The organism is Wolbachia endosymbiont (group A) of Chalcis sispes (assembly GCF_964026765.1).
Lineage (GTDB): Bacteria > Pseudomonadota > Alphaproteobacteria > Rickettsiales > Anaplasmataceae > Wolbachia > Wolbachia pipientis.
Genome location: NZ_OZ034697.1, coordinates 230,687 through 346,029, shown reverse-complemented (window position 1 = coordinate 346,029; position 115,343 = coordinate 230,687). Strand labels below are relative to the sequence as shown.

The 115,343-nt window shown below is 35.1% G+C and carries 110 protein-coding genes, 4 tRNA genes, 1 other RNA gene and 5 pseudogenes (2 of these 120 running past the window's edge); 53 read left to right on the top strand and 67 right to left on the bottom strand.

The features are described 5' to 3' along the window. From leuS to AAGD72_RS01730, 8 genes are all read right to left on the bottom strand, one after another. Positions 1-1,403 carry the 5' portion of a leucine--tRNA ligase gene (gene leuS, locus AAGD72_RS01765; RefSeq protein ID WP_341814952.1) on the bottom strand. 1,114 nt of this gene lie to the left of the window's left edge, so 1,403 of the gene's 2,517 nt are visible here — the first part of the coding sequence; it begins with the start codon at positions 1,401-1,403; its stop codon lies beyond the left edge, outside the window. Positions 1,404-1,415: 12 nt separating this feature from the next. Next, positions 1,416-2,012, bottom strand: a complete 597-nt coding sequence (locus AAGD72_RS01760; protein WP_006279879.1) for a murein hydrolase activator EnvC family protein — start codon at positions 2,010-2,012, stop codon at positions 1,416-1,418. Positions 2,013-2,057: 45 nt separating this feature from the next. After that, the gene (locus AAGD72_RS01755) at positions 2,058-2,384 is read right to left on the bottom strand and encodes a MerR family transcriptional regulator (RefSeq protein ID WP_006279880.1); all 327 of its coding nucleotides are present in this window, start codon (positions 2,382-2,384) and stop codon (positions 2,058-2,060) included. Continuing rightward, on the bottom strand, positions 2,384-2,689 hold the full coding sequence (locus AAGD72_RS01750; protein ID WP_006279881.1) for an integration host factor subunit alpha: 306 nt from the start codon (positions 2,687-2,689) through the stop codon (positions 2,384-2,386). Before AAGD72_RS01750 ends, AAGD72_RS01755 begins: the two co-directional genes overlap by 1 nt. A gap of 78 nt (positions 2,690-2,767) precedes the next feature. Beyond that, a protein-coding gene (locus AAGD72_RS01745; RefSeq protein ID WP_341814566.1) for an IS5 family transposase occupies positions 2,768-3,557 on the bottom strand; the annotation gives its coding sequence in 2 pieces (ribosomal slippage) (positions 2,768-3,295 and positions 3,297-3,557; 789 coding nt in all). Between the two features lie 36 nt (positions 3,558-3,593). Continuing rightward, complete coding sequence (locus tag AAGD72_RS01740) at positions 3,594-4,802, bottom strand: MFS transporter (RefSeq protein WP_341814951.1); 1,209 nt, start codon at positions 4,800-4,802, stop codon at positions 3,594-3,596. Between the two features lie 1,029 nt (positions 4,803-5,831). Beyond that, the gene (locus tag AAGD72_RS01735; RefSeq protein ID WP_010962337.1) at positions 5,832-7,334 is read right to left on the bottom strand and encodes a leucyl aminopeptidase; all 1,503 of its coding nucleotides are present in this window, start codon (positions 7,332-7,334) and stop codon (positions 5,832-5,834) included. Positions 7,335-7,430: 96 nt separating this feature from the next. Beyond that, positions 7,431-8,072 (bottom strand): protocatechuate 3,4-dioxygenase, encoded by a 642-nt coding sequence (locus tag AAGD72_RS01730; protein WP_010962336.1) that lies wholly within the window; start codon positions 8,070-8,072, stop codon positions 7,431-7,433. Between the two features lie 466 nt (positions 8,073-8,538). Between AAGD72_RS01730 and AAGD72_RS01725 the strand changes: the two are divergent. From AAGD72_RS01725 to AAGD72_RS01680, 10 genes and pseudogenes are all read left to right on the top strand, one after another. Further along, positions 8,539-9,109 (top strand): annotated as a pseudogene (locus tag AAGD72_RS01725) (DUF6444 domain-containing protein); the annotation flags it as partial. Between the two features lie 54 nt (positions 9,110-9,163). Next, a pseudogene (locus AAGD72_RS01720) lies at positions 9,164-10,543 on the top strand (IS4 family transposase). A 79-nt stretch (positions 10,544-10,622) separates the two neighbouring features. Beyond that, a protein-coding gene (locus AAGD72_RS01715; protein ID WP_341814566.1) for an IS5 family transposase occupies positions 10,623-11,412 on the top strand; the annotation gives its coding sequence in 2 pieces (ribosomal slippage) (positions 10,623-10,883 and positions 10,885-11,412; 789 coding nt in all). A gap of 13 nt (positions 11,413-11,425) precedes the next feature. Next, positions 11,426-11,722, top strand: a pseudogene (locus AAGD72_RS01710) (transposase); the annotation flags it as partial. Positions 11,723-11,729: 7 nt separating this feature from the next. Further along, positions 11,730-12,011 (top strand): annotated as a pseudogene (locus AAGD72_RS01705) (hypothetical protein); the annotation flags it as partial. Between the two features lie 214 nt (positions 12,012-12,225). Further along, on the top strand, positions 12,226-13,173 hold the full coding sequence (locus AAGD72_RS01700; RefSeq protein WP_151807702.1) for a hypothetical protein: 948 nt from the start codon (positions 12,226-12,228) through the stop codon (positions 13,171-13,173). A 63-nt stretch (positions 13,174-13,236) separates the two neighbouring features. Next, positions 13,237-13,314: transfer RNA gene (locus AAGD72_RS01695), tRNA-Arg, on the top strand. Between the two features lie 82 nt (positions 13,315-13,396). Beyond that, positions 13,397-14,515 (top strand): molecular chaperone DnaJ, encoded by a 1,119-nt coding sequence (gene dnaJ / locus AAGD72_RS01690; protein WP_151807701.1) that lies wholly within the window; start codon positions 13,397-13,399, stop codon positions 14,513-14,515. A 208-nt stretch (positions 14,516-14,723) separates the two neighbouring features. Beyond that, a complete protein-coding gene (locus tag AAGD72_RS01685) occupies positions 14,724-16,358 on the top strand; it encodes a ribonuclease J (RefSeq protein WP_012673044.1) in 1,635 nt (544 codons plus the stop codon). 5 nt (positions 16,359-16,363) lie between these two features. Next, positions 16,364-17,626, top strand: a complete 1,263-nt coding sequence (locus AAGD72_RS01680) for a Tol-Pal system protein TolB (RefSeq protein WP_015588777.1) — start codon at positions 16,364-16,366, stop codon at positions 17,624-17,626. 41 nt (positions 17,627-17,667) lie between these two features. Here AAGD72_RS01680 and gatC read toward each other — a convergent pair whose 3' ends face one another. From gatC to AAGD72_RS01665, 3 genes are all read right to left on the bottom strand, one after another. Then, positions 17,668-18,021 (bottom strand): Asp-tRNA(Asn)/Glu-tRNA(Gln) amidotransferase subunit GatC, encoded by a 354-nt coding sequence (gatC, locus tag AAGD72_RS01675; RefSeq protein WP_341814950.1) that lies wholly within the window; start codon positions 18,019-18,021, stop codon positions 17,668-17,670. Then, on the bottom strand, positions 18,011-18,937 hold the full coding sequence (locus AAGD72_RS01670) for a ribose-phosphate diphosphokinase (RefSeq protein WP_341814949.1): 927 nt from the start codon (positions 18,935-18,937) through the stop codon (positions 18,011-18,013). Before AAGD72_RS01670 ends, gatC begins: the two co-directional genes overlap by 11 nt. Before the next feature lie 303 nt (positions 18,938-19,240). Beyond that, entirely contained in the window at positions 19,241-20,107 is an 867-nt protein-coding gene (locus AAGD72_RS01665) for an ankyrin repeat domain-containing protein (protein ID WP_341814948.1), read from the bottom strand. A gap of 448 nt (positions 20,108-20,555) precedes the next feature. Between AAGD72_RS01665 and AAGD72_RS01660 the strand changes: the two genes are divergently transcribed. After that, on the top strand, positions 20,556-21,167 hold the full coding sequence (locus AAGD72_RS01660) for a hypothetical protein (protein ID WP_341814947.1): 612 nt from the start codon (positions 20,556-20,558) through the stop codon (positions 21,165-21,167). Here the strand turns inward: AAGD72_RS01660 and AAGD72_RS01655 are convergent. Continuing rightward, a protein-coding gene (locus tag AAGD72_RS01655) for an IS5 family transposase (protein WP_410529947.1) occupies positions 21,153-21,943 on the bottom strand; the annotation gives its coding sequence in 2 pieces (ribosomal slippage) (positions 21,153-21,671 and positions 21,674-21,943; 789 coding nt in all). The two genes, AAGD72_RS01660 and AAGD72_RS01655, sit on opposite strands and share 15 nt — an antisense overlap. A gap of 87 nt (positions 21,944-22,030) precedes the next feature. Here AAGD72_RS01655 and AAGD72_RS01650 point away from each other — a divergent pair. Further along, entirely contained in the window at positions 22,031-23,971 is a 1,941-nt protein-coding gene (locus AAGD72_RS01650; RefSeq protein ID WP_341814946.1) for a hypothetical protein, read from the top strand. A 636-nt stretch (positions 23,972-24,607) separates the two neighbouring features. On the opposite strand, the gene purD is transcribed toward AAGD72_RS01650, so the two are convergent. Both purD and serS read right to left on the bottom strand, forming a co-directional pair. Continuing rightward, positions 24,608-25,879, bottom strand: a complete 1,272-nt coding sequence (gene purD, locus AAGD72_RS01645) for a phosphoribosylamine--glycine ligase (protein ID WP_138264878.1) — start codon at positions 25,877-25,879, stop codon at positions 24,608-24,610. A gap of 34 nt (positions 25,880-25,913) precedes the next feature. Then, positions 25,914-27,191: a serine--tRNA ligase gene (gene serS / locus AAGD72_RS01640; protein ID WP_264705649.1), complete on the bottom strand. Its 1,278-nt coding sequence runs from the start codon at positions 27,189-27,191 to the stop codon at positions 25,914-25,916. A 143-nt stretch (positions 27,192-27,334) separates the two neighbouring features. On the opposite strand from serS, the gene AAGD72_RS01635 reads away from it, so the two are divergent. Continuing rightward, a complete protein-coding gene (locus AAGD72_RS01635) occupies positions 27,335-28,411 on the top strand; it encodes a C48 family peptidase (RefSeq protein WP_264705518.1) in 1,077 nt (358 codons plus the stop codon). Positions 28,412-28,436: 25 nt separating this feature from the next. Next, positions 28,437-29,399, top strand: a complete 963-nt coding sequence (gene dusB / locus AAGD72_RS01630; protein ID WP_264339239.1) for a tRNA dihydrouridine synthase DusB — start codon at positions 28,437-28,439, stop codon at positions 29,397-29,399. A gap of 6 nt (positions 29,400-29,405) precedes the next feature. Here dusB and AAGD72_RS01625 read toward each other — a convergent pair whose 3' ends face one another. The 12 genes from AAGD72_RS01625 to rpsL all read right to left on the bottom strand — a co-directional run bounded on the left by AAGD72_RS01625 (position 29,406) and on the right by rpsL (position 45,310). Continuing rightward, positions 29,406-37,919 carry a DNA-directed RNA polymerase subunit beta/beta' gene (locus AAGD72_RS01625; protein ID WP_341814945.1) on the bottom strand — a complete coding sequence of 2,838 codons (8,514 nt, stop codon included), beginning with the start codon at positions 37,917-37,919 and terminating at the stop codon, positions 29,406-29,408. A 58-nt stretch (positions 37,920-37,977) separates the two neighbouring features. Then, positions 37,978-38,379, bottom strand: a complete 402-nt coding sequence (rplL, locus tag AAGD72_RS01620; RefSeq protein ID WP_007551887.1) for a 50S ribosomal protein L7/L12 — start codon at positions 38,377-38,379, stop codon at positions 37,978-37,980. A gap of 26 nt (positions 38,380-38,405) precedes the next feature. After that, positions 38,406-38,924: a 50S ribosomal protein L10 gene (gene rplJ / locus AAGD72_RS01615; RefSeq protein ID WP_006279539.1), complete on the bottom strand. Its 519-nt coding sequence runs from the start codon at positions 38,922-38,924 to the stop codon at positions 38,406-38,408. A gap of 12 nt (positions 38,925-38,936) precedes the next feature. Next, on the bottom strand, positions 38,937-39,590 hold the full coding sequence (rplA, locus tag AAGD72_RS01610; RefSeq protein WP_077188473.1) for a 50S ribosomal protein L1: 654 nt from the start codon (positions 39,588-39,590) through the stop codon (positions 38,937-38,939). A 4-nt stretch (positions 39,591-39,594) separates the two neighbouring features. After that, a complete protein-coding gene (locus AAGD72_RS01605; RefSeq protein ID WP_006279541.1) occupies positions 39,595-40,035 on the bottom strand; it encodes a 50S ribosomal protein L11 in 441 nt (146 codons plus the stop codon). A 2-nt stretch (positions 40,036-40,037) separates the two neighbouring features. Further along, positions 40,038-40,874: a transcription termination/antitermination protein NusG gene (gene nusG / locus AAGD72_RS01600; protein ID WP_341814944.1), complete on the bottom strand. Its 837-nt coding sequence runs from the start codon at positions 40,872-40,874 to the stop codon at positions 40,038-40,040. Next, positions 40,864-41,073, bottom strand: coding sequence for a preprotein translocase subunit SecE (gene secE / locus AAGD72_RS01595; RefSeq protein WP_006279543.1), 210 nt, complete (start codon positions 41,071-41,073; stop codon positions 40,864-40,866). The genes nusG and secE overlap by 11 nt, the downstream gene beginning before the upstream one ends. Before the next feature lie 10 nt (positions 41,074-41,083). Further along, positions 41,084-41,156 (bottom strand) — tRNA-Trp (locus AAGD72_RS01590). A 13-nt stretch (positions 41,157-41,169) separates the two neighbouring features. Then, positions 41,170-42,342 carry an elongation factor Tu gene (tuf, locus tag AAGD72_RS01585; RefSeq protein WP_010962309.1) on the bottom strand — a complete coding sequence of 391 codons (1,173 nt, stop codon included), beginning with the start codon at positions 42,340-42,342 and terminating at the stop codon, positions 41,170-41,172. An 11-nt stretch (positions 42,343-42,353) separates the two neighbouring features. Continuing rightward, positions 42,354-44,429: an elongation factor G gene (gene fusA / locus AAGD72_RS01580; RefSeq protein ID WP_010962308.1), complete on the bottom strand. Its 2,076-nt coding sequence runs from the start codon at positions 44,427-44,429 to the stop codon at positions 42,354-42,356. Between the two features lie 21 nt (positions 44,430-44,450). Beyond that, positions 44,451-44,930, bottom strand: a complete 480-nt coding sequence (gene rpsG / locus AAGD72_RS01575) for a 30S ribosomal protein S7 (protein ID WP_007549313.1) — start codon at positions 44,928-44,930, stop codon at positions 44,451-44,453. A 5-nt stretch (positions 44,931-44,935) separates the two neighbouring features. Beyond that, entirely contained in the window at positions 44,936-45,310 is a 375-nt protein-coding gene (gene rpsL / locus AAGD72_RS01570) for a 30S ribosomal protein S12 (RefSeq protein WP_007549314.1), read from the bottom strand. A gap of 1,113 nt (positions 45,311-46,423) precedes the next feature. Between rpsL and prmC the strand changes: the two genes are divergently transcribed. After that, positions 46,424-47,263: a peptide chain release factor N(5)-glutamine methyltransferase gene (gene prmC / locus AAGD72_RS01565; protein WP_341814943.1), complete on the top strand. Its 840-nt coding sequence runs from the start codon at positions 46,424-46,426 to the stop codon at positions 47,261-47,263. Between the two features lie 162 nt (positions 47,264-47,425). Here the strand turns inward: prmC and AAGD72_RS01560 are convergent, their stop codons facing one another. The 11 genes from AAGD72_RS01560 to AAGD72_RS01510 all read right to left on the bottom strand — a co-directional run bounded on the left by AAGD72_RS01560 (position 47,426) and on the right by AAGD72_RS01510 (position 56,733). Further along, the gene (locus AAGD72_RS01560; RefSeq protein WP_341814942.1) at positions 47,426-47,833 is read right to left on the bottom strand and encodes a transposase; all 408 of its coding nucleotides are present in this window, start codon (positions 47,831-47,833) and stop codon (positions 47,426-47,428) included. Between the two features lie 19 nt (positions 47,834-47,852). Further along, entirely contained in the window at positions 47,853-48,053 is a 201-nt protein-coding gene (locus AAGD72_RS01555; protein WP_010082383.1) for a hypothetical protein, read from the bottom strand. Next, a complete protein-coding gene (locus tag AAGD72_RS01550; RefSeq protein WP_007548762.1) occupies positions 48,037-48,366 on the bottom strand; it encodes a transposase in 330 nt (109 codons plus the stop codon). The genes AAGD72_RS01555 and AAGD72_RS01550 overlap by 17 nt, the downstream gene beginning before the upstream one ends. A gap of 164 nt (positions 48,367-48,530) precedes the next feature. Beyond that, entirely contained in the window at positions 48,531-49,367 is an 837-nt protein-coding gene (locus AAGD72_RS01545) for a P44/Msp2 family outer membrane protein (protein ID WP_264719128.1), read from the bottom strand. 121 nt (positions 49,368-49,488) lie between these two features. Then, positions 49,489-51,492, bottom strand: coding sequence for a type IV secretory system conjugative DNA transfer family protein (locus tag AAGD72_RS01540; protein ID WP_341814941.1), 2,004 nt, complete (start codon positions 51,490-51,492; stop codon positions 49,489-49,491). 30 nt (positions 51,493-51,522) lie between these two features. Continuing rightward, entirely contained in the window at positions 51,523-52,515 is a 993-nt protein-coding gene (gene virB11 / locus AAGD72_RS01535) for a P-type DNA transfer ATPase VirB11 (protein ID WP_065094644.1), read from the bottom strand. 1 nt (position 52,516) lies between these two features. After that, positions 52,517-53,977 carry a TrbI/VirB10 family protein gene (locus AAGD72_RS01530; RefSeq protein ID WP_174515709.1) on the bottom strand — a complete coding sequence of 487 codons (1,461 nt, stop codon included), beginning with the start codon at positions 53,975-53,977 and terminating at the stop codon, positions 52,517-52,519. 16 nt (positions 53,978-53,993) lie between these two features. Continuing rightward, positions 53,994-54,794, bottom strand: a complete 801-nt coding sequence (virB9, locus tag AAGD72_RS01525) for a P-type conjugative transfer protein VirB9 (RefSeq protein ID WP_174515708.1) — start codon at positions 54,792-54,794, stop codon at positions 53,994-53,996. Continuing rightward, on the bottom strand, positions 54,781-55,461 hold the full coding sequence (locus tag AAGD72_RS01520) for a virB8 family protein (protein WP_151807683.1): 681 nt from the start codon (positions 55,459-55,461) through the stop codon (positions 54,781-54,783). The genes virB9 and AAGD72_RS01520 overlap by 14 nt, the downstream gene beginning before the upstream one ends. Before the next feature lie 72 nt (positions 55,462-55,533). Continuing rightward, a complete protein-coding gene (locus AAGD72_RS01515; RefSeq protein ID WP_010082649.1) occupies positions 55,534-56,616 on the bottom strand; it encodes a GTP cyclohydrolase II in 1,083 nt (360 codons plus the stop codon). Between the two features lie 29 nt (positions 56,617-56,645). Next, a tRNA-Leu gene (locus AAGD72_RS01510) sits at positions 56,646-56,733 on the bottom strand. A 190-nt stretch (positions 56,734-56,923) separates the two neighbouring features. Here AAGD72_RS01510 and AAGD72_RS01505 point away from each other — a divergent pair. Next, on the top strand, positions 56,924-58,198 hold the full coding sequence (locus AAGD72_RS01505) for a metallophosphoesterase (protein ID WP_006279778.1): 1,275 nt from the start codon (positions 56,924-56,926) through the stop codon (positions 58,196-58,198). 27 nt (positions 58,199-58,225) lie between these two features. On the opposite strand, the gene dnaA is transcribed toward AAGD72_RS01505, so the two are convergent. Further along, the gene (dnaA, locus tag AAGD72_RS01500; protein ID WP_341814940.1) at positions 58,226-59,608 is read right to left on the bottom strand and encodes a chromosomal replication initiator protein DnaA; all 1,383 of its coding nucleotides are present in this window, start codon (positions 59,606-59,608) and stop codon (positions 58,226-58,228) included. 326 nt (positions 59,609-59,934) lie between these two features. Between dnaA and AAGD72_RS01495 the strand changes: the two genes are divergently transcribed. Continuing rightward, positions 59,935-60,672: a glutamine synthetase gene (locus AAGD72_RS01495; RefSeq protein WP_341814939.1), complete on the top strand. Its 738-nt coding sequence runs from the start codon at positions 59,935-59,937 to the stop codon at positions 60,670-60,672. 9 nt (positions 60,673-60,681) lie between these two features. Here AAGD72_RS01495 and AAGD72_RS01490 read toward each other — a convergent pair whose 3' ends face one another. Beyond that, positions 60,682-61,305 carry a hypothetical protein gene (locus tag AAGD72_RS01490; RefSeq protein WP_341814938.1) on the bottom strand — a complete coding sequence of 208 codons (624 nt, stop codon included), beginning with the start codon at positions 61,303-61,305 and terminating at the stop codon, positions 60,682-60,684. Positions 61,306-61,418: 113 nt separating this feature from the next. Here AAGD72_RS01490 and AAGD72_RS01485 point away from each other — a divergent pair. Further along, positions 61,419-62,209 (top strand): IS5 family transposase gene (locus AAGD72_RS01485; protein WP_410529947.1). Its coding sequence is split into 2 segments (ribosomal slippage): positions 61,419-61,688 and positions 61,691-62,209, totalling 789 coding nucleotides; the frame shifts between segments, so codons are not numbered across the junction. An 8-nt stretch (positions 62,210-62,217) separates the two neighbouring features. Here the strand turns inward: AAGD72_RS01485 and AAGD72_RS01480 are convergent. The 9 genes and pseudogenes from AAGD72_RS01480 to pheS form a co-directional block, all read right to left on the bottom strand. After that, positions 62,218-62,361, bottom strand: a pseudogene (locus tag AAGD72_RS01480) (TenA family transcriptional regulator); the annotation flags it as partial. A 44-nt stretch (positions 62,362-62,405) separates the two neighbouring features. After that, positions 62,406-63,089: a TenA family protein gene (locus tag AAGD72_RS01475; protein ID WP_038249063.1), complete on the bottom strand. Its 684-nt coding sequence runs from the start codon at positions 63,087-63,089 to the stop codon at positions 62,406-62,408. Between the two features lie 126 nt (positions 63,090-63,215). Beyond that, positions 63,216-64,388, bottom strand: coding sequence for a methionine adenosyltransferase (gene metK / locus AAGD72_RS01470; protein ID WP_341814937.1), 1,173 nt, complete (start codon positions 64,386-64,388; stop codon positions 63,216-63,218). Between the two features lie 57 nt (positions 64,389-64,445). Next, positions 64,446-64,522: transfer RNA gene (locus tag AAGD72_RS01465), tRNA-Ile, on the bottom strand. A 9-nt stretch (positions 64,523-64,531) separates the two neighbouring features. Next, positions 64,532-64,801, bottom strand: a complete 270-nt coding sequence (gene rpmA / locus AAGD72_RS01460; RefSeq protein ID WP_264702714.1) for a 50S ribosomal protein L27 — start codon at positions 64,799-64,801, stop codon at positions 64,532-64,534. A 10-nt stretch (positions 64,802-64,811) separates the two neighbouring features. Further along, entirely contained in the window at positions 64,812-65,114 is a 303-nt protein-coding gene (rplU, locus tag AAGD72_RS01455) for a 50S ribosomal protein L21 (protein ID WP_006279565.1), read from the bottom strand. A gap of 280 nt (positions 65,115-65,394) precedes the next feature. Beyond that, positions 65,395-65,616 (bottom strand): hypothetical protein, encoded by a 222-nt coding sequence (locus tag AAGD72_RS01450; protein WP_341814936.1) that lies wholly within the window; start codon positions 65,614-65,616, stop codon positions 65,395-65,397. A 512-nt stretch (positions 65,617-66,128) separates the two neighbouring features. Continuing rightward, a complete protein-coding gene (glmU, locus tag AAGD72_RS01445) occupies positions 66,129-67,421 on the bottom strand; it encodes a bifunctional UDP-N-acetylglucosamine diphosphorylase/glucosamine-1-phosphate N-acetyltransferase GlmU (protein ID WP_341814935.1) in 1,293 nt (430 codons plus the stop codon). Beyond that, positions 67,422-68,465, bottom strand: coding sequence for a phenylalanine--tRNA ligase subunit alpha (pheS, locus tag AAGD72_RS01440; protein ID WP_341814934.1), 1,044 nt, complete (start codon positions 68,463-68,465; stop codon positions 67,422-67,424). Between the two features lie 146 nt (positions 68,466-68,611). Between pheS and AAGD72_RS01435 the strand changes: the two genes are divergently transcribed. From AAGD72_RS01435 to ispG, 16 genes are all read left to right on the top strand, one after another. Further along, a complete protein-coding gene (locus AAGD72_RS01435) occupies positions 68,612-70,327 on the top strand; it encodes a hypothetical protein (protein WP_341814933.1) in 1,716 nt (571 codons plus the stop codon). Positions 70,328-70,508: 181 nt separating this feature from the next. After that, the gene (locus tag AAGD72_RS01430; protein WP_341814932.1) at positions 70,509-71,105 is read left to right on the top strand and encodes a riboflavin synthase; all 597 of its coding nucleotides are present in this window, start codon (positions 70,509-70,511) and stop codon (positions 71,103-71,105) included. A 57-nt stretch (positions 71,106-71,162) separates the two neighbouring features. Beyond that, entirely contained in the window at positions 71,163-71,753 is a 591-nt protein-coding gene (locus AAGD72_RS01425) for a CvpA family protein (RefSeq protein ID WP_006280249.1), read from the top strand. A 124-nt stretch (positions 71,754-71,877) separates the two neighbouring features. Continuing rightward, positions 71,878-72,208: a transfer-messenger RNA gene (gene ssrA, locus AAGD72_RS01420) on the top strand. A 22-nt stretch (positions 72,209-72,230) separates the two neighbouring features. Then, positions 72,231-72,668 (top strand): ClpXP protease specificity-enhancing factor SspB, encoded by a 438-nt coding sequence (locus AAGD72_RS01415; RefSeq protein ID WP_006279412.1) that lies wholly within the window; start codon positions 72,231-72,233, stop codon positions 72,666-72,668. 200 nt (positions 72,669-72,868) lie between these two features. Continuing rightward, the gene (locus AAGD72_RS01410) at positions 72,869-73,087 is read left to right on the top strand and encodes a hypothetical protein (RefSeq protein WP_006279413.1); all 219 of its coding nucleotides are present in this window, start codon (positions 72,869-72,871) and stop codon (positions 73,085-73,087) included. Further along, positions 73,056-73,361 carry a type II toxin-antitoxin system RelE/ParE family toxin gene (locus AAGD72_RS01405; protein ID WP_341815109.1) on the top strand — a complete coding sequence of 102 codons (306 nt, stop codon included), beginning with the start codon at positions 73,056-73,058 and terminating at the stop codon, positions 73,359-73,361. The genes AAGD72_RS01410 and AAGD72_RS01405 overlap by 32 nt, the downstream gene beginning before the upstream one ends. Positions 73,362-73,467: 106 nt before the next feature. Further along, positions 73,468-73,689 carry a hypothetical protein gene (locus tag AAGD72_RS01400; protein WP_095742622.1) on the top strand — a complete coding sequence of 74 codons (222 nt, stop codon included), beginning with the start codon at positions 73,468-73,470 and terminating at the stop codon, positions 73,687-73,689. Continuing rightward, positions 73,670-73,981, top strand: a complete 312-nt coding sequence (locus AAGD72_RS01395) for a type II toxin-antitoxin system RelE family toxin (protein WP_190321129.1) — start codon at positions 73,670-73,672, stop codon at positions 73,979-73,981. The genes AAGD72_RS01400 and AAGD72_RS01395 overlap by 20 nt, the downstream gene beginning before the upstream one ends. Before the next feature lie 83 nt (positions 73,982-74,064). Continuing rightward, a complete protein-coding gene (locus tag AAGD72_RS01390; protein ID WP_006279415.1) occupies positions 74,065-74,286 on the top strand; it encodes a hypothetical protein in 222 nt (73 codons plus the stop codon). Beyond that, positions 74,277-74,552 (top strand): type II toxin-antitoxin system RelE family toxin, encoded by a 276-nt coding sequence (locus tag AAGD72_RS01385; protein ID WP_007550684.1) that lies wholly within the window; start codon positions 74,277-74,279, stop codon positions 74,550-74,552. The genes AAGD72_RS01390 and AAGD72_RS01385 overlap by 10 nt, the downstream gene beginning before the upstream one ends. A 171-nt stretch (positions 74,553-74,723) precedes the next feature. Beyond that, positions 74,724-75,002 carry a YggT family protein gene (locus AAGD72_RS01380; protein ID WP_006279515.1) on the top strand — a complete coding sequence of 93 codons (279 nt, stop codon included), beginning with the start codon at positions 74,724-74,726 and terminating at the stop codon, positions 75,000-75,002. Continuing rightward, complete coding sequence (locus AAGD72_RS01375) at positions 75,003-77,117, top strand: FtsK/SpoIIIE family DNA translocase (protein WP_341814931.1); 2,115 nt, start codon at positions 75,003-75,005, stop codon at positions 77,115-77,117. 155 nt (positions 77,118-77,272) lie between these two features. Then, a complete protein-coding gene (locus AAGD72_RS01370) occupies positions 77,273-77,782 on the top strand; it encodes a hypothetical protein (RefSeq protein ID WP_209472690.1) in 510 nt (169 codons plus the stop codon). Between the two features lie 197 nt (positions 77,783-77,979). After that, positions 77,980-78,600, top strand: a complete 621-nt coding sequence (locus tag AAGD72_RS01365) for a TRP75-related protein (protein WP_341814930.1) — start codon at positions 77,980-77,982, stop codon at positions 78,598-78,600. Positions 78,601-78,625: 25 nt separating this feature from the next. Next, the gene (ispG, locus tag AAGD72_RS01360; protein WP_070356735.1) at positions 78,626-79,906 is read left to right on the top strand and encodes a flavodoxin-dependent (E)-4-hydroxy-3-methylbut-2-enyl-diphosphate synthase; all 1,281 of its coding nucleotides are present in this window, start codon (positions 78,626-78,628) and stop codon (positions 79,904-79,906) included. A 229-nt stretch (positions 79,907-80,135) separates the two neighbouring features. Here the strand turns inward: ispG and AAGD72_RS01355 are convergent, their stop codons facing one another. The 7 genes from AAGD72_RS01355 to purE form a co-directional block, all read right to left on the bottom strand. Beyond that, the gene (locus AAGD72_RS01355) at positions 80,136-80,300 is read right to left on the bottom strand and encodes an IS3 family transposase (RefSeq protein ID WP_080717620.1); all 165 of its coding nucleotides are present in this window, start codon (positions 80,298-80,300) and stop codon (positions 80,136-80,138) included. Beyond that, entirely contained in the window at positions 80,290-80,409 is a 120-nt protein-coding gene (locus AAGD72_RS06335) for a hypothetical protein (RefSeq protein WP_394356547.1), read from the bottom strand. The genes AAGD72_RS01355 and AAGD72_RS06335 overlap by 11 nt, the downstream gene beginning before the upstream one ends. Before the next feature lie 129 nt (positions 80,410-80,538). Further along, positions 80,539-80,754 (bottom strand): IS3 family transposase, encoded by a 216-nt coding sequence (locus AAGD72_RS06330; protein WP_353286574.1) that lies wholly within the window; start codon positions 80,752-80,754, stop codon positions 80,539-80,541. 122 nt (positions 80,755-80,876) lie between these two features. Beyond that, on the bottom strand, positions 80,877-81,179 hold the full coding sequence (locus AAGD72_RS01350) for a transposase (RefSeq protein ID WP_341814614.1): 303 nt from the start codon (positions 81,177-81,179) through the stop codon (positions 80,877-80,879). Positions 81,180-81,647: 468 nt separating this feature from the next. Next, positions 81,648-82,604: an IS5 family transposase gene (locus AAGD72_RS01345; RefSeq protein WP_341814569.1), complete on the bottom strand. Its 957-nt coding sequence runs from the start codon at positions 82,602-82,604 to the stop codon at positions 81,648-81,650. Between the two features lie 580 nt (positions 82,605-83,184). Continuing rightward, positions 83,185-85,002 carry a DNA mismatch repair endonuclease MutL gene (gene mutL, locus AAGD72_RS01340; protein WP_341814929.1) on the bottom strand — a complete coding sequence of 606 codons (1,818 nt, stop codon included), beginning with the start codon at positions 85,000-85,002 and terminating at the stop codon, positions 83,185-83,187. 7 nt (positions 85,003-85,009) lie between these two features. Next, the gene (purE, locus tag AAGD72_RS01335; protein ID WP_006280351.1) at positions 85,010-85,501 is read right to left on the bottom strand and encodes a 5-(carboxyamino)imidazole ribonucleotide mutase; all 492 of its coding nucleotides are present in this window, start codon (positions 85,499-85,501) and stop codon (positions 85,010-85,012) included. 436 nt (positions 85,502-85,937) lie between these two features. Between purE and AAGD72_RS01330 the strand changes: the two genes are divergently transcribed. From AAGD72_RS01330 to AAGD72_RS01285, 10 genes are all read left to right on the top strand, one after another. Further along, on the top strand, positions 85,938-86,234 hold the full coding sequence (locus tag AAGD72_RS01330; RefSeq protein WP_012673420.1) for a helix-turn-helix domain-containing protein: 297 nt from the start codon (positions 85,938-85,940) through the stop codon (positions 86,232-86,234). Between the two features lie 60 nt (positions 86,235-86,294). Beyond that, positions 86,295-86,702 carry a DNA-directed RNA polymerase subunit omega gene (gene rpoZ, locus AAGD72_RS01325; protein ID WP_007548528.1) on the top strand — a complete coding sequence of 136 codons (408 nt, stop codon included), beginning with the start codon at positions 86,295-86,297 and terminating at the stop codon, positions 86,700-86,702. Positions 86,703-86,730: 28 nt separating this feature from the next. Next, complete coding sequence (locus tag AAGD72_RS01320; RefSeq protein ID WP_007548527.1) at positions 86,731-86,976, top strand: monovalent cation/H+ antiporter complex subunit F; 246 nt, start codon at positions 86,731-86,733, stop codon at positions 86,974-86,976. 6 nt (positions 86,977-86,982) lie between these two features. Next, positions 86,983-87,270, top strand: a complete 288-nt coding sequence (gene mnhG / locus AAGD72_RS01315) for a monovalent cation/H(+) antiporter subunit G (protein WP_341814928.1) — start codon at positions 86,983-86,985, stop codon at positions 87,268-87,270. A 1-nt stretch (position 87,271) separates the two neighbouring features. Continuing rightward, positions 87,272-87,799: a DUF4040 domain-containing protein gene (locus tag AAGD72_RS01310; protein WP_015589497.1), complete on the top strand. Its 528-nt coding sequence runs from the start codon at positions 87,272-87,274 to the stop codon at positions 87,797-87,799. Further along, positions 87,792-88,211: a Na(+)/H(+) antiporter subunit B gene (locus AAGD72_RS01305; protein WP_006279705.1), complete on the top strand. Its 420-nt coding sequence runs from the start codon at positions 87,792-87,794 to the stop codon at positions 88,209-88,211. Before AAGD72_RS01310 ends, AAGD72_RS01305 begins: the two co-directional genes overlap by 8 nt. After that, positions 88,208-88,519 carry a cation:proton antiporter subunit C gene (locus tag AAGD72_RS01300; RefSeq protein ID WP_006279706.1) on the top strand — a complete coding sequence of 104 codons (312 nt, stop codon included), beginning with the start codon at positions 88,208-88,210 and terminating at the stop codon, positions 88,517-88,519. Before AAGD72_RS01305 ends, AAGD72_RS01300 begins: the two co-directional genes overlap by 4 nt. A gap of 138 nt (positions 88,520-88,657) precedes the next feature. Next, a complete protein-coding gene (gene rpoD, locus AAGD72_RS01295; RefSeq protein WP_341814927.1) occupies positions 88,658-90,619 on the top strand; it encodes an RNA polymerase sigma factor RpoD in 1,962 nt (653 codons plus the stop codon). A gap of 140 nt (positions 90,620-90,759) precedes the next feature. Then, positions 90,760-90,987, top strand: coding sequence for a hypothetical protein (locus AAGD72_RS01290; protein WP_341814926.1), 228 nt, complete (start codon positions 90,760-90,762; stop codon positions 90,985-90,987). 75 nt (positions 90,988-91,062) lie between these two features. Beyond that, a complete protein-coding gene (locus AAGD72_RS01285; RefSeq protein ID WP_341815108.1) occupies positions 91,063-91,740 on the top strand; it encodes an SGNH/GDSL hydrolase family protein in 678 nt (225 codons plus the stop codon). A gap of 175 nt (positions 91,741-91,915) precedes the next feature. Here AAGD72_RS01285 and AAGD72_RS01280 read toward each other — a convergent pair whose 3' ends face one another. The 3 genes from AAGD72_RS01280 to carB all read right to left on the bottom strand — a co-directional run bounded on the left by AAGD72_RS01280 (position 91,916) and on the right by carB (position 96,342). Then, positions 91,916-92,299, bottom strand: coding sequence for a hypothetical protein (locus tag AAGD72_RS01280; protein ID WP_227738615.1), 384 nt, complete (start codon positions 92,297-92,299; stop codon positions 91,916-91,918). Next, positions 92,250-92,510, bottom strand: a complete 261-nt coding sequence (locus AAGD72_RS01275; protein WP_010082049.1) for an IS110 family transposase — start codon at positions 92,508-92,510, stop codon at positions 92,250-92,252. The genes AAGD72_RS01280 and AAGD72_RS01275 overlap by 50 nt, the downstream gene beginning before the upstream one ends. A gap of 376 nt (positions 92,511-92,886) precedes the next feature. Next, entirely contained in the window at positions 92,887-96,342 is a 3,456-nt protein-coding gene (gene carB, locus AAGD72_RS01270; RefSeq protein WP_341814925.1) for a carbamoyl-phosphate synthase large subunit, read from the bottom strand. Between the two features lie 171 nt (positions 96,343-96,513). Between carB and AAGD72_RS01265 the strand changes: the two genes are divergently transcribed. After that, on the top strand, positions 96,514-96,642 hold the full coding sequence (locus AAGD72_RS01265) for a hypothetical protein (RefSeq protein ID WP_259348891.1): 129 nt from the start codon (positions 96,514-96,516) through the stop codon (positions 96,640-96,642). Positions 96,643-97,106: 464 nt separating this feature from the next. On the opposite strand, the gene AAGD72_RS01260 is transcribed toward AAGD72_RS01265, so the two are convergent. Next, positions 97,107-97,862: an SDR family oxidoreductase gene (locus tag AAGD72_RS01260; RefSeq protein WP_006279711.1), complete on the bottom strand. Its 756-nt coding sequence runs from the start codon at positions 97,860-97,862 to the stop codon at positions 97,107-97,109. Then, on the bottom strand, positions 97,849-98,664 hold the full coding sequence (locus tag AAGD72_RS01255) for a YihY/virulence factor BrkB family protein (protein WP_155969484.1): 816 nt from the start codon (positions 98,662-98,664) through the stop codon (positions 97,849-97,851). The genes AAGD72_RS01260 and AAGD72_RS01255 overlap by 14 nt, the downstream gene beginning before the upstream one ends. A 136-nt stretch (positions 98,665-98,800) precedes the next feature. On the opposite strand from AAGD72_RS01255, the gene AAGD72_RS01250 reads away from it, so the two are divergent. The 3 genes from AAGD72_RS01250 to AAGD72_RS01240 all read left to right on the top strand — a co-directional run bounded on the left by AAGD72_RS01250 (position 98,801) and on the right by AAGD72_RS01240 (position 100,060). Further along, on the top strand, positions 98,801-99,121 hold the full coding sequence (locus AAGD72_RS01250; RefSeq protein WP_341814924.1) for a TrbC/VirB2 family protein: 321 nt from the start codon (positions 98,801-98,803) through the stop codon (positions 99,119-99,121). A gap of 20 nt (positions 99,122-99,141) precedes the next feature. Next, a complete protein-coding gene (locus AAGD72_RS01245; RefSeq protein WP_155969480.1) occupies positions 99,142-99,495 on the top strand; it encodes a TrbC/VirB2 family protein in 354 nt (117 codons plus the stop codon). A 214-nt stretch (positions 99,496-99,709) separates the two neighbouring features. Next, positions 99,710-100,060, top strand: coding sequence for a TrbC/VirB2 family protein (locus AAGD72_RS01240; protein WP_341814923.1), 351 nt, complete (start codon positions 99,710-99,712; stop codon positions 100,058-100,060). A 696-nt stretch (positions 100,061-100,756) separates the two neighbouring features. Here AAGD72_RS01240 and recF read toward each other — a convergent pair. From recF to AAGD72_RS01225, 3 genes are all read right to left on the bottom strand, one after another. Next, positions 100,757-101,854, bottom strand: coding sequence for a DNA replication/repair protein RecF (gene recF, locus AAGD72_RS01235; protein ID WP_341814922.1), 1,098 nt, complete (start codon positions 101,852-101,854; stop codon positions 100,757-100,759). A 16-nt stretch (positions 101,855-101,870) separates the two neighbouring features. Next, the gene (gene bcp, locus AAGD72_RS01230) at positions 101,871-102,338 is read right to left on the bottom strand and encodes a thioredoxin-dependent thiol peroxidase (RefSeq protein ID WP_007548671.1); all 468 of its coding nucleotides are present in this window, start codon (positions 102,336-102,338) and stop codon (positions 101,871-101,873) included. Between the two features lie 189 nt (positions 102,339-102,527). After that, positions 102,528-103,946 carry a HAMP domain-containing sensor histidine kinase gene (locus AAGD72_RS01225; RefSeq protein ID WP_341815107.1) on the bottom strand — a complete coding sequence of 473 codons (1,419 nt, stop codon included), beginning with the start codon at positions 103,944-103,946 and terminating at the stop codon, positions 102,528-102,530. A 66-nt stretch (positions 103,947-104,012) separates the two neighbouring features. Here AAGD72_RS01225 and AAGD72_RS01220 point away from each other — a divergent pair, with 66 nt between their 5' ends. The 4 genes from AAGD72_RS01220 to AAGD72_RS01205 all read left to right on the top strand — a co-directional run bounded on the left by AAGD72_RS01220 (position 104,013) and on the right by AAGD72_RS01205 (position 107,042). After that, positions 104,013-105,188 carry an aspartate aminotransferase family protein gene (locus AAGD72_RS01220; protein WP_065094478.1) on the top strand — a complete coding sequence of 392 codons (1,176 nt, stop codon included), beginning with the start codon at positions 104,013-104,015 and terminating at the stop codon, positions 105,186-105,188. 14 nt (positions 105,189-105,202) lie between these two features. Next, positions 105,203-105,709, top strand: coding sequence for a ribosome maturation factor RimM (rimM, locus tag AAGD72_RS01215; protein ID WP_006279718.1), 507 nt, complete (start codon positions 105,203-105,205; stop codon positions 105,707-105,709). A gap of 62 nt (positions 105,710-105,771) precedes the next feature. Beyond that, entirely contained in the window at positions 105,772-106,338 is a 567-nt protein-coding gene (efp, locus tag AAGD72_RS01210) for an elongation factor P (RefSeq protein ID WP_012673415.1), read from the top strand. Positions 106,339-106,346: 8 nt separating this feature from the next. Further along, complete coding sequence (locus AAGD72_RS01205; RefSeq protein WP_151807552.1) at positions 106,347-107,042, top strand: inositol monophosphatase family protein; 696 nt, start codon at positions 106,347-106,349, stop codon at positions 107,040-107,042. Positions 107,043-107,160: 118 nt separating this feature from the next. On the opposite strand, the gene hemA is transcribed toward AAGD72_RS01205, so the two are convergent. The 4 genes from hemA to ispH all read right to left on the bottom strand — a co-directional run bounded on the left by hemA (position 107,161) and on the right by ispH (position 114,984). Continuing rightward, positions 107,161-108,369, bottom strand: coding sequence for a 5-aminolevulinate synthase (hemA, locus tag AAGD72_RS01200; RefSeq protein WP_341815106.1), 1,209 nt, complete (start codon positions 108,367-108,369; stop codon positions 107,161-107,163). Between the two features lie 64 nt (positions 108,370-108,433). Next, a complete protein-coding gene (locus AAGD72_RS01195; RefSeq protein WP_341814921.1) occupies positions 108,434-111,199 on the bottom strand; it encodes a hypothetical protein in 2,766 nt (921 codons plus the stop codon). 37 nt (positions 111,200-111,236) lie between these two features. Continuing rightward, positions 111,237-113,141: a molecular chaperone HtpG gene (htpG, locus tag AAGD72_RS01190; protein ID WP_341814920.1), complete on the bottom strand. Its 1,905-nt coding sequence runs from the start codon at positions 113,139-113,141 to the stop codon at positions 111,237-111,239. Between the two features lie 913 nt (positions 113,142-114,054). Continuing rightward, entirely contained in the window at positions 114,055-114,984 is a 930-nt protein-coding gene (gene ispH / locus AAGD72_RS01185) for a 4-hydroxy-3-methylbut-2-enyl diphosphate reductase (RefSeq protein ID WP_341815105.1), read from the bottom strand. 20 nt (positions 114,985-115,004) lie between these two features. On the opposite strand from ispH, the gene AAGD72_RS01180 reads away from it, so the two are divergent. Continuing rightward, positions 115,005-115,343: the 5' portion of a penicillin-binding protein 2 gene (locus tag AAGD72_RS01180; protein WP_341814919.1), read on the top strand. Its footprint extends 1,209 nt past the window's final position; the window shows 339 of its 1,548 coding nt (coding positions 1-339); its start codon is at positions 115,005-115,007; its stop codon lies off the right edge, out of view.

Genomic DNA, 115,343 nt, shown 5'->3' with positions numbered 1-115,343 from the left:
AATTCTACATCTATTGGTAGAACTACAGGAAGGTCTTTTTCTGGCACTGGAACAGTTCCGCAATCTTTGCAATATATGATAGGTATAGGGCATCCCCAATAACGCTGCCTTGAAACTCCCCAATCGTGCAAACGATAGTTTATTGTTTTTTTGCCTATTTCTTTTTCTTCAAATTTTTTAACTATGGCTTCCTTTGCTTCACTAACCATTAATCCGTTTAAGAATTCGGAGTTAAACATTGTCCCGTCTCCAGTATACGCCTCCTTTGTCATCTGAGTAGCTTGACACTGGGATCCATTGTAAGAATTCTGGTCACGCGCTGGAATGACACCTAAGTGGGCTGAAGAAATAACGGGAATTATCGGCAAATTATATTTCTGTGCAAATTCAAAGTCACGCTGATCATGTGCAGGGCAACCAAAAATCGCGCCTTCCCCATATTCCATCAACACAAAATTCGCTATGTAAAGCGGCAATTCCTTATCAAGAAATGGATGTTTGACGTTTAATCCGGTGTAAACTCCTATTTTTTCATCGTTCTCTCTTTTCGATTTTATTTCCTGGATCCCAGTGTCAAGCACTGGGATGACAACAGAAGAACCATTCTTTAAATCCTGCACAATAGGGTGCTCTGCTGCCACTGCACAAAAAGAAGCCCCAAACAAAGTATGAGGATAAGTTGTAAAAACTTTTAATTTCTTATTCAGGCCAACTACTTCAAACTCTATAGTTGCTCCTTCAGATTTTCCTATCCAACGCTCCTGCATTGTTTTGACTTTTTCTGGCCAATTTTTCAAACTTTGCAGGCACTTGAGTAAATCTTCAGCGAAATCAGTAATCTTTAAAAACCATTGGGACAACTTACGTTTTTCAACAACTGCACCTGATCGCCATCCTTTTCCATCAACCACCTGTTCATTTGCAAGCACTGTTTGGTCCACTGGATCCCAGTTAACCCATGATTCTTTTCGATAGGCAAGCCCATGCTTTAAAAAATCCAGGAAAAATTTTTGTTCGTGTTTGTAATAATCAGGCTCACATGTGGAGAGTTCACGCTCCCAATTATAAGAAAGACCTATAGATTTCAACTGTGTACGCATATTATCTATATTCTCTTTTGTCCATGTTTCGGGGCTAATATTGTTATCCCTTGCTGCATTCTCAGCTGGTAATCCAAACGCATCCCAGCCAATTGGATGCAAAACCTCAAATCCATTAGCTCTCTTGTAACGCGCTATCACATCCCCTATTGCATAGTTACGTAAGTGTCCCATATGAATTTTACCAGATGGATATGGAAACATTTCCAACACGTAACACTTTTCTTGTTTACCACTCTTGCTTACAGAAAAATCCCATTTATCTTGATAAAATTTTTCAACACTTTTAAAATCATATTTCATATAAATCCAAATTCAATTACAGTTCATATGCATCAAAGGATCAACCGCTTGGCCATTATGTCGTATTGTGAAACACATCTGTGGATCTTTATCTTGTGTGCTTGATTTACCTGCAGATCCAATTACTTGACCTTGCTTTACTTTATCGCCAATTTCAACATGTATGTTTTTTAAATAGGAGTACACAGTCATGTAATTATCTTTGTGTTCCACTATAATTAAATTCCCATACCATCTCAGCCCTTTGCCTACATATATCACTTTGCCTGGTGCAGAGGAAACTACGTTCGTTCCATTTTGAGCAGCAATTTTTATGCCATCCTTACACATTTCATCAGAAGAGGTAGCTGAACCTTTAACTGGCATTACAAATTTACAATTTACCCCCACATTTTGTGTATTATTGTTATCTTTGTATATCCTATTTATGATGGCTTTTCTACTTTCTTTTTGCACTGAAGGCTCCCTAATTAAATGGTACTCTCTTGTATATTCCAGATCTCTTTTTCCGTAAAATTCTTCGCCTTTAAGCAGCACAGGTGCAGGTTTTTGCAGGCCACAGCCTATTAATATTGCTAATAACATAAGAAATGAGGCTATATGCCACATTTTAAACTCTCACAAAACTCCAAAATTTTAGCGAGACGTAGTGTTTCACGCCTGCTTGTTACTTTCCTCGTTATTTATTTTACTAGTTAAATAGTCCCTCAAATCGGTGAGTTCTTGCAACAAATTCTTTGTGACTTTTATATCATTACCAAATTCTTTTTGCACTCCTTTTATTGTATATCCTTTATCATATAGCATGTATTTTACTTTCTTTATGGCCTCTATACACTTGCGATCATATAGCCTTCTTCCTTTACGCTTTGTAGGCTTAATTTGATGAAATTGACCTTCCCAAAATCTCAAAACATGCTGTTCCAAATGTAGCTCTTCAGCTACTTCCCCAATCGTATAAAATAATTTTTCCTTGTTCATTAATTATTGATTGATTTTTTTATAATTTTTGAAGGCCTAAAAGAAACTGAATTTCTTGCCTGAATCATCACTTTCTCCGATGTATTTGGTATATTTCCTGGTCTTTCCTTCTTTTTCTTAACCAAGAATGTTCCAAATGACGATATTTTTACTATTCCATCCTTTACCAAGCTTGTCTTTATTTCGTCCAATATATCATCTATTATCGAAACAGAGTCTTCCTTTGATAATCCTATTTCTTGGTTTATATCTCCAGCTATCGTTGCCTTAGTTACTGTTGTGTCTTTTGTTGTAACGTGATCCATTATTGATAAATATTACAATACGTAAATATAATATAGCAATCGACTCGAGATTCAGCTACTTTATTTTTTAGAACCTGTTTAAAATCTTCGTAATAGGAGAGAAATGAAGGAAAGGACAATCATTTGCAAGCTGGTATTGAGTTTACGTTCGCAATTTTTCCATAGCCGTCTACACTTTTCTAACCAAGCAAAAGAACGCTCAACAACCCATCTCTTTGGCAATACAACAAAAGAATGTAATTCACTGCGCTTTATTACCTCAACAGTTGCACCAATAATATCTTTTATTTGGGTTGCAAAAATTTTTCCTGTGTAGCCTGCATCAACCAATATATTTTTGACTTCAGAAAGGGTATCTTTAGCATTTTCAACCATTCTTACAGCGCTACTACGATCAGTTACTTCTGCTGTTGTTACATAAATTGCATGTGGTAGACCTTGAGTATCAACTGCAATATGACGCTTTATGCCTGAAATCTTTTTACCTGCATCATAGCCCTTTTTTTCAGCAGTATCTGTGTTTTTAACACTTTGAGCATCAATTATACAGAAGCTAGTTTTCTCTTTCCGACCATTGTTGATACGGATCTCTCCAACCAATTTTTTTTAAAACTAATTCCAACAAACTTGGTTCTTCTCCATTCTTTTTATTCCACATTTGAAAATAGTAATATACGCTTTCCCACCTTGGAAAATCTTTTGGCAACATTCTCCACTGGCAACCACTTTTTAGGACGTATAACACTGTACGAAATACATCATACAAATCAAGTTTTCTTGGTCTCGTTTTCTTCCTGCTACTCTCTAGTATTGGTCTGATTTTTTCAAATTGCTCTCGACTCATATCACTTGGATAATTTTTACGCATAGATATACCTCATTCTTAATCTACCACTATTTTACCTCATCTCTCCGAGATTTTAAACAGGTTCTTAGAGTATGTCTCTTTTGTTGCATAATTTAAAATACCGGCAACTATCAATATCGCAAATATTGCAAAAAGTGCCATTTTATGATCTGTAAAAAGTGCTAACATTGACACTATAACTCCACTGCCAATAAACATAAATCCATTGATAATGGATGATGATGTGCTGATGTATTTTCGTTTCACAATCTCGCTGCCGACAGTAAAATTAAGCATATGTCCTCCCGCAAAAAACCCGAACATTAACATACAAAAGTACACAACGTGGACTGTTAAATGGCTGTATAGTAAAATAATAATTGAGACGCCTTGCAATAAAGCAAAAGCAGAAATTACATGTTTCCTATTTTTAAATAAGTTTGAGATTCGATCTGCAATTGGAGCACCAACTGCAAGACCAAGCCATAGTATTGCAGTTGCTATACCTGACTCCATTGCATTGAGTTCTGAGTTGCCCAGTAACCTTGGAGCCCACAAGGTATTAAGTGCTAAAAATGTTCCAAAAGTAATAGCACCCACCACTGAAGTTATCCAGATATCTCTTAATTTTAGCACTGTTAATATAGAGCACATTACTGTCTTCATAGAGCTTTTTATTGTGCGCTTTTCTGAGCTGCTTTCTGGAAGTGTGTTTGGACAAAAAAGCGTAAGTACAAATATCAACACACCAAATAGTATTATGCATACAATCAGATTTTTCCAATATGCATCTTCGGCAAGCAAGTTAGAGAACAGTATTTGAATTACCAAAGCAGAAAGGCTTGAAATTGTCTGCACTAGTGAAAACATTAGTCCAAATTGGGCAGCGGAAAAACATATGCTACTTGTGTGAGCAGCACCAATAAAACCAAATGATGCTCCAGTTGCAATCAACACTTGAGACAAAATCAAATGGGAGAAATTGTCACTATTAATAAGGACAAAAAACCCCAAGATCATAGTTGATAACGAGAAAAAATAAATTTTTTTACTGGAAAAAACATTAAACGTTGCTCCACTAAAAAATTGTAAGATGGCGAAAGTCCAAGTATATGCTGAATTAGCCAGTGCAACTTGCGCGATTGTAAGTCCAAGTTCCTTTTCGAGATTTACACTTATAAAGGTATAAATTATCTGCATGTTGCTGAATATAACAACCAAGTTACTAATCAGCCAAATGAACCAAGCCTTAGCTCTGCTTTCCATAAGATTTATTTTTATAAGTAATCTATTAGAAATTTAACACTAAGTCTCTTTTTAAGCTATTGTTTCCTGACTACTGTTATAGCTAACCCAAAAAACGGTTTCCCTACGTCATGCCGCCGCGGTATCTCTTAGCCGCTAACAAGCAGCGGGATGACGATTGTCAGGGTGTCATCCCAGCGCCCCTATGATGTCATCCGAGTAGCCAACACTGGTTTCCATCCAAGACGGTGTCATTCCAGTGCTTGACACTGGAATGGCTTTGTTGCATCGCTACTTATGAAAGGCTAACTATAATTAGGATTATAAGCAACTTATTGAAAATCTTGTTTTTTTGCAATCAATCTGATCAAATTTAAGAATAGTAATTTGTTATTTATATTAATAAATTTAATTCTATTGAAAATAGCTAAAGCATTGAAATTCTTGAATTTTAGCCAGATTAGTGAGTGGTAGTGAAATTTCTTTTACTCAAATTTAGGTATTCACTGACCGTTCTTGTTATAAATACCAGAATAATAAGCTACTGATATTCCCTATCTTTTTTATCTTTAATCCATCATAGCTAGCGATGCAACAAAGCCCACTGGAATCCAGACTTTAATTGTTATACTTGTAAATAATCTGGTGAAAATAAACGTTCATCTCAAAATGCAGTATTTTTGTTGAAATAGCTCAACTGGATCCCAGTGTCTGGGCACTGGGATGACACCATAGGAGGCTACTTGGATGACAAAAAAAGGAGCACTGGGATGACAGCAGTCCTACGTCATACCGCCGCGGTATCTCTAGATCCCGCTAACAAGCAGCGGGATGACGAGCTTATCGTCACGCCGCCACGAACCGTCATACCGCGATCCATTCGCGGTATCTCAGCCGCTAACAAGTAGCGGGATGACGGTTGTCAGGGTGTCATGAAAGTAGCTGACACTGGAATCCAGAAAAAAAGAAATATGTATCAGCTACTTTCATTTGCTGCGCCTCGAAAATAAACGTTCATGTAGCTAAGCCATAAATCCAGTATAAAGACCTTTAATCATTGGCTTCGTAGTACTTCTCAACCAACTTATTAAGTAACCTTACACCAAAACCTACTGCTCCTCTTGGACAAATGTCAGTACCTTTCTCGTGCCAAGCAGTGCCTGCGATATCTAAATGTGCCCAGCAAGTTTCATTCACAAAACGCTGTAAAAACTGTGCAGCCATTATGCTATCTCCACCAGAGCCTGCAGGAGCGATGTTTTGAACATCAGCAATCGGTGAATCAATAATTTTGTCATAAGTTTCATTCATAGGAAAACGCCATAACTTCTCATTTACTTCATTTCCTGCATCAATCAGACGGTTTGCTAATTCATCATTATTTGAAAAAAGACCAGCATATTCGTTATTTCCAAGTGCAACCACTATAGCACCAGTTAAAGTTGCAAGATCAATCATAAATTTTGGTGAGAATCTATCTTGCGTATACCATAAAGCATCTGCAAGTATGAGCCTTCCTTCTGCATCGGTGTTCAACACTTCTATTGTTTGTCCAGACATTGAAGTTACTACATCACTTGGTCTTTGAGCATTACCACCCACTGCATTTTCTGCAAGTGCGACCACACCGATCGCATTTACTTTTGCTTTTCGTCCTGCTAAAGCATGCATCACCCCAACCACAGTAGCAGAGCCTGCCATGTCATATTTCATTGACTCCATACCACGTGAAGGTTTGAGTGATACTCCACCAGTGTCAAACGTTATACCTTTACCAACAAAAGCTATAGGCTTTTGTTCTTTAGAAGCTCCATTCCATTTTATCACTACTAATTTTGGTTCTTTACTACTTCCTTGTGCAACTCCAAGCAAGGCTCCCATTTTTTTCTCTTCCATCTGCTTTTTATCAAGCACCTCGATTTCAAGGCCAAGCTTAGTAAGTTCTTTTTTTATATGATCAGCATAGGATTCTGGATATAGAATGTTAGGAGGCTCTGTTATAAAAGAGCGCGCAAGGAATATACTCTCACCTTCTTGCCTTAAGTGCTCAAATGATCTTTCAGCATTACTTAATTGTTCATCTTTTACTAATACGGTAATCTCCTCTACCTCTGTAATTTTCTCATCCTTTTTAGTTTTATACTTATCAAACTTAAAACTACGCAGAAACGCACCATATGCAACATTTGCTGCACTACCTTCGATTAAAACCGCTGCTTTTTTAATTTTTAATCTGCTTAGCTCACAATATATTTTACCACCAATATTTAATTCTTTATTTTCATTCCATTCATCCTTCTTACCCAGTCCAACAACTATAACATTTTTTTCTTCTGGCAAAGCAGTAGAGAAAAATTCACCAAAACTTCCATTGAAATCGCTAAATTGCTTTATATTATCTATGACCTGTTTTCCTTGCAAAACTCCGCCATCATTTACGGTTTCGTTGTCTTCAAATAAACCCATTACTATTGTTTTAAAATCGGGCGAAATTTTAGAAATTGTTATTTTCATTGCTGGTATCTCCGTTGCAAATAATTGTAAACTGTACATAAAACATAGCAAAAACATCAGTAAGATATTTTTCGTATACATCCTAAGTACAATAACACTTAAGTTTACTATGGACTCCCTTACATGCAAGGTTTTTTATCTTTTATTAGAGAACTTATTATATCCGCCCAAGGTAATGTTAAACGTATAGGTTTTTATGACCTGATCACTGTAAGTAAATGGTGTTATGAGAAGGCTTGCAAGCCCATTACTAACAAAATCTTCAAGAACAGGATCAGCGCAATTATCGCAATTATGGTCAGCAAAAAACATTTGCGTTGTGAATTCTGGAAAATCCGGATGTTGAACTAGAAAGTTGATATGTGGAGCTCTATCACCAATTTTACCAGGTGCTATCGTAATAAAATTATAATAGCCAAGATTATTCACTACAAACCTTCCTGATCCAGCAAAATTCAGATCATCCTCTATATTCTTATCGTAATGGTTCACGCCGCGTGAATTCGCGTGCCATATAGAAACTACAGCATTTTGTATTGGTAAGCAGTTTATATCAGTAATTCTACCCACTATGTGTATTAATTCCCCTATTGCACTATTTGGAGAACCAGGTTTCCTTCTTAAATTGTTTGAAGAGCTAAAATTTTTCGGCCTTGCATCAAGGTCATATATTTCCGGAGTTTTAATGCAGTTGAGCAAAACAGGATCAGCTGCAAATAGCGGCAAACTGAATATCATTTGTACTAAAAGTGCTAACAAGATATTTTTCACATTCATTTCATTTATAATAGACTTCTTGCATAACCATATAACAAACTTTTATTGGAAATAGAAACGAAAAAACTTGCTTGACACCCTTCGCCAGCCCCCTTATCATGAAACTGAAGGTATTCAGTTATCTTCATCTGTGCAGATTAAACAGCAAGAAAACAACGTAGTTGGCGTCTTATTTTTAATTTTTTGCACTATGTGCACCTTATGTCTTCACAATATTTCTAGGTTTTTACCTACACAAGCTGAAACGCGCTATTTAAAACATTAAAAAACGCCAACTTAAAAAATGGATAGTGAATAACTAGCTACCCTAGGGTTTCTTTTGCCTTTTTTTCTGTTTAGTAAATTGTATCCGTTCAGCGGAGTGGTAGAATAAGGTAGACAAAGCAAGATAATAAAGATAATCATAGAGCAAAAGTGAGGTAATGTGGTAAACCTTTGAGAACTTTGCAAAAATTTACAGCAAAAAATAGAAAAACTGAAAGCAGAGATAGAAAACTTAAAAGCAGAAAATAAAGCTTTAAAGATAGAGAACGCTGAATTAAAGGAAAGGCTCGGTTTAAATTCAAAAAACTCATCCCTGCCCAGCTCAAAAGAGCTATACAAAATAAAAAAGGACAAGCCAAAAAGCGAAAGGAATGTTGGCGATCAGGTTGGGCATAAAGGAAATTTTCATGCCACAATGGAAGCGGATAAAGTAGTAAAAATAGAGTTGCCTAATATTTGCGAATGCGGAGGAGAGCTTGTAATATGCGAAAAACCTTATGTTCACCAAAAAGTTGATCTTCCGGAAATTAGGCCTTATGTAGTAATTGGAACATGGTCGTTGTTGGAGATGCAGAAAAAGAAAAAGTAGCAAGTTACCAGAAGGTGTTACGCCAGATACATTTGGTCCAAGGGTTAAGTCTATAATTGCAGCACTCAGCGGATTTTACAAAAACTCAAAGCGTGAAGTGGCTAGTATCATAAATGACATTTTTAATTTGAACATAAGTGTTGGCAGCATATCAAATCTTACTATTACCCACAAATATAAATGTACTTATAAATAAAGTATTACAATATTAAAGTTTGCAAATATTGAGGGTATAAAAATGGCAAACGAGAGTAATGAATGGGCTAAAAATGAATTTGGAGATGCTGTACTTGGAGATAAAAGATTAACTGACCGATTAGTAAAGATTGCTGATAGTTTGATAAGTTTACCTGAAAGCTCAATTAATGAGGCATGCGGAAGTTGGTCAGAAGCAAAAGCAGCATAACGTTTTTTTCAAAATGAGAACGTAAAAGAAGTCGATATTCTAGCTTCACACATTGATAAAACAGTTGAAAGAACAAAAGCTCATAAAAGAATTCTTGTGATTCAAGATACAACTTATATTTCATACTCAAGCCATAAGCGGATTGGGAACTATTGCTGGAAAAGGAGCAGTAATGCATACAGCCCTTGCTGTTAGTACGGAAGCTGGGAATACTGGATCAAAAGATTTACTCGAGGCAACTCATTTCTGAAGAAGAAAAAAGACTAAAGAGCCATCGTAACAACGTTCATATTGAGGATAAAGAAAGTATGAAATGGCTAGAAAGTTTAAAGAAAACAAATAATATTATAGATCTGGCCCAAACCGAAGCTATAACTGTATGTGACAGAGAAGCAGATATGCATGATTTTTTTGAACTTGCACATAATCTTAACTCAGCAATTTTAGTAAGAGCTCGCCACAACAGAAATGTAAATAAAAAATTCATGCATACCAGGAACAAGCAAAAATTATGGTCATTTATCCAAGGCCTCCCTTGCGCTGGAAAAGTAGAAGTTGAAATCCCTGCTAGAGATAACAAGCAAAAAAGGACAGCGTTTTTAGAAATTAGATTCGGAAAATTTATCACATGAAGGCCATATAAAATGTAAAGAAGGTCACATAAAATATAAACCGACAGAGTCTACAACTTCACGCAATTCATGTTGTTGAAAAAAACTCTCCTCCCGAAGCAAGTCCTCTAGAGTGGATGCTTTTTTCCGGTCAGTACTTTTGAAGAAGCTGTTGAAAAAGTTAGTTGGTATTGTTTGAGATGGAAAATAGAGATATTGCATAAGATTTTAAAATCTGGTCTCAAAGTTGAGGAATGTAGACTTGGAACAGCAGAAAGATTAATGAGGTATTTAACAGTCATGAGCATTATTGCTTGGAGAATTTTCTTTATTACATCAATTGCAAGAACTAACCCAACATTACCATGTACTGCCTTATTAGCTGAGGAAGAATGGAAAGTTTTATATGTTAAAATACACAGGAAACCATGTCCAAATATAGCCCCTACTATAAAAGAAGCCGTTTCGTGAACTTGGAGGTCATTTAGCAAGAAAAAGCGACCCAAAACCAGGACCAATTACTCTTTGGAAAGGGTGGAGACGTCTCTTTGATCTAGCAGAAGGATGGCGACTTGCTCACGAACCTCATATTTGTGGGTAATAGTAAGGTTTCTAAGAACCTGTTTAAAATCTCGGAGAGATGAGGTAAAATAGTGGTAGATTAAGAATGAGGTATATCTATGCGTAAAAATTATCCAAGTGATATGAGTCGAGAGCAATTTGAAAAAATCAGACCAATACTAGAGAGTAGCAGGAAGAAAACGAGACCAAGAAAACTTGATTTGTATGATGTATTTCGTACAGTGTTATACGTCCTAAAAAGTGGTTGCCAGTGGAGAATGTTGCCAAAAGATTTTCCAAGGTGGGAAAGCGTATATTACTATTTTCAAATGTGGAATAAAAAGAATGGAGAAGAACCAAGTTTGTTGGAATTAGTTTTAAAAAAAATTGGTTGGAGAGATCCGTATCAACAATGGTCGGAAAGAGAAAACTAGCTTCTGTATAATTGATGCTCAAAGTGTTAAAAACACAGATACTGCTGAAAAAAAGGGCTATGATGCAGGTAAAAAGATTTCAGGCATAAAGCGTCATATTGCAGTTGATACTCAAGGTCTACCACATGCAATTTATGTAACAACAGCAGAAGTAACTGATCGTAGTAGCGCTGTAAGAATGGTTGAAAATGCTAAAGATACCCTTTCTGAAGTCAAAAATATATTGGTTGATGCAGGCTACACAGGAAAAATTTTTGCAACCCAAATAAAAGATATTATTGGTGCAACTGTTGAGGTAATAAAGCGCAGTGAATTACATTCTTTTGTTGTATTGCCAAAGAGATGGGTTGTTGAGCGTTCTTTTGCTTGGTTAGAAAAGTGTAGACGGCTATGGAAAAATTGCGAACGTAAACTCAATACCAGCTTGCAAATGATTGTCCTTTCCTTCATTTCTCTCCTATTACGAAGATTTTAAACAGGTTCTAAGAATGGTTGAAAATGCTAAAGATACCCTTTCTGAAGTCAAAAATATATTGGTTGATGCAGGCTACACAGGAAAAATTTTTGCAACCCAAATAAAAGATATTATTGGTGCAACTGTTGAGGTAATAAAGCGCAGTGAATTACATTCTTTTGTTGTATTGCCAAAGAGATGGGTTGTTGAGCGTTCTTTTGCTTGGTTAGAAAAGTGTAGACAGCTATGGAAAAATTGCGAACGTAAACTCAATACCAGCTTGCAAATGATTGTCCTTTCCTTCATTTCTCTCCTATTACGAAGATTTTAAACAGGTTCTAAAGAAAATTGCAGAGGAATCACCAATAATAAAGCTAGCATATGATGAGTTGGACAAGTTTCGTTGGGATGAGAAAGATTTAGTAGCATATGAAGAAAGAATAATGGATCTGCGTAAGGAAGAAGCCATTCTTGAATACAAACTTGAGGAAGGTATAGAGAAAGGAAAAATCGAAGTTGCAAAAAATTTACTTAAAGCTGGTGTATCTGTTAATTTAATAGCTGAATCTACTGGCCTTTCTCAAGCTGAAATTGTACAGCTTAAGCAAGAAGTGGCCTAAGTATCACGGTTTTCAGGGCTTTTTTAGCTCGGCAGTGGTCTGAAAAGTCCATTTTTCACTTTATAAAATGTTTATATTTTACCACCTACTTTATTTGAATAAGTTCTTCTGCCACACTCTGAACGGATACTTGAATCAGGCTCAAGTTGACAAGTAGATGTTATCTTGTTATAATAAATATTTATTAATTTAATCTTAACTTAAGAGGGTATTTATGGTAGCAAGTGATAGTGTTTTAAAAAGGTATGCGTTAGCCTATATAAAGAAATTAGGTAATAATAATAATATTGAAGGGTTTCTACAGTATTGTAATAATACACCGAATTTAACTTGGAGCAAGGAGAATTTTAAAAATGTGTATGAAGAATTTACACATCCAAATTCAAGCAATAGGCACGATACAGGAAGCAGAAATGATCAATATAACGCAGGGAATAACGCACAACCTACAGGCTCTCAGATTACACATATACATGTACACAATAGAGGTTTAGACTTTTGGGATTATTTGCTATTACAATGCTGGATGGATTCTTTATTCGGTGGACGTGGTCACACTACGGTTAATAATATAACGAATATTAACAATGGTAATACCACTCATCAAGGGAGAAAAGAGAATAAAAAAGAATCAGAAGACAGTAGAAAGCTATTAGCTTTGGGTATAGTAGCTGCAGTTGTGTGTGTTGCTTTCCATGCTGGTATGTGTTTTTGGTATAACAGCAGCAGAAAAGTGGCTAGAAAAGAAGAAAAAATAGATTACCTGGATAGTAAATTTAAAACGTTCAGAAATATAGAATTTGCGGTTGGCGCTGTTTCTTTGGCAGCTTTGGTAGCTTGTGCTGTTTACCCAGTCTTACCAGTGTGGGGTTTAGTTATCCTTGGCGTTAATTCTCTTGTGTGTTTTACTGGTGGTTTAGCTTTTCATATGAAGCATGAGGAAGAATCAGAAAATATCGAGAAAGCTAAAGGAGCGGTAGATAGCTGTCTTAGACAAGGGCATGGTTATGGAGATTCTTCTCGTTATGATGCACCACCTCCTTACTTTTCTCAAGATCCTAATACTACTCCAACTGCTCCTCCTTGTAGTGAATTTGATAATTCTAATGCGAAACGGCAGTTTGAGAATTGTGAGGGGTTCACGTATGATAGAAATCAATAGTTTTATTTTTAGCCAAATTAATTGAATCAAGCCACAAAATCTGCTAAAGTTAACTTTATGAAAGCACCCTTAGCTCAGTTGGATTAGAGCATTTGACTACGGATCAAAAGGTCGGGCGTTCAAGTCGCTCAGGGTGCACCACATTTTATAGGAAGCAGAAGTCACACTTGAAATTAATATATGCAATACCTATCTTTAAAGGTTAAGCACTAAACTATTATATATGAGCAAAAAAGACTACTATGAGCTACTGGAAGTAGGCAGAAATGCCAGTATTGATGAGATAAAAAAAGCGTATAAAAAATTAGCGTTAAAATATCATCCTGATAGAAATCCTGGCAATCAAGAAGCAGAGGAAAAATTTAAAGAAGTAACAGCTGCATATGAAGTTCTGTCTGACTCTGAGAAAAGGGCAGGCTATGACCGTTATGGCCACGAAGGTGCTTCTGGTGGATTTCAAGGCTTTAGCTCTGCAGGAGATTTTAGCGACATATTCAATGACTTCTTTGGTGGAGGATTCGGTGGTGGTGCAAGTAGATCGAGAGCAAAAAGAAGTACAACAGGAGTATCTGGAGCAGACCTACGTTATGATCTTGAAATTACCTTAGAAGATGCATTTAAAGGAATACAAGCGCCTATACATTATGTGACAAATGTAAAATGTGATACATGCCAAGGCACAGGTGGCGAAGGAGCAATTAAACCAGTTCAGTGCCACACATGCCAGGGAAGCGGTAGGATTAGAACTCAACAAGGCTTTTTTACCATCGAAAGAACATGTACTACATGCTATGGGGAAGGAGAAATAATACAAAACAAATGTAAGAAATGTGGTGGAAGTGGACGTAGAAGAGATGAAGTAAATATATCCGTTTCAATTCCAAAAGGCATAGAAGAAGGAGCTAAGGTAAGGATAAGTGGTAAAGGAGAAGCTGGAACAAAAGGTGGAAAAAGTGGAGATTTATACGTATACGTGAAAATAATTTTCCATAAAGTCTTTGCTAGAAATAAAGCAGATTTACACTGTAAAGTGCCTATAAGAATGACACTAGCAGTGCTTGGTGGTGAAATCGATATTCAATCAATTGATGGAGCTAAAATAAAAGTAAAGGTCCCTGAAGGCACTCAAACTGGTACCAAACTACGTTGTAGGGAAAAGGGTATGCCATATATGAACTCACATGCTCGTGGTGATTTATACGTACAGGTAATAGTTGAGACTTTAAATCCAAAAAATTTAACTAAAAAGCAAATTGAACTATTAAAAGCGCTTGAAGAAGAGGAAAATGCAAGTGTACAACAGCAATCTGAAGGGTTTTTTAGTAAAGTAAAAAAAAAATAAGAAATCTGCTAAATGACATAAAGGGGTAACTGTTTACGGGTTTTCATTTAATCCTGCAATTCTTTGACCTTATTAATGGAAAACTTAACAATAGTGTTATTATTAGCCAACAGAAACTTCTTAGTTCCTTAAAACTATGTAAAAGCAATAAATTTCTTTATTTAAGGTCGAAGTTTTGCTATTCTCAGGTTTTAATAATTTAAATTTAATGAATATAAACAAAAATGAGTTTTTATTTCTTCCGCTTGGGGGAGTAGGAAGAATCGGGATGAATGTTAGCCTATATCATTACCAAGGTAAGTGGATTATGATCGACCTTGGTGTTGGTTTTGCAGATGAAACTATGCCAGGTGTTGAGCTGCTCATTGCTGATATAGATTTTATTGCTCAAAGAAAAAAAGATTTACTTGGAATAATAATTACACATGCACATGAGGACCACTGCGGTGCAGTGCCCCACTTGTGGGAAGAGTTGCAGTGCTCCATATATACAACAAAGTTTACGGTTAATTTTCTTAAAGAGAAACTAAAAGAATTTCGATTGGAAGGTATAGTGCCTGTGAAAGAGGTAGACATAAATGGCAGCATAAATTTGGGTCCTTTTACCGTCGAGTTTATAAATGTAACTCATTCAATTCCTGAGGCAAATTCAATATTAATTAGCACTGAAATGGGTAGTGCACTCCATACCGGAGACTGGAAATTTGATCCAAAACCTGTTGTTGGATTAACTTCTAATATGGAGCGTCTAAAAGAAATTGGCGATAAAGGTGACCTGCTTGCAGCAATTTGCGATTCAACCAATATATTAAGCAAGCATCACCCTGAGTCAGAAGGTGAAATTTATAATAATATTTATAACATAATAAAGCGGTCTAAAAAATTAGTTGCTGTTTCGCTATTCGCTTCAAATGTGGCACGAATTGAAACGATAAGCCAAGCTGCAAAAGCACTAAATAGAAAAGTAGTTTTACTTGGTAGATCTTTATGGAGAATAGTGAAAGTTGCGCAAGATAGTGGTTATTTAACTGATTCTCCTCAGTTTCTTGAAGCAAAGGAAGCAGTAAATTTTCCAAGGGAAGAACTGGTGCTACTTTGCACAGGTTGTCAAGGTGAGCCACTGGCAGCTACCGCAAGACTTGCTGCTAAGAGTCATCAAGCATTTAAAATGCAGCAAGGTGATACCATGATCTTTTCGTCAAAAATCATTCCTGGAAATGAAACTCGTGCGCACAACATGCTCAATGCCTTTATTGAGATGGGGGTAGAAGTTATTACTGAAAAAACAGAGCATGTTCATGCTTCTGGGCATCCAACAAGAGAAGAGCTAAAGGAAATGTATTCTTTAATAAAACCGAAGATGTCTATTCCAGTTCACGGCGAATATATTCACACGCATGCACATGTAAAATTTGCTAAAGAGTGCGGTGTGGCAAAAGCAATAATGATTGCACCAGGTGATATTGTTAATTTGGAGAACGGAGAAAAAGTTGATTCAATTGATGTTGACTACTTTGGTATTGATGGTATGCTGCTACGTCATCCGGAGAGCAGTGTTATAAAAATGCGTAAAAGGATGAGAGATGCCGGAGTTATTGTGGTAACAGCAGTTGTAAACAAGAAAAATAAATTGCTTGCTAAACCAAAAGTATTTGTACCTGGTGTTTTTGAAGTGCTAGAAGATGCAGCTACCATACAGAAAATTGTCAAGAAAGTTGAGTCGTTGTTTAGTTTGCAGCCAACAAAAAAAATTAAAAATAAGATTGAAAGTTCAATATTGAGTATCTTAAAGGAATATTTACTAAAAAGGCCTATAATTGAGGTTCAGATAGAACAGGTATGAAATGAATGAAGCTATTCGTTCATCTGGTGTTATTTATTTCGTTATTTATTCCTTATTTTACAAAAGCTGCTTTATATGTTGATATAAAAAAAAGCAGTGTTGGCAACATTGGTCTTGTTGTATCTAAATGTACATGTAAAACAGCGTTGGAAAGCGAATTAAGCGAAAATATTGCAAAGGTAATAGGAACAAATTTATCTAATTGTGGCTTATTTAATGTAAAACGTGGCGCGGAAGCTGAATCTAAATCTTGGAAAAGCGATACTGTAGTCACAGTAAGTTTAAGCGAAATATCTGGTAGTGCATTAGAGCTATCATTTCGTTTATTTGACACTTTTACAAAAAGAGAATTACTTACTCAGTCAGTTGTTTTTCCAGCAAAAGACTGGAGAAAAATTGGTCACCTCGTTTCGGATGTGATACATGATAGATTAATTGGTGAGAAAGGGCACTTCAACACAAAAATCACGTATATCGCTGAAGAAAAAGATAGCAACTACAAATCTGTGCGTAAAATTGCTGTGATGAATCAAGATGGAAGTAATATAAAATACTTAACAAATGGCGATAGATTTGTGTCAACACCGAGATTCTCACCAAATGGAAAGGGTATTGTTTATATCTCGTACGCAAATGGTAAAAGTTATATAATATTAAAAAATTTAAAAGATAACACTGAATCAATAATCAGCGCATTTGAAGGAGTTGTTTCTGCACCAAGATTTTCTCCCGATGGTAAATCTCTTTTAATTTCCCACTCATTGGGTGGTGAAACGAATATATTATCTTTGGATTTAAGTAGTAAACGAACAAAAAAAATTACTAAAGGTTCAGCTATAAGCACTTCTCCCTCTTTTTCTCCAGATCAAAAGTATATGGCTTTTAGTTCTGATATAAGTGGGAGTCAGCAACTGTACGTTATCGATTTTACTAACAAAAGTAAAAAACCTAAAAGAATTAGTTTTGGGAGTGGAAGATATGCTACGCCTGTTTGGTCGCCAAAAGGAGATCTGATAGCTTTTACAAAGATTCAGTCAGGAAAATTTTACATAGGAGTTATGAAGCCAGATGGCAAAGAAGAACGTCTGCTTTCAGAGGGGCATAAAATTGAATCCCCGGCATGGCTACCAAATGGTAGAGAAATCATTTTTACAAGAACAGAATCACCAAGCAACTCTAAACTATATTTAGTAGACTTAGTAAAGAAAAATCAAAAAATGGTTTCCACTCCCACAAATGCTTCTTTACCGGATTGGTCTTATTTTTGAAAGTAGATCTATTATAGATTTGATATGAGCCTTATTTTACTTTAATTGCTTATAACCTTTGGCACTACGAAATACCCATGCTCAGGTTTTGTATTGGACAATATCTCTTTTTTAATGTTTTGAGAATTTATAACATCATCGCGTACATGAATGTCCTTGTCTATGCTGCCATAACGCATAGGAGAAACACCTTCAGTATTAACTTGCAATAAAGTATCATGTATCCAATCCAGCATTGTCAGTTCTTTGGAGTAGTGATCAATCTCGTCATTTGATAACTTAATCCTTACAAGCTGTGCAATTTTAAGCATTTGTTCCTTGGTAATTGTTATTTTTCTCTTATTTGCAAATTCTATTAGTGAAGTAATAACGTCTTCTGTTGACTTAGCTGGCATCTTTACCTCCTTGGATAAAGTGAGTTAAAATATCTACGACCGAAACAACTTCTATTTTACCAGTTTTTTCAAGTTTGTGAAGTATGGTATCCGTAATCACTAATTTATCTAAAGAAGAGGAAGAGATTTTCTCAACTGCACTTCCTGAAAGCACACCGTGTGTGATGCATGAAGTTACGGACTTTGCTCCGTAACTTTTTAAAGCAAGAGCTGCATTACACAACGTTCCACCAGAGTCAACTATATCATCAACAATGACACAATTTTTGTTTGCAACTTCTCCTATTATGTTCATTACTTGAGATGTGCCTGCTTTCTCCCTATATTTATCTACTACAATAATCTTATCACTTAACCCTATCTTGTACTTTTCCTCTAAAGCCCTCGCAAAAGCACGTGCTCTGCCAATTGCTCCAACATCAGGTGCAACAATTGCCAAATTTTCTGTGTGTATAGAGTCAACAAATGCTTCAAAGCAGTTCAAATTAGTTATCGGTACATCAAAGAATCCTTCAATTTGACTTGAGTGCAAATCAATAACTGCAACACTACTTGCACCTGCAGTTTGAATAAGATTTGCAACTAATTTAGCACTTAAAGCAGATTGCATATTATTGTTTTTGATAATTCTATCTTGCCTGCTATATCCATAATAAGGAATAATTACTACTATCCTTTTGGCTTCTAATCTATTTACTGCATCAATTATAAGCAGAAGCTCCATAAGGTTATCATTCACAGGAGGAGAAAGAGATTGTACTATGTATACTTCTTGATTATACAGATCATTTGCTACTTCTACATTTACCTCGCCATCGGTAAACTTTGATATCCAAGCAGAGGATGGTTGAACATCTAGCCGGTTAACTACTGATTCCCCTAATTCCTTACTAGCATTACCTATTATTATCTTCATAACGCACTAATTGAGTTTTTAAGATTATACAGAAATTGTAAAATAATTGAAATGTAAGTTTCTTTATCTAGTATTCTTGTCGGCGAATTAGGTATCTCTTGTACAATGACCTGTCATTTTCACGCATTGTTTCAATATACAGACCCAAATTGAAACAACTATACAAAATCCTGCTTATGTTTCAAGATAAATGACTTTAATGAAATATAATTTATCTAGTCATTTGTATCTGCTAACATACTACACTTCCCATTGTAGAGCCTCTGCAACTTACTGAAATTTATAATCGCTTTATAAAAAGTTTTATACTCTTTGCTTAATTGGAGGTGCTACCTCTGCACTTTCTGCTCTGTCTAGGGTACTACTTGGTTTTTCTGCAGTAATTTTTTGAATGCTACCATCTACCTTATTCTTGATATCTGCTCCATATGATCTTAATACTTCAATAGCTTTTTCGTTTCCACTATTCAGCGCAATATCCAAAGCATCCATTCCATCATTATTTTTGTGGTTGATAAAATTCTCTAACTCAAAGATTTTTATATATTGCTCAATGATGAATTCTACCACTTTTCCAGGGCAATTATTAGCGGCAGGAAAGAGTACTGCATTGTTATTATTGTCTTTCTTTGTTACATCTGCTTTGAGCTTGTCTATCAAATACTTGATAATTTCTATTCTGCTATCATCTTCTGCTTCAGTGCACTGCCTAGCAGCTAAAAACAGAGCTGTTCGCCCATTATTGTCCACATCTTCAATATCTTGTCCCTTATCAATTAAGGCTTGTATTATATTTTTGTTCCCATACAAAGCAGCAAAGTGAAGAGGAGTATACCCTTCGGTACTTTCTCTTTCATTAATCAATGCACCATGGCTAGCTAGTAATTCTATAAATTCTGGCGTATCTGCAAACACTGCAAAGTGCATTGGTGTTAGATCATCTTTACCGTGATTTTGAGTTTTTGCATTAACGTTTGCTCCATTTTTTATTAGCAATTTTGCTATTTCTAATTGTTTGCGTCCGATGGCAATATGCAGTGGCGTACGATTGCGTTCATAATGATCATTGACGTTTGTGCCACACTTTATTAGTAGTTCTGCAGCTTCAATATTACCTTCCTGAATTGCAACATATAAGGAAGCATATCCATCTTTTGTTTCCTCTGTCATACGAAATTGCGAACATGTTAGTTCATATATTATTAAGGATTATTATTAAGTTTTTATTAATACAATATTAATGTAGCGGGATGACGAGCTTATCGTCATCCCGCCGCGAACCGTCATACCACTGCGAACCGTCATACCGCCGCGGTATCTCTAGATCCCGCTAACAAGCAGCGGGATGACGGTTTTCAAATTATCGTAAGTCAGTTTAGCTATAGCTACAAGTTTCATTCTTCCCTTACAAATAACTTTACTGCGTCCTTTTTTCGGATTCAGAATTAGCAAGAAACGTTCTTGTAAGGTGGTCTACTAAAATTTTGCTTTATAAAACAATGTCTGAACTATGCAATTAATACATTATCAACACAACTGATTCATAAAAGCAAATATTATAACCACGAAGAGAGGAAATGTTATACTTAGTTTAATAAGAAAGACCTTGAGAAAAAAAATGACTCATCAGGTAAACGATTCGAAATTGAAAGAGAAAGATGAAAAAAATATTTTAAAATTAGCATCAAAAATAAAAGGCAAAAAAAGTAGCATTGCTGAAGAACTAGAAAAAATATCTAAAAAGGAAAAACAAAGGATTCTTACTACGGAAGTAAGCAAACATCGGGGTAAAGAACCAACTATTATATCACTTGCTTATGCTATACTACGTAAAGATAGTATAGCTGTTGAGAAAATGTTAAGAGTAGCTAAAGAAAACGGTATTCTGAAAGACATTCTTGACGCAACAACAACTATAAAATATCCAGGTGGTCAGGAAGAAACTTGCACACCACTTACTTATGCCATATTATGTAAAAATAGCAAAACTATTGAAGAAACTTTAAAAGTCTCTAAAGAAAACGGTATTCTGAAAGATATTCTTAACGCAACAACAACTATAAAATATCCAGATGGTCGGAGAGCAACTGTTACACCACTTGCTTATGCTATACTATGTGAAGATAGTATAGCTATTGAAGAAATTTTAAAAGTCTCTAAGGAGAACGGTATTCTGAAAGATATTCTTAACACAACAGCAACTATAAGAACCTGTTTAAAATCTTCGTAATAGGAGAGAAATGAAGGAAAGGACAATCATTTGCAAGCTGGTATTGAGTTTACGTTCGCAATTTTTCCATAGCCGTCTACACTTTTCTAACCAAGCAAAAGAACGCTCAACAACCCATCTCTTTGGCAATACAACAAAAGAATGTAATTCACTGCGCTTTATTACCTCAACAGTTGCACCAATAATATCTTTTATTTGGGTTGCAAAAATTTTTCCTGTGTAGCCTGCATCAACCAATATATTTTTGACTTCAGAAAGGGTATCTTTAGCATTTTCAACCATTCTTACAGCGCTACTACGATCAGTTACTTCTGCTGTTGTTACATAAATTGCATGTGGTAGACCTTGAGTATCAACTGCAATATGACGCTTTATGCCTGAAATCTTTTTACCTGCATCATAGCCCTTTTTTTCAGCAGTATCTGTGTTTTTAACACTTTGAGCATCAATTATACAGAAGCTAGTTTTCTCTTTCCGACCATTGTTGATACGGATCTCTCCAACCAATTTTTTTTTAAAACTAATTCCAACAAACTTGGTTCTTCTCCATTCTTTTTATTCCACATTTGAAAATAGTAATATACGCTTTCCCACCTTGGAAAATCTTTTGGCAACATTCTCCACTGGCAACCACTTTTTAGGACGTATAACACTGTACGAAATACATCATACAAATCAAGTTTTCTTGGTCTCGTTTTCTTCCTGCTACTCTCTAGTATTGGTCTGATTTTTTCAAATTGCTCTCGACTTATATCACTTGGATAATTTTTACGCATAGATATACCTCATTCTTAATCTACCACTATTTTACCTCATCTCTCCGAGATTTTAAACAGGTTCTAAGATATCCAGATAACAAGGAAGTGACTTACGCGCCACTTGCTTATGCTATGTTCTGGAAGGATAGCAAAGCTATTAAAGAAATTCTAGTAGCAGCTGAAGAGAACAGTATTCTGAAAGATATTCTTAACACAACAACAACCATGAAATATCTAGACCGGGAAGTGACTTACACACTACTTGCTTATGTTATACTACGTAGAGATAGTATAGCTGTTGAAAAAGTGTTAAGAGTAGCTAAAGAAAACGGTATTCTGAGAGATATTCTTGACACAACAATAACTATAAAACATTTAGATAGCCGGGAAGTGACTTACACACCACTTGCTCATGCTATGTTCTGGGAGGATGGCAAAATTATTAAAGAAATTCTAGTAGCAGCTGAAGAGAACAGTATTCTGAAAGATATTCTTGACGCAACAACAACTATAAAATATCTAGATGGTCAAGAAGAAATTTACACACCGCTTACTTACGCCATATCATGTAAAAATAGCAAAACTATTGAAGAAATTTTAAAAGTCTCTAAAGAAAACGATATTCTGAAAGACATTCTTGACGCAACAACAACTATAAAATATCTAGATGGTCAGAAAGAAATTTACACACCGCTTACTTACGCTATATCATGTAAAAATAGCAAAACTATTGAAGAAATTTTAAAAATCTCTAAAGAAAACGGTATTCTGAAAGATATTCTTGATGCAACAACAACTATAAAATGTCCAGATGGTCATGAAGAAACTTGCGCACCGCTTACTTATGCTATACTACGTAAAGATAGTATAGCTGTTGAGAAAATGTTAAGAGTAGCTAAAGAAAACGATATTCTGAAAGACATTCTTGACGCAACAACAACTATAAAACATTCAGATAGCCGGGAAGTAACTTACACACTACTTGCTTATGCTATACTGCGTGAAAATAGTATAGCTATTGAAGAAATTTTAAAAATCTCTAAGGAGAACAGTATTCTGAAAGATATTCTTAACGCAACAATAACTATAAAATGTCTAGATGGTCGGAGAGTAACTGTTACACCACTTGCTTATGCTATACTACGTAAAGATAGTATGGCTGTTGAGAAAATGTTAAGAGTAGCTAAAGAAAACGGTATTCTGAAAGACATTCTTGACGCAACAACAACTATAAAATATCCAGATGGTCAGGAAGAAACTTGCACACCACTTGCTTATGCTATACTACGTAAAGATAGTATAGCTGTTGAGAAAATGTTAAGAGTAGCTAAAGAAAACGGTATTCTGAAAGACATTCTTAACACAACAATAACCATAAAACATAAAAATAATCAAAAAGTAACTGATAAGTTACTTGCCGCATTACATGATCGCAAAGTTATTCAAAAAATTTTAGACATAGCTAGAGAAAATGATATTCTGAAAGACATTCTTAATGCAACAATAACTATAAAATATCCAGATAGTGAAGAAAAAATCTACACACCACTTACTTATACAATATCATGTAAAAGCAACGAAGCTTTTAATACAACAAGAGCTATAAATCAAGATGGTCAGGAAAAAACTCACATCCCATTTCCTACCCTTGATAAAAGAGAAACTGAATTAAAATTAAAAGAAAAAAGACAAAGTAGAAGAGATGAGGGATTAAATTTTAACAATGGTAGTAGTGACAAAAATGTTGAAATAAAAGTTAATGGGGATATCTTGTTGCAGCATAGTAGTGGAATTGAAAATGAAATAAATCATACTGCTGTACGTAATGATGTAAGGGGGGTAAAGTCTCTAATAGAAAGTAGAGTAAATGTTAAAGTACAGAATATAAATGCAGTGATTGCAACTTCTGTGACATTTAAAATGATTGCAACTTCTGTGACACTTGAGTTGGTAGCTAGTAAAATAACATGTGTACTGTCAAAACCCACCACTAAATTGGAAGAAGTAGCTATAACATATTTTCAAGGTTTAGCACTATATTTGTGAAACTTAATTTATATGTGCTAAACAAGATGCTGATTAGTTTTATAGCTAACCCAAGAAAGGTTTCCCTACGTCATACCGCCGCGGTATCTCTAGATCCCGCTAACAAGTAGCGGGATGACGATTGTCGTTTAGCCATAAATATTTAAGAAATTTACCAAATGAAAAAAAAGGCAAAAGAAGCCCTGGGGTTATTATCTGCTTTAAAATATTGGCGTTTTTTATGTTTTAAACGCTTGACAAGCAAGATTTAGCTGCTTTTAATTGCAACTAACCTATGCTGCAAATGTTTAAGAAATTTACCAAGCAGAAAAAAAGACAAAGAATCCCCGAGTTAGCTAGTCTTTTACTATCTCTGTCGAGTATTGGCATTTTTTGATGTCTTGTAACGCTTTATAAGCGCGTTCAGCTTATTTAGATAAAAATCTAGATGTAGATGAAGTTTTGTAAAGACATACAGTATCTATATACTGCAAAAAATTGAACATAAGACGCCGATACATTAAGTAATCCTTACCTTTTAATCTGCAGATTGGCGAAAGCAAATACAATAGCTTCAGTTTCATGATAAGGGGGCTGGCGGAGTTTGTCAAGGAAGTTTTTCGTTTCTGTGAACCACCTGCTAACCGACAGCTAACATTAACTACCGATATCGTATCTGAAGAAGCCCCCTGGCCATTCTAAAAAATTTAATGCTGAGTACACCTTACTTTTGGCTTCCTCTATAGTGCTCCCTTCTGCTACTATATTTAGCACTCTTCCGCCATCGGAAACTAAGTTACCACTTTCATCGAATTTAGTACCAGCATGAAACACCAACACACCAGGAATGCTTTCAATCTTATCTAATCCTTTAATTACTTCTCCCTTTTGATAATCACCCGGATAGCCTTTACTTGCAACAACTACACAAACTGTAGATTTGTTGTTAAGTTCCACCATTTTGACATTTAACTTTCCTTCTGCAACTGACAACATCAATTTTAACAAATCGCAATTTGAATCAAATCTAGGTAATATAGATTGCGTTTCTGGATCACCGAATCTAACGTTATACTCGAGAAGTTTTGGGCTATCTTTGCAAATCATTAAACCAGCAAAGAGTACTCCTTTATAAGACGTACCCATGTTAACCAATGCTTGAGCTGTAGGGTATATTATTTTTTGGATAATTTTTTGCTCCATGTCCTTACTTATAATTGAAGGTGATGAGTACGACCCCATACCTCCAGTATTTTGGCTTTCATTACTTTCATCAACTCTCTTATAATCTTTTGCACACCCAAGAGTTACTACTTTCAACCCATCAATAAGAGCAAAAAAACTTACTTCTTCTCCAACTAAAAACTCTTCTATGATTATTTCTTCACCTGATTCACCAAATTTTTTCTCCACTAGCATTGAATTTATTGCTGAAAAAGCTTCGCTTTCTGTATTACATATAACCACCCCTTTTCCTGCTGCAATTCCATTTGCTTTCACTACAAGTGGAAACTTTATTTTATTGCTACGTACAAAATCTTTAGCTAACCCTTCATCAACAAAACACTCGTACTTGGCAGTTGGTATACCATATCGTTTACATAGTCCCTTGGTGAAAGACTTCGATCCCTCAAGTTTTGCAGTTGCTTGACTTGGAGCAAAAACATTTATTCCCTCTGCAACTAAATCATCAGCAAGCCCATCAATTATTGGTTGTTCTGGACCAATAACAACCAACTCTATATTTTCTCTCTTGCAAAATTGTGTAACATCCACTGAATTTTGAATATTTACATCCACAAGAGCCCCAAGATCTTTCATAGCTTGGCGACCAGGAGTTACATATAACTCAGTCAAGATAGGAGATTTTTTTAGAGCCCAAAGTAGAGCGTGCTCACGCCCACCAGAACCTATAACCAGAACCTTCATCTTTATTTCCTCGCTTTTCTATATGTCAAAATTATTATTTGCTTATAACAGTATCATTACTCATGTATTTTTGCAACACGTTTGGTATTGCAATCGACCCGTCAGAATTTTGATAATTCTCCATTATGGCAATAATCGTTCTTCCTATAGCTAAAGCTGAGCCGTTTAAAGTGTGAATATATTTTTTCATCTTTTTATCAGTTTCTGAAGAGTATTTAGCGTTCATCCTTCTTGCTTGAAATGCACCACAATTTGAGCAGCTTGATATTTCTCTATATTTATTTTGCCCAGGTAACCATACCTCTATGTCATAAGTCCTTTGTGCAGCAAAACCCATATCGCCACTGCAAAGCAGCATTACTCTGTATGGCAATTCTAATTTTTTTAATATCTCTTCAGCAACACTCGTCATACGCTCAAGCTCATCATTTGATTGGTCTTCAGTTGTGATGCTTACCAACTCCACTTTACCAAATTGGTGTTGCCTTATCATGCCCCTGGTATCGCGACCTGCACTACCTGCTTCTTTACGAAAGCACTCCGAATATGCAGTAAAGCGAATAGGCAGTTCTTTTTCTTCCATTATTTTGTCAGCAACTAAATTTGTTAAAAACACTTCACTTGTGGGAATCAACCTCAATTCGTCGGTAGTTAAATACGAATCGTCAGAAAATTTCGGTAGCTGACCAACATTATACATAGCCTCGTTTTTCACCAAAGTCGGGTGGTACACCTCAGTATAGCCAAATTCATTAACATGCATTTCAAGCATAAAATTTATTAGCGCTCGTCCAAGCTTAGCTAACTGTCCTTTTAATATCGTAAATCTTGATCCGGAAATTCTCGCCGCTTGTTCGAAGTCTATTAAACCTAATTTTTCTCCGAGTTCATAATGAGATTCTGGTACAAAATCAAACTGTCTTTTTCCTCCATATCTTCTCACCTCTAAATTAGAGTTCTCATCTGCGCCTATTGGCACATCTTGCGCAGGAATATTCGGCAAGTTAGATAAAACATTCACTAACTTATCCTTTTCTGCTTGTTCTTTTAAGCTGATTGCCTCTATCTCATTTGTGATGCTTTTTGACAACTCTATTTGCTCTTCACAGGGGCTCTTGCTCATTTTAAGCTTTTTTATTTCCTCTGTGATTTCATTGCGCTGCCTATTCAAATCCTGCAGTTTAGTGGTTAATGATCTTTTCTCGTGATCGATTTCTAATATCTCTTCCGCAGTAGATTCTCTAATTCCCCTGCTTTTCATTGCCTTTTCAAATCCTTCAGGGTTTTTGCGTATATATTCTATATCGTGCATATATTGTGCTATTACTAACATTGTTACTGTACTCCAAAAGCTCTTAATATTCAATATATTCTCATACTACTAAAATTATTATGGTTGATTTTTTTGTTAGAATTTGTTAAAATTTAATTAACTTAGCGTTCATAGGGTGTAGTATGTTGGGTATTACAAAAAATAATCAGAAAGAGAGCACTGACTTTGCTGGTGAGGAATTCGTTATCTACGCTACTTGTGTATGCCTAGCAGCCACATTCGCTGCTGGCTGTTTAGGGGCGGTAATAGGATCCCCTCTATTGACCTTTCCACTTGCTATGCTAATTTCTCATCCTGTGATTTGGATTATAATGGGAGTAGTTCTTACAACAGCATACAAATTAGCGAAGAACTATATTAATGGAAAAAGAGCAAGTCAAGGTGAGCAAAAAACTCAAGATGGAGATAGTGGTATTGTACCAGGAAGTGAACCCAATTCAAGGAACAGTAGTCGTAGAAGCTCTTTGGATAGTGGTTTGGGTGGTAAAGAGTTTCACGAAGATTTGGACACTCTTGTGCATCAGACAAACAGAAAAAACTATAGTTACTGGTTAGATGATAATGACATTACACATATTGCAAGAGTTGTATATGGGTACTCACAAAGTGAATATAGTAATAATAATGTCTATTTTCTTGCCCCTAGCTATTCTAATGGTTGGGACGAACTCACAAAAGAATTTCTTCAGAATTATAGAGGTGAATTCAAACAAAATTCTAAATTGATATTTACTTCGGTTCTTCATATTAACAATAATCATTGGGTAACTTTGGTTATTAAACCTGATGCAGGTGATAAAAAATTTAGAGCTTATTACTGTGACTCATTTGGTAATCAATTGCCAGATAATGTGCTAAATATTGTTAAAAGAGAACTGCAAAAAGAGGAATGGGTATTAGACATAAGAATTTCCCCAACTAAGCAGCAAAGTGACGGGTATAACTGTGGAATATTTGCGTTAGAAAATGCTCATAAAATTACACAAATGCTTAACGAAGACAAATCATTTGACGAAATTGACAAAAAGTTATCAGAATATAAATTTGATTTGAATGAGAAAAGAGAAGAATTTACAAGAGCGCTTATGGAAGATGAGAAATGTAAGGAAGATCTAAGAAATCGTAAGCGTCCGCCAAGGACGAAAACATCTCAGTCTTCTATTTCAAGGGAGAATGCAAGTTTGTGTTGCATTATGTAATCAATGAAAAATTACCATTGACCTTATGCCCCTCCAAATAGGAAATTTGACAATTGATTCTCCAGTTATTTTAGCTCCAATGTCTGGAGTGACTGATTATCCGTTTAGAAGTATTGTGAAGAAACTTGGTGCAAGTTTGTTAGTTTCAGAGATGATTGCAAGCAGAGCTATGATTATGCAAACTCGCCAGAGTTTGCAAAAAGCAAAAGTCGATGCATTAACTGCTGTTCAGCTTGCTGGATGCGAACCGAATGTTATGGCAGAAGCTGCAAAATTGAATGAGGATATGGGAGCTAAAATTATAGATATAAATTTTGGTTGCCCTGTTAAGAAAGTTGTAAACGGTTATGCAGGATCAGCGCTAATGCGTGATGAGAAAAAAGCCGCTGAGATAATTGAAGCTGTGGTCAAAGCAGTGAATATGCCAGTTACGGTGAAAATGCGCACTGGATGGAACGATGAAAATCGCAATGCCCCGAGACTTGCGAAAATTGCCGAAGACTTAGGAGCAAAAATGATCACTGTGCATGGAAGAACAAGAGCGCAGCTTTATAATGGTCAAGCAGATTGGAAATTCGTTAGAAATGTTAAAGAGCAAGTGAAAATTCCAGTTATAGTAAATGGCGATATTAAAAATTTAAATGATATTCAGAATGCTCTCAAAGAATCTGGAGCAGACGGAGTGATGATAGGTCGTGGTGCCTACGGTAAACCTTGGCTGATTAATCAAGCAATGAACTTTCTCAGTGGAAGTGAAACTTCTGAGCCAACAGCTTCAGAGAGATTAAGCATCATACTCGAGCATTACGACAATATTCTTGAGTACTATGGAAATGACACAGGAATAAAGATGGCCCGCAAACACATAGGTTGGTACAGTAGCGGGCTTCAAGGCTCATCTGAATTTCGTGTGAGAGTAAATAACATGACAGATAGCACAGAAGTGAAAGAAAATATTATTGGCTTTTTTGGTCAAGAGACACACTAGCTGTACTCAATTCGACTGATCGTATGCCACTACGCTCTCTTCCTCACCAGAGTGTAAATGACAACCATTATCCATCAACCATTCCTCGTCATAAGTTTCAATATCAAAATATTTTTCATATTTATCCACATTATCACAAAGTGAAAGTGCTCTGATCTTATTCATAATCAAACCTGTACCAGCAGGAATTAATCTTCCTACTATAACATTTTCTTTTAATCCACTTAAAGGATCACTCTTCCCGCAGAATGCTGCTTCTGTAAGTACTTTTGTTGTCTCTTGGAAAGAGGCAGCAGAAATAAAGGAGCTAGTTTCAAGACTTGCCCTAGTAATCCCCTGCAGAATAGGAAGATAATGAGTAGGCCGTTTGCCAGAGTTACTCATAGCATCATTTTCCCTATCAACTTCCAGCTTGTCAATGCTTTCGCCAACCAAGTACATAGTATCACCAGGATCAGTAATTTCCACTTTTTGTAGCATTTGTTTTAAGATCACCTCTAAATGCTTATTGTCTATACGAACACCCTGCAATCTATAAACTTGCTGTATTTCAGAAATCATATAGTGCGCTAAAGCTTCTAACCCAAGCACACGTAAAATATCATGGAGATCAGGGTCACCATCCATCAATAGATCACCTTTACGTACAAAATCACCTTCATTGACTATTACATGCTTACTTCTTGATACCAAATATTCAACTGGAGAAATTTGTTCATCTACAGGTTTAATTAATATACTGCGTTTTCCTCTACGGTCTTTTTCAGAAAACGCTACATAGCCATCTATCTCACTAACAATAGCATGCTCTTTAGGACGACGTGCTTCAAATAACTCTATAACCCTCGGTAAACCACCAGTAATATCACGAGTTTTAACTGACTCTCTTGGTGTTCTTGTAATAACATCACCTGCATGAACCTTCTGGCCATCTTGTACATTGAGCACTGCACCGATTGGTATAAAATAACATGCTTCAACGCCACTTGCGAGTGTCATTACTTTACCATTATCGTCAAGCAGCACAATACGAGGACGTAAATTATCTCCACCAGAATGCAATTTCCAGTCTTTTACTACTTTGCTTGATATTCCTGTAGATTCATCCATCACTTCAGTGATCGAAATTCCATCTTTTAAGTCCTGATAAGACACTGTACCAGTCTTCTCCGTGATAATAGGCAATGTATAAGGATCCCATTCCGCAACTTTATCGCCAATTTTTACTGACCCACTCTCATCTACATAAAGCTTAGCGCCGTAAGGTACACTGTGCTTCAACTTCTCACTACCAAGGCTATCAATCAACACGACTTCACAGGAACGGCTTATCACAATTTTATTTCCGTTTCTATCTATAATTATATTACTATTGTTTAACTTTATTTTAGCATTAATAGAAGCTATAATATTCGAGGATTCAACGCCTCTAGTCATTACTCCACCTATATGAAAAGTACGCATCGTTAACTGAGTACCTGGCTCTCCAACAGATTGAGCAGCTATAACACCAACTGCTTCACCTATTGAAACAATTTTACCAGTTGCAAGGTCTCTTCCATAACATAAAGAACATACACCAGGACTTATTTCACAAGTTAAAGGCGATCTAATTTTTACAACATCAAGACCTGCAATGCTGATTTGCTTTACTTTATCCTCATCAATTAATTCCCCTGCTTTTACTAATAATTCTTTTGTCACTGGGTTATATATATCATTTGCAGCTGTTCTACCCAGCACAACACTCTCTAGAGATGCAACTATAGTACTTCCTTCAACTGTAGCTCTCACAACAAGACCATTTTTTGTTTTACAGTCATGCTTTGTAACTATGCAATTTTGAGATACATCAACTAAACGACGAGTTAAGTATCCAGAGTTTGCAGTTTTAAGTGCAGTGTCAGCTAAACCTTTACGCGCACCGTGAGTAGAATTAAAGTATTCAAATACGTTCAATCCTTCACGGAAATTAGAAATTATAGGTGTTTCTATAATCTCACCAGAAGGTTTGGTCATGAGCCCTCGCATTCCTGCTAGCTGTTTCATCTGTGAAGTAGAACCCCTTGCACCAGAGTTAACCATCATATACACTGAGTTGTACTTACTATTTCCATCATATATAGATATTGCTTTTAACATATCATTAGCTATCATATCCGTACACTTAGACCATTCATCTATAACCTTGTTATACCTCTCACTTCTAGTTATTAGCCCATCTTGATATTGCGTAGAGAATTTCTTAATTTCACCCCTCGCGTGATCAACATGTGTAGCTTTAGTTTCAGGTATAACCATATCACAACGACCAAAAGAGACACCAGAAAATGTGGCATACTCAAAGCCAAGTACCATTAATTTATCAGAAAATGCCACTGTAGCACTTTGACCACAGTTACGATATACCAAATCAACTATACCAGTTATTTCCTTGACTGTTAATATCTGATTTATTAGATCGAAGCCTAGATTCTCATGCTTAGGAAAAATTTGCCATAATATTAAACGGCCAGGAGTTGTACAAACAGTTTTATAGTGAGTTTCACCGCTGCTATTAATATACTCCATCCTATACTTTATACTAGAATGAATATGTAAAGTACCATCACTCAAGGAATGCTCAACTTCACAAAAAGCACCAAAAGATGGTAAATTATCTTCCTTAGGTTCTTGTAAAGTCAGATAATATATACCAAGTACTATATCTTTACTAGGAACTATAATCGGTCTGCCATTAGAAGGACTTAAAACGTTATTAGTGGACATCATCAACACCCTAGCTTCAAGCTGAGCTTCCAATGAAATTGGCACATGCACTGCCATTTGATCACCATCAAAATCAGCATTAAACGCCGTACAGACAAGCGGATGAAGCTGTATTGCTTTGCCTTCAATAAGGATTGGCTCAAAAGCCTGAATACCAAGTCTATGTAGCGTAGGCGCTCTATTCAACAAAACAGGATGCTCTTTTATTACCTCTTCAAGCATATCCCAAACTTCTGGTTTTTCTGCTCTTATCAACTTACTAGCAAACTTAATAGTTGGAGCCATACCATACATCTTAAGCTTTGAGTAAACAAAAGGTTTGAATAGTTCAAGAGCCATTCTTTTTGGTAATCCACACTGATTTAGTTTCAAAGTTGGACCAACAACTATTACAGAACGTCCAGAGTAGTCTACCCTTTTTCCTAAGAGGTTCTGGCGAAAACGACCCTGTTTTCCTTTTAACATATCACTAATGGACTTTTTATATCCAACAGCACCAGCTTTATTTACCAAAGTATTACGACGACTATTATCAAAAAGAGAATCAACTGCTTCTTGTAACATCCTTTTTTCATTACGAATCATAATCTCAGGAGGATTTAAGCTCAACAATTTCCTCAACCTGTTATTTCTATTAATAATAGTCCTATAATGATGATTCAGATCAGAAACTGCAGGACGACCACTCTCAAGCGATACCAAAGGACGCAAATCAGGTGGTAAAATAGGTATAGTTGTAAGTATCATCCACTCAGGCCTATTTCCAGATTTAATGAAGTTTTCAACAATACGCAATCTCTTTATAATTTTCTTTCTTCTTATCTCAGAAGCAACAGATTCTAATTCTAGTCTTAAATCCTTCCTAATTTCATGTAAATCAAGGCGCGTTAGCAACTCTCTTATAGCTTCAACACCTTGCATAGCTACAAAACTATCGATCCCATAGCTATCTTTAGCTTCATTATAAGCTTTTTCACTAATAATCTCACTTTTTTCAAAAGGCGAAACAAGAGGATCTATTACGATATAATTATCGCTATATAAAATATTCTCAATATCTCTGAGAGACATATCCAATAATGCTCCAATTCTTGAAGGAAGCGATTTCAAAAACCATATATGAGCAACAGGAGATGCAAGCTCTATATGACCCATCCTTTCTCTTCTTACTTTAGAAGATGTAACTTCTACTCCGCATTTTTCGCATATGCGACCTCTGTGTCTTCTTTTTTTGTATTTTCCACATAAACATTCATCGTCATTGACAGGGCCAAAAACCTTAGGGCAAAATAATCCACCTTTCTCAACTTTGAACGTACGATAATTTGCAGTTGAAACATCTTCTATCTCACCACAAGATATACGCTTAATACTTTCAGGGCTAGCAATCGATATGCTAACCTCATTAAAAGGTTGTGCAATGTTAGTGTGAGATATATCTTCAATCACTACATCATTTTGCTTTAAATCTACATTTAAACATAAAGAACGTAGTTCTTTTATCATCACATTAAAGGATTCAGGAATTCCACATTCAAAATTACTGTCACCTTTTATTATCGATTCATAAATCTTAACTCTACCATTAATATCATCAGACTTCACAGTTAACATTTCCTGCAAAGTATAAGCAGCACCATAGGCTTGTAATGCCCAACATTCCATTTCACCAAAACGCTGACCACCAAAATGAGATTTTCCTCCAAGAGGTTGTTGAGTAACCAAACTATAAGGCCCTACTGAACGCGCATGAATTTTACCATCAACCAAGTGGTGCAACTTAAGCATGTACATGTAACCAACTGTAACCTTGCGGTCGAATTTTTCACCACTGCAACCGTCATATAATACAGCTTGTCCAGAGTTATCTAAACCAGCAAGTTCAAATAATTTTGCTATTTGTTCATCTTTTGGACCCTCAAATACAGGTGCAGCAACAGGAACGCCATCACGTAATTTGCGTGCAAATTCAATGAGATTATTATCACTAATATTACGAATATCATTACAGATAGATACGTTACTGCCATAGCTATAAACCTCAATCAGGAAGTTACGTAAATTGCTGTATGAACTTTTACAAGAGTTCAAATAGTTCTCTACTAACTCATTCAACTCGTCATTTAGTGCATTCTTATTAGGTGTATTTAAAACAGAAGCCGTTATTTCATCATCATCAATATTTTCAATTTTTTTATTATCAAGGTATGCTACTGCAAATTGTGTAAAATTATCATCGTTAAGGGACCTAATTCCCTTGCAAAAAGCACTTTTGATCTTATTGATCTCATCGAGAATATTACTTACCTTTTCCCCTAATTTTCTACAAGCCCAACCTACATGCGTTTCCAGTATTTGCCCTACATTCATTCGTGAAGGAACACCAAGAGGGTTAAGAATAATATCAACAGGAGTACCATCTTCCAAATAAGGCATATCTTCCACTGGCACAACTCGAGAAATCACACCTTTATTTCCATGTCTACCAGCCATTTTATCCCCTGGTTGCAGACTATGTTTCACAGCAATGAAAACTTTTACTGACATCGACACACCTTGAGGCAGGTCATAACCTTCATGTAATTTTTCTACTTTTCGCTTAAACTGTGCTATTGCATGTGATACTTTTTCATCAAAATCTTTTTTTAAGCTCTTAACTTGCTCAGAAATGGATTGGTTTTTTAATCCTATACCCCACCATTGCTCACGTTCAATAGAGTCAAATTTTTCTCGATCTTGAGAACCAGAATTAATAAGAAGTTTCTTCAGTTCATCATAGAAATATTCACTAGTAACATTGATTATATAATCTCGCTCTTCCTCAAAGTCATTTATCTCTTTTTGTTTGATGAGTAATGCCCTTTCATTTTCTTCAACCCCCCTGCGTGTAAAGACTTGTACATCAATTACTGTCCCTTCAACATCTGGAGATGTATATAAAGAGGAATCCGCACAATCGAATGACTTTTCACCAAAAATTGTCATTAATAACTTCGTTTCAGGAGGCAATGAAAGAGAAGGTTTAGGTGTAACTTTACCTACCAGAATATAGCCTGGACCAACTCTTGTACCAATTTTCACTATACCACTATCATCCAAGTGATATAGATTTTCTTCATTAACACCAGGTATAGCACGAGTTATTTTTTCTGATCCTAAAGGGGTATCATGTACAACACAGTCAAATTCTTCTATATGAATAGAAGTAAAGAGATCTTTTTTAACAACTTCACTAGAAATAATAATAGAGTCTTCAAAATTATAACCTTGCCAAGACATAAAAGCGACTAGCAAATTTTTACCAAGCGCCAACTCACCACTGTTAATTGCGGGACCATCAGCTATTACATCACCCTTTTTAACATAATCACCTACGCACACTAGCGGTCTTTGATTAATACAAGTATTATGGTTAGAACGCTGAAATTTCCTTAGATGATAAATATCTACGTCCAAGTAGTTAACCCTTTCTTTATCAAAAGCACGTATAACTATAGAGTTACTATCAGAACTATCAACTATGCCATCGCGTTTTGCTAAAACTACAGCACCAGAGCCAGAAGCTACAAAAGACTCCATACCAGTAGCAACCAGAGGAGCGGTAGGCTTCAATAAAGGTACGGCCTGACGTTGCATATTTGAGCCCATTAATGCTCTATTAGCATCATCATTTTCTAAAAATGGAATCAAGGAAGCTGCAACTGATATTACCTGCTTAGGAGATACGTCAATGTAACTAACTTGGTCGCTACTTACCATGACGAAGCTACCAGCATATCTACAGTATAGCATGTCATCAACAAAGCAATTATTTTCATCAAGCTTTACGCTAGTGTCAGCTATATGATGTGAGCCTTCGTCTATAGCAGAAAGATACTCAATTTGATCAGTAACAACCCTATTGACTACTTTTCTATAAGGGCTTTCAATGAAACCATATTTATTAATACGCGCGTATATAGCTAAGCTGTTGATTAACCCTATATTTTGCCCTTCAGGAGTCTCAATAGGGCAAATTCTTCCATAATGAGTTGGATGAACATCACGCACCTCAAATCCTGCCCGTTCTCTTGTTAAACCGCCAGGACCTAACGCGGATAACCTTCTTTTATGTGTTATTTCAGATAACGGATTAGTCTGATCCATAAATTGAGATAATTGAGAAGAATTGAAGAAATCTCTTAAGACATTAGTTAACACTTTTGGATTAATAAAATCAGATGGAGAAACTTTATCTAAACTAGAAGTGGACATAGAATCAACTATTGCGCGTTCCAATTTCAACAGCCCAGTTCTAAATTGATTTTCTATAAACTCTCCAACTGATCTTACTCTTCTGTTTCCTAAATGATCAATATCATCTACAGATCCTTGACCGTCACGTAACAATACTATTTTTTTCACAATTTCAATAATATCTTCATGCGTTAAAACAGTTAAATCCTCATCATAATTTAATCCAAGGTAAGAGTTAAGCTTCAACCTACCAATGTTAGACAAATCATAATATTCCGGACTGAAGAAAAGATTACGGAAAAACTCTTCTACTATCTCTAAAACAGGAACTTCACCAGGACGCAAAACTCTATATATTTCATATAGTGCATCCTGATAAGACATGTTTTCATCTAAGAAAAGCGTATTTAATATATAAGGTCCAACAAACAAATTATCTATGTTCAACACTGATATTTCATCTACAGATAATAACTCAAGCTTCTTTATGTCTTCCAGCTTTATAGATTCACCAGCAGATAAAATTTTCGTAGAGCTAGCACTATCCATTAAATCTTCTGCGAGGAATAAACCACATATAGAATTAAAAGGAACCAGATACTCTTTCAATTCATTATCATATAGCTTTTTAGCTAGTCTTGAGGTAATACGAACGTTAGCTTTAAGCAGCACATTACCTTCAATATCCATTAAGTCGAAAGGCAGCCTCACTCCTTTAAATTTATCAGGAACAAAAGGCACTTTCCAACCATCTTTATGTTTTACATACTTTATTTTCTCATAAAATCTATCGAGTATATCATTATTTGATAGACCCAACGCCTTTAATAAAACTGAAATTGGCAATTTTCTTTTTCTATCAACACGAAAATACAAATGGTCTTTAACATCAAATTCAATATCAAGCCAAGAACCCCTATAAGGAATAATTCTAGCAGAATAGATCAATTTACCAGAATTGTAAGTTTTTCCCTTATCGCTATCAAAAAATACACCAGGAGACCTATGCATTTGTGAGACGATAACTTTTTCCACACCATTAATGATGAAAGTGCCCTTATCAGTCATCATAGGCAACCCACAAAAGTGGACTTTCTGCTCTTCTATAGATTTTACAACGGTTGCAAGTTTAGAATGATCTCCACTCTCTTTAATCGATTTATATTCATCAAGAGAAATACCATCCTGCATAACAACAAGACGTATAGAAGCAATAACCTGAGCAGAAAAAGTTACACCACGCTTTATACACTCAGATTCATCATACTTAGGATCATCTACCCTACAACTTATAAACTCAATAGTAGCCCTACGCAAAGGATCATTTATTGGAAAGATTGTATGAAAGATAACTTCAAGTCTTTCATTACCCTTATTCTTAGGAGTAAAAGAATCATATGATTCTTTTTGAACCTTAACCAAATCCAATAAAGAATCTTTTAAATCAATCGACCTAGAATAAGAAACTCTAGGAACAAAAGCACCAGAAGCGTACATATAAGAAGAATCAACCATTAAAATACCCCAAACTAATTAAAAGAGCTATATCAATATAAAATTAATACATTAAATATTATTCAAGCTCCACTTTAGTTGCTCCTGCTTCAATAAGTTTTTGCTTGATTTTTTCTGCTTCGTCTTTAGGAACATTAGCAGTCAAATCTTTAGGTAAAGATTCAACCAACTCTTTTGCTTCTTTTAAACCCAATGTAGAATTAACCTCTCTCACAGCTTTAATAACTCCTATTTTTTTACTCGCATCAATTTCTTTAATCACAACTTTATACTCAGCTTTTTCTTGAGCAGCAGGAGCAGCAGCATTATCACCAATAGGCGCCCCAGCACCAACAGCTCCACCAAGAAAAGAACCAGCAGGCAACCCTATTTTCTCTTCTAAAACTTTTACAAGTTCAGAAGCCTCTAATAGGTTTAAAGATAATATTTTATCAACCAAATCACTTGTTACATTACTCATAATTACCACCTTACTTAACAACAAATTTATTTTTTAGAACTATAATAATCCAAAACTCTCATAAGCCTCATAGAAGATGAATTAATAGACAACGCTAACCGAGCAGGAATATCATAAGATATTAAACGCATAATTTTAACACGCAATTCATCCAGAGAAGGCAACTTAGCCAGTTTATTAACATCTTCCACTGTTAACAATTCATTTAAATGAGCTGCGCAAATCACAGACATTTTTTCTTTGTTAGCATTAGTAAAATCAACTATTAATTTTGCAGCTTCTACTATGCCACTAGAGTATATAATAGCAACAGGACCGGAAAATTTGCCTGATAAATAAGAGAATTTACCAGTCCTTTCCAAAGCCAAGCGCGCTAGAGTGTTTTTAACTACTAATACCCCACCTGCTATAGACTTCAGACTATTCCTCAGAGTTAATGAATCATTAGCATTTATAGATTTAAAATTTACTAATATCAAGAAATCATTATTTACAAATACGTTTATTGTGCTCTGTATAAATTCATCCTTATCTTTACGCTTCACGGTATCACTCCCTTAAATTATATCTTCCACTTTGCCTATCTTATAAGCTTTACCCATAGTTGAATTTAAAAAAACACCCTTAAAGTAAATTCCTTTCGCAGAAATAGGTTTATTATCTTTAATTACTTTAAGAAAGGCTTTTAAATTTTCTAGCAAGTCATCAATATCAAATTTAATATTTCCTAATTTACCATGAATAACACCATTTTTATCTGTTCTAAATTTTACCTGACCAGACTTAATGGTTTTAATAGCTTCTGCAATGTTAGAAGTCACAGTACCAAATTTAGGGTTAGGCATCAGCCCTTTAGCACCCAATACTTTTGCAATAGGAGTGATTTTTGCCATAAAATCAGGAGTAGTAATGCACCAATCAACATCTAACTTTCTACCTTTTTTTATTTCTTCAACTAAATCCTCTCCTCCTGCAATATCAGCACCAGCTTTTTCAGCTTCTAATAAATGTTTATCTTGAGCGAAAACAGCTACTTTAATATTCTTCCCGATACCTTTAGGCAAAACTACTGTACCACGCACCTGCTCTTCAGATTTACGTGAATCTACGCCTAAATTGACCGCAATATCAACTGATTCATTAAATTTTGCTGAAGCAGACTCAACAATCTTCCTCAAACACTGCTTAGGATTATCATTATATGTATTCATTTACCTAACCTTCCACAACTTCTATACCCATAGATTTTGCAGTGCCTACAACCATTTTCACTGCTGAATCTTCATTATCCACTTTCATATCAACCATCTTGCACTTTGCTACTTTAATTATAGCAGACATAGGTAATTTAGCCACTAATTCTTTACCAGGATTACCAGAACTTTTACTTAATTTAGCCTCCTGCTTAAGTAAATAAGCCACAGGCGGACCGCTGACAGTAAAATCATGAGAGCGATCATCCTTTATGGAAATTCGCACTGTTACTAAATCGCCTACTTTATAATTAGCGTTAGCAGCACTAGTAACTTTATTAAAAGCTTCACAAAACTTAGGAACAGGTATACCACGTGGACCAAGTACTGAAGCAATTTTCGGTCCTGGAACTGCTTTCCCAGCTTCCATAAGTAAGTTAATCTTAGCAACTATAACACTCATAATTAATCCTCTATTTTCTCTACTTGAGCCAGATCAAGCTCTATTATTGTCGGCTTACCTAAAATCGATACTTCCACATTAATAATTTTTTTCTCATCGTTTACCATATTTACCTTACCAGTAAAATTTTGAAAAAGACCATCATTAATTTTCACTTTTTCACCTTTTTCATAACCATAACCTAACTTCTTTGTCTCTTGAGCATTATAAAGTGCATTACACATTGAGTGAATCTCATCATCCAAAATCACCTTTGGAATATTACCGTTTTTCAAAAATCCATAAACCTTAAGAGATTTTGGTATATTATTGATAAAATTCAATACTTCATCGCATAAATTCACGTATAAAAAGACATAACCAGGAAAGCATTTCCTTCGTGTAGCAATTTTCTTAGATTTCAACTCTACTTCACTTAGCTCTTCATATGGAATAAAAACTTCCTTAAAGTAATCATTAACACCCAATCTCATAGAATTTTCCAATATATGTTGGCGCACTTTCTCTTCACAATTGGAAGCAACTCTCAAGATATACCATTTATATCTATTAAATTCTTTACACTTTAAACTTATCTCATCATCTGAAATCATCTCAAAATCACCAGATTCGCCACTGCAGAATCCAGGCGTTTGATTCAAAATATTTTTGCTTTCATCACACAGATGCATATATGCATACACTTCACATAATTCTTTTATATCAGACTTTGAATTACATACCGTTTGATAAGGAATAAACACTTCCTTAAAATAAACAGCATTACTTACCAATTCGCGTATGTTTTGCTCATATCCATAATCAACTTTAATGATATACCATTTATATTCACATTCCATAAATAATTCCAAATAAAGCCTTAATTACGTAAAGAGACATAAAATCCACAAAACAGAAGAAAATCGAAAAGCATAATATAACAATCATTACAACAAATAGAGATGACAACACCTCCTGTTTCTTTACCCAAGCAATTCTTCGTATTTCTTGCTTTATATCACAGAAAAAACCACACAAACTTTTTAACATTTCCACCACAACATTAATGCAGGAGCGATAGGAATTGAACCTACAACCTCTGGTTTTGGAGACCAGCGCTCTACCAATTGAGCTACACTCCTATAACTCAAACTCTCACTCCAAAATTTCAGAAACAACACCAGAACCAACAGTTCTACCGCCTTCTCTTATCGCAAAACGCAATCCCTTATCCATTGCTATCGGTACTTGCAATTCTACTTCTACACTCACATTATCTCCTGGCATTACCATCTCCTTCCCATCTAGCAATTTTATGCTCCCAGTTACATCCGTTGTCCTTAAATAAAACTGTGGCTGGTAATTCGCAAAAAATGGTGTATGCCTTCCTCCTTCCTCTTTCTTTAATATATAAACCTCCGCCTTAAACTTTCTATGCGGTGTTATCGTCCCCGGTTTCGCTAATACTTGCCCTCTCTCCACTTCTTCTCTTTTTGTTCCTCTTAACAATATTCCTACATTGAGTCCTGCACTTCCCTTATCCAGCAACTTCTTAAACATCTCAACACCTGTGCATATCGTCTTTTGCGTCGCTTTCAGACCTATTATCTCTATCTCTTCTCCCGTCTTTATCTCTCCCTTCTCTATTCTTCCTGTTACCACTGTTCCTCGCCCCGATATCGAAAATACATCTTCGATTGGCAATAAAAATGGTAAATCCACAGGCCTTGGTGGAACCGCTACATATTCATCTAACTTTTCCATCAATTTGTCTATTGATTTCTTTCCATATTCGCTGCTGTCATCCTCCAGCGCCTTGAGCGCTGAACCAACCACCACAGGCACTTCATCCCCTGGAAATCCGTATTTACTCAGTAATTCCCTCACTTCCATTTCTACTAAATCTATCATATCAGCATCAGCAACATCAGCTTTATTTATATACACCACGATATATCCAACACCTACCTGCTTCGCCAGCAATATATGCTCTCTCGTTTGTGGCATTGGCCCATCAACCCCCGACACTACCAATATCGCCGCATCCATCTGTGCTGCACCTACTATCATGTTCTTTACATAGTCAGCGTGTCCAGGACAATCAACGTGTGCATAATGCCTTTTTTCCGTCTGATACTCAACATGCGCTGTTGCTATCGTTATCCCCCTCTTCCTTTCTTCTGGCGCTTTATCTATCTGATCGTACGCTACAAAATTTCCATAATGCTTCGTTATCGCCGCTGTTAACGTCGTCTTCCCATGATCCACATGTCCTATTGTTCCCACATTTACATGCGGCTTTCCAAATGCTTCCACTACTGCTGTCATAATTATTACCCTTAATTATACTCTAACTTTAACTCATCAACCACATATTGTGGCACTTGCTCATAACAAGAAAAATGCATACTATACTGCGCCCTTCCCTGAGACATAGAACGCAAAACGTTGATATAACCAAACATATTTGCAAGAGGTACCGAAGCAGTAATTATTTTACTATTATTACCTAAATCGAGCATATCAGCAACATTTCCTCTTCTACTATTTATATCACCCATAACATCACCCATATATTCTTCAGGAGTAATGATTTCAACTTTCATTATAGGCTCCAGCATTTTTGGACCAGCTTTATTTGCCATCTCTTTAAAAGCACCTTTAGCAGCAAGTTCAAAAGCTAAAGGACTAGAATCAACCTCATGAAAAGCACCATCAAGAAGGGTAGCCTTAAAATCAATCAACGGAAATCCCGAAATTATACCACCTTCTTTTATCAACTCCAAGCCATTTTCTACCCCAGGAATATACTCTTTTGGAATAGCACCACCTACAATTTTACTTTCAAATTGAAACCCAGAACCAGGCTCAAGAGGTTCAAATTTTATTTTAACCTTAGCAAACTGACCAGCTCCACCAGATTGTTTTTTATGAGTGTAATCAATTTCAACAGATTTAGTGATAGTTTCACGATATGCAACCTGAGGAGCACCGACGTTAGCCTCAACGTTAAATTCGCGCTTCATTCTATCAACAATAATCTCAAGATGGAGCTCACCCATGCCTTTCAATATAGTCTGGCCACTTTCCGCATTTACTGACATTCTTAAAGAAGGATCTTCTGCAACCAACCTATTTAGAGCAATACCTAATTTTTCCTGATCTGAAGTGGTTTTAGGTTCCACAGCAATTTCAATAACAGGCTCAGGAAATTCCATACGCTCCAATAATATAGGAAAATCAACAGAACATAAAGTATCTCCGGTGGTTGTTTTCTTTAGCCCAACTAAAGCAACTATATCTCCAGCCCTAGCCTCAGTTATATCTTCTCGGTTATTTGCATGCATAAGTAACATTCTGCCAATCCCTTCAGTTTCGTTTTTTAACGCATTTGAAACGGTAGATTTAGACTTTAATTTACCAGAATAAATACGGATAAACGTCAAGCTGCCTACAAATTTATCCGTCATCACTTTAAATGCAAGAGCAACAAATTTCTCTTTTTCTGAAGGTTTGACCTCAATTTTCTTTTCTGAATCTTTAGGATCAATTCCAACAATTACATCAACATCAATAGGAGAAGGTAAAAAGTCAACCACACCATCTAAAAGTGGTTGTACGCCTTTATTTTTAAAAGCTGATCCACATAACACAGGAACAAATTTTCCTTTAATGGTCCCATTTCTCACGCATTTTTTCAGTAAATCTACTGGCAGATCATTAGACTCAAAGTAAGTATTCATCGCTTCATCATCCATCTCAGCTGCAGCATCTAATAAAAGATTTCGATATTCTTGAGCCTTATCAAGCAAATCAGAAGGAATATCTTCATAAGAAAATTTAGCGCCCAACGTTTCTTCTTGCCATATAATGGCTTTCATAGAAATAAGGTCAATTATACCTTTGAAATCTTTCTCACTCCCTATTGGTAAATGAATAACTAAAGGTGCTGCACCAAGCTTCGTCTTTATCATATCAACACATCGATAAAAATTTGCCCCTATTCTATCCATCTTATTAACAAAGCAGATACGAGGAACGCTATATTTATCAGCTTGACGCCACACTGTCTCAGATTGAGGTTCAACTCCAGCAACTCCATCAAATACAGCAACTGCACCATCCAAAACCCTTAAAGATCTCTCAACTTCAATAGTGAAATCAACGTGACCAGGAGTGTCTATTATATTGACCCTATGATCATTCCAAAAACATGTTGTTGCAGCAGATGTGATTGTAATACCACGCTCTTTTTCCTGCTCCATCCAATCCATAGAAGCTGCACCATCGTGCACTTCACCAATTCTATTTTGCTTACCAGTATAAAATAAAATACGCTCTGTTGTGGTAGTCTTACCAGCATCTATGTGAGCCATTATCCCTATATTTCTGTATTTAGATATTCCAATTTCCATATCACAATTAATTAGCTAACATTAAAAACGAAGATGAGAAAATGCCTTATTAGCTTCAGCCATTTTATATTTTTCTTCGCACATCTTAAACGCACCACCGCGTTTATTATAAGCATCCAGTATTTCAGATTGCAAACAATCAACAGTGGTTTTTCCACTCTTTTTTCGAGCAGCAGAAGTTGCTTTAGCAATCCACCTTAACGCTAAAGAAACCGCTCTATCTTGTCGAACTTCAACAGGTACTTGATAAGTTGCACCACCAATGCGTCGAGAACGCACTTCTATAGAAGGAGTAACATTTCCTACTGCTGTCTCAAAAATTGATAACCCACCTTCGCCTATTTTCTTTTCAGCTAAAGACAAAGCGTCATAGATAATCTTTTCTGCAGTAGATTTTTTACCACATTTCATGATTGTATTAATGAAACGCATCAGCAAAACACTGCCGTAACGCGAATCAGGACTTATTTCTCTTTTTTTTGCTTTATTCCGACGAGCCATAAACTTTAACCAGATTTCTTTACACCATATTTTGAACGAGCTTTCTTTCGATTTTGCACACCACGCAGATCAAGGGCACCTCTTATTATGTGATAACGCACACCTGGCAAATCTTTAACCCGCCCACCACGTATCAAAACAACAGAGTGTTCTTGTAAATTATGACCTTCACCAGGTATATAAGCCGTCACTTCACCATACCCACTAATTTTTACTCTGGCTACTTTACGGAGTGCTGAGTTAGGCTTTCTAGGAGTTGTAGTATACACCTTAGTGCAAACACCTCTCCTTTGAGGGTTGCTTTTTCCCAAAGCTGGTACCTTTTTCTTATGGGTCAATCCTAATCTACCCTTACGTATTAATTGATTTATCGTAGGCATATGTTATAAACTCAAGCTCATTAAAATAACTAAGTTTTTAGTTATAAAATAATAAACCTCAATAGTCAATATAAAAATAAACATTACTACTCTAATAATTAAGCTCAATTGCCTTGAAAGCCATCAGTAGACTTCTTGCACTACCTCCCAAGCCACAACTGTCATTCAGTAGAAACGAAAAAACTTACTTGACACCCTTCGCCAGCCCCATTATCATGGTACTGAAGGTATTCATTTATCTTCAATCTGTGCAGATTAAATGACAACAGTATTACGTAATTGGCGTCTTATTTTTAATTTTTTGCACTATGCACACTTTACTTCTTCACAACATTTCTGGGTTTTTACCTATATAAGCTGAAACGCGCTTATAAAGCGTTTAAGACAGTATAGTACGCCAATTTGCAGGATTAGAGAGTGACAACTAGCTAATACGGGATATCTTTTGCCTTTTTTTCTGCTTAGTAAATTTCTTAAACATTTAAACTAAGGTGAGTTGCATTTAAAAGCAGCTAAATTGCAGTGTTTAAGACTTAAAAAACGCCAATACTGAAAATAGACAATGACTAGGGCTTCTTTTGCCTTTTTTTTGCTTGGTAAATTTCTTAATATTTATGGCAACATGAACTGGGCAGGAAGGTGTCATTCCAGTGCTTGACACTGGAATCCAGTTTTCCATATAATCTCATCGAAAATGTTGTAACCACTTTCTGTGCTAGTTTGCTTGCTTACAAGCAAACTTTTCTGGATCCCAGTGTCTGGGCACTGGGATGACAGGGGAGGAAGGCTACTTGGATGACACCATTCTTTTTCCTGGATCCAAGTAGTCAGGGCACTGGGATGACAGGAGAAGGTACTAGGATGACACCCTGACCTCGTCGTCCCGCTACGTGTTAGCGGAATCTAGAGATACCGTGACGGTATGACGTAAAGCTCGCATTAGCTATACTTTTATGCTCACCAACTTAGCTGGATCCAAGTAGTCAAGCTACTTGGATCTGCAAATTGCAATGTTCGTACAGCTGCGTGCTTGACACTGGGATTTAGTGCAGCTACCCTAAACTGGAAGCTCATCTTGCTATTTTTGGCTGAAAGAAACATATTTTTAGAATAATGAAAACAATCAGCACTTTAATTCAAGAAGGATCGGAGTTATTATCGTCACATAAAGTTGAATCACCACATTTAGATTGTGAAATCATCATGCAGCACGTACTTGGAGTGGAAAGATCATTTATAATTGTGAACCATGCTGATCAAGTGCCGATGGAGAAAGAACTTTTATTTTGGAAATTAACAAAAAAAAGAGCGGAAAGATATCCAATATCGCAAATAATAGGTAATCGTGAATTCTGGAGTAAAAATTTTATAGTTAACCAGCATGTTTTAGATCCAAGGCCAGATAGTGAAACAATAATCCTAGCAGTGTTAAAATATTACCCAAACAAAAAACAGAAACTAAAAATTGCAGATTTTGGTACAGGCACAGGTTGTTTATTGATATCCGTACTTAGTGAGTATGAATATGCTGTTGGCGTCGGTTTTGAAAAAAGCTTGGAAGCATATAAAGTTGCCTATCAGAACACAAAAAAACATGATCTTCTCAGCAGAGCCAAAATATTTCCAAGTTCGTGGACAGAGTGCAGAGGTTCATTCGATCTTATAATCAGTAATCCTCCATATATTAAAAGAAGCAAATTGAAAGACTTGCAAGCTGAAGTGCAAAAGGAACCAAGAATTGCCCTTGATGGTGGTATTGATGGTTTGAGCTGGTATTTGAGTATTTTTCCAATATTGAGAAAGTGCCTTAAAAAAAATGGGTTTGCGATATTGGAGGTAGGTGAAGATCAAAATGATATTGACAAAATAATACCCTTGTATGAACTAGCTTTTCAGGAATATGTATATGACTTAGCGGGAATGAAGAGATGCATTGTTGTGAAAAGAACATAGCTAATGTTTTCTTGTATTATCTCCTTCATCCCATATTATCCTATATCATACCAGTACCCTCTACCTCATCATCCCAGTACCCTCTACCTCGTCATCCCAGTGCGTGACACTGGGATGGCTTTGTTGCATCGCTCTTCGGATAGTAGGTAACGCACAATAAATTTATGAAGCTATCTCAAATTTAGCCATACCAATATCAGTGAACTTATTGAGCAAATAGCATTTAACAAGTAGTTCCTTCTCACGATTAATCTCAGATTTGCTCCTAAAACTAAACCCAAATATTCGCTTCAACCTTGAGAAAAATCCTTCAATATACGATCTTTTTCCGTAATTTACTTCTTCTTTCCATCTTTTTATACCATTCTCACCATGTAATTTCATTAACTGAATAGCGGCATTTCTATCAAGCATATAATCCAATTTTGGATGCTCTGCTGCGTTGTTTTTCGGAGGAATTTTCGTTTTTATACCATATTGATTACACAGCTTATAGAGCTTTTCTCTATCATATGCCCTATCTGCATATAGTACTTTTATGACATACTGAAAATCGACTTCTTTTAGCAAATCACAAGCTCCATAGTGATCAGCCGTTACTGTATTTTACAGCTATGGCTTTTTTGCTGTTTGTATTCAACATTACATGCAATTTTCTTGTCTGTTCATAGCTGCGATACTTTCTATCTTCGCTATTTTCTTTGCTATGACCAGGAGTGTTGTTGTATATACTAATTCCTGTACTGTCTATAGCAATTTCGATATCTTCCATATTATTTTCTGCAATCATTGATCTTAATATTGAGTTTCTTAAACCTTCTTGATGATTGTGAATAGCTGATAACTTGCAAATTTTTCCCAATTTGCTCAAGGTATCCTGCTATAAACCCAACTGTTTGCCTCAGGCCTATTCTAAATAAACAAGTTATTATGTGCACCAAAATTACAACTTTATCGCTATAAATATTGTTGCCACCTGGTATTTTTGGACCATTCTCGTACCACTTTTCTATGGCTTCGTTGATATAATGAAAAATATTTCCTCTTTTTTCCAGAAATTTGTTATATTCGCTATGGTTACTGACCCTCATTTTTTGTGGCATATTTTTTCTTCAACAGTTAAATCGCTATTTTATAATGAATTTTGTCAGTAGCCACCAGATTTTTTCAGTTGCTATGCAACAAAGCCCACTGGGATCTATATTTACTATGGTCAAGCCATAGGATGACAGGAACGGTTTTATGCATTTTTTAAAGGGCAACATGTTTAAGCTTTACTAGCAAAGTGGAAAGTAAGGCCAGCCTCTATGCCGTGTGTGTGAAATAGTTGATTACCTATATTTATTTCCTCAGTTACTTTGTTACCTGAGCTAGGATCAAGCTTCTTTTTTCCAGCATTATGGCCGTCTACCACTTGTCCTAACCTTTTTGCTGTAAGCTTAATATCGCTACCAATAGCACCAAAACCTCTATATCCGATATGCATATTTACATCTTCGTTTATGCGATAGTCAAAGCCAGCTTTTAATTGACCTGCGGGTCTTATTGACGGTTTTTCAAACATCGTCATTCTTGTTGCACCGATCCCAATACCAACGTAAGGAGAAAAAGAGAAACGGTCACTTTTCCAATGATGATAAACATTTGCCATTACAGATATGTTCTCAATTTGGTCATGACTAACTGCAGCACTATAGAGATAAATTTCTTTATTAGGAGTCTCCTTTAGGTATGAAACAGTTATTTGGCTACTTGTTAAACCAATATTATCCACTTTTACAGAAGAATACATTCCTTCCAATTCAGCCCTATAGCTGTTGTTACCCAATTCTCCTGTGTAACCAAATGCCACATTTGCAGCAAAAGGTGGATTATAATCTCCTTTATACTCACTTAGTGACTGACCTTCTGTGTTCTGAGCACCCCTGTCATTTATAGACAAATTTTTGATACCTGTAGTGCTTGTTTTTAGTACGCTTGTGTTATTTAAATATTGACCGTAATACCCACTACCAAAGTAAAACCCTTCTGTTTCACTTGCAAAAGATTGTTGTGACAACAATAAAGCAAATGCTGTAACCGCTAATGTTTTTTTACTAATCATTACTACTCCCCTAGTTAAAATAGCTAATCTAATACTAATTAATTAAAAATGGCTTAATATGAAAAACCTAATTATTTGCATAACTTGCACTTTTCTGAGCTAAAAATAGGCAAAGTTAACCTTACTTCTCGTCATTTTTTAATTTATCCTCATCTTCAAATTCATCCTCCTCTTCTTCGTCATCAAACCCATCATCGCTCCTATCCTCATCTTCCTCGTCATCATCTTCAAACTTATCGTCGATATCTTCATCATCAATATCTTCGTCTGCAAATTCATCTGATTCATCATATACTGCATCTTCGGTTTTAGTTTCAGCAGGATAATCAACTGAATTAGGTCCCTCAAGAACATTATTCCCCTCGTTATTAACCTGATCTTTGCTCGCAGCGGCAGAAAGAACTTTGTTTGGGTCATATGGTTCTTGTGTAGGCACACGAGTTTGTTTGAGCAGCCTTCTTGTGAAGGTGGTATCACTGTAGTACAAAATTTTCTTTGATTTAATTGGGTAAGTCGACTCTATTAAAATTATCTGATCGTCACGTGGCAACATAATAACTTCTTGAGGCAATAGCAATGCTCTCTGTATTTCAGAGATATGTAATGACCTTGAAGCAGGATTTAAATCTAAAAATTTAGGCTTATTCAACGATTCTTGTTGTACAGTTTTGTTTCCTATAAGTTGCGATATTAAATTAGCTGTTTCAATATTATTGGCTGCAAAAGTTATTCTGTAAGTCGAGTTTGACAAAAAGGAGTTCATCCCTGCTTCTTCGTATATTCCTTTGAGCTGCTCAGTATCTTGAACAATTAAGAATAACCTAACTCGATAACCACGAAAATATGCAATACCTGTTTGAAATTGCTCCATTTTTCCAAGCGTAGGAAACTCATCCATTAAAAACAATACACCATAAGGCTCATCATCCGATGGCAATTTTCTACATAAAAACTCAGTTGCCTGTTGGTAAAAAACCTGCATTAAAGGCCTGAGCCTAGTCAAGTTGTCAGGAGTTAAACCAACATAAACTGTAATTTTCTTCTTTTTAAAATCTAGAATATTAAAATCACTTGACGCAGTTGCAGTATCAATCAATGGGTTTGCCCACAATTCAAGTGATGAGTTCATGGTTGATACAACACCTGACCTTTCTTTATCAGCTTTTTGTAAAAAAGCTGCAATATTCATATATGCTACAGGGTGTAGTATTTTACCCATTGTATCAAGAGCAACAGCAAGATTATAAACCACGTCATCACTACGCATCGTACGCACAACTTCACCAAAAGATTTAACTTTCTCTGGTGCAGCAAGTAAGTATAATACCACTCCAACAAATAAGCTTCTTGCTTCATTCTGCCAAAAGTCTTGTTCAGGCATGATTAGGTTAGCTATTTTCTGCACATCGTCAACCATCTGCCCAGGTTTTTCACTAATCCATTGTAATGGATTGTAACAGTGACTTATTCCATCTGGCTGCGCTGGATTCCATACGTATACTTTTTGTCCTTGTCGTTCTCGCCAACCACTTGTTATTTCATAGTTTTCTAATTTTATGTCGTGTACAATTACCGAGTCAGTCCAAAATAATAAATTAGGAATTACAAAGCCAACACCCTTACCAGAACCTGTAGGTGCAAATAACAATGCATGCTGAAACCCATCAGAAATGAAGTATCCTCTTTTATCTTTACCAAGCAATAATCCCTTTTTGCTTCTTAATCCTGCTTTTCGTATGTCTTTCTCTGATGCCCACTGCGAATCTCCATGAAGTGATTCCTTCTTTTTAAATGGTCGCCACTCAATTATCCTTTCTCTTAAATTCCATAAGATAATCATTAAAACAATGATAGGCAGTGCAGAAGATATAATTAATGTGATTTTGAGCTCAAGGCTATATAACTCTGGATGATGCCAACAATATTGTATATGATCAAAAATCGTTGGCCAAAGAGCTTGAGGGAAAGGCGTCAAACTAGGATTAATTGCCTTAAAATCCACAGCATCCGGACCATCAGCAAACAGAACAAACAATATACCAGATAGATAGAAGCAAAACTCAAGTACGCTAAAAGCTACTACACCTCCTATGAGAATATTACGTAGGTGATTTCCATTACTCATAAACTACTCTTCCTTAACTTATGTATAAATTTAAGCATTTTCGCTCGCAGATCTAGTAAATAATATCTCAGAAATGCTTCTTTTGCCCCCACCGGTTCTTTTTAGCTGAATAACAATATCAATCACATTTCTAATGTATGGTATAATTTGGTCTGGAGGAATGCCAAGATTTGCCTGCATAACCATCAATTTTATTTGCTCAAGGGCCATTGTTGGACTATCTGCATGAAGGGTTGATATTGATCCAGGGTGACCAGTATTTATCGCCCTGAGAAAACTAAAAGCTTCCGCTCCACGGAGCTCACCAACTATTATTCTGTCTGGCCTTAAACGTAAGCACGCTTCTATCAAATCTTGAGTGGTTACTTTTGCTCTGCCCTGCCCTCCTTTAGAGGCAATTAGATGGACTTTATTGGGATGATCGTTCAAAACGATTTCCCTTGCATCCTCAACAGTAATAATTCTTTCCTCAGCTGGAATAGCACGCAAAGTAGCATTAGTAAAAGTAGTCTTACCAGTGGAAGTTCCACCACTAATTATAATATTTTTCTTACTTATTACAGCGTATTCTAAAAACTCTTTTATTTTTTTTTGCCTTAACAATAAATCCAAATGACGGTCAACTGGATTATCAGTTGCTTCTGTAACAGTTTCAGAAAAAGCCCCCATTTTTTCGTAATCATCGAGTGCTAACTGCATGCTAGAAGGCTTACGAATCGACATGACTACTTTATCAGGTTCACATGCTGGCGGAAATACTATCTGTATACGATAACCATTTGGTAATGTTGCCGAAAGTAACGGCGCTTCTTCGCTAAGTTTTTGTTCTGTAGCTTGAGCAATCAGTCTGCCAAGAGATTTCAAATGGTTAAGATCGAATACTTCTAATTTTTCACACCTTATTTCACCGCGATTTTCAATCCATACTTCCTTTGGCTTATTTATTGATATTTCATTTACGCCTTCTTCTTGAAATATGCCTTGTAATGGCTCCAAATATGTATCAAGTGCAGCATAGTTCATTTCACTGATTTAATATTGCCTGTGGAGGAAATACTATATCTTGGTTAACAAATACTTTCAATGCAGTGCCTTGATCAACATAAATAGTTGGTTTTTTATCTGTATATCTGCCCACTACATCCCGCATATCTTTAGAAAAATCCTCGATTGATTTCCCGATTGCTTCATCATAAACAGACTTGCTTTTTCTTTGAATTTGTTCTAACAGTTGATTTACAATTTCCAGGCTTATATTTACCTCGTCTTCTTCAATTCCTAGTGCTTTTGCTATTTCCTCTTTCATTATTTTTAGTAAATCTTGTCTGCTTTTGGCACTCCGAATTCTTCCGATAGCCCCAAGGCCTAATTTCCATTTGTCACTAGATATCTTCTTTTCTGGGTCAATAATGAGTTGGAGAGAAGAAAAATCTATTTCGGTTGCAGTGATAGACTTTACTGCATCTCTGATAGTTAGCGTATCAACAAGATTAGAAGCCTTTTGCCCTATAACAGCAGAACCAATCGAAACACCAGCAAGTGTCACTGAAGAGAATAACGCACTTACTATTTTGTTATCAACTATTCCTGCTATTCCTGCTCTACCAAGCTCGTCAGTACTAAGTGATGAGATTGCAATATCTATTCCATGTGGCAGAATCACTCTATTCCAGTTTATATTTACACGAGATTTAGCAACATTCGAGTCAAATGAATAACTGCCTATCAATCTTGAGCCTTTAGGTATTAAAACTGTATCACCAGTTTCTGCATAAACATCTCTACTCACCATAGCACGCAGCATTCCTTGCAGATCAGAGTTTATTGCAGTTTCAAGAACAGCATCAATAATTTTACCTTGAGTAATCATTAAACCAAGCTTTCCTACTCTGGTAGCTTTGCTCGATTGTGCTGAAGTGTCGGATAAAATAGCATCAGCAGCCTTGTTCTCTCCACTACCACCTGAAATTGTCAACATCTGTGCACTACGTCTGTCTCTAGGATAACCGCCACCCCCTATTGTAGGAAACGAGGTAGGTAAATTGCCCATAACATTACTAGAAGGAAAATTTTGCTTTGGCAAAATAGGTATATTTGACACAGGAGTTTCTTTTGGTTTCTCTTCTTCTTTTTTCATCACTTCTTCTTTTCTAATTTGTTTTATTTCTGGTATGATTAGTGGTGTAGGAAGAGGAGGTAAGGGTGGTAAGGGATCAGTTATTATTCTTTCAGGAACCATTACATTATCTGGAACTTGTTCCAACTTTCCTTTCAATTCTTGAACGTTTTGCTTTGTTTCCTCTTTTTTAATAACTTCTGAACCCTCTTTAGGAGAAGGACTAAAATAGAGATAATACACTCCACCAGCCAGAAGCACTAAAATAATGACCATCAATGCCCTATGACCTTGATTAGAGCCAACTGTTACTACCTTATTCTCTATTTCTGATTCATCTTCTGAATTGTTACGCCTTTCTTTATTCATATTGCATGTACCACAGCTAAAGTGACCTATTTATAATTTCAACTTCACCATCTTCATAACGCATAAATAGCTTTTTATGTACTCCTTTTATTATAACATAATCATCAAATAACAGCCTTTTACAAGGTTTATCCTCCCCTTCTACAAAAACCTGAGGTATTTTATTATTATTTCTAAATTTTAAATAGGTTAAATAACCATCATCAAATAACTCGATCGGAACTATATCCGCATTACCACCTTCATCAATATATGTATAATTGTACTTCGTATCATTTTCTTGTATTATTTTTTCTAGCTTGTCTGTAGTATATTGCATTTGAGTAGGTAAAGAAACCTCATCTAAATCAACATCAAATTCACCTTCTTCTTGAGGATAATAAAAACGTACTACGTAAGATATATCCTTTTCAGCAGAATAATCGTGATCTACTTTCTTAGCATCAGTATCCGGGTATTTATCGTAGTTTGGCCTTGAGATTAAATCAAAAATGTAATTTCTTTTTTTAGTTGTCGTAATAATCATGTTAGTGCGACTACTAACTTCAAATGGCATGATAAGCAATTTATTGTCATAAGGATTAATTTTCCAACTTGATGCATCACCAACAGCGATATTTTTAACTTTTTCTCCTTCCGCAAATTCAATATAAGAATAGTAACCCTGACTAAAAACCACCGTAAATACTTCATTAGGGCTATACACAAAAGTCTTTATTCTACTATCTATAGAAATAGGCTCATTATAATTAATGGATGCGTTTAAATTGCCACTTACAAGTAAAGCTAAAACTAATAATATCCTATACATATTCATCATCTACTCTATATGAAATAACTTGAAATCCTAATGGGTTAATATATCTTTGCTGATCATCCATTTCAAGCGATGCATATCTATATGACATAATAACTATCTTATTTTTTCTCGTAGAACTTCCATCTTTCCGTGTAAATTCCACAAAAAATCTCACCTGAAGAGCATCGTTACCCAACTTTTGAATTGAGCGAATTTTAAATTCACTTTTGGTATCTGAATATAAATTAAAAAGATCATCCATATTCTGCGATCCTACATAATTTCTAAATTCATTATACACATTAGGTGAGGAAAACAACCTCACCTTTGTATAATAGTTATAATTATAATGATATGGATCAAAAACCTCCCTTGCTTTTATATACTCTGAAATAAAATAATCGTTTAGCGCTTCATCTGCAGAATACTGTTTTACTGTGACAGGATCAACCAATTGCACTATTCCTGATTTCTTGTCAATTTCTATAACAAATGGCTCAATAGTGCTACTTGTGCTAATTTTAAATATGACTAATATGCTGATAGAGATCGTTGCTAATAATATTAATGCAAATAAAAGTAGAATATTCCTTTGAGCAATAACTGTGCTGTAGCGGTTTGAATTCCAATTTATATCCTTATCTAAGGATTCAGTATTTTTTTCTCGCTTAAAAAATCTCAGCATTTTAGTATTCCTAAAAATCTTAACTTATGTTAATAAACATAGCAAATTAACAAAGTAGTTACAGCAAAAAAGCTAAAAAACTCTTAATCTATGGCCTAATTTACCAAACTTTGTCTCCATATATGAATCGTTATATTTATTACGTTCCACAATAAGTGGTAGACACTTTGTAACTCCTATACCACTACTTTCCAATTCTGACAATTTCCTATCATTGTTTGTAAGTAATTGGATTTTGTTAATGTTCAATTTCTTAAGCATTTTAGCTGCAACAGCAAAACTCCTTTCATCATCTTCAAAACCCAATATTCTATTTGCATCAACAGTATCAAGATTATGTCCTCTTTGCATACTGTACGCTCTTAACTTATTAGTTAAACCAATGCCTCTTCCATCTTGCATCAAATACAATATAATACCACTTCCAGAGTCAGCTATCATTTGAATTGCTTGATGTAACTGACTTCTGCAATCGCATGACAAGCTATCTAACAAGTCACCCGTATAGCACGAAGAATGAATTCTCACTAATGGTTCGTCATCTTTATCTGGATTGCCAATGATAATTGCATGATGTTCTCTTCCACCACTTTCGGTTCTATAAGATATGATATTTACTTCTTGAGTCTGTTTTAAAAATAATGATGTTTTGCACACTTCATATACATCCTGATTTTCTTGAAAATTATTTATGAATGACGTGTCCAGTGCAATAACGTCATTTTTCTCGCACCAATTTCGCATTTCATGGTTATTCTCAAAAGTCATATCAGCCACTAACGCGTATGGCAATAATTCTGAGAACTTAAGCAAGGCAATAGCACATTCATCTATTGTCTTTGAGCATTGCAACTCTTTTATGCAATCTTCCTTTGAACAGTTTATTAAATAGAGCAGTTCATCAAAATTATTCACCAACAGACGTTTGCTGTTATGTTCTTTATTCTGAGATATGTATTTTACCTTACTTGAAGTTAAAGTAACATATACATTACTTGATGTAAGCTTGTATTGATTAAATAAATCTCTTTCTAAAGCCTCAGCAGCAGCAAACAATAGGTAATTACTTTCATCATATATTACAATTGGCCGACCGCGCCTGATTTCGCTGATAGCTCTTTCTACCTTATTGCTACTCTGATTTCCTATAAACATTTTTACCCATATTAAACAGCGATAAAAACTGGTGCGGCCGAGAAGACTTGAACTTCCAAGGCCTTATGAGCCACAGCGACCTCAACGCTGCGTGTCTACCAATTCCACCACGGCCGCACTATATTCTAGTTTTTATATAATTATTTTAAATTACTTAATCATTTTAGAATTTTTCATCTAGAGTGTCAATCTGATACTAGAATAATTTAGAAATTGTTTGTATAATTTGATTATGAATTTTGTGATTATAAATTTTAATCATTTAAGATAACCTTACTACTAATTTTTAACTTAGGTTTTTATACAAATGAATATAGCTAATATCTTTATTTTTTTAGCTCTCTCTCTTATAACTAGCTTTCATTTCGTCCATGCACAAATATTATACACATGGTCTCAAGTTATCCCAGAAAATAAACTAAGCATACGCGCAATTACGGACAATGACATGTGTCCCATTGTTTATGTTGATGGCGAGGAAACAGAAATGCTGAATCGCAGCTCAATTAACAATGGTGATCATAACGAAACAGTTTGTGAACTGACAGTACAAACAAGTGCCAAAAACATTAGTATTGAGGATCTACGGGTTCCTATATTACCAAAAAAGGTTAATAAAATTGCTTTCATTGGTGACACGGGCTGTAGAATAAATATGTTATTTCAGCAGGAATGTAATTCGGTAGATAGCTGGCCTTTAAAAAAAAATTTAGATTCAATCGCCCTTCATAAACCAGATTTAATTATCCATGTTGGTGATTATCATTATAGACAAACAAAATGTAGAAATACAAAAAAGTGTGGCGATATTTATGGATATAATAAAGAAGTTTGGTACGCTGATTGGTTTGAGCCTGCAAAGGATATTTTATCACAATCCCCTTTCCTTTTTGTTCGTGGAAACCATGAGAGTTGTGATAGAGCTTATGAAGGATGGTTCAGGTATCTAGATTCATACCCCTTTTCGTCTGAAAAATGTGGAAACTTCGTTTCTAGTTGGTCCTTAGATGCTGGACCGATGAAATTTTTTATCTTCGACTCTTCATCCGGTGAGGATATTTTTACAACCCAAAGCACAATTGATGCTTTTGAGAGGCAATTTGATAAATTGATACAAAATAGTTCTGACAAGCCCATGTGGTTTTTAACTCATAAACCGCTTTGGAGATCTCCAAAAAAAGAATTTTTGACATTAAAAAGCCATGGTAATCTTACACAAATCGAAGCTTTTGGAGATAAATTTCCAAGCAATGTTACTACCATAGTTTCTGGCCACATTCATATAGCCCAGATTTTATTAATGGATAATGTTCCAGACCAAATTATAGTTGGAAACGGTGGTGCATCATTACACGCTCAAGATCAAGAATCTGTTTATCAAAATGTAGAATTTGACTATTTAAATGGTAAAAACTACTTAGCACACGAGGTTAGAAACTTTTTTGGCTTTGGCTTTGCAATACTAAATTTAGATGATCACGAATTTACCTTCTATAATCAACACAATAAGGAAATGTATTCTGCGAAGCTAACAGAAGATTTTAAACTTAAACGGATTAAAACTATAGTCGATTCATTTTAGGATTTGTTATTAGCTATTTTAAAAACGCTACTTAAACATTTTTTTTAATCGATTGATTTCATCAGCAAATTTTGAGTCGGTCTTTATAAAATTTTCTACTTGTTTTACTGCATGTATAACAGTAGCATGGTCTCTGCCACCAAAGCTTCTCCCAATATCTGGTAGGCTTTTTTGCGTAAATTTTTTGGCAAAATACATAGCTATTTGTCTTGGCCTTGCAAGACTGCGAAGCCTCCTATTGGATTGCATATCTGCAACCTTTATATTGAAAAATTCAGCTACTTTCTTTTGTATTTCTTCTATTGTGACTGACCTATGATTTGACCTAAGAAGATCGATTAGGGTTTCACTAGCTGATTCTACCGTCATACTTCTTCCAATTAATGAGGTATGGGTAACCTTATTTAATGCTCCTTCTAATTCTCTTACATTAGATTTTATGTTCCTTGCTAAAAACTCTAGGACATCTTTCGGAACATACATATTCATCTGCTCCACTTTTGCCTGCAATATACCAAGCCTTAATTCAAAAGTTGTTTCATTAATATCTGCCACCAACCCCCAACCGAGTCGTGATCTTATTCTTTCTTCCACTCCATCAAGATCACTAGGAGACCTATCAGCTGATATAACCAATTGTTTATTTTGGTCTATCAATGCATTGAAAGTGTGAAAAAATTCTTCTTGTGTGCTATCTTTACCACTGATAAATTGCACATCATCTACCATCAAGACATCTACTGATCTAAATTGCTCTTTAAATAACATAATATCTTTGCTTCGCAGCGCTGTAATATATTGGTACATGAATTTCTCTGCTGATAAATACACCACTTTTCTTTTTGCTGATGGGGAATTTACTATGTGCCAAGCTATAGCATGCATTAGATGTGTTTTACCAAGTCCCACTCCACCATATAGGAACAAAGGATTGCTGCCTAATATTGGATCTATAGATTCTGCCACACGCTTTGCCGCCGTAAATGCTAATTCATTTGGCTTTCCCACTACAAAATTATCAAAGGTGAACCTTGGATCCAGCGGCGAACCAAGATTATGATTACTTTCCTCTCTGTTTTTTAGTATAACATTAAAATTTGAATTCCTCTCCTCAATTACTTGAATATCAATAGAACGTATACTTTTATCTTCGCTTTGCCATAATGATAATATTTTTTTCATGTAATGAACTGTAATCCACTCTTTTATAAACCTTGTTGACACGGATAAAAGAACTTCCCCATTTCTGCTACTGACAAATTTTAGTGAACTCAGCCAGCTATTATATGTTGCTTCTCCATAAAGATTATAAAGACAATTTTGGATTTTTTCCCAAGTAACATTGTGATCCGTTACTGTAATAATCTGATCAAAAAACATAGTAGAAACCTTAGGGCTAGTTAAGTTCATATACCACACCAAGAAAAAAGCAATAATTAGAAAAATATAAGATAATCAATAGCCTACTGCAAAATGAAAAGCTAATACTACTTAATACATACTAAAAATTATGGTGATTTTTTGATGGGTTGTAAAGGGTATAAAAACATTAAAATTGATCATTTTTATTTCAAAAAAATGAAAAATTTGTAAATGTCGCTTGTATCGAGGATTAGAAGCATGCTATTAAAAACAGTAATACATTATGTATAAATAAGATGTTAAATTTACTGGCAAATAAGTAAAGTATTCATATAAATATAGCTAACCTAATATAGATTTACTGAAGCAAATTTATGATTATATTAAGTAATTTGAGTTGTTATGCTGTATTCGGTATTGAACTAGAGTTTTACATTGAAGGAATAGAAAAAGAATACTTATTTCTGAATAGCATCAAAAATAAAATAGCATCTCTTGAATTTTCTTGCAAGAAGGAGAATTCTACACATCAGTATGAGATAAAAAGTGGTTGTTATACGAACTCCTACAATTTAATTAAGCATTTTGAGTTAGCAAAACAATCACTTACTGAAACAGCACAAAAACTAGGTGGGAATGTTTCTTTTAAAGCAAAGCCTTATTTGGATAGAGCAGGCAGTGCATTAAATGTGCATGTTAATCTCGTGAATTCAAATAACGATAACTTATTTTATATCAATGAGCAAAAGTACAGTGACTATCTGATTCATAGTATTGGTGGATTATGTGCAATGATGAAAAAACATATGTTGTTTTTTGCTCCAAATGATGATTCATATTTAAGATTTCAGTACCCGGATATTCACACTCCAACTACGATTAGTTGGGGAATAAATAACAGAACTGCTGCAATAAGAATTCCCTATTTTGGCAACGATTCCAAAAGATGCCGCCTAGAGCACCGTGTTCCTGGAGCAGATTGCAACCTTGAAAAAGTACTCACAGCAATAATTGAAGGTATAGTTTTTGGTATAGAGAACAAAATTGCTCCGCCAAATAGAGTGTATGGCATTGCATCTGATCCTCAATATAAGATGGAGAGTTTGATATAGCAACTACATCTAAAACCCTAACCCGTTAAATGGCTGTTGGATAATTGGCTGTTTTAGCACTTCCCTCACATCATTATTTACATTCCCGCACTGTAATAGCCACTCTGCAGGAGATAGTTTTCTCTCAGGTTTAGATTCTATACTAATATTTGCACTTGGTCTTTCAGGAAGTGGATTACCAAGCGCATCCATGTGTTTAGGTAAAGGTTCCATAACAATATTTGTAGCACTAGAAACGGAATGACTATCTTTAGTATCAGCGCTTTTAGAAAGTGAATTACCTTTGAAATCCATATGTTTAGGTAGTCCATTTTTCATTTCTTCTTCTGCTCTTTTATTTTTTAATTCTTCTTCTAGCTCAGTTTCAGTTCTTTTTGGTTCTTTTACGGTATCTTTTTCTTCACCTTCATCTTCTGAAACTTTATCTCCTGAAACACGAGTAATTTCAGCTTTAGTTCTTATTTTATGAATCAGCGAAAGTAATAAGTAAGTAACTGCAGCAGCAGAAACGATAATGGCTATCTTTGCGGCAATGTGGATTGCTGTTAAAAATATTAAAGCTGATAAAGCTCCAGCTAATCCAGACACAATAACTTTATTTTTGCCTTTTGTTATATTTAGAATTGCCACCATAATAACCTCTCAAATACTGTTCTAGAATTATTATACAGGAATTTTCTTAGAACCTGTTTAAAATCTCGGAGAGATGAGGTAAAATAGTGGTAGATTAAGAATGAGGTATATCTATGCGTAAAAATTATCCAAGTGATATAAGTCGAGAGCAATTTGAAAAAATCAGACCAATACTAGAGAGTAGCAGGAAGAAAACGAGACCAAGAAAACTTGATTTGTATGATGTATTTCGTACAGTGTTATACGTCCTAAAAAGTGGTTGCCAGTGGAGAATGTTGCCAAAAGATTTTCCAAGGTGGGAAAGCGTATATTACTATTTTCAAATGTGGAATAAAAAGAATGGAGAAGAACCAAGTTTGTTGGAATTAGTTTTAAAAAAAAATTGGTTGGAGAGATCCGTATCAACAATGGTCGGAAAGAGAAAACTAGCTTCTGTATAATTGATGCTCAAAGTGTTAAAAACACAGATACTGCTGAAAAAAAGGGCTATGATGCAGGTAAAAAGATTTCAGGCATAAAGCGTCATATTGCAGTTGATACTCAAGGTCTACCACATGCAATTTATGTAACAACAGCAGAAGTAACTGATCGTAGTAGCGCTGTAAGAATGGTTGAAAATGCTAAAGATACCCTTTCTGAAGTCAAAAATATATTGGTTGATGCAGGCTACACAGGAAAAATTTTTGCAACCCAAATAAAAGATATTATTGGTGCAACTGTTGAGGTAATAAAGCGCAGTGAATTACATTCTTTTGTTGTATTGCCAAAGAGATGGGTTGTTGAGCGTTCTTTTGCTTGGTTAGAAAAGTGTAGACGGCTATGGAAAAATTGCGAACGTAAACTCAATACCAGCTTGCAAATGATTGTCCTTTCCTTCATTTCTCTCCTATTACGAAGATTTTAAACAGGTTCTAAGAGCAATGCCTCTTGTTGAGTATAGAATTTGAAGTTCTCTATATTTAGGGTGTTATTCACTAACTCAACATTAAAAGGATGCTCAATTATATCCTTTAAAAGATTTGACCCGTAACAGCTCCTAATTATGCCACTGAACACTGTAGTTACCGATAAAAGATCAAGTTAACGTAAATAATCCGCTGCTAATATTCTTTGCTAGATATATTAGAGTAATATGCCTCATCCCAAAACATTATTTCTAATTCCAGCCCTTTCTTAAAAAACTCATACATCCTCTTTTTTTCACAGTCACTAGCTTTTTTATATAGCTTATTTGTAATATCAGTAACCTCATCAATTACAGCATTTACTGTTTCGCTACTATAAATGTTGATCCACTCTTTGTATTTGTTATTTTTAACCCCTTTAGTTGTTATCTCATTTACCATATGGCGTATAACGATTTGGTATATGTTAAAGCAAGAATAAGATGCTACTAAAGCTTCATTAACAGAATTGTGATATGCGGCACTCATGAAAAAGTCAGTAAAGGCAGAACAAGCTCTTGACTTTTTGTGATCATCAGATAGATCACAATCTTCAAAATATTTTTTATACTGTTCTCGAACATAAAATGCTCCTTGTGCCAAATTGATTAAACTACTCATCATTTCAATATCATCAACTCTAGCTGCAACAATTAAAAAAGCACGAGCGCAATCTATACAATACAGAAAATCCTGCTGAAGGTAGAATTTGAATTTTTCATAATCTAATGTATTATTTATCAATTCAACATTAAAAGGGTGTTCTTTTATTTTATCAATAAGATCAGAAAACTCTTTTACAATTACGTTGTACAGTTCTCCTTCTATTTCGTTATACACTTTATAAGCCTCACAATAAAAATTGAATATAAAAATTATTACTAATGTGGTATAATTATTATGAAAAAGCGTGCTATGCTTTAACAATAAGCTAGTATATAAATATGGGGCTGTAAATCAAAAATTTTAGCAATCTAAAGAAATTTTACTATTACCTTCTATATTGAATTCTCTACAAAGATCAGCAGATAAGTCCATGTTTTCCCAAGAAAATCCACCGTCCCTTTCCGACTGTTTACCAAAATGTCCATAACAGGCTGTACGTTTATATATAGGATGATTAAGCGATAAATGCTTGATTATGCCTTTTGTTGATAAATCTATATTATTCTCGATAAACTTTTTAATTACTCTTTCCTCTACCTTATTCGCACCAAATGTATCAATATAGAATGAAGTAGGTTTTGATACACCAATTGCATAAGAAAGCTGCACAAGACAACGTTCAGCCAACCCTGCAAAGACAATATTTTTAGCAAGATATCTTGCCATATAAGCCGCAGATCTATCAACTTTGGTTGCATCTTTTCCGGAAAATGCTCCTCCACCGTGTGGAATATAACCTCCATAAGTATCAACCATAATTTTTCGTCCGGTTAATCCACAATCACCAACTGGCCCACCAATAACAAATCTACCAGTTGGATTGACTAAGAGATTTTCCTCAGGACACATCCATCCCTCAGGTAAAGATGAAACTATGTAAGGGTAAATTATTTCTTTTACTTTTGATTGATCCAAATCCTCAGGGTGCTGTATTGAGACAATAATACTTTCAGCACGTACTGGAAGGTTATTCTCATATGCCAAAGTGATTTGTGACTTTGCATCCGGACCAAGTTTTGCTTCTTTAACTGCACTCATGATATTTTTCAGAATCGAGTGTGCATAAAAAATGGGTGCCGGCATAAGGTTTTCTGTCTCTATTGTTGCATAGCCATACATTATGCCCTGATCCCCAGCACCTTGATCCAACCCTATTGCAATGTCATTTGATTGCTCATGTAGCAATATATTTACTTTCACTTTTCTCCAGTGGAACCCATCGTGCTCGTAACCAATATCTTTTATTGTATTCCGTACAATACTTTCAATCCTGCTATTTTTGATGTTAGGCCCAAACACTTCCCCAGCCATAATAACGTTATCTTTGGTGACTAAAGTCTCTATTGCAGCTCGCGCAAAAGGATCAGTAAAAAGGTACTCATCAAGTATTGCATCTGAAATTTGATCTGCTACTTTATCTGGATGACCAGCCGCCACTGATTCACTGGTTACTAAATTTTTATATAAACTCATGTTTTTGCTTATACAATATCAAAACCGCTATAGAAAACACAGTTAGTAACTACTAAATGGTGGGTCTGGGAAGAGTTGAACCTCCGACCTCACGCTTATCAGGCGTGCGCTCTAACCACCTGAGCTACAGACCCATGATTTATTCAAGCTGAAGCTTTCATATTATCTGTAGGCAAGATATCAATAAAAGTCTTTTTATTTGCTGATCTTCTAAAGCTGACCCAGCCTTCTATTTTAGCAAAAATCGTATGATCTTTACCTATACCAACATTCTTTCCAGGATGGAATTTTGTGCCTCTTTGGCGTACAATTATGTTACCAGGAATAACTTTTCCATTCCTCTTTATCCCTAACCTACGACCTGCCGAATCTCTACCATTACAGGAACTACCACCTGATTTTTTAGTTGCCATATCTTACCTCTTACTTTTGAAGACTAATTTCATTGATACGAAGAACAGTTATATACTGCCTATGACCAGTTTTCCTACGGTAATTTTTTCTTCTTTTCTTCTTAAAGATTATAATTTTTTCCCCCCTGCACTGCTCCAATACTTCAGCTTTAACAGTAGCATTAGATGAATAAGATAAGCCATTATTTGAAATACAAATCACCTTATTGATTTCCACCTCTTTTTTTTCTTCAGCTTCTAACTTCTCTACCTTTATTATACTACCTTCTTTTACTAAATATTGCTTTCCACCAGTCTCAATTACTGCAAACATGATAAATATAAATTATTGTTATTAACTTTAATCGTAAACGATGTCATATACGCTGTCAATATAAATAAAAAGCATGACTTAACGTTCTTTTTGAGCTACTAAAATACTTCTATCTGTTTTCATCTTTTATCTACCTTTTCTCAGACAGTAGACTTCTTGCATAACCTAAGCAGAAAAAAGGCAAATAGTTATTATAGCTCTAAGTTTACCGACACCGTCATGCAAGTAGCCCCTTTTCCTGTCATCCGAGTAGCTGACACTGGTTTACCTTATGATGATGTCATGAAAGTAGCTGACACTGGAATCCAGCCTTTTCATCCAAGACGGCAGCGCCTCCTTCTTCTGTCATCCCAGTGTCAAGCACTGGAATGACATCATAGAGGCACTGGAATGACATCATAGGGGCTCGGGTGACAAAAAAAGGAGCACTGGAATGACACCTTCCTGCCCAATTCATGTTGCTATAAATATTAAGAAATTTACCAAGCGAAAAAAAAGGCAAAAGAAGCCCCGTGGTTATTATCCGCTTTAAAATATTGGCGTTTTTTATGTTTTAAACGCTTGACAAGCGAGATTCAGCCGCTTTTAATTGCAACTAACCTACGCTGCAAATGTTTAAGAAATTTACTAAGCAGAAAAAAAGACAAAGGACCCCCGAGTTAGCTAGTCTTTTACTATCTCTGTCGAGTATTGGCATTTTTTGATGTCTTGTAACGCTTTATAAGCGCGTTCAGCTTATTTAGATAAAAATCTAGATGTAGATGAAGTTTTGTAAAGACATACAGTATCTATATACTGCAAAAAATTAAACATAAGACGCCGATACATTAAGTAATCCTTACCTTTTAATCTGCAGATTGGCGAAAGCAAATACAATAGCTTCACTGTTATGATAAGGGGGCTGGCGGAGTTTGTCAAGGAAGTTTTTTTGTTTCTATTCCCAATAAAAGTTTGTTATATGGTTATGCAAGAAGTCTAATATTAAAAATGACACAACAACATAATTAAATTAGACTACTTTATTCTCTTAGTTACTTGCTTTTCTCTTGCTATTGCAAGGCTTTTTTCTGGTACATCCTCAACTATAACACTACCTGCTGCAATTACAGATTCATCATGAATATTAAGCGGCGCAATTAGTGAGCTATTGGCGCCAACAAAGCAATTGCTCCCTATATTCGTTTCATGTTTATTTTTCCCATCATAATTACAAACAATAGTGCCTGCTCCTATATTACTCTCCTGCCCTACTTTAGCATTTCCTATATAACTTAAGTGTTTTATTCTAGTGTTTTGACCAACTTCACTTGTTTTCACTTCCACAAAATTTCCTATTTTTGCCTTATTACCAATTGTTGTGTTTCCGCGTATTCTGGTAAATGGACCGACCTCAGCATTACTTTTAATTAAGCAATTTTCTAAATGCGAAAATGGCAGTATTTTCGCACCAGACTCTATTTTCACTCCAGTACCGAAAAAAACATATGGGTAAATAACTGAATCTCTGGCAATTTGCGTATCAAGAGAAAAGAAAACAGTCTCTGGTGCAACAAGCGTTACTCCGGAGTCGGTAAAAATTTTTCTTTTATTTTCTTGAAAGTAAAACTCAGCTTTTATAAGGTCATTTCTGTTATTTATTCCCGTTGCTTCTTCTCCACCGGTAATAACGTAACCGACATTTAAATTACTCTTCACTGCAATGGAAACTATATCGGTCAAGTAATATTCATGAGTTGAGCTATTGCACTCTATTTTCTCCACCAATTCACGTAAATTCTTTGCACATGCAACCATTATTCCAGCATTTGCAAGAAATTCTTCATGATTATTTTTATCACTCTTTGCTTCTACGATTTCTCTTAAGGAACCATTCTCAATGATTAACCTACCATATTCTTTATTGCTTGCCCTAAAACCTAGGCAAACTAGAGCCTTGCCTTCTAAATAACTAATCATTTTAGTTATTGTGCTGCTTTTTATGAGCGGAGTATCTCCATACTGCACAACAACTATGCTTGAATCTGGCAATTCTCTTAGGTTTCTCATCGCAGTTTTGACCGCATCTCCCGTGCCAAGTGTTAATTCTTGTGTAATTAACTGTATATCCTTAAAACACTTTAGTCTTTCAATTAAAGGCTGATCAACTACAACAGCAATATTTTCAGGATTTAACTGTTTTGCATTGTAAATGACATGCTGGAGCATGGAAAAACTGCCTATTTTGTGTAGGACCTTAGGCAAATCTGAATTCATCCGCCTGCCATGCCCGGCAGCAAGTATGATAAAAGTATGAGCTTTATTTATCACTTATCTTAAAGATGAAAAATGAAAACCATAATGATCAAGCCAACTGATTTTGTTATCGTAAAAGCTTCTTAGGTCGCTGATTTGATATTTTAGCATCGCAAGCCTTTCTATACCAATGCCAAACGCAAAACCGTTGTATTTAGTATGGTCTATTCCAACATTTTGAAAGACATTTGGATGCACCATACCACATCCAAGCACTTCTATCCATTTACTACCTTTATAACTTATGTCCACTTCCGCAGAGGGTTCAGTAAAAGGAAAAAAACTATTACGAAAACGTATCTTCAGCCCTTTATCTCCAAAAAACTTATTAAGGAAGTGATGAATAGTAAATTTTAACTGGCCCATATTGACGTTTTCATCGACATATAACCCTTCTATCTGGTGAAACATAGGAGTATGAGTTGCATCAAAGTCATTTCTGTATACCCTACCAGGGGCTACTATTTTAATTGGGAATTTTTTTGTTTTTTCCATGGTTCTAATCTGTACAGATGAAGTGTGAGTGCGCAGTACCATTCTTTTATCGTTTATTTTATTCTTTAAGTAGAAGGTATCTTGCTCCTCTCGCGCAGGATGATGACTTGGAGTATTCAGTGCATCAAATACATGAAATTCATCTTCAATATCAGGGCCATCAACTGCTTTAAAACCCATATGTGCAAAAATAAGCTTTACTTCATTTATAACTTTACTGAGTGGATGGATCTTGCCAATTTTTTCTGGCCTCGCAGGCAACGTGATATCAACTGCCTCGTTCTGCAATTTAAAGTTAACTTCTTCGGCTTTTAGTATATTCTCCTTATTCATTATAAGCTGATCTAGCTTATTACGTAAAACGTTGATAACTTCGCCTAAATTGCGCTTTTTTCCTGCGTCTTCTATCTCTTTTAAGTTGTCAAAATAAGCTTTAATTACACCCTTTTTTCCCAAATATGATAGCCTAACTTTTTCTAAATCTTGTAAAGAAGAAGCATTCTCAATTTCGGAAACTGCTTTATCTTCAAGTGAAAGTATGTCATCTAATAACTCTTTATTCATCTTAAAAACGCTGGCTTAAACTTTCATTATAGTGAAATTTTAAATATCATCAACAATCCGAAAAATTGCCCTATTCTGATTATTAATTTATTGACTAATTAATCTTTTTTATTTACCTTTGCGTTGATGAATTTGCTGTATCAACTATGCACAACAGTAACACTGAAACTAAGAATAAGTATAAAATAGAGGATTTACCTAAGCTCTTTAAGGAAAAATCCAGAAACATAAGTAAAGCATTTTCTAGCGAAACAATTAAGATCAGTGCTATTCGCTCGAGAAGTATTGAAAGCAATATACAAAAATTTTCATTTGAGCTAACAGCAACAGATAAAGACACCTTTAATATAAGATTATTTCGAATAAACCCTTTAATTGATTTTTTCAAAATCTGCCTTTCCCGGGAAAAAAAATTTACAGCCAACATAAAAGTGCCCAAAGAAAGCAGTGAACTATATAATAACTACTGTAAAACTAACAGTTATAAAACTGTAGAAGAATTCGTAAATAGTGCTCCGCCTCAAATCCTTCTGCAGGGCACAACGATAACGCTACAAACAGACGTTGAAAACATTAACCTGGACAACTTGTACCAAATCGAGTTATTTCTAAATGAAAAGCTACAACATGCAGAAAAAACTGAAAATGAAGACAAAAAAGAACAGAGTGAAACTAACCAAAAAAATGCACAAAATAAACAAATCGTACCAGTTACAGGCCTGTTTGGCTATAATTTAACAAGTAGTAAAAAGCAAGTGATGCGGGTTCCAATAGTTGTTGCTGCAATGCGTGACAATTTTTTTTGGTTTGGATCTTCTTTTCGGCTATCCAATTTTTTTAATACAATACAATTCTTCTTTCAACAGCCACCAAAACTGTCCATACGAAACCAGAGGGCTTTGACTTACCATCCAACACTTCAAGAGACAAAACAGGACAAGGTAACACAAAAAGATGAAATCGACGAAAGAAGAATAGAAGACGTCACAATGCTTATTTCTGATTTCGGTCAAACTACTTCGCACACAGAGTATTTTAAGGCTAACAGAAAAAAGAAGTCAAAAAAGCAGACCAAAGAACTATCAGAGAAAGAAAAACCATTAGCCATAAAACAAGCACAAAATGATGCTAGAGTAGCTATGATAGATAACCAAATTGAGCACAGGGGGAAAAAACTCGATAAAATATTTATTGAAGTGATGAGTGGATACAAAAATCAAGATCCAGAAACATTTTGCAATATTTTCAGCTCAGTATTCAATATTGTTTACTTTCAAGATAAACAATTACATGCAATATTAGAGCCAGGCGAAATATCAGAAGTATTACAGATACTCGAAAGGCCACAACCTCTTAGTAACTCACTTTTAGGTAAAGAATATTTACAAAAACAAGTATATAGAAAAAAAGAGCAATTGCTTAAATTAGTTTCAGGTGTTTATATACAACAACCTTCTCCACAACATGAAAATACTCCTCATAAATCTACAAACCCTTTACCAATTAAAGATCTTTCACCAGCAACAAATGAAGCTAAAACTCTACCACCTACTAACATTACACTCAAATCACCGTTAAAAACTGTATTTTCCTCAAAAAAGGCTTATTTTTGTCTATTTATAATATTAGCATCTGCATCAACACTTTGCTTATGGCATTTTCCATTAGGAAAAGTGTCAATGTTAAAAGGATTAGTGCCACCAGAAAAAAGGGAAAGTATTGGGTTAGCATTGAACATAGGGTTGCCAATATTAATCGCGCTGTGTATTTTGAATTTAGCTCGCTTTATATATTCTGAATATTCTATAGAATCTATTAAGCAAGTAAGTGAAAACGATCCCCTTTCTCGCGCCTATAGCTAGTGCAGGCTCAGTTTTCCTACGTCATACCGTCACGGTATCTCTAGATCCCGCTAACACGTAGCGGGATGACGAATTTGTCGTTTTTTAAATTGTCGGTAAACCAGAATTACTTTAACTATAACAAAATAGAAATAAGTTGTTGTAAAAAATTTTTCATGGTAAAATTATTTATTTTCACCATATGTTTAAAGGAATTATCACGGATATCGGGACTATAACTGATACTACCACTCACTCCAACTCTGATCAAATTTTCCATATCAAGACACAAAATTTATCCTCTATAAATAAAGGAGATTCAATAGCTTGCTCTGGTGTGTGTTTAACTGTTGTTGATATAATGAGCGATACATTTACAGTCCAAGCATCTCAAGAAACTATGAAGGTTGCTAACTTAAATACGTGGAGAATAGGAAAAAAAATAAATCTCGAACAAGCAATGAGATTAAACGATAAGATCGATGGCCACCTGGTTCAGGGTCATGTTGATGGGATAGTAAAATTTTTAACAATTAATCAAAATTTAGATTCTCATGAAATCAAACTATCGTGCCCACAAGAATTAATTAAATTTGTTGCAAAAAAAAGCTCCGTTACACTAGATGGGGTTTCCCTCACAGTGAATTCAGTTATTAATCAGGAATTTACAGTAAATATCACTCCCTATACATGGGAAAATACAACTTTTCAGTACAACAAAGTAAATGATTATTTGAATTTAGAAATTGACATGATCGCTAGGTATTTAGATCAATTGATGCAGCATAAATACAATTAATTTTACAACCTTGTTATTTACAACTATTATATCTTGAAAACCATATAGATATAAAACATGCTTTTCGATAGCCTAATTATCTTCATTGTTGTTCTATGCGTAATAATCTCGGTAACTAGAGGCTTTATAAAAGAGCTATGCGCACTAATGTTTCTATTTTTATCGGTCTTTCTGACAGCTAATCACTATGATTTTTTCACTCCAAATTATAGTAAATATTTTGATTCTAAAGTTACACTAAACATACTTTCTACAATCTCTGTATTTATTATACTTAATCTTATATTCATGATAATAAATAACTGGCTAATGTACATATTATTACCCATAAGGTTGGGGTTTATCGATAGAGTTACTGGAATCTTTCTCGGAGTGCTTAAAGGAATATTGCTCTCTTATGTATTATTTTTTGCTGTGCACTTATATTGCTACACAGTATATGACAAAAAAGAGGGAGAGTATAAAATAGAAGCAGAAGACATATTGCCTAATTGGATAATAAATTCACACTCTTATCAGGCTTTATTTGTGACAGCAGAAGAAGTAATTGACATTTATGTACCAGAGTCGTTGATACTAAAAATAAAAGAGATCGGTGGAGAAATGGTTGATCAAGAAAAACCTAAAAACAATAAAAAAGAAGAGTAAATATTTATTTATAAATATTTTCATTGGGAGTATTCAAAAAGCCATATGTGTCAGGTTAAGAGCACAGAATTTTTTACTGGAAATATTAATTTTGTTTTAGCAATAAATCAACTTAAGGTCATAATATCTTGACATTTATTTAATGTTGCTATATAATAGCTATGTACATTTTGTGTACTATAGCAATAAAATTACCTTGTAATAGGTGTATTGGACCCGAGGGCAGTACTCGGCGCCTCCACCATGTTTTTTAATTATACGGGGGCGATTAAGGATCGACATGCATAGTAAAGATGGTAGCTTTGCTCGGTTAGACACCACCGCTAAGAGTTCATAATTTAAATGCAAACGATAATTTTGCTGCTGAAGAATATCGTGTTGCTGCTTAATTTAGCACAACCGGTTTATTACTAAAGCACGGTTTAGGGAACGCCGGGTAACAGAAGTTCCCCCAAAATTTACGTATGTGAAAGTTATATGGAGCAAACAGATTACAAAAAACTGCTTAATTCTGCTAAGTTTCAAGTTATCAAAAAGACTTTAGATGTTATATCAGGTAATGGTTTTATCCCTCACTTAGAAATATTATTTTTCACATATTTTAATGGTGTGACCATGCCAGATCGTTTGAAAAAGTCATACCCTACTCAAATGCTTATTATATTACAGCATCAATTCTATGATTTAAAAGTTTCTGAGGATAAATTTAGCGTCAGTTTGAGTTTTCAAGGAAAACAAGAGCGAATTACTATACCGTTTTTTGCTATTAGTGAGTTTCGTGATAAAATTTCAGGAGATGTTTTAATATTTGACAAAATCAGTATCGACTCTGATAAAGAATACAAAAGTGAAAAATGTACTGAAAAACTATCAAACGGTAGTATTATATCCATAGATCAACTGCGTGATGAGTAACTGCTCATCTTTATAAACAAAAAATATTAATAGAAAAAAGTGGTCTAACTTAAGTAATAGAATAGAGGGTAGATAAATATGCTAAATCTTTAATTATTTATTAACGCAGGTGGCAAAATTTTTCTTACATATCATCAACTTCCTTTATTGAAAAATTCAGAAAAATGTTGTATAATTATTAGTAGACTTTGGTAAAACATATGACAGATTCAGGAATTAGTATAACTTTTGACCCAAAAACTTCACATAACCTTACTAAGTTAGCTGAAATCACCAAGGAATCCGTTCAAGAACTAGCAAAAAGGTTAGTCATCGAAGGAATCGAGTGCGAAGTAGAAGATATTGCGTTATATAAAACTATTAAGGAATGTGAGGATGTAGACTGGAATACAGTACTATCTGAAAGGGAGAGGACATAAACTGAAATACGATATTGTCTACTCAAAAAACTTTACTGAAAGAGATTTTCTAAATCTTCCAAAAACAATAAGATCAAGGATTACAAAAGCGATAAACGAGCGGCTTACAACTGATCCAATTAAATTTGGTAAACCATTACGTGGCAGGCTAAAAGGGTATAGAAGAATAAGGGTTAGTGATTATCGAATTATTTATACTGTAAATATTGCAAAATATAAGGTATTTGTTGCTACAGCAGGACATAGAGACACCATTTATGAGAAGGCTACTTGATAAACATTAAATATATTTTTATACAGCCCTCCTTCCTTCCTTCCTTTATTGAAAAATTAAAAAAAATGTTGTAAAATAGCTATAGTAGTAGACTTTGGTAAAACTTATGGTAAATTCAAAAGTTAGTGTAACTTTCAACCCAGAAACTTCGCAGCATCTTGTTGAACTAGCTAGAGCCACCAAGCAGTCTGTTCAAAAATTAACAGAAAAGCTAGTCAAGGAAGCAATCGAACTTGAAGCGGAAGATATTGCATTTTCCAAAATTATTAGGGAGTTAAATTCTGATGATGCAGAAGAAGTAGAGGATAGTGAAGACATCTGGAAATAAGCAATACACCATTAAATATCTAAAGCATGTTCTTAAAAGAAATTTGCCTTCCTTGCCGGAAGATGTAAAGCCAAGTATTAAAGATGCAATAAAAGAGTATCTTGAGACTGATCCTATTGGTAACGGTGTGTTGCTACGCAAGAGATTAAAGGAACATAGAAGAATAAAAGTTGCTGATGATTATCGTATTGTCTACCGTGTAAATACTGTAAAACGTATAGTAATTATTGTTTTAATAGGACACAGGGACAATATTTACAAGCAGGCAATATTGGACCTACTGAAACATTAAATATATTTTTATACACCACTCCTTTCTTTATTGAAAAATTAAAAAAAATGTTGTATAATTATTAGTGGACTTTGGTAAAACATATGGCAAATTCAGGCATTAACATAGCTCTTAGCGAAGAAACTTTAAAGCATCTTGCTGAATTATCTGAATTTACTAAACAGCCCGTTCAAGAATTAGCAGGAAAACTATTTAGAGAAGCAGTTGAGCTTGAAATGGAGGATTTTTTAGTATCTAAAATTTCTGATGAGCGTGATGTTGAAGGTGCAGAAACAGTTGATTTTGAAGATATTAAGTGGGATTAGAGCGTTACAAGGTTAAGTCTCTAAAGAGTGTTGTTGAAAAAGATTTACCAAACCTTCCAAAGATAATAAGGCTAAGAGTTCAAAAGGCTATAAAAGAACGTCTTACAGTTGACCCAATAAATTTTGGTGAACCACTACATCATAACTTAAAAGGATGTAGAAGGCTAAGAGTTGGTGACTATCGTGTAATTTACAGAGTAAATCAATTAGATCATATAGTAACTATCACAGAGATAGGACATAGAGATGATATTTATAAGAAATAAATATCAACATTAATATATATTATACACCCCTCCTTCCTTGTCCATTCTCTACTTTAGGTGGCTTTGCGCAGCTCAAAAAATGAAGTTTTTTTTGGTTCAGCAAAAACAACATTTTGAGTTTGAAAAGGCTAAATACTTGTCTTTTATATAACTTTCGTGTAATAGATATGTATGCATCCAATCATATATCTACTCAATACGTTACTTGATCTTTATAGCTTCATTCTAATATGTTGGGTTGTCCTAAACTGGCTGGTTAAACTTAATATGGTGAACATATATAATGAAACTGTCAGTAGCATAATGCACATCTTGAACCAATTGACATATCCACCACTAAAGATTATTAGAAGATATATACCACCGTTCAACGGATTAGATTTATCTATAATGATATTGCTAATAACAATTCACTTTGTAAAATATACAGTAGCTTACTACTTTAGGTAGATGTTAAAAAAATATCTAAAATCAGCAATATATCTATCCCTTTTAATATATATATATATATCAGTTTTTAGCTATAACTATAAAGATCCTTCCTTAAACACGGCTACAAATGAGGAAGTGACAAATTTAGGTGGAATAGTAGGTTCATATTTAGCTGATATATTGGTTCAATTTCTTGGATTAACTAGTGTTACAATAGCTACAACCATAGTTTACTTGTTGATCTTCAGGCCATCAAAAAGGCTGCTAAAAATTCTCTATTTAATATTAATCAATTTAGGGATATGTGCTATACTACCACAACTTTCGCTAGGCATCACTGCAAGGTACAGACACAGTGGAATAATAGGGAATGCACTAATTAATAACTGCCCGTTTTATATATTTGTGATAGTAACATCAATAGGTCTTGTAGGATCTGTTGGTTGGAAGAGAACAATTTACTCTCTATTCTTCTTATGTAAAAAAATAGCTTGCTTATTTGTAAATGTTCCATTCTTCAGATCACATAAAACTACTGAGTATTCAATTGCACCATTAGTAGTAGAAGAAAAACATAGAACTAAAATCACTACTAAACAACAACCAAAAGAAAGACAGAAAAAAGCTACCGAGGAGATTTTAAGTGAGTTTAAGTTTCCAAGTATCCATTTACTTTCTAAAGCAGAAGAGTCTTTGCAGAGAAAACAGCTAAATGAAATGGAGAGCAATAAAAATTTATCTCTGCTGGAACAAGTCCTGAGTGATTTTGGCGTGCAAGGAAAAATTATCAGTGTATGCTATGGGCCGGTTGTGACTTTGTACAAACTTGAACCACAAGCTGGCACGAAATCTGCAAGAGTAATTGGCCTTGCAGATGACATTGCACGTTCGATGAGTGCACTCTCTGCACGTATTTCAATAATTCGTGGGCAAAATGCTATGGGAATAGAGTTGCCGAACAAGGAACGGGAAATTGTAATGCTGCGTGATTTGCTTGAATCCCCAGAATACCAAAATGCAAACTTAAATCTCCCAATTGCGCTTGGCAAAGAAATAAGTGGAAAACCAGTTATTGCAGATCTAACTAAAATGCCCCACTTGCTCGTTGCTGGAACCACAGGGTCTGGTAAATCAGTTGCGATTAACACTATGATTCTTTCACTCGTTTATCGATTAAGTCCTGATGAATGTAAGATGATAATGATCGACCCAAAAATGCTTGAGCTTTCAATATATGATGCAATACCGCATCTAATAACGCCAGTAGTAACAGAGCCAAAAAAGGCTGTTATCGCTCTTAAGTGGATAGTGAAAGAAATGGAAAACCGCTATCGCATGATGTCGTATTTGAATGTACGCAATGTTATAAACTATAATCAAAAAATCACAGAAGCGATGAATAGTGGAATAGAATTGGAGCGCGTTGTACAGATTGGCTTTAACTCAACAACAGGTAAGCCTTTGTTTGAAAAAATACCAATCAAGATGGAAATATTTCCGTATATTGTAGTGATCGTGGATGAAATGGCAGATTTGATGCTTGTTGCCGGCAAAGAAATAGAGTGCTCTATTCAACGCTTAGCTCAGATGGCTCGTGCTGCAGGAATACACATCATAATGGCAACACAACGCCCATCTGTGGATGTGATCACAGGTGTGATAAAGGCGAACTTTCCAACGAGAATCAGTTTTGCTGTTACTTCTAAGATAGATAGTCGCACAATACTTGGCGAACAAGGGGCTGAACAATTGCTTGGTATGGGTGATATGCTTTATATGGCCTCTGGTGGTAAGATTATTCGAATTCACGGCCCATTTGTGAGCGATGATGAGGTACAAGATATAGTTGATCATCTGAAAATGCAAGGTGAGCCAAATTATATGGAGGAAATTACCAAAGAAGATGAAAATTCTTCTGTGGAATCAGAAGGTGAAAGAGAGGATGAAGAAAACGACCTCTACAATCAAGCAGTGGCCATCATTCAAAGAGATCAAAAAGTTTCAACCAGTTACATTCAGCGACAACTTAGAATAGGCTATAACAGAGCAGCAAACATCGTTGAAAGAATGGAAAAGGAAGGTATTGTCAGCGCTCCAAATTACTCAGGGAAAAGAGAGATATTGGTTGAATAACAATCTTGTAATACCTTAATTTAAGTTTCCGCACTTTCAAAAAGCAAGTCAAACAAAATTATTAAAAGGTCAATACATAATGACAGTTAATTTAATAATAATTTAAACATTTGGAATGTAAAATTATAATATATTAATTAGCTAGGAGGTTAAAAATGTCTTTGTGGGAACGTATTATGTATAATTTTAAGGGTCTTGATAAGTTAGCAATAGAAGAATTGCAAAAAAGAGTGGGAGAACTAGAGAAGGTATCAGGGAACTTCGCAGGTTTGGAACAAGAAGTAATCAAACTGTCGGGTGAATTCACGGGAAATTTTAAAGAGCTATTAGGTAAATTCGACGGTTTGAACGATAAATTCGATGGTTTGCAAGAAAAGCTTACAGGCTTGCAAGAAAACTTCACAGGTTTAGAAGAAAAAGTGAAAACACTTACAGAAGCAGTAGCAGATCAAGAAAAAATAATGGCAACTTGTATCATAGTCAGTGCTGTTGCCGCAATAGCGGTCGCTTCTTTTGTTGCATTCTGTATCTATCAGGGAGTTAAGCTTGATAAAGAGAAGAAAAACGACTTATCTAAAGATACGCCAGACGCAAAACTTAGTAATGTAGATACTACCGATGGTACTGAAAAACTACAGAATAACTTAAAAGTTGCAAACATATAGCTGCATAACACTTTTCTTGAAAAGGTGTTACGCAACTTGTAACACCTTACTCTTCTCTTAGTCTGCGTAGGTTTTTTTGATAGCAAACATATCACTTTTTAGAAAAATATTTGTATTGTAAAGTTAGTAAAGATTCTGGTTTACTTAAAGTTTGTTAATTGCTATCTTTTAAAACACGATATTTACTATAGCACCATATGCTTAGGGTTTTTTCTAAAATTTTATTTATATTAATGTTTTTGGTTTCTAGCTTTTTTACTGTGCATAGTGCTGAAGCTAAATCTAAGCTCAGTAAGAGATACATACCTCCTGGTAACCCTGGTGGTGCAAACTTTCATACAGATGAGGATTTTGCTGAGTCATATAAACTGTATGAGAAGCGTAGGGAATTGCTCAAGAAAAAAAAATTACAAGATCGAGCTATAAATAAAGAAGATCTAATCAAAAAATTAAAAGAGAAAAAAATTGCTAGTCTTGATAATGAGCCAAATGACATGGAAGCTTGCATAGTCGACGATGAAGAGAGCGCTATGATAAATCAGCATGGTATTAATATCGCACGTTTAAGGGGTGCTGTATTTATAGATCAAGAGCCAGTTTTCCAGTATGAAAATAAGCAGCATGAAAGTGAACAACAAGAAGAGAAGAAAGTTACTTCAACACGAGAAAAAAAAGTTTCTCCTATGAATATCACTATAAAAAAAACTCCATCAAGAAGAACATGCTCACATGATTCTATTGCTAATTTGGATAACGTAGATGCTTATAGTTTGAATGGTTCAAGTTCATTTGGTAGTGTAGCTGACACAGTAAAATAGTATCACAATATTGGCCATTAATAATATGCTAGATAAAGACCTGATATTGAATGATAATACATATGAATTATCGCAGATTTCCAGGCACAAAACTCATGTTGTAGAAGTTGGAAAAGTAAAGATAGGCGGAAATAATCCTGTAGTTGTACAATCTATGGCGCTTGGCGTGCATATAGATGCTGATAATATAAAAAGTAGCGCAAAACATTATGCAAAAGAGATAACAGAACTAGCGCGTACAGGTTCAGAATTGGTGCGAATTGCCTTGAACTCAGAGGAGGTAGCAAGAGCAATACCTTATATAGTAGAAGAGATAAATAAAGAAGGTTTTGACGGTAAAATATTGGTAGGCTGCGGTCAATATGAGCTAGATAAATTAGTTCAAGATTATCCAGACAACATCAAAATGCTGGGTAAAATTAGAATCAATCCAGGCAATATAGGCTTTGGCGACAAACGTGATGAGAAGTTTGAAAGGGTGATAGAGTATGCAATAATGCACGATCTTCCGGTTAGAATTGGGGTAAATTGGGGTAGTCTTGATAAATACCTTTTGCAAAAATTGATGGATGAAAACTCTTCGCTTAGTAATTCAAGGCCTTCTGATGTTATACTGCGCAAAGCACTTGTAATGTCTGCTCTTGATAGTGCAAAAAAAGCTGAAGAAATTGGTCTAAATTCAAACAAAATAATCATTTCATGTAAAGTTAGCAAAGTACAAGATTTAATTTTAGTTTATATGGCACTTGCAAAATCTTCCAATTATGCGCTGCATTTGGGTTTAACTGAGGCTGGTATGGGCAATAAAGGTGTGGTAAATACCGCAGCAGGGCTTACTTATTTATTGCAAAATGGCATTGGAGATACAATACGGGCTTCTTTGACTCAACGTCCTGGTGAATCGCGTACTAATGAAGTGGTGGTGTGTCAGGAAATATTGCAGTCTATAGGCTTGCGACACTTTAACCCTCAGGTTAATTCATGTCCTGGTTGTGGGCGCACGAGTAGCGATCGTTTTCGTATATTAACTGAAGAGGTGAATGGCTATATAAAAACTCATATGCCGATGTGGAAGAAAAAAAATCCAGGTGTAGAGCATATGAACATTGCTGTTATGGGATGCATAGTAAATGGTCCTGGAGAAAGCAAACACGCAAATTTGGGAATCAGCTTACCTGGATATGGAGAAAAACCTGTTTCAGCAGTCTACAAAAACGGCAAATATTTCAAAACTTTACAAGGTGATAATGTCTCTGAAGAATTTAAGGCAATTATTGATAATTATGTGAAGAAGCATTACACGTAACCTTTCACGGTTAATTAATAGATAAATCGCAAATAAAAAAGAAAATTAAACCTTGTTTTTCTTTTTTCGTTGGGAATGTTCAAAAAAGTGTGTCAAACCGAAAAAAAAGTAATAAATTGATATAAAAAAAATGGAGGTTTGACTGACCTTACCCAGAAAAAGTGGAGAGAAAGTTTGGAATGTTTTTCACAAAGAGAATGATGAATCAAAATGCTCAGGAATGCAATAGTTAATAGTGACGTTGTTTGTTATAAAAAATTTCTATATATTCAAATATAGCAGTTTTGATATGCTGTTTAGAGTGCCGAGAGGTGTCTATTGGTAACTCCCTTTTTAGAGAACTGAAGAAGCTTTCCACAACAGAATTGTCGTAACAACAACCTTTATAACTCATCTATGTTTTTTATGGATAAGAGATATTGATAACCTTGCGAAGTATATTGTGAACCTTGATCACTATGTAATAGTAGATTTTTGGCAGGTTTACGCTTGTTAACGGCCATTAATAAAGAGTCCATAACCAATTGTTTATTTATTGAACTGCTCATTAACTACCATGCGTGAATATAGATCGATTATTGTTGCCAAATATAGCCATCCTTCTTTGGTTTTTATATAAGTAATCCCATACTTTATTTGGTTGATCGACAATAAAGTTTTGGTCTAATATATTGGGAGCTACTGTCCGTTTGTTGTTTCTTAATTTTAAATTTTCTTCTCAATATAGCCTGAATACCATTTTTCTGCATAATACTTTGCACTGTTTTTAAGTTGCAACTTTTACCCAAAGCCTTCAATTCAGCATGAATTTTAGGAGCTCCATATCTACATTTAGAAACTTGATATATTTTTTGAATAGCTGCGAGTAGCTCTTTATTTGCTGATTCTCTACTGCTTATTTTTCTTGTGGTCCACTTATAGTAGCCACTAGCAGAAAATCCTACATAATTCCTGTACTTTATAGCAGTTACTATATAAAAAAATATTTTACTCCTTTTGACTGGCCAGGGCTTTTTTTTAAATGTCTCTTTCCCTTGTTACTCTTGCTTTGTAAATCAAACCTCTCTTTGTCGTAAGGAGCCATGTTACCTCTACCTGGAAATGCATCTGCTGCCGACTTTTTTTCGTTGTGTTTCTTTATCCATTTTCCTAATAAACCACCCTTTATTCCTAAATCCTTTGCTATTTTTGTAATTGTTTGACCTGCCTTTCTTTGTTCATTTGCCAGTTTAACAGCTTCCAATTTGAATTCTGCCGTATATTCTCTTGCCATTTCTAATCCTCCAAAATTTTATTTTACCCGAAAAAACTCCTTTCTTTCTCTCCACTTTTTCTGGGTAAGGTCAAAATCTGGGATTCGGCCTTAATGGCATTAGCGTCGCATCAGCTTCACCCTCCCTGTGAGGTATTTTAGCTCTAATGCCTCACATCATAAAGATACAAGTGTCAAGCTACTTGGATGACAGGGGAGGGAGGCACTGGGATGACAGGAGAAGGTAGTGGGAGACACCCTGACAACCGTCATCCCGCTGCTTGTTAGCGGGATCTAGAGATACCGCGAATGAATCGCGGCATGACGTAGGACTGCTTTCATTCCAGTGCTTGACACTGGAATCCAGCCTTTCTGCAATCTTATCGAAAACGTTGTAACCACTTTCTATGCTAGTTTGCTTGTGAGCAACCTGGATTCCAGTGGGCTTTGTTGCATCGCTCTTCGGATAGTAGGTAACGCACAATAAATTTATGAAGCTATCTCAAATTTAGCCATACCAATATCAGTGAACTTATTGAGCAAATAGCATTTAACAAGTAGTTCCTTCTCACGATTAATCTCAGATTTGCTCCTAAAACTAAACCCAAATATTCGCTTCAACCTTGAGAAAAATCCTTCAATATACGATCTTTTTCCGTAATTTACTTCTTCTTTCCATCTTTTTATACCATTCTCACCATGTAATTTCATTAACTGAATAGCGGCATTTCTATCAAGCATATAATCCAATTTTGGATGCTCTGCTGCGTTGTTTTTCGGAGGAATTTTCGTTTTTATACCATATTGATTACACAGCTTATAGAGCTTTTCTCTATCATATGCCCTATCTGCATATAGTACTTTTATGACATACTGAAAATCGACTTCTTTTAGCAAATCACAAGCTCCATAGTGATCAGAGTAGACACCATTACTGTATTTTACAGCTATGGCTTTTTTGCTGTTTGTATTCAACATTACATGCAATTTTCTTGTCTGTTCATAGCTGCGATACTTTCTATCTTCGCTATTTTCCTTGCTATGACCAGGAGTGTTGTTGTATATACTAATTCCTGTACTGTCTATAGCAATTTCGATATCTTCCATATTATTTTTATCAATTCTGCAATCATTGATCTTAATATTAAGTTTCTTAAACCTTCTTGATGATTGTGAATAGCTGATAACTTGCAAATTTTTCCCAATTTGCTCAAGGTATCCTGCTATAAACCCAACTGTTTGCCTCAGGCCTATTCTAAATAAACAAGTTATTATGTGCACCAAAATTACAACTTTATCGCTATAAATATTGTTGCCACCTGGTATTTTTGGACCATTCTCGTACCACTTTTCTATGGCTTCGTTGATATAATGAAAAATATTTCCTCTTTTTTCTAGAAATTTGTTATATTCGCTATGGTTACTGACCCTCATTTTTTGTGGCATATTTTTTCTTTCAAGGTTAAATGGCTATTTTATAATGAATTTTGTCAGTAGCCACCAGATTTTTTCAGTTGCTATGCAACAAAGCCATCCAGATTGGATACTGAGTTGGTGAGTATAAAAGTATAGCTTCTACGTCATACCACTGCGGTATCTCTTAGCCGCTAACACGTAGCGGGATGACGATTGTCGGTGAACTTAAGTTACTTTAGCCATAAATATTTAAGAAATTTACCAAACGAAAAAAAGGCAAAAGAAGCCCCGAGTAGCGAGTTTTGACTCTATATTACTGTAAGTGGCGCTGTAATAATGTGCTGACGCTTAGTTTAAGCGCGGTTTGGCTGAATGTAGAAAAAATTTAAAAGACATGCAGCCGCTATAATTTTATGTAATCCGCCAAAAAATACCCTAAGTTTTTTACTGAATTTTGTCATTGAGCCTGCAGGTCAAAAACAAGTTTTGAGTCATAAATACCCTTAATGCCATAATAAGGGGGCTGGCGGAGTTTGTCAAGCAAGTTTTTTCGTTTAATCCGTTTCTATGAGCTACTTGGATGATGAGGTTACATATTTATGACCACCTCTTATTTCCGCTCAAACAGTTTTTCAATATCACTCAATTTCATTTCTATATAAGTTGGTCTTCCGTGGTTGCATTGCCCGGAATATGGGGTTTTTTCCATTTGTCTAAGCAGCACATTCATTTCTTCTAATCTCATTTTCCTGCCTGCTCTAATTGATCCATGACAAGCGATAGTGGCCAATATTTTGTTCACTTTATCTTCTACTGGCAATGTATCTTCTATTTCCGTTAATCTATCGACTATATTAATTAGCATCTCTTTCACATCTATTGCTCCCAAAATTGCAGGGATTTCTTTTACTATCACTTTATTTTCTGATTTGATTTCAATATCAAAACCCATTTCAAATAACCTATCTTTATAGATTTCAATCATCTCCATTCCGGCTTGATTTTTGATTTCAACCGTTTCAGGAAGAAGTAGTTTTTGTCTTTTTATACTTGATTTTTGTTTTAAGCATTCATATACTAGTCTTTCATGGGCTGCATGCTGATCGACTATAATCAATTTGTCCCTTACCTCTGCAATAATATAAGTATTATAGACCTGACAGCGTGCAAACCCGAGCGGGTGGCTCTCTATCAAATCAACTTGCTCTAACACCTTTTTTTCCAGAACCATAGTCTCCGCTTGTGATGGAAATTTCTGTATGCCGGTATAATCAAACGATTTTGACTGTTCTGATAAGCCTTTTGCTTTTTCATTTGGAGAAGCAAATTCTTTTATTAGTTGATTTTCAAAAGGACTTGGCCTTCTTTCATTTTGAACATCAGGTTTATCAAAAGGATCTGGCAATGTTGAATCCATTTTCTGGTCATGCGCTGGAAAGGTGCCTATCCTTCTTGACAATGCTTTAATTAATCCTCTTGTCATTATCTCATATATGAGCTTCTTATTCTGAAACCTTACTTCTGACTTATTTGGATGCACGTTTACATCTACTTGATCATAAGGTATCTCTAAATGTAACGCTGCAAAAGGATACCTATCGCTTGGAATAAAATCATGATATGCATACCTAACTGCGCCAATAAGTAAATTATCTTTAATTGGCCTTCCATTAACAAACGTATAGATCTGAGTTGACTTACCACGATTGACGGTCGGTTTACAGATGTGTCCCGTAAGTTTAATGCCGTCTTCTTCTTCATTAATCTCCAGAGAACTGCCCTGAAATTTTTCTTCTACTTCACACAATCTATGAAATAACGAAGTCTGCTTAGCGTATTTTAAGAGCTTTTTATTACCTGAAGTGAGAGTAAACCCTATATGATAGTTAATCATTGCTAGGTTGTTTACAATATCAACAATGCTTTGAGTTTCTGCTCTTTCAGTTTTTAGAAATTTTAGTCTATTTGGAGTGGCAAAAAATAAATCTCGTACTTCAATATGTGTGCCTTGTGATAAAGAGTAAGGAGTTTGCTCCCCTATTTTCTCTCCACCCTCATAACTTATAGACCATGCTTCATTTGCTTCTCTTGCCTTAGACGATAATTTTATCCTACTTACTGCTGCTATTGAAGGCAGAGCTTCTCCTCTAAAGCCAAGATGCTTGATTTCTATCAACTCATTGTCGCTCAATTTTGAAGTAGCATGGCGCATAAACGCAAGTTCTAAATCGTTTTTTTCTACTCCGTTACCATCATCTGTCACAATAATAAGGTTACGCCCACCACTTTCTATTTTAATCTCTATTTCTAAACTTCCAGCATCTATTGCATTTTCCACTAATTCCTTTACTACACTTGCTGGCCTTTCTATCACCTCCCCCGCTGCTATACGGTTTATGGTTTTTGTGTCTAAAAGAATTATTGCCATAGATTTATTATGAAACTGGTTTTTCTTTTACTTCTTTGGTCTGTTTCTCTCTCCACTTTTTTAACCTACCTGCAATTTCACTGTTGGAAATTGACAATATAGATACGGCAGTAATGGCAGCATTATATGCTCCATTTTCTCCTATAGACATGGTTGCAACTGGAACACCCTTTGGCATTTGAACTATAGAGAGTAGACTGTCCAGCCCATTTAATTGTTTACTATGCACAGGAACGCCGATAACTGGTAAACAAGTTAGTGACGCAACCATACCAGGTAAATGAGCTGCACCTCCTGCACCAGCTATAATAACCTTAAAACCTTCTTCTTGTGCAGATTTAGCAAAATTGAAGAGCCTTTCTGGTGTTCTATGTGCAGATATTATGAATATATCATGTGAAACTTCTAATGCTTTTAACATATCAACAGTATGGACCATAGTGGTGTAATCTGACTCACTTCCCATAATAACAGCAACATCTTTTTTTATTTTTGTCATATTCAACACAATTTTACTTACTAACTAAATAATGTTCCAGCTAAAAAGCAACAAATATTTAAATTATATTATAAATATAATATATAGAATTCTCGTTAAAATAGAAATTTTAAAAATTTAAATAAATATTTATATTAAGATATAGAGATATAAACTTCTTATGTAAGATAAATTTATAAAATAATTATTTTTGTATTTCAAGCTTTGTAATCTTAGCTTGTTCTTTCTATAAATGGTTTTTTCAGATAGACTGATGGTAAAATGGTAATTTAAAATTACTAGAAATTTGATAAAAATATTAATATATAATCAACTTAAAGTTTTAAATATTGATATCATATAATTATTGACAAGTTACATGATATTAATATCTTGGTATATTAAATATTATGTTATAATATTTAATAAAGTTAATTGATATGTGAGTGTAAGAATTATGGAAATAATATCGTTAAATAACTTAGACAGTGCAGGAATAAAAACAAAGTTGCTTTATATAATAAATAAAATTGTAGAAAAAAATGCTTGGACTCAGGCTTTTGCAGCTGAGAAACTTGGTATTGATCAGCCAAAGGTATCGCAAATTAAAAATGGTAAAATAGATGGTTTTTCTTTAGAGCGATTGTTAGGATTTCTAAAAAAACTTGATCATGAGATAACAATCACGATGACAGAAAGCCAAGAAATAAAATCTGAGGCAGAAAAAGTAAAACATGAAGTTGAATCGCAATAGATACAAAGTTGACAACTTGTTTTTTGTGATATAGTATAAAACTTATTAAGGTAGTATCTTATGGCTGAGTCTATTGTAGAAAAGTGTATAGAACGGGTAAGTAACCGTTTCAAATTGGTTCTGTTGGCAAGTCAAAGAACACATGATTTAAATACAGGGGCAAGTAATCCAATTCAAGCAGCTAAGTTTAAAGGTCATAAAAATACCATAGTTTCCTTACATGAAATAGCAGGAAAACAGGTGGATACTCATGAGCTGTTTAGCCTTTTGGTAGGTAGATGCAAGGAATACATGAAAGGAAATATGAATAATGTTTACAGCAGTAATACAAGTAAGCTAGCGAATTTATTAAATTTTTCTGATAACACAGATCTTGATGCAAGTCAAGAAAGCCAAGATTATGAAGTGGATGGTGAAATAGATGATGAAATAAATGATCAAGATGGCGATGAAGAAGTATCCGTTTAGAAATCTACTGAAGTCACATAGTCTTTAAATGATTTGCATTGCTATCTATACACTGTTGTTCTGTATGAGTGTAATGTTGTGTTGCATAGTGTCTAAGTCAAATGATGTGTACAATAAGGTTTTAGCGTTCAATAATTTCTCAACGCAAGTAGTTGTACTTATAACAGCAATATCAATCATTCTGAATAATTTTTTTTTAATTGATATAGCATTGTTGTATGCTAGCGTTAGCTTTATATCAACTATAGCACTAATGAGATTAATGTTGTTTTGATAATTTATGATAGGATCCATTTTCATATTTTTAGGTATTTGTTTGATAATTATTTCAAATATAGGGGTGATCAGATTTCCTGATTTCTATACTAGGTTACATGCAGCAGGTATTACAGATTCTAGCGGTGCAACGTTATTGTTAATTGCTTTTGCTTTGCAGAATGGATTTTCAATCAATACTGTTAAAATAGTATTATTAATTTTTATAATATGGGTAGCTAACTCAACTAATAGCTATATTTTAGCGCGCACTCATTATAAAGTTAAGAAAAAAACTGTTAAAGAAGGCTAAGGTGTTAGAAATATTAAATGTAGTGTTACTTTTGTTGTTACTAACAGTTACGGTTTTTATAGTTTTCTCGCGACATTTAGTCGTAAGTGCTGTTCTAATGTGTGTATTTAGTTCACTGATTGCGCTTATATACTTAATTATGAATGCACCTGATGTTGCAATTACTGAAGCTTCTGTTGGTGCGGGGCTCAGTACAGTTTTTACGTTTGCAGCACTCTCCTTGATAAAGAATCATAAAGTAAATCTATCTCATAACCCTATAACGCTTTTTTTTATGTTATTTCTGGCTGTATGTTTGTCATATTTTATGATTCAATTGCCAGATTTTGGCAGCCACAATGCTCCGATCCACTTGCATGTTGCTCCTTATTATGTGGAAAATACCGAAAAAGCTACCGGTATTCCTAATATAGTGACAGCTATTTTGGCAAGCTTTCGTGGTTATGACACGTTTGGAGAAACTATAGTAGTTTTTACTGCTGCGCTTTGTATAACGTTGATATTAAAAGAAGAAAAAGAAAATGATTAAAGATCCGATATTAAATGCAGTAACATTTTTGATGATACCTTTTATCATTTTATTTGGTTTATACATACAATTTCACGGTGATTACACTCCGGGTGGAGGTTTTCAAGCAGGAATAATTATTGCCTCCGGGATAATATTATATTCAATGCTATTTGGTGTATCTACAACTCTAAAAGCAATACCTTATTCTGTGATTAGATTGACTAACGTGTTAGGTATTTTAATTTATGGAGGAACGGGCGTTGCAACAACTTTACTTGGCCAAAATTTTTTATCTTATGATATCTTGTTAACCAATAATAGAACCGGTCAAAAATTAGGTATTTTTTTGGTGGAATTAGGTGTAGCATTTACTGTCTGCTCCTCTATGTTAATTATATATATAAATTTTGCTCGTAGGAAAAAACAATGACTTTATATAATTATACGATTATTATTGTATTAATGGTGCTAGGTTTATATATTATTATAAACGATAAAAATTTAATCAAGAAAATGATAGGGGTAAGCGTCTTCCAAGCATCTGTTTTGTTATTTTACATATCTCTAGGATATATAAAAAGTTCCTTGCCTCCTATATTGGTTTCAAATTTTTATTCATATAGCAATCCTATACCCCATGTTTTAATGCTTACTGCTATAGTGGTTGGAATTGCAACATTTTCAGTTGGATTATCCATAGCAGTAAAAATGGAAGAAAAGTATGGAACAATCGATTAAGACAAGTGTACATAAATTAACAGTATCTTAAACTATATGAAGTAACAAATAGCCACAAGTTAAAAGTAAAATTATAGACTTGCTCGTTGTAAGTTTGTTTGTTAATAAGAAATAAAATTATAAACTATAAAGGTAATGATGTCAACTATTAATGATGCAGAAGATAAGAAAAAAATTATCAAAGATCTGGTAACTAAGAGTATAAAAAAGGGTGGTTTTATCACCTTTGATGATATAAATGATAAATTATCAGATGAAAATTTTTCGTCTGACTTTATAGATGATGCTATATCTTTATTGCAGGATTCCGGAATTAATGTGCTTGAAAGTAGCGAAGATGAAGAAGATATTCCTTCCAACAGTGATGATAGTAAACTTGATGATGATGACACATCGCCAAATGTTACTGCAACTTTAGTACAAAATGATGATCCAGTGAGGATTTATTTACAAGACATGAGCTCCGTAAAGCTTTTATCAAGGGCAGATGAAATCGAGATAGCAAAAAAAATTGAATCTGAAAAGCATAACATGTTACGTGCAATAATTGAAACATCAGTAACATTAAAGGTGATAAAAGTATGGCGTGATGATTTAAGTAATGGAGCTCTCTTACTGAGAGAAATTATAGATCTGGATGCAATTTATAACTCTGATTTTAATGTGGTACCCAAAGAAGAAAGTGAAGAAAGTGAAGAGAGTGAAGAAAGTGCTGAAGATGTTGAGGATTCTGAGGATGTTTCTGAAGATGCTGAGTACTGTAGTGATGATGAGAAAGATAGTAAAAAAAGTGATGATGAGAAAGACGGTAATAATGAAGATATAAGTTCAGTCAATTTAAATGTTTCTATTCTTGAAATGGAAAGTGACTTATTGCCAAAGGTCATAGTTGCATTGGATGAGATAATTACTTTAACAAATGAAGCGTTGATATTAAGAAAAAATTCTAAAAATTTCTCTAATGAGCTAGAAAATTTGTATAATCAAATATGGTCTATAGCATTACAAATTAAGTTAAGTGATGCTGCTGTTGCCAGAATTACACAAGAACTTTATAAGATAAATAGATCCATTACGCTTGAAGAGGCTAATCTTATTGCTGAGGCTAGAAAATACGATATCGATAGAGAAAGTTTCTATAAAGTTTATGATGACGTGCTTTTAAAGCACGAATTGAAAAAGATAAGTCTTTTAAAGATCAATGAAAATCAGTCCTCTTTTACAGGTGAATTAAAAAACAAATTTTTAAGGTTTATAGACGATAACTCTGAACATATAGCTAGTACCTTGAACGGTATTAAGCAGCATATACAGGAAGATAACGTACAAGAATTTAAGGAGCTAATCAAGAGAATACAAAAACACGAACGAGAAGTCTCTGAAGCAAAGCAAGAAATGATTAAGGCTAACTTAAGGCTAGTAGTTTCCATTGCTAAGAAGTATTCAAAAAGAGGCCTTGATCTGCTTGATTTGATACAAGAAGGCAATATTGGTCTTATGAAGGCCGTGGATAAGTTTGATTACAAACGTGGATATAAATTTTCAACTTATGGCACTTGGTGGGTAAGACAATCAATCACTAGAGCAATACCTGAGCAGTCTAAAGTAGTTAGAATACCAGTTCATATGGTGGAAATTATCAGTAAAATCAACAGAGCATTAAGAAAGATGACTCATGAGATGGGAAGAGAGCCGACGTTAGAGGAATTGAGTGTAGAACTGACAATGCCACTGGAAAGAATACGCAAAGTTATGAAAATAGCAAGGGATCCAGTAAGTCTTGAAGCTCCAACAGGAAAAGATGATAGTAGTACCTTTGGTGATTGTATAGAAGACAAGCGAGTCTCCAGGCCAGAGGATGCTGCAATACTTGCTGACTTGCGTGGCATTACAACCAATGTTCTTGCAACTTTAACACCAAAGGAAGAAAGAATTTTAAGAATGCGTTTTGGCCTTGGTAAAGATGGGAAGGAACATACCTTAGAAGAAGTAGGAAAAATTTTTAATGTAACACGTGAGAGAATTAGGCAAATAGAGGCAAAAGCACTGCGCAAGTTGAAACATCCAAGCCGTGCTAGAAAACTTAGAGGGTTCTTTTAAGTATACGTGTCAAGTTAAGAAGAAGCTGATTTTGCCCGGAAAAAGTGGAGAGCAAGTTAGGCCAAAGTTGTATAATTTCACCGCTATTTTTCTTTTTCTATGAATCTAATGAAACAACATGCTAATCTACAGTAAATATTATGACAAACAAAAATGACAATTCTAATTCAAAGTATAGAAATTTTTATGTTCTGGGTGATAGCTTATCCGATAATGGCGCAATCATTGGAATTTTAAATAATTTATCCTTTGCAAAAAGCGTAAAATTTGATGATCCTTTTTATCAAGGAAGATCTTTTAGCAATGGCCCTACTGCTGTTGAATATATAGCAAAATATTTAGATTTAGATGAATTTAAACCTGGGTGAAGTTATTCATTTTTTGGGAGATGCCACGAACAGCAAGGTCAGAATTACGCAGTTTCATATGCAACAGCATCTGAAATTTTTGACCCTATTTTTTCTTATTTCTTCAATAAATTTCGTTTAGCTAACCAGCTAGATGCGGTAATTAAACATCATCCAGATATAGGTAAAGAAGATTTATTTTGCATCATAATCGGCGGAAATGATGTTATGGTTGCCACTGCTTATGACGATACTAAAGCGGAAGAAGTGTTGGAACAAGCAGTGAGTGAAATATGTAATGCACTTAAGGTTCTAAATGAACATGGTGTTAAGCATGTAGTTGTTGCAAATGCACCTGAAGTTGGCTCAATACCAGCTTTTAATAGAGATGAAGAAGCAAGGGAACTAGCTACAAAGCTCACGGAGAGTTTCAATGCAAAACTGGCTAAAGGCTTAGATTATATGAAGAAAAGTACAAATCTTGAAATAAAAGCATTTGATCTTAACTCTAAAATGAGAAGTATGTTTAGCGAATACAAGAGCAAAGGTTTAAATTGTCAAGATGCATGCACATCGAACATTGCAGACCAAGTTGGGAGATTTAAAGAAAATATAAAAATACTCTTAAAGTTGATATTTAAAGGGGAACTTGACGTTCACTATAACCCTGGGTGTAGCAAAGAAACACTAAAGGATTATTTCTTTTTTGATTATTTCCATCCAACTGCGGAACTTCATCATGAAGTTGGTAATGAAGTGTATGAGTTGATTTGACACAGTTTTTTTGAACATATCCTTTTAAATAGTAACCAGACTGCATTCTGTGATTTTTAGCAAAACACGATCTTTCATTTGAGCTTTCTTCAATTTAAAATAAATACAGAAAATTGCTGCCTATAGCTAAACTAACTTAGATTTACCGACAATTTGAAAAACCGTCATCCCGCTACTATATAGTTATTGATATATATTTTCTTTTAAGCTCTTGGTTTTGATCGATAAATGTAATCATTTCATCTTCTAAAGTTTTAATTTGATTACGTAAAATTGCAAGAAGTTCCTCTATTTGTTTGATTATAGATGTATCAGTTACCTGTTGGATTTGGGTTTTTTGTATTTTTGCTATTTCTACAAGTTGGTTTCTACGAGATAATTTTTGTTTCAAGCAATCAATATTACCATTACTAACTGTTAAAGGAGTAACACGCATATCTGTATTATTAATATAACGTGAGATGATACTGCAGTCTATTTTATCAGTTTTTGTAGTAATACCAAGGCTTTTAGCATAGTCTCTCCCACCTTGGTTGAATGACGTACACCTCAAAACCATTGCTTAGTAAAGTATAGGCACATAATTTTTCGTATCCACCAGTTGCCTCAAGACCAATTTTGGTTACATTATGCAAACGTAAAAAGTCCAGCATTTCATCAATGGATTGTACATTGTTTTCAAATATTTTATAATGCTCAAGTGGGTGAATGTGGAGATCTAATTTACTTTTGCTAACATCAATGCCAGCAATAATGTTTGATGAATTCATAATTCCTCCGTAATAATAACATATACTGCATTTTCCAGCCTTATATACGAGCCTAAAAGCTCAATCAGTTGTTCGGAACTTTCAGTATAATAAACCAGAGAAGAGAACCTTGCTGAACAACGATTCTTATAATCAAGGGGCGTGACGGTTCCTCTTCTCTGTGTGTCTTTAATATCACTACTTTGATATTTATAAAGACCTGTTCTTAACATATAAGGGAAGTGTCCTCTAGGTAAGATTGTGGAGTATTCGTTGCAGCATTTGGCTGTTCAATTACGCTAGTTGATTCTTTAGGTATACTATTTCCTTCAAAATTTCCATCTTTTTATTATGTTCTCTTTAGCATTTTGAGAGTGAATTATTCTAGTTTTGATATTTAAACGTTTTGTATCTGCTGTAATGATTTCACTTCCAGTTTGCTATTCTTTACATATTGAATTGCAAGCACTAACGCTTTACTTCCGGAAGCTGTGGTGCTGTAAGCTATATTTTGCAAAATAGCAGTTCTCCTGATATCTTTGCTGTCTGAGACTGACTTTACACCTTTTGAAGTATTAATCACTAGATTTATTTTTCCATCTTTGAGCATATCAACTATGTGGGGTCTGCCTTCTCTTACTTTATTTACAGCTTGTGCAGCAATGCCGTTATTGTTCAGATACGAAGCTGTGCCTTTGGTGGCATATATTTCAAAACTCAGTTCTTTCAACATTCGTGCAACTGGCAATATATACTTTTTATCATCATCTTTTACTGAAACCAGAGCTGTTCCTTCTGTTGGTAACTTGTATCCTGCAGCCATGTGCACTTTTGCAAGTGCAGCTTCGAAAGATGAGTCGATTCCCATCACTTCTCCTGTTGATTTCATTTCAGGACCAAGTAAAGTATCCACTCCTGCAAAGCGGGTAAATGGAAAAACAGCAGCTTTAACTGCAAAATGATTGAAAGGCTTGTTTTCCTGATTCAATTTTTTACCCAAAATAACTTGAGTGGCAAGCTTTGCAATAGGAATATTGATTACCTTGGAAATAAAAGGAACGGTTCGACTAGCCCTTAAATTCACTTCAAGTATGTATACATCACTAGACCTCTTGCATAACTCGATTTCTGAAGGCAATTTTGTCGTCAAAGCTTGTCTGCGCTCCTCAAATACATTCGAGTATTCTGTGGTGCTCATCTGCATTTTTTCTAAAAATTTCTCATCACAAACAGGTTCTGCAAGAGGTCTATTCTCTTGAACAGCAAACTGAATGTTTATCAGACCTTTCACTTCTAGTGCAAGAGCTATTCTTTCAGTTTGTAGCTTAATCTCTTTTATTACTTCGTCACTCAATGTATTTGTCGGTATTGAGCATGTTGAATCACCAGAGTGGATACCAGCTTCTTCAATGTGCTCCATGACCGCTGCAATGAAAACTTTTTCCCCATCACATACAGCATCAACGTCAACCTCAACTGCATTGACTAAAAATTTATCAAGAAGCAGCGATCCGTGTTCAAAAATTTTGGTTTGATCCAAGACGTACTCTTTAAAGCTCTGAGTATCGTGTCTAATCGACATAGACTGACCGCCGAGGACATATGATGGCCTGACTACTAGTGGAAACCCCACCTTTTCTGCGTTGGTTAACGCTTCTTCTACTGAATGGCAGATAGAACTTTCAGGTTGTTTTAAATTAAGTTGCAAAGCAAGATTTTTAAATCTCATGCGATCTTCTGCAAGGTCAATAGAATCAAACGAAGTTCCCAGAATTTTGAAACCTCTCTCGTTAAGCACTTTGGCTAACTTTAAGGGCGTTTGACCACCTATTTGAACTATTACACCAACCAGTGTGCCATTTTCTTGCTCTTTACTTAGTATTTCAAGCACATCCTCTGCAATGAGTGGTGCAAAATATAAACGATCAGCGGTATCGTAGTCAGTTGAGACAGTTTCGGGATTACAGTTGATCATTATTGTTTCATACCCCATTTCTTTGGCGGCAGAAGCTGCATGTACGCATGCATAATCAAACTCAATACCTTGACCAATGCGATTTGGACCACTTCCTAAAATGACAACCTTTTCTCGGTCAGAAATGTCCGCTTCGCATTCTGTCCTATTTGTAATGTCTCCCTCATAGCAGCCATACATATAAGCAGTGCTCGATTCAAATTCAGCCGCACAGGTGTCTACACGTTTATAAACTGGATGAATGCCAAATTTTTTCCTTATTTCCTCAATTTGTTTTACTCGATCTCCAGCGTATAACGCTGGCTGGATCCCAGTGTCACGCACTGGGATGACATTAGAGGGTACTGGGATGACAGAGGTAGGTCTATTACTTAACTTTGCCAATCTTGCATCTGAAAATCCCATTTTTTTCATCTCTAACATTTCATATGCAGTCTCAGGAAGGCCGTTTTCCTTGATTTTTTGTTCAGCCAAGATGATTTGCTGTATATTTTGCAGAAACCATAAGTCATATCCTGTAATCGAATTTATTTCTTCTATGCTAATTCCGTGGCGCATTGCGTCAGCAGCAATCAGTAATCTGTTTGGTAGCAATTTTGCTAATTGAGATTTTATGTGATCAATATCAATGTTCTCAGGAAATACTTCATCAAGTCCTGTAAAATCAGTTTCAAGTGAACGGAAAGCTTTCTGTAGTGACTCATTAAAAGTGCGGCCTATAGACATCACTTCTCCCACTGATTTCATGGAGGTTGATAATTCACAATTCGTCCCCTTAAATTTCTCAAACTCAAATCGAGGAATTTTAGTGACGATATAATCAATCACTGGTTCGAATGCTGCTGGTATTATTGGAGCGCAGTCGTTACGTATTTCATCGAGCGAATAGCCGATAGCAAGTTTGGTTACAACTTTTGCAATAGGATAGCCTGTTGCTTTCGAAGCAAGTGCAGAAGAGCGAGAAACCCTTGGATTCATCTCAATCACAACGAGGCTTCCATCTTCTTTAGGATTCACTGCAAATTGAACATTTGCACCACCGGCACTAACATCAATTTCTCTCAGCACTGCTATAGATGCATTTCTCATCTGTTGGTATTCTACGTCACGCAGAGTCAAAGCAGGAGCAACAGTTATGCTATCCCCAGTGTGCACTCCCATCGGATCAACATTTTCTATCGAACAGACTATTATGCAGTTATCTTTACAATCGCGGATAACTTCCATTTCATATTCTTTCCAGCCAATAATTGATTCATCTATCTGAACTTCATTTATTGGCGAAATTTTGAGAGCACTTTCTGCGATATTGAAAAACTCCTCTTTATTATATGCTATACCACTACCTGCGCCACCAAGAGTGAATGATGAACGGATGATTGCTGGTAATCCAACGTAGTCCAAAGCCTTTTTTATTTGTTCTTGATTTTTTATAATGATACTTTTGGGGTATTTCAGTCCTATTCTATCCATGGACTGACGGAATAACTCTCTATCCTCTGCTTTTTTTATTGCTTCTCTATTTACCCCTATTAATTCTACATTGTATTTGTCTAACACTCCATCATCTGCAAGTTTTATTGCACAATTGAGCGCTGTTTGCCCGCCCATTGTTGGCAATATTGCATCTGGCATCTCCTTAATTATAATTTTCTCTATGATTTCAGGCAGTACCGGCTCAATATAAGTTGCATCAGAAAACTCAGGATCTGTCATTATAGTTGCGGGGTTGGAGTTAACCAAAATGACTTTATAACCTTCGCTTTTTAATACTTTACAGCTTTGCGTTCCGGAATAATCAAACTCGCATGCCTGACCTATAACTATTGGGCCTGCTCCTATTACTAATATAGATTCTATATCTGTGCGTTTCGGCATAATTACAATAACGGTCTCTATTCAAGTAATGTTACCAATCTTTCCTGTATATGTGAATTTTTATTAAACCTATTAGCTAATTACTTTTAGGCTTGACGCATAACTGTACAAACATTGCAATTTGCGTGGCAGATTCCAGTGCTTGACACACAGCTGTACAAACATTCATTTTTGAAGGTAAATTGCACAGCAAATGATGTCATTCAAGTAGCTGACACTGGTTCCTTTATGACGGCAGTGCCCAGAGGTGTCATCCCAGTCTGGGATGGCTTTGTTGCATCGCTACTTATGAAAGGCTAACTATAGTTAGGATTATAAGCAACCTATTGAAAATCTTGTTTTTTTGCAATCAATCTGATCAAATTTAAGAATAGTAATTTGTTATTTATATTAATAAATTTAATTCTATTGAAAATAGCTAAAGCATTGAAATTCTTGAATTTTAGCCGGATTGGTAAATGGTAGTGAAATTTCTTTTACTCAAATTTAGGTATTCATTGACCGTTCTTGTTATAAATACCAGAATAATAAGCTACTGATATTCCCTATCTTTTTTATCTTTAATCCATCATAGCTAGCGATGCAACAAAGCCGTCTGGGATCCAGAAAACTTAACTTTAAATAAGTGGCTGCATAATAAAGACTAGATTCCAGACTGGAATGACACCATAGAGGCACTGGGATGACATCCTTCCTAGTGGACTCAAATCACAATGTTCATACAGTTGTGGGCTTAACGGTATCTTTGCAGATACTATGGTAATTTATTCGGGAGATTTGCTGAGCGGTAAGATTTTTCCTGATATGCTGCAGTCTTCAGAAGCTAATTCCACAAATTTATCTGTTAGTTTATCAGGTGACACCAATTCAGATCCAGGAAATGCCTGCTCACTACCCACAGGTCCTTCCGTGTATACAGCATTTACACATAATTTTGTATGTTTTGTCTCAGATGCATATATCTGCACCATTATTTCTAGTGCAACTTTACTTGCAGCATACGGCATCCAATATGGATAAGAGGAAGGAGAAAGTGTCACTTCTGAGGTCATGAATATCGCTCTTCCAGCATTAGACTTTTTTAGCATTGGATCTAAGTTTTTTAGTAAGTACCAATTGGCAGTAAAATTTGTATTCATTACGTTCTGTAGCTCTTCAATCTCACAGTCATGAATGGGGTTCAGTTTGCCTAAAATTCCAGCACACGCAACTAATATATCAAGTGCTCCAGATTCTGATAATTTCAGGCTTTCTATCATGTTTGTCAGTATCTTTACATTCTCAAAGTCTAAAAGATCAAGCTGAATTAGTTTCACAGAGCCTTCTTTAAATTCTTCAAGCTCTTCAATTTCATTATATAGTGGCTTGAGATTATCAAGAGATCTTGAAATCAGAATCACACATGCACCTTCTCTTATAAACCTTTTTGCAACAGCAGAGCCTATTCCACCTGAAGCTCCGGTGATTAAAGCTACTTTACCTTCTAACTTACCCATTTCTTTCTCCTTAGCGAGATCCATTGAAATATTTTAGCTGAAAATTGAATTTTGCTCCATATATAAAAATCAAACTTAGCATATAAAAAAATAGTAATGACACTACCACACCACCTAAACTTCCATATATCAAATCCAGTTGGTCAAAGGAAGCTTTTAAGTATTGCTTAAAAGCTGAAGCAGAAATCGTCCAAAGAATAACAGCTACACAAGATCCAGGAAATACGTCTGATAAATTTTGTTTTATGTTTGGTAACATAAAATATAGCCAAGAGACTACTGTGAAAAGTACAAATTCAATAAGTAAATACCTAGTATAACTTAGCCCCTGATAGGAAAAATCAATTAGCATTGGTACTAGTGTAGAAAACACTATAGTTAGAGTTATAATAAGCGTGATTACTAAAAATTGTAATATACTTAGTACTCTTCTTAATATATAAGGCGGCGAAACCGGAACTTTATAGGCCTTATTGAGTATTGTTCTAAGCCCTTCAATTGTCGATGAAGCGGTCCAAACAGCACCTACAATTGCTAAAGTTAGTAAGCTTTGCGGCGGGCCTGATATTATCTCCCTAATACGCGGCATCAAAGATGATAAAATATCCTGTGGCATGTTATCAATGATAAATACCCAGCCAATGTTGTACTGGTCTAAAAAATTTGCGAATGTTGACGCCACAGCCATTAAAACGATGAGAAAAGGAAATATTGATAACAGAATTAAAAATGATAAATACCCTGCATGCTCCACTCCATCATTATAAATTGTGTCAATCAAAGCACGATAAAGACAATAAACGATGCTGTAAAATTTCTGTAGCACTGTAATATAAACGAACCAAGAAAAGTATTCTAAATGAAATAAAGGATACTTTTAAGCAAAAAAATCCTCACCATTTACTTAAATTTAATCAAAATGGTAGATAATCCAGCATTAAATAGAAATTATCGGAGGCATAATGAAAAATTTTCTTCTACTTGTGGCATTAATTCTCTCCTTTGCATTTGATGCAAATGCTGCAAATACTTTTGTTGATAAAAATGATACAACATCATCGGTGATATGCAAGATAATAGGCTATACTCACGGCATAGGTGGACCGATGATCACAATAGTGATAATTGGTGCAGCTTTGCTTGCGATATTCGGCAGAATGCCATGGCCGGCACTTTTTGCACTTGGTGCGTTCACTGCTGTGTTTTTTGGTGCTCCTGTAGTCGTTTCAAAAATAACACCAGGAGGTGTGATTTGTAAAGACGGTGTAGTAACAAATAAGTAATAGAAATTATTGGAGGCATAATGAAAAATTTTCTTCTACTAGTGGCGTTAATTCTCTTCTTTGCATTTGATAATGCTTTTGCTAGCAGTGTTACTGATGACGCAACGTCAAACACAATATGCAAAATAGTAGGCTATACTCACGGCATAGGTGGACCGATGATCACAATAGTAATAATTGGTGCAGCATTGCTTGCAATATTTGGCAGAATGCCGTGGCCAGCGCTTTTTGCACTCGGTGCATTTACTGCTGTGTTTTTTGGTGCTCCTGTAGTTGTTTCAAAAATAGTACCAGGCGGTGTGATTTGTAAAAATGGTGCAACTGCTTGCCCTGATGGTAAAACATGGGATACAACAAATAATGTATGTAAATAGGTACTAAATTTAGAAAAACATTAGCTGAATGGTGCTTCTTAAAGGAGCACCATTATTCCACAATTGTATAAATGTTGTCCAAGTGAATAACACTGAGATCCGGGAATTTTTATAAACTGATAGGATGACAAATTTACTAGAACCCTCACCATTTACTTAAATTTAATCAAAGCGATAGATAATCAAACATGAAACAGAAATTATAGGAGGCGTAATGAAAAATTTTCTTCTACTTGTGGCGTTAATTCTCTCCTTTGCGTTTGATGCAAATGCTAATACTAGTGGTGGCACCACCAACACCACCACCAACGCTTTTGTTGATGAAAATGATACAACATCATCAGTGATATGCAAGATAATAGGCTATACTCACGGCATAGGTGGGCCGATGATCACAATAGTGATAATAGGTGCAGCTTTGCTTGCGATATTTGGCAGAATGCCATGGCCAGCGCTTTTTGCACTCGGTGCATTCACTGCTGTGTTTTTTGGCGCTCCTGTAGTCGTTTCAAAAATAACACCAGGAGGTGTGATTTGTAAAGACGGTGCAGTAGCGAATAAGTAATAGAAATTATTGGAGGCACAAACGTAGTTTTCTTTACTTGAAAGTGGTCAAGCTGACCACTTTCAGTGTCTATGAATACCTAATAAATTCTCTTTCTGTAATCATATCAGTTAAAGTTTAGATTCCAGCGTCACGCGCTGGAATGACAAGGCTTATCGTCATGCCGCCGCATACCGTCATACCGCGATTCATTCGCGGTATCTCATCAGCTAACAAGCAGCGGAATAACGGTTGTCGTTTAGCTATGAATATTAAGAAATTTACCAAATGAAAAAAAAGGCAAAAGAAGCCCCGTGGTTGGCTAATTACTTACATTATACTTTCAAGTATGGCGTTTTTTTATTCTAAACGCTTAATAACCGCGATTCAGCTGCTTTTAAGCCGCAACTAATCTAAATTATAAACATTAAGAAATTTACTGAGCGAAAAAAAAGGCAAAGAAACCCTAGGGTGGCTAGTATTCAAATTCTCCCTTGTCTATTTGACGTCTTTTACTGTCTTAAACGCTTTATAAGCGCGTTTCAGCTTATATAGGTAGAAACCTAGAAGTTTTATAAAGACATGAGGTGCACATAGTGCAAAAATTAAGCATGATTTACGCCAAATACATTAAGTTTTTTGTCATTAATCCACTGCAGAGATTGCGAAGATAAATAAATAGCTTCAGTTTCATGATAAGGGGGCTGGCGAGGTTTGTCAAGGAAGTTTTGCATTTAATTCATTTGATAATTCAAAAAACTTGAAAGAATAAAGATAGCTATTGAAATTATCTTGATTTACATCAGTTATCCAAGTTTGACATTGAATACTTAACACTTCCTCTATTAACGCCTTTCTGTAATGTTTATCCAGATGAGACATTATATCGTCAAGCAGAAGAAGTGGTGCCTTATTGTAATGAATACACCTTGCTTTTACACTGGATAAAATAATAGAAAGCAGTAATAACTTTTGTTCTCCAGTGGAGCACAGATTTATTGGTACGTTTCTTTTTTGACAAAAAACCCGAAAATTATCGTTATGCACACCAAAGGTTACTCTACCAGTCAATGAATCTTTTTCTCTGTTTTCCTTTAGACGATTCTGAAAATATTCTGCAGTATCGTCCAAAGTTAGCTGGCTGCTGAATTTCAAACTTGCCTTCGGAAAAAACTCACTGGAATGGTTATCAATTGTGTCTTGTAGTGTCTTTAAAACAGACGATCGCATACGTAAAATACTAACTGCATTAACGGCCATTATGTTTTCAAGACTAGAGAGCCAATTTTCGTCCAAGGTGTTCTCTCTCAACAGTTTACTTCGCTCACGTTTAGCTTTTCTGTGTTTCATGTAGCAGCAAGTGTAATTTTCCTCAAACAGTGAGACTATACGGTCTAAAAATTTTAATCTGTCACTTGGAGAATTAAGAAGAACATAGTCCATTTGTGGAATCAGCCATATTACATTGGATATCTTATACAAAGATGAATAACTCGATTGCGTTTTTCCATCAATTTGTATTAGTTTCTTATCAAAACTCTTTGCGATACCAATTGAATTAAAATCCGTTCCATTAAAAAAATCATAGTGCACTACCCAATCTTCATTACTGAATCTATTTTGTATCTCACTGGCTTTTGCTTTTTTCATTCCATTGCTTTTAGCAAGCAACGAGATTGCTTCAAGTATATTAGTTTTACCAATACCATTTTCGCCAGTTATTACAACTGAGCTATCATCTGAATCCAGTTCAAAGTTTGAGTGGCTACGAAAATTATGTAATTTCAGCTTTTTTATGTAGCAATGGGTAGCCATTAACCTATTCTTTAGTTTATATTCTCTTTACTTCTTCCAGAACCTCATCAACATGTCCACTAACTTTTACATTTTTCCAGATCTTCACTATTTTACCTTTTTTATCTATTAAAAAAGTAGTGCGTTCTATTCCCATATACTTTTTGCCAAACATACTTTTCTCTACCCAAACACCATATTTTCCCAACATTTCAGCATTCTCATCAGAAACTAAAGAAAACGGCAGAGAATATTTTGCTTTGAAGTTAGTGTGACACTTAACACTATCTTTTGATACACCAATTATCACTGTGTCAAGGAAAGAAAAATCATCTATTTTATCTCTAAAGCCTTTTGCCTCCATTGTACAACCCGGAGTATCGTCTTTAGGATAAAAATAAAGAACTACATTTTTTTTATCAAAAAATTCACTCAGTGATAAATTTTCACCAGAATCTGTTGGTAAGCTAAAATCGGGTGCATTATTTCCTACTGCTAATTCCATACCTTGCTCCATTAATAACACTTCTATCTATAGTAGTATATTGTAGTCAGAGTATCAAATTTTATATATAGCTAACAGATAAGATTCTTGACGGGGGCTTATTGATGAATTTCTGCCTACCTTCTCGGCTTGCCGCTTTTGATAAAGTGTGGTTTTCGTCTGATGTAAGGCCATATCAAATAGATCCTATTAAAAATCAATCGAATCTTCACATGTTTGTTCTTCATAAAAGAAGTTCAATGTTATCGTAGTACCAAGTTTTGCTTCACTTTTAATGCCAAAAGTTCCACCCATTAACTCTACTAATTTCTTGCTTAGCGGCAATCCGATGCCCGTACCTTCGTTTCTATACCCCGAATCTGCTTGGCCAAAAACAGACATAACTTTATATATGTCCTGCTGCATTATCCCTATTCCATTGTCATGAAACTCAATAGTTAATAAGTTTTTTTCTATATTTTCTTTTACCACCATTCTTATTAAACCACCCTTTGGGGTAAATTTGATTGAGTTTGATAATAAATTTATTATAACTTGTTTCATTCTCTTAGGATCTGCAATAACTAATAATTGCTTATTAGGTATCTCTTTTTTTAAATTAATCTCAGTTTCTCTTAATTTAGGTAATAGCATATTTATGCATGAATCCATTATTTTGTTCAGGTTAAACTTCACTTTTTCTACTGTTAAACTACTTGATTCAGCTTTAGAAAAATCGAGCACATCGTTAATTAAAGCAAGTAAATGCGTCCCTGCATTATATATATCGTCTGCATACTCCTTGTATTGAGAGTTATCCATTGAACCTAAAGTTTCATTTTTGATCAACTCTGCAAATCCAATAATAGCATTAAGAGGTGTGCGTAACTCATGTGTAACGCTTGCAAAAAACTTTAGCTTGTTTGCATTTTCTTGCTCTAATGCCTCTTTTATCTGCTGTAATTCAATGTTAGTTTTATGTTGCTTGGCCAGCATTTTGGTATTAGAAAAGTGCAAATAGAACATTATTAATATTAAAATTATTAATAATAAGCCTAAAAATAGGCCATATGCTATAACATAAGAATTATTGTAGCTTCGAAGAATCTTCAAAAAAAACGACGGTTTAGCGCTATTTTCATGGAATATAGGGAAAATAGAAGTTAATGTATTTCCTGTAGTATAAAATATTTCTTGGTTACTTAATAGTTTATCAATTTCATCGTTTGTAAGTAACTGTTCATAATCATAATCTTGAGTGTTAAAATTACTGAATATTATTCTGCCGTTTTGATCATACAGTATTAAGCTGAAATCCTTTACTTTGCTCACTGATTGTAATAATTCAGCACGTAGTTTTACTAGTTGGTTTATGTAGTCAAAATTTTTGTATTTAATGTGATGCTTTTCTATTAGTAAATAATGGTATTTTTTTATTATGCCATTTTCCAGTACGCTTTTTAAGTTTACACTTGAATCACGGTAAGAAGAAAGGAAATTACTCCTTAGTAAATAATTACAATATATCACACTGAATAAAATCATAAAAATTGATGAGAATAATGCGATAACTTTTGTGTATTTGTTTTTCCCCAGTGCAGAAAACATTAATTTACCTATCTTATACATATCCTTACTCATTGCGAAACAACGGCTTTTATGTTATTAATAATAAAATTTAGCATATAATATTTTATGACAATTTCTCCTATTTTGCCAGTTTATTCTCCTGTTAATATAAATTTTTCTCATGGCAAAGGTATCTACCTATATGATGTTGATGGTGAGCGCTACGTAGATTTTCACTCCGGAATAGCCGTTAGTAGCTTAGGTCACACTAATTCGCGATTAATTAGTGCTCTTAAATTGCAAGGAGAAAAATTATGGCATATATCAAATACCTATAATATACCTGCTGCCAATAATTTTGCAGAAAAATTAATAAACAATAGTTTCGCTGACACTGTATTTTTCTCAAATTCTGGATCAGAGGCAGTAGAATGTGGACTTAAGATTGCTAGGATCTATCAAAATGGAAAAGGCAATAAAAATCGTCACAGAATTTTAACATTTCATGGTGCATTTCATGGAAGAACCTTTTTAACTTGTGCTACAAACGATAAACAGAAATTTTCTGAATTACTAAATCCCTACATTGATTGGTGTGATAACATCGAGCCCAATATTGAGAGCGTAAAGAAAGCAATTTCAAGTGGTATAGGCGTTATATTAATAGAACCAATACAAGGGCAAGGTGGTATCAAAGTAATGAATGAAGTCTTTATGAAAGAACTAAGAAGGCTGTGTGATGAAAATGACATATTGTTATTTTTTGATTGCGTACAATGCGGTGCTGGTAGGACAGGAAAATTATTCGCATACGAACATATAGGAGTGGAACCTGATATATGTGCTCTTGCAAAGGGAATAGGCGGGGGGTTTCCGCTGGGGGCTTGTCTTGCAACTGAAAAGGCTGCTAAATATATGGCAGTTGGTATGCACGGTTCCACTTTTGGTGGCAATCCGCTTGCAACCTCAGTAGGTAATGCTGTGCTCGAAGAATTGCTCAGCCCCGGCTTTTTGAAAAATGTTGAAATTAGAGGTAAATACTTAAAAAATAAACTAGAAGACTTAGCAAGTAAATTTCCAATAATAGAGGAAGTAAGAGGGAAAGGGTTAATGCTTGGAATAAAAGTGAAAGCAGACAATCAAAAGTTTGCAGAAGAGTTAAGTCATCGCGGCTTGCTTACTGTTGGGGTAACATCAGATAACGTTGTGAGAATTTTACCTCCACTCATTATCACTGAAAAAGAGATTGATGAAGGCATCGAGATTTTGACTCAATATTTATCTGAGAAATCTTCTGATTAGATACTTGCATTAATATGAACGACAATCTGGTATGCTTAGGAATTATTACCTCTCCTCACGGAATTAAAGGAGCTGTTAAAGTAAAAACCTTTACTGAAAAGCCTGAAAATATCTCCTTATATGGTAAGCTAATAAGTGGTGATGAGAATTATAAAATAGACTCAGTATCCGTCATAGGTGATAATTTAGTAATAGCTACAATAAGCGGAGTAAATTCCCGTAATGAAGCAGAGCTTTTAAGGAATAAGAAGCTATATATAGAAAGAAGCAAGTTACCAGAGCTAAATGATGAGGATGAATTTTACCAAAGTGACCTTGTAGATATGGAAGTAAGGCTGAAAAGTAATGAATTATATGGCTATGTAAAATCTGTGTATAATTTCGGCTCAGGGGATATATTAGAAATTTTAGTTATCAGCACAAAAAAACGTATTATGCTGTCTTTCACTAAAGAGATATTTCCACATATAAATATAAAGGGGAGGTATATAGTATTAAATATACCAGAATTTATTGACTAATAAAGACTTTGATATTTATATAAAGCTATTTATAATTGTAAGATCAAACTGAAAATGTAATTATGGCAGAAAGAGCTAACGATATTAGACCAGGTCAGGTGTTGGAACATAACGGCGGATTATTTTTGGTTGTAGGTATTATGCATACTCAACCTGGTAAAGGTGGTGCATACATACAAGCCGAAATGAAAAACATCAAAACCGGAGCAAAACACTATGAAAGATTTCGTTCTGATGCAACAATCAGAAGGGCAATTTTAGATGAAGAGGAATATGTTTACCTTTTCACTGAAGGAAACATTGTAAATCTTATGCATCCAAGTAATTACGAGCAAATCACTATAAATTTGGACTTATTGGGAGAAAAAAAAATTTATTTACAGGATAACATGAAAATTAAAGTTGTAGCTTATCAAGACAAAATAATTTCTGCGCATGTGCCTGATTATGTTACACTTGCTGTGAAAGAAACAGAGTCTGTTATTAAAGGACAAACTGCTACTGCTTCTTATAAGCCTGCAATTTTGGAAAACGGAATGCGCGTTAACGTGCCTCAGTTTATAAAAGAAGAGGATAAAATTGTAGTATATACTCCAGATGACAGCTATTATGAAAGAGTGAAAGAGTAAAAAGAAGAATGTCCATCTCATCACCACGAATTAATGTGATGCTTGATTCTGTGCGTAATGCTTCCAGGCAGCTTATGCGCGATTTTAATGAATTGCAAATTTCTAATGTTAAATCAGCAGACTTTATTAATAAAACTTATTCAAAATCCAAGCAAACCATATACGATTGCTTGCACGACTACAAACGAGACTATGGGTTTATTTCCGAAGATGATACTGATCAAGAAGTAAAAGATGACACTTATACCTGGTTTATTATGCCTATAGAGGGCAGGGAGAACTTTTCCAGTTGTATGGTTTATTTTGCAGTATCAGTCTGTCTCATTCATAAAAATAAAGTTGTGGCGGCTGTAATTGATGCTCCGGCTCTTAGAGAAACTTTTTGGGCAGAAGAAAAGAAAGGTGCTTTTCTTGAGGATTTTAGATCTCGTCATATAAAAATGCGAGTGAAAAGCCGTGAAGGGGGTCTAATAGATGTAAGTGGTAATTTATTAAATAAATTGCTGCCTGGTAATAGTAATGTACGCTCCATAGGTTCAACAATTTTAGGCTTTGCATACCTTGCAGCAGGAAGGCACAGAGGAACAGTTTACTCTGGAGTTAACAAATATAAAGCCTTGCTCGGTAGACTTTTTCTGCAAGAAAGCGGTGGAAGGCTAACGGAAGACAACGGGCTAATCATTGCTGGAGATATAAAACTATAGCTAAAGTAATTTATGTTTACCTACAATTTGATAAGCGTAAAACTCGTCATTCCGCTACTTGTTAGCGGAATCCATGCTGAGATACCGCGAATAAATCGCGGTATGACGTAGGGCTGTACTAGCTATAGCATAAACAGGCTAAAGGGATAGACAATTTTTCGAAAACTTTTACAAGAGATTCTGTTAAATGCTCTATCATTTCATCTGTATGATAAGGTGTAGGGGTAATACGGAAACGCTCAGTTCCTCTTGGAACTGTCGGGTAATTTATATGTTGAACGTATATTCCATACTCATCAAATAATAATTTTGATGCTTTTTTGGATAACTCTGGGTCGCCAATTATTATTGGAATTATATGAGTTTCTGTTGGAATGAAGTTAATTCCTGCATTTCTCAGTGAGTTTTTTACTTTTTCAACGACTTGCTTTTGCTTTTCCCTTTCAATGTTGCTCGATTTTAGGTGCTCAACGCTTGCCTTTGCTGCCGCTGCTAAAACAGGCGACATAGCAGTGGTAAAAATAAATCCTGGAGCGGAACTTCTTATTACATCTACCAAGCTCTTTGAAGACGCTATATACCCACCCATCACTCCAAAAGCCTTTGATAGTGTACCTTGAATAACGGTTATTCTATCCATCAGACCTTCTCTTTCTGCAATTCCGCCACCATGTGAACCATACATGCCAACTGCGTGCACCTCATCCAAATAGGTAATTGCATTATGTTGATCTGCAAGATCACATATCGCTTCAAGCGGCGCTATATCGCCATCCATTGAATATACGGATTCAAGTGCTATTATTTTTGGTGTCTTTTTGTCTATAGACTTGAGTAACTGCTCTAGATGATTAACATCATTGTGTTTAAATATATGTTTTGGCCTTTTTCCTGATTTTATGCCTTCTATCATCGAAGAATGGTTCTTCTCGTCTGAAAAAATTACTACGCCCGGAATAACAGACGATAAAGTGCTAAGTGTTGTCTGGTTAGCGAGGTAGCCACAAGCAAAAGTTAAAGCAGCCTCTTTTTTATGCAAACAAGCTAAGGATTTTTCCAGTTCGACAACCTCTTTTGTTGTACCAGATATATTTCTTGTTCCTCCAGCGCCAACAGATGAATTTTGGATAGCGGCAATTACACTCTCATTTTGTGACATTCCCAAATAGTTATTACTGCACCAGACTATTACTTCCCTATTTCTTTCATAGTCCATAATGTGGGGGAGCCTACCTGGCAATGACGCAAAGTGCGTAAATTCACGGTAGCGCCCCTCATCTTTTATATCTTTGATTTTGTTTAAGAATATTTCTTCGTAGTTTACCAAGTTTTTATTCACTAATAATTAATACAATTATAACAAATTATTAAATGGTAAACTACAATATTTATTATACAGATACGGTAGTAGATGCTTCCTTCGTGTTGAAAGGTTTGTCAACCTTGTTGTTTTCAACTTGGCTTTTAGGTGTACAGCAGTATATAACTGCAGCAGCAACCAGACAACAAGCTCCAACTGCTATTCCTGCAGCTAGCATTTCCAAATAAACTGCAATAGCTACTCCTGAAACAACTCCAGCTACTGCTAACGTCCATGTAGCTATGGTAGGCCACTTACTCTTTTGCGTATTTTGTGTTGCAGTAATAGAGGTTGATTGATTGTTTATAGCACTAGTTTTTTCTACTGCTGCAGGCTTTTCCTTACTGTTAATAACACCTCCAATTGTAGACACATTGTCAGCATTCGAAGAAACTTCACTTACCCCCAACTTCTTTTCACAACCCGTAATTTCTGGAGTTGTGGTAAGTGTACTATTGCTTCCGGTATTATTAGAACTTGTAGATTGGTCTCCTGAATTTGGCAAATCGTTGTTCAGTGAAATATTAACATTACATTGTTTTGTATTATGGTTTTTAATTTCTTTTTTAATTTCTTCTACTTTACCCTTAAAGGGACCTTCTTTATTTTTTACATATTGTAGTACAAGAGTAGGAGAGTTACTTTTTAGAATATTTTCGAGTTCTTCTCTTGAGTTAGTACTGGTTTTGCTTATAAGTCCATCAATCTTTTTCTTAACAGGACTGGCAAGTTGCTTAACACCTTTTTTTCCGCTGCCTTTTTTGATTTCACCCTCCTCAAAATTATTAATTAAAGGCTCCTGCGTTGAAACCCCTGTGTTATTTAAGATAGCATTTTCTTCCTCCCCTGCAAGAACATTTTTTTCTGTCTGTTGACTGCCAGCACTTTTGGATTTTGGGTTTCTTTGACTGCTTGGTTGATTGTTATTCTCTTCATTTACTACAGCCGTATCGCCTTTTATAACAGGTGATACTGCATTATCACTGCTGCTTCTTTTATTAACTTGTGTATTCGCTTGTGTATGTATATTTGCTTTACTGGAAGTATTGATTAATTTACTACTTTCTAACAAATTTCTAATTAGATATAGATGACTCAAAGTATCTCTATTTTTTTGATACTCATTACGAGTCATACTTGGAGAAAGTTCCATACTTATTTTTTCAAGCTGTTCTGCAACTACTGGTAAAACTTTCTCAAATTCTTCCTTGTATATTGCCTGAAGAGCTGAGAATTTTAGGTCAACATGCTGACATAAGAGTACAACAACTTCACAATTAGCTTCTTTTATAGCATTTCTCAGTATACTTTGTATGGTTTGCCTGACTACTTGCTGTTTATTATTGGGTATGCTTTGATAAATTTGAACATGAGCTAGAACACTGGCTATAATGTTTTGACTTCCAGTATTAGACAATGCAACTAGAATCGATTCATATATTTCATCAAATTCGTTATTTTTAAATTTTTGATTGAGATAGCCGATAACATCATTGCTGCATTTAGCACATTTTTCACACAAGTGCTCGATAAATGCAATATTACCAGCATCCAATGCAGTTTTCAGAATTAAATCATAAATTTCTTTTCTGCCACGAGCTCCTATGTTTTTCAGGATTTGTTGCCCTAGTATTGTAATAACTTTATCATCCGCAAATGCTTGTTCATATACATCGTAAATGGCATGATCTGCACTATTAGTGTATCGTTTGCACAGGTATTCAATGACAGATGTGTGTTCCTGGCTTATCGCAGTTTCTAATAAAGTAACAAAACTCTTTTTTAATAACTCTTCTGTTGAGGCTTTTTTAGTTAGCTTATTAATATATTTTTCAAATGCACCCAGCACTATCGTGATGAATTCTTCATTTTTGATCAGAGACGCTGTTTCAAGCACACCATACAAAGAATCAGGATTACTTGTTTTTAACACCTGTCCAAAATCTCTTAAAACGTATTCGACAAAAACTGCATTTAATAATTCTTGCTCTTTTCTTAATGCTATAACTGAGAAAAAACCAATCTTATTAGGTTCGACAAGTTGTATAGTTTGATCTTTTAATCTTCCATAAACTCCATCGGTACCATGGAATTTTTCTATAAAAGCTTCAATATATTTTTGACCACCAACAAGGAGAGGTAAAAGACTTAAATTTCCTTCAGCAAAAAGAAAATCCTGATATTGCTCTACTAGCTTGTCATTAGCTGCAATTGCCAATAGTACCAATTCTTTTACTGAATAATCATACTTGAAACCCTCTTGATCAAATTTATATTGTGATAGTACATTTGAATATATATGTTGATGGTTGCTTCCGTTTTGTAACTCCAAATTAAGTTGATTTGAACAGAAATCTTTGAGATTTTCATTATCCAGCGTAATAGACCTGCCTTCATAATCTTCAATATTTTGTACAACCTTGTCTAATTCTTCACAATTATCTTCTTGTATAGCTTGATTTAAGATATTTATAATCTCAGCAAAAGTTAAGTTTTTAGGAATGATACCATATGAATCTTCATCTTTTAACTCTACAGTAAACGACCTATCACAACCATCAGGAAAGTTTGCAAGTATTGCATTCTCTAAACTTAGATCTTCAGGAAATGTACTGCATGGAGTAGCTGGTATCTCTTGACTTTCGCTATCTAAAACTTCAAACTCTTCTTCAATACCTGAATCTTCAGAATCTGGTTTTTCAAAACCATGCCAACTTTTGATTAATCTTTCAGGATTTGATTGGCCATGTGAAGTTGTATCCTGTGATACACAGTCTCTAAAATCTGGACCAAACATGTTTTACCCCTAATTAACAGCTAAGCTAAGTATAGCATTAAACAGAAATCTTGCCAAGCAAATTATTCAGTCTCTTAGCAAACAGGCTTGCATTGTCCATCTCTTCACCTTCCACGATGCAAGCTTGGTAAAATAATAAATGAATCATGTCCTCCAATGTTGGGTTTTCACCATTTTCAGCATGGGATTTCATTATACTTTTTATTACAGGATGTTTAGTGTTAATTTCAAGCACCTTTGGCGTGCGGTAATTTAGCTGCTTTTGTTCACGCAAAAAACGCTCCATGCGAAGATCCATAGCACCTTCATCAACCGCTAGGCATACGGGACTATCAGTCAATTTTTTGGAAATTTTTACGCTTTTTACTGAATCTCCGAGCACTGTGGTAAAATATTGCAATATAAGATCCGTATTTTCCTCAGTTTTTTCTCCATTCGATTTATTTTCTTCATCTGTCTTATCTTCTTCTGAAGAGAATTTTTCCAAATCAACATCTGCGCGGGTTACAGACTTGATTTTCTGATCTTTATATTCATGAATCACGCTAGTCCAGAAATCATCAACTGGATCAACAAATAGGAGCACTTCTAGTCCTTTACTGACGAATCCCTCAAGTTGCGGACTGTTTTTCACTGAATCGAGGCTATTTCCGGTGAGATAATAGATATGTTCCTGCTCAGGCTTCATTCTGCTTATGTAGTCATCAATGCTGACTAATTTCTCATCACCAGTACTATGAAATCTGCAAATCGAGAGCAGCGCTTCCCTCTCATCAGTTGGCATAGCTTCACAAAGACCCTCTTTTAATACTGCACCAAAATTGGTCCAGAATTTTGTATATTCCTCTAAATTCTCTTTTGCCTTTTTACCGAGCTCTGATATCACACGCTTAGTGAGAGATTTTCTGATCTGCTCAACAACACGATTATTCTGCAGCGTTTCTCTGCTGATATTAAGAGGCAAGTCCGGTGAATCAACCACGCCTTTCAGAAAACGCAAGTATTGTGGTATAATCTGTACGTTATCTTCAGTGATAAATACTTTATTTACATATAACTTCACAGAGCAACGTCTATCTGGATGGAATAAATCAAAAGGTTTTATAGAAGGAACATAAAGCAAATTTGTATATTCTATTGCACCTTCATTTTTATTATGCAATATCATCCATGGCTCCCCGCCAACGTGAGCAACACTGCGGAAAAAATCGTTGTGCTCCTCTTGAGTAACGTCATTTTTTGGCTTAGTCCAAATTGCAGCCTTACTGTTTAACTTTTCACTTTTTCCTTCTTCGTCTATAAATTCAACAGGAAAATTTATGTGATCAGAGTAAGTAGTGACAATATTTTCAACACGAAATTTATCTAAAAACTCGTTTTCTTCAGGATGCATAATGAGCGTAATTTTGGTTCCGCGAGGGACTTGATTATCTGACTTGCTGATTGAATATTCCCCATCTCCTTTGGATTGCCAGATCCAAGACTCCTCTTCTCCAGCTTTTCTCGATTCTACTATTACTTCTGATGCAACCATAAAGCTTGAGTAAGAACCAACACCAAACTTCCCAATCAGCTCCACAGTTTGGCTTGAATCCTTGCTATTCTTAATCGCATCCAAGAACTTTTGCGTACCAGAGCTTGCAATTGTACCAAGATTGTCTATTAAATCCTGTCTATTCATTCCAATGCCATTATCAGTGATATATAGCTCGTTCTTATCTTTATTGGAGCTGATAGTGATTTTTAATTCGTCACTCAAATCTAGCAAATTAGGGTTTAGTTGAGATTCATAGCGCAACTTATCACATGCATCTGATGCATTTGATATTAATTCACGCAGAAAAATGTCTTTATTGGTGTAAAGTGAATGAATCACTATATTCAGTACTTTCCCTACCTCAGCGTCAAATTTTAAATTTTCAGTTTCTTGTACATTATGCATTTTGAGCTCCATTATTTGCCTACTACCCTAATAATTTAAGTATTGAATCACGATCTTTCAAGGTCACGTACACCAAAATTAATGTGGGTGTAGTTATTATGACACCCAATTTATGGGATCTCTTGCATAACAAACTTTTGGCAGCGCATTGGATGAAACGAAAAACTTCCTTGACACCCTTCGCCAGCCCCCTTATCATGAAACTGAAGCTATTTATTTATCTTCGCAATCTCTGCAGTGGATTAATGACAAAAAAACTTAATGTATTTGGCGTAAATCATGCTTAATTTTTTGCACTATGTGCACCTCATGTCTTTATCAAATTTCTAGCTACACAAGCTGAAATACGCTATTTAAAACATCAAAAAACGCCAACTTAAAAAATGGATAGTGAATAATTAGCTACCCTAGGGTTTCTTTGCGTTTTTTTAAGTCTTAAACGCTGCAATTTAGCTGCTTTTAAGTGCAACTAACCTTAGCTTAAATGTTTAAGAAATTTACTAAGCAGAAAAAAAGGCAAAAGAAACCCCGTGGTAATTAGTGTTCACTCTCTAATCCTGCAAATTGGCGTACTATACTGTCTTAAACGACTTATAAGCGCGTTTCAGCTTATATAGGTAAAAACCCAAAAATGTTGTGAAGACATAAGGTGCACATAGTGCAAAAAATTAAAAATAAGACGCCAACTACGTTGTTTTCTTGCTGTTTAATCTGCACAGATGAAGATAACTGAATACCTTCAGTACAATGATAAGGGGGCTGGCGAAGCTTGTAAAGTAATTTTTTCGTTTCTATTCCCAATAAAAGTTTGTTATATGGTTATGCAAGAAGTCTAATGAATCGCGGTATGACGTCTTAGCTATAGATGCTGGTTTGTGTGATTTCAAGAGAAGCTTAGTAGATAAGTTGTGTTTTAAACCAGATTCGGTATTTTAAACTGAACATTTTCAATAATACCACCTGGCATAACTGAAACTTCTACATTCATGCTTACTTTTAGGTAGTCCATTAATTCATCAACCAATATGTCAGGAGCGGAAGCACCTGCAGTGATTCCTATCTTTTCTACGCCCTGAAACCAGCTTTTATTCACACAGCTGTAATTATCAATCAAGTAGGCTCTTTTTCCTCTGGCAGTGCACAGATCTAATAAGCGGTTTGAATTTGAGCTATTTTTACTTCCTACAACTAATACCATGTCTACAATTTCAGCTAGCTTTTTAACAGCATTTTGTCTGTTTTGCGTTGCATAGCATATGTCCTTTAAATCTGGACCTGTTATGCCTGGAAACCTTAATTTCAAGGCAGCAATAATGTCACGGGTATCGTCGATGCTTAACGTAGTTTGTGTAACATAAGACAAATTATCTGGATCTTTAACCTTTAAATCATATACATCCTGCAAAGTTTGCACTAAAGTGATAGGATTGTTTACTCTTCCCCTAATTCCCTTAACTTCTGGATGGTTTTCATGCCCAATGAGAATTAATTCTTTACCACTGTTTTCATACCTTTTTGCCTCTTTATGTACTTTGCTAACTAAAGGACATGTTGCATCAATCACTTGAATACCCTTTCTTTTTGCCTCATCTTCTATATTTTTTGATACTCCGTGTGCGCTGAAGATCAGTATTCCTCCATTATCTTCAACTTCCTCGATACTGTTCACAAAAACCACTCCTTGTCTCTTAAAGTCCTCTACTATATATTTATTGTGAACAATTTCGTGTAGCACATAAACTTGGCGCTCGTTTTTATATTTTTCTAAAGTAATAGCTAATATGTCCACAGCTCTTTTTACCCCGGCACAAAAACCTCGTGGTTCAGCTAAGATGATTTCCATTTTTGTCAAATCAAGTAAATATGCAAGCATTACTTAAAAATAAGCTCCGCTCACTGTGTTTTATAGTACCATTATTTATATTTTATATAATAATTATTTTTCGCATATTCTCTTTAACATTTGATCAACCTACTACTTCAGAAAATTTTAGAAAAGATAATATAGTACATAAACAACCTGATATTTTAGATAGAAATGGAGTGGTAATAGCAACAAATGTGCCCACAACATCACTATATATAGATGCAACCAAAGTAAAGAATCCGGAAAGTATAGCAGCACAACTGTGTTCTACTTTGCATGACCTCGAATACAAGAACTTATATAGAGTACTTACTTCAGAAAAGAAATTTGCTTGG

Excerpts from the sequence above, each read along its gene's own strand:
- ispG (WP_070356735.1), top strand. The coding sequence starts at position 78,626 with ATGCTAGATAAAGACCTGATATTGAATGATAATACATATGAATTATCG.
- dnaA (WP_341814940.1), bottom strand. The coding sequence starts at position 59,608 with ATGAACTTAACTAGCCCTAAGGTTTCTACTATGTTTTTTGATCAGATT.
- htpG (WP_341814920.1), bottom strand. The coding sequence starts at position 113,141 with ATGCATAATGTACAAGAAACTGAAAATTTAAAATTTGACGCTGAGGTA.
- ispH (WP_341815105.1), bottom strand. The coding sequence starts at position 114,984 with ATGGAAATCATCTTAGCTGAACCACGAGGTTTTTGTGCCGGGGTAAAA.
- mutL (WP_341814929.1), bottom strand. The coding sequence starts at position 85,002 with ATGGCAATAATTCTTTTAGACACAAAAACCATAAACCGTATAGCAGCG.
- AAGD72_RS01205 (WP_151807552.1), top strand. The coding sequence starts at position 106,347 with ATGTCCATCTCATCACCACGAATTAATGTGATGCTTGATTCTGTGCGT.
- AAGD72_RS01680 (WP_015588777.1), top strand. The coding sequence starts at position 16,364 with ATGAAGCTATTCGTTCATCTGGTGTTATTTATTTCGTTATTTATTCCT.
- AAGD72_RS01550 (WP_007548762.1), bottom strand. The coding sequence starts at position 48,366 with ATGCCACAAAAAATGAGGGTCAGTAACCATAGCGAATATAACAAATTT.
- bcp (WP_007548671.1), bottom strand. The coding sequence starts at position 102,338 with ATGGAATTAGCAGTAGGAAATAATGCACCCGATTTTAGCTTACCAACA.
- nusG (WP_341814944.1), bottom strand. The coding sequence starts at position 40,874 with ATGGAATGTGAATATAAATGGTATATCATTAAAGTTGATTATGGATAT.
- AAGD72_RS01280 (WP_227738615.1), bottom strand. The coding sequence starts at position 92,299 with ATGGTTTTGAGGTGTACGTCATTCAACCAAGGTGGGAGAGACTATGCT.
- rpoZ (WP_007548528.1), top strand. The coding sequence starts at position 86,295 with ATGGCTGAGTCTATTGTAGAAAAGTGTATAGAACGGGTAAGTAACCGT.
- gatC (WP_341814950.1), bottom strand. The coding sequence starts at position 18,021 with ATGCCAGCTAAGTCAACAGAAGACGTTATTACTTCACTAATAGAATTT.
- AAGD72_RS01540 (WP_341814941.1), bottom strand. The coding sequence starts at position 51,492 with ATGAGTAATGGAAATCACCTACGTAATATTCTCATAGGAGGTGTAGTA.
- AAGD72_RS01505 (WP_006279778.1), top strand. The coding sequence starts at position 56,924 with ATGAATATAGCTAATATCTTTATTTTTTTAGCTCTCTCTCTTATAACT.
- AAGD72_RS01490 (WP_341814938.1), bottom strand. The coding sequence starts at position 61,305 with ATGGTGGCAATTCTAAATATAACAAAAGGCAAAAATAAAGTTATTGTG.
- AAGD72_RS01750 (WP_006279881.1), bottom strand. The coding sequence starts at position 2,689 with ATGGATCACGTTACAACAAAAGACACAACAGTAACTAAGGCAACGATA.
- AAGD72_RS01665 (WP_341814948.1), bottom strand. The coding sequence starts at position 20,107 with ATGACAGAGGAAACAAAAGATGGATATGCTTCCTTATATGTTGCAATT.
- AAGD72_RS01755 (WP_006279880.1), bottom strand. The coding sequence starts at position 2,384 with ATGAACAAGGAAAAATTATTTTATACGATTGGGGAAGTAGCTGAAGAG.
- purE (WP_006280351.1), bottom strand. The coding sequence starts at position 85,501 with ATGACAAAAATAAAAAAAGATGTTGCTGTTATTATGGGAAGTGAGTCA.
- mnhG (WP_341814928.1), top strand. The coding sequence starts at position 86,983 with ATGATAGGATCCATTTTCATATTTTTAGGTATTTGTTTGATAATTATT.
- AAGD72_RS01260 (WP_006279711.1), bottom strand. The coding sequence starts at position 97,862 with ATGGATCTCGCTAAGGAGAAAGAAATGGGTAAGTTAGAAGGTAAAGTA.
- AAGD72_RS01685 (WP_012673044.1), top strand. The coding sequence starts at position 14,724 with ATGAATATAAACAAAAATGAGTTTTTATTTCTTCCGCTTGGGGGAGTA.
- prmC (WP_341814943.1), top strand. The coding sequence starts at position 46,424 with ATGAAAACAATCAGCACTTTAATTCAAGAAGGATCGGAGTTATTATCG.
- AAGD72_RS01355 (WP_080717620.1), bottom strand. The coding sequence starts at position 80,300 with ATGAGTTATAAAGGTTGTTGTTACGACAATTCTGTTGTGGAAAGCTTC.
- efp (WP_012673415.1), top strand. The coding sequence starts at position 105,772 with ATGGCAGAAAGAGCTAACGATATTAGACCAGGTCAGGTGTTGGAACAT.
- rplL (WP_007551887.1), bottom strand. The coding sequence starts at position 38,379 with ATGAGTAATGTAACAAGTGATTTGGTTGATAAAATATTATCTTTAAAC.
- AAGD72_RS01760 (WP_006279879.1), bottom strand. The coding sequence starts at position 2,012 with ATGTGGCATATAGCCTCATTTCTTATGTTATTAGCAATATTAATAGGC.
- carB (WP_341814925.1), bottom strand. The coding sequence starts at position 96,342 with ATGCCGAAACGCACAGATATAGAATCTATATTAGTAATAGGAGCAGGC.
- AAGD72_RS01545 (WP_264719128.1), bottom strand. The coding sequence starts at position 49,367 with ATGATTAGTAAAAAAACATTAGCGGTTACAGCATTTGCTTTATTGTTG.
- AAGD72_RS01290 (WP_341814926.1), top strand. The coding sequence starts at position 90,760 with ATGACAAACAAAAATGACAATTCTAATTCAAAGTATAGAAATTTTTAT.
- AAGD72_RS01605 (WP_006279541.1), bottom strand. The coding sequence starts at position 40,035 with ATGAGTGTTATAGTTGCTAAGATTAACTTACTTATGGAAGCTGGGAAA.
- AAGD72_RS06335 (WP_394356547.1), bottom strand. The coding sequence starts at position 80,409 with ATGGCCGTTAACAAGCGTAAACCTGCCAAAAATCTACTATTACATAGT.
- AAGD72_RS01345 (WP_341814569.1), bottom strand. The coding sequence starts at position 82,604 with ATGCCACAAAAAATGAGGGTCAGTAACCATAGCGAATATAACAAATTT.
- AAGD72_RS01740 (WP_341814951.1), bottom strand. The coding sequence starts at position 4,802 with ATGGAAAGCAGAGCTAAGGCTTGGTTCATTTGGCTGATTAGTAACTTG.
- AAGD72_RS01660 (WP_341814947.1), top strand. The coding sequence starts at position 20,556 with ATGACTCATCAGGTAAACGATTCGAAATTGAAAGAGAAAGATGAAAAA.
- AAGD72_RS01250 (WP_341814924.1), top strand. The coding sequence starts at position 98,801 with ATGAAAAATTTTCTTCTACTTGTGGCATTAATTCTCTCCTTTGCATTT.
- AAGD72_RS01625 (WP_341814945.1), bottom strand. The coding sequence starts at position 37,919 with ATGGTTGATTCTTCTTATATGTACGCTTCTGGTGCTTTTGTTCCTAGA.
- rpsG (WP_007549313.1), bottom strand. The coding sequence starts at position 44,930 with ATGGCTCGTCGGAATAAAGCAAAAAAAAGAGAAATAAGTCCTGATTCG.
- virB11 (WP_065094644.1), bottom strand. The coding sequence starts at position 52,515 with ATGAACTATGCTGCACTTGATACATATTTGGAGCCATTACAAGGCATA.
- AAGD72_RS01195 (WP_341814921.1), bottom strand. The coding sequence starts at position 111,199 with ATGTTTGGTCCAGATTTTAGAGACTGTGTATCACAGGATACAACTTCA.
- AAGD72_RS01380 (WP_006279515.1), top strand. The coding sequence starts at position 74,724 with ATGCATCCAATCATATATCTACTCAATACGTTACTTGATCTTTATAGC.
- AAGD72_RS01555 (WP_010082383.1), bottom strand. The coding sequence starts at position 48,053 with ATGATTGCAGAAAATAATATGGAAGATATCGAAATTGCTATAGACAGT.
- AAGD72_RS01220 (WP_065094478.1), top strand. The coding sequence starts at position 104,013 with ATGACAATTTCTCCTATTTTGCCAGTTTATTCTCCTGTTAATATAAAT.
- AAGD72_RS01670 (WP_341814949.1), bottom strand. The coding sequence starts at position 18,937 with ATGAAGATAATAATAGGTAATGCTAGTAAGGAATTAGGGGAATCAGTA.
- AAGD72_RS01320 (WP_007548527.1), top strand. The coding sequence starts at position 86,731 with ATGATTTGCATTGCTATCTATACACTGTTGTTCTGTATGAGTGTAATG.
- virB9 (WP_174515708.1), bottom strand. The coding sequence starts at position 54,794 with ATGAATATGTATAGGATATTATTAGTTTTAGCTTTACTTGTAAGTGGC.
- AAGD72_RS01245 (WP_155969480.1), top strand. The coding sequence starts at position 99,142 with ATGAAAAATTTTCTTCTACTAGTGGCGTTAATTCTCTTCTTTGCATTT.
- recF (WP_341814922.1), bottom strand. The coding sequence starts at position 101,854 with ATGGCTACCCATTGCTACATAAAAAAGCTGAAATTACATAATTTTCGT.
- AAGD72_RS01410 (WP_006279413.1), top strand. The coding sequence starts at position 72,869 with ATGACAGATTCAGGAATTAGTATAACTTTTGACCCAAAAACTTCACAT.
- dnaJ (WP_151807701.1), top strand. The coding sequence starts at position 13,397 with ATGAGCAAAAAAGACTACTATGAGCTACTGGAAGTAGGCAGAAATGCC.
- AAGD72_RS01495 (WP_341814939.1), top strand. The coding sequence starts at position 59,935 with ATGATTATATTAAGTAATTTGAGTTGTTATGCTGTATTCGGTATTGAA.
- AAGD72_RS01300 (WP_006279706.1), top strand. The coding sequence starts at position 88,208 with ATGACTTTATATAATTATACGATTATTATTGTATTAATGGTGCTAGGT.
- rpsL (WP_007549314.1), bottom strand. The coding sequence starts at position 45,310 with ATGCCTACGATAAATCAATTAATACGTAAGGGTAGATTAGGATTGACC.
- AAGD72_RS01275 (WP_010082049.1), bottom strand. The coding sequence starts at position 92,510 with ATGAATTCATCAAACATTATTGCTGGCATTGATGTTAGCAAAAGTAAA.
- AAGD72_RS01370 (WP_209472690.1), top strand. The coding sequence starts at position 77,273 with ATGTCTTTGTGGGAACGTATTATGTATAATTTTAAGGGTCTTGATAAG.
- AAGD72_RS01400 (WP_095742622.1), top strand. The coding sequence starts at position 73,468 with ATGGTAAATTCAAAAGTTAGTGTAACTTTCAACCCAGAAACTTCGCAG.
- tuf (WP_010962309.1), bottom strand. The coding sequence starts at position 42,342 with ATGACAGCAGTAGTGGAAGCATTTGGAAAGCCGCATGTAAATGTGGGA.
- AAGD72_RS01730 (WP_010962336.1), bottom strand. The coding sequence starts at position 8,072 with ATGAATGTGAAAAATATCTTGTTAGCACTTTTAGTACAAATGATATTC.
- AAGD72_RS01305 (WP_006279705.1), top strand. The coding sequence starts at position 87,792 with ATGATTAAAGATCCGATATTAAATGCAGTAACATTTTTGATGATACCT.
- AAGD72_RS01330 (WP_012673420.1), top strand. The coding sequence starts at position 85,938 with ATGGAAATAATATCGTTAAATAACTTAGACAGTGCAGGAATAAAAACA.
- rplU (WP_006279565.1), bottom strand. The coding sequence starts at position 65,114 with ATGTTTGCAGTAATTGAGACTGGTGGAAAGCAATATTTAGTAAAAGAA.
- AAGD72_RS01700 (WP_151807702.1), top strand. The coding sequence starts at position 12,226 with ATGGTAGCAAGTGATAGTGTTTTAAAAAGGTATGCGTTAGCCTATATA.
- purD (WP_138264878.1), bottom strand. The coding sequence starts at position 25,879 with ATGAAGGTTCTGGTTATAGGTTCTGGTGGGCGTGAGCACGCTCTACTT.
- dusB (WP_264339239.1), top strand. The coding sequence starts at position 28,437 with ATGCCCCTCCAAATAGGAAATTTGACAATTGATTCTCCAGTTATTTTA.
- metK (WP_341814937.1), bottom strand. The coding sequence starts at position 64,388 with ATGAGTTTATATAAAAATTTAGTAACCAGTGAATCAGTGGCGGCTGGT.
- serS (WP_264705649.1), bottom strand. The coding sequence starts at position 27,191 with ATGCACGATATAGAATATATACGCAAAAACCCTGAAGGATTTGAAAAG.
- AAGD72_RS01635 (WP_264705518.1), top strand. The coding sequence starts at position 27,335 with ATGTTGGGTATTACAAAAAATAATCAGAAAGAGAGCACTGACTTTGCT.
- AAGD72_RS01430 (WP_341814932.1), top strand. The coding sequence starts at position 70,509 with ATGTTTAAAGGAATTATCACGGATATCGGGACTATAACTGATACTACC.
- AAGD72_RS01515 (WP_010082649.1), bottom strand. The coding sequence starts at position 56,616 with ATGTTTATAGGAAATCAGAGTAGCAATAAGGTAGAAAGAGCTATCAGC.
- rplA (WP_077188473.1), bottom strand. The coding sequence starts at position 39,590 with ATGAATACATATAATGATAATCCTAAGCAGTGTTTGAGGAAGATTGTT.
- AAGD72_RS01530 (WP_174515709.1), bottom strand. The coding sequence starts at position 53,977 with ATGAATAAAGAAAGGCGTAACAATTCAGAAGATGAATCAGAAATAGAG.
- rpoD (WP_341814927.1), top strand. The coding sequence starts at position 88,658 with ATGTCAACTATTAATGATGCAGAAGATAAGAAAAAAATTATCAAAGAT.
- pheS (WP_341814934.1), bottom strand. The coding sequence starts at position 68,465 with ATGAATAAAGAGTTATTAGATGACATACTTTCACTTGAAGATAAAGCA.
- AAGD72_RS01435 (WP_341814933.1), top strand. The coding sequence starts at position 68,612 with ATGCACAACAGTAACACTGAAACTAAGAATAAGTATAAAATAGAGGAT.
- AAGD72_RS01375 (WP_341814931.1), top strand. The coding sequence starts at position 75,003 with ATGTTAAAAAAATATCTAAAATCAGCAATATATCTATCCCTTTTAATA.
- rimM (WP_006279718.1), top strand. The coding sequence starts at position 105,203 with ATGAACGACAATCTGGTATGCTTAGGAATTATTACCTCTCCTCACGGA.
- AAGD72_RS01415 (WP_006279412.1), top strand. The coding sequence starts at position 72,231 with ATGGAGCAAACAGATTACAAAAAACTGCTTAATTCTGCTAAGTTTCAA.
- AAGD72_RS01365 (WP_341814930.1), top strand. The coding sequence starts at position 77,980 with ATGCTTAGGGTTTTTTCTAAAATTTTATTTATATTAATGTTTTTGGTT.
- AAGD72_RS01350 (WP_341814614.1), bottom strand. The coding sequence starts at position 81,179 with ATGGCAAGAGAATATACGGCAGAATTCAAATTGGAAGCTGTTAAACTG.
- AAGD72_RS01520 (WP_151807683.1), bottom strand. The coding sequence starts at position 55,461 with ATGCTGAGATTTTTTAAGCGAGAAAAAAATACTGAATCCTTAGATAAG.
- AAGD72_RS01390 (WP_006279415.1), top strand. The coding sequence starts at position 74,065 with ATGGCAAATTCAGGCATTAACATAGCTCTTAGCGAAGAAACTTTAAAG.
- AAGD72_RS01735 (WP_010962337.1), bottom strand. The coding sequence starts at position 7,334 with ATGTACAGTTTACAATTATTTGCAACGGAGATACCAGCAATGAAAATA.
- rpmA (WP_264702714.1), bottom strand. The coding sequence starts at position 64,801 with ATGGCAACTAAAAAATCAGGTGGTAGTTCCTGTAATGGTAGAGATTCG.
- AAGD72_RS01225 (WP_341815107.1), bottom strand. The coding sequence starts at position 103,946 with ATGTATAAGATAGGTAAATTAATGTTTTCTGCACTGGGGAAAAACAAA.
- AAGD72_RS01240 (WP_341814923.1), top strand. The coding sequence starts at position 99,710 with ATGAAAAATTTTCTTCTACTTGTGGCGTTAATTCTCTCCTTTGCGTTT.
- AAGD72_RS01425 (WP_006280249.1), top strand. The coding sequence starts at position 71,163 with ATGCTTTTCGATAGCCTAATTATCTTCATTGTTGTTCTATGCGTAATA.
- fusA (WP_010962308.1), bottom strand. The coding sequence starts at position 44,429 with ATGGAAATTGGAATATCTAAATACAGAAATATAGGGATAATGGCTCAC.